Annotated in this window: 96 protein-coding genes and 5 pseudogenes (2 of these 101 only partly in view); 61 read left to right on the top strand and 40 right to left on the bottom strand. The window is 45.2% G+C overall.

The window, feature by feature from the left end; translation table 11 throughout:
• The 16 genes from IPJ02_13275 to IPJ02_13350 form a co-directional block, all read left to right on the top strand.
• A protein-coding gene (locus tag IPJ02_13275; protein ID MBK7376484.1) for an ABC transporter permease crosses the window boundary here: on the top strand, nucleotides 1–445 show its final stretch. It extends 839 nt beyond the left edge of the window; only the last 445 of its 1,284 coding nucleotides appear in the window; its start codon lies off the left edge, out of view; it ends in the stop codon at nucleotides 443–445.
• A 290-nt stretch (nucleotides 446–735) separates the two neighbouring features.
• Complete coding sequence (locus IPJ02_13280; GenBank protein MBK7376485.1) at nucleotides 736–1,587, top strand: MotA/TolQ/ExbB proton channel family protein; 852 nt, start codon at nucleotides 736–738, stop codon at nucleotides 1,585–1,587.
• Between the two features lie 55 nt (nucleotides 1,588–1,642).
• The gene (locus IPJ02_13285) at nucleotides 1,643–2,296 is read left to right on the top strand and encodes a biopolymer transporter ExbD (GenBank protein MBK7376486.1); all 654 of its coding nucleotides are present in this window, start codon (nucleotides 1,643–1,645) and stop codon (nucleotides 2,294–2,296) included.
• Nucleotides 2,297–2,323: 27 nt separating this feature from the next.
• The gene (locus tag IPJ02_13290) at nucleotides 2,324–2,872 is read left to right on the top strand and encodes a biopolymer transporter ExbD (protein ID MBK7376487.1); all 549 of its coding nucleotides are present in this window, start codon (nucleotides 2,324–2,326) and stop codon (nucleotides 2,870–2,872) included.
• 48 nt (nucleotides 2,873–2,920) lie between these two features.
• Complete coding sequence (locus IPJ02_13295) at nucleotides 2,921–3,745, top strand: energy transducer TonB (protein ID MBK7376488.1); 825 nt, start codon at nucleotides 2,921–2,923, stop codon at nucleotides 3,743–3,745.
• A 93-nt stretch (nucleotides 3,746–3,838) separates the two neighbouring features.
• A complete protein-coding gene (locus IPJ02_13300; GenBank protein MBK7376489.1) occupies nucleotides 3,839–4,354 on the top strand; it encodes a biopolymer transporter ExbD in 516 nt (171 codons plus the stop codon).
• Between the two features lie 38 nt (nucleotides 4,355–4,392).
• Entirely contained in the window at nucleotides 4,393–5,775 is a 1,383-nt protein-coding gene (gene mnmE, locus IPJ02_13305) for a tRNA uridine-5-carboxymethylaminomethyl(34) synthesis GTPase MnmE (GenBank protein ID MBK7376490.1), read from the top strand.
• Between the two features lie 82 nt (nucleotides 5,776–5,857).
• The gene (locus IPJ02_13310; protein ID MBK7376491.1) at nucleotides 5,858–7,243 is read left to right on the top strand and encodes an alpha-glucosidase C-terminal domain-containing protein; all 1,386 of its coding nucleotides are present in this window, start codon (nucleotides 5,858–5,860) and stop codon (nucleotides 7,241–7,243) included.
• Nucleotides 7,244–7,455: 212 nt separating this feature from the next.
• On the top strand, nucleotides 7,456–8,751 hold the full coding sequence (locus IPJ02_13315) for an MFS transporter (protein ID MBK7376492.1): 1,296 nt from the start codon (nucleotides 7,456–7,458) through the stop codon (nucleotides 8,749–8,751).
• A complete protein-coding gene (locus IPJ02_13320) occupies nucleotides 8,748–10,601 on the top strand; it encodes a glycoside hydrolase family 13 protein (protein MBK7376493.1) in 1,854 nt (617 codons plus the stop codon). The genes IPJ02_13315 and IPJ02_13320 overlap by 4 nt, the downstream gene beginning before the upstream one ends.
• Nucleotides 10,602–10,719: 118 nt before the next feature.
• Entirely contained in the window at nucleotides 10,720–14,352 is a 3,633-nt protein-coding gene (locus tag IPJ02_13325; GenBank protein MBK7376494.1) for a fibronectin type III domain-containing protein, read from the top strand.
• A gap of 25 nt (nucleotides 14,353–14,377) precedes the next feature.
• On the top strand, nucleotides 14,378–15,118 hold the full coding sequence (locus IPJ02_13330; protein MBK7376495.1) for an NUDIX hydrolase: 741 nt from the start codon (nucleotides 14,378–14,380) through the stop codon (nucleotides 15,116–15,118).
• A 211-nt stretch (nucleotides 15,119–15,329) separates the two neighbouring features.
• A complete protein-coding gene (locus IPJ02_13335) occupies nucleotides 15,330–18,329 on the top strand; it encodes a SusC/RagA family TonB-linked outer membrane protein (GenBank protein ID MBK7376496.1) in 3,000 nt (999 codons plus the stop codon).
• Between the two features lie 20 nt (nucleotides 18,330–18,349).
• Entirely contained in the window at nucleotides 18,350–19,960 is a 1,611-nt protein-coding gene (locus tag IPJ02_13340; protein ID MBK7376497.1) for a RagB/SusD family nutrient uptake outer membrane protein, read from the top strand.
• A 24-nt stretch (nucleotides 19,961–19,984) separates the two neighbouring features.
• Nucleotides 19,985–20,803: a SusE domain-containing protein gene (locus tag IPJ02_13345; GenBank protein MBK7376498.1), complete on the top strand. Its 819-nt coding sequence runs from the start codon at nucleotides 19,985–19,987 to the stop codon at nucleotides 20,801–20,803.
• Nucleotides 20,804–20,823: 20 nt separating this feature from the next.
• Nucleotides 20,824–22,614, top strand: coding sequence for a SusE domain-containing protein (locus tag IPJ02_13350; protein ID MBK7376499.1), 1,791 nt, complete (start codon nucleotides 20,824–20,826; stop codon nucleotides 22,612–22,614).
• An 82-nt stretch (nucleotides 22,615–22,696) separates the two neighbouring features.
• Here IPJ02_13350 and IPJ02_13355 read toward each other — a convergent pair whose 3' ends face one another.
• From IPJ02_13355 to IPJ02_13390, 8 genes and pseudogenes are all read right to left on the bottom strand, one after another.
• On the bottom strand, nucleotides 22,697–23,209 hold the full coding sequence (locus IPJ02_13355; protein MBK7376500.1) for a hypothetical protein: 513 nt from the start codon (nucleotides 23,207–23,209) through the stop codon (nucleotides 22,697–22,699).
• Between the two features lie 122 nt (nucleotides 23,210–23,331).
• On the bottom strand, nucleotides 23,332–23,586 hold the full coding sequence (locus IPJ02_13360) for a Smr/MutS family protein (protein ID MBK7376501.1): 255 nt from the start codon (nucleotides 23,584–23,586) through the stop codon (nucleotides 23,332–23,334).
• A gap of 77 nt (nucleotides 23,587–23,663) precedes the next feature.
• On the bottom strand, nucleotides 23,664–24,491 hold the full coding sequence (locus IPJ02_13365; protein ID MBK7376502.1) for an RNA-binding protein: 828 nt from the start codon (nucleotides 24,489–24,491) through the stop codon (nucleotides 23,664–23,666).
• Nucleotides 24,492–24,543: 52 nt separating this feature from the next.
• The gene (locus IPJ02_13370) at nucleotides 24,544–26,232 is read right to left on the bottom strand and encodes a sodium/sugar symporter (protein ID MBK7376503.1); all 1,689 of its coding nucleotides are present in this window, start codon (nucleotides 26,230–26,232) and stop codon (nucleotides 24,544–24,546) included.
• Nucleotides 26,233–26,285: 53 nt separating this feature from the next.
• Complete coding sequence (locus IPJ02_13375) at nucleotides 26,286–27,443, bottom strand: galactokinase (GenBank protein MBK7376504.1); 1,158 nt, start codon at nucleotides 27,441–27,443, stop codon at nucleotides 26,286–26,288.
• 26 nt (nucleotides 27,444–27,469) lie between these two features.
• A complete protein-coding gene (locus tag IPJ02_13380) occupies nucleotides 27,470–30,895 on the bottom strand; it encodes a glycosyl hydrolase 53 family protein (GenBank protein MBK7376505.1) in 3,426 nt (1,141 codons plus the stop codon).
• 25 nt (nucleotides 30,896–30,920) lie between these two features.
• A pseudogene (locus IPJ02_13385) lies at nucleotides 30,921–31,951 on the bottom strand (glycosyl hydrolase 53 family protein).
• A 42-nt stretch (nucleotides 31,952–31,993) separates the two neighbouring features.
• Nucleotides 31,994–33,025 (bottom strand): LacI family DNA-binding transcriptional regulator, encoded by a 1,032-nt coding sequence (locus IPJ02_13390; protein ID MBK7376506.1) that lies wholly within the window; start codon nucleotides 33,023–33,025, stop codon nucleotides 31,994–31,996.
• Between the two features lie 182 nt (nucleotides 33,026–33,207).
• Here IPJ02_13390 and IPJ02_13395 point away from each other — a divergent pair.
• The 4 genes and pseudogenes from IPJ02_13395 (at nucleotide 33,208) to IPJ02_13410 (ending at nucleotide 41,321) form a co-directional block, all read left to right on the top strand.
• A pseudogene (locus IPJ02_13395) lies at nucleotides 33,208–34,432 on the top strand (DEAD/DEAH box helicase).
• The gene (gene recG / locus IPJ02_13400; GenBank protein MBK7376507.1) at nucleotides 34,356–36,605 is read left to right on the top strand and encodes an ATP-dependent DNA helicase RecG; all 2,250 of its coding nucleotides are present in this window, start codon (nucleotides 34,356–34,358) and stop codon (nucleotides 36,603–36,605) included. The pseudogene IPJ02_13395 and the gene recG overlap by 77 nt, the downstream one beginning before the upstream one ends.
• A gap of 95 nt (nucleotides 36,606–36,700) precedes the next feature.
• Nucleotides 36,701–40,273, top strand: a complete 3,573-nt coding sequence (locus tag IPJ02_13405) for a PKD domain-containing protein (protein ID MBK7376508.1) — start codon at nucleotides 36,701–36,703, stop codon at nucleotides 40,271–40,273.
• Nucleotides 40,274–40,310: 37 nt separating this feature from the next.
• Nucleotides 40,311–41,321, top strand: coding sequence for a PorP/SprF family type IX secretion system membrane protein (locus IPJ02_13410; GenBank protein ID MBK7376509.1), 1,011 nt, complete (start codon nucleotides 40,311–40,313; stop codon nucleotides 41,319–41,321).
• 67 nt (nucleotides 41,322–41,388) lie between these two features.
• Here the strand turns inward: IPJ02_13410 and IPJ02_13415 are convergent, their stop codons facing one another.
• Nucleotides 41,389–42,216, bottom strand: coding sequence for a hypothetical protein (locus tag IPJ02_13415; protein ID MBK7376510.1), 828 nt, complete (start codon nucleotides 42,214–42,216; stop codon nucleotides 41,389–41,391).
• A 282-nt stretch (nucleotides 42,217–42,498) separates the two neighbouring features.
• Between IPJ02_13415 and IPJ02_13420 the strand changes: the two genes are divergently transcribed.
• Nucleotides 42,499–43,920, top strand: a complete 1,422-nt coding sequence (locus tag IPJ02_13420; protein MBK7376511.1) for an FAD-binding protein — start codon at nucleotides 42,499–42,501, stop codon at nucleotides 43,918–43,920.
• A gap of 54 nt (nucleotides 43,921–43,974) precedes the next feature.
• The gene (locus IPJ02_13425) at nucleotides 43,975–44,592 is read left to right on the top strand and encodes a hypothetical protein (protein ID MBK7376512.1); all 618 of its coding nucleotides are present in this window, start codon (nucleotides 43,975–43,977) and stop codon (nucleotides 44,590–44,592) included.
• Between the two features lie 2 nt (nucleotides 44,593–44,594).
• Here the strand turns inward: IPJ02_13425 and IPJ02_13430 are convergent, their stop codons facing one another.
• Nucleotides 44,595–45,134 (bottom strand): TIGR00730 family Rossman fold protein, encoded by a 540-nt coding sequence (locus IPJ02_13430; GenBank protein MBK7376513.1) that lies wholly within the window; start codon nucleotides 45,132–45,134, stop codon nucleotides 44,595–44,597.
• A gap of 79 nt (nucleotides 45,135–45,213) precedes the next feature.
• Between IPJ02_13430 and IPJ02_13435 the strand changes: the two genes are divergently transcribed.
• From IPJ02_13435 to IPJ02_13460, 6 genes are all read left to right on the top strand, one after another.
• A complete protein-coding gene (locus IPJ02_13435; GenBank protein MBK7376514.1) occupies nucleotides 45,214–46,737 on the top strand; it encodes a sodium:solute symporter in 1,524 nt (507 codons plus the stop codon).
• Between the two features lie 116 nt (nucleotides 46,738–46,853).
• Complete coding sequence (locus IPJ02_13440; protein ID MBK7376515.1) at nucleotides 46,854–47,891, top strand: hypothetical protein; 1,038 nt, start codon at nucleotides 46,854–46,856, stop codon at nucleotides 47,889–47,891.
• Between the two features lie 6 nt (nucleotides 47,892–47,897).
• Nucleotides 47,898–48,572, top strand: a complete 675-nt coding sequence (locus IPJ02_13445; GenBank protein ID MBK7376516.1) for an O-methyltransferase — start codon at nucleotides 47,898–47,900, stop codon at nucleotides 48,570–48,572.
• A 3-nt stretch (nucleotides 48,573–48,575) separates the two neighbouring features.
• Entirely contained in the window at nucleotides 48,576–49,715 is a 1,140-nt protein-coding gene (locus tag IPJ02_13450; GenBank protein ID MBK7376517.1) for a LysM peptidoglycan-binding domain-containing protein, read from the top strand.
• A 41-nt stretch (nucleotides 49,716–49,756) separates the two neighbouring features.
• Nucleotides 49,757–50,293 carry a hypoxanthine phosphoribosyltransferase gene (gene hpt / locus IPJ02_13455; protein ID MBK7376518.1) on the top strand — a complete coding sequence of 179 codons (537 nt, stop codon included), beginning with the start codon at nucleotides 49,757–49,759 and terminating at the stop codon, nucleotides 50,291–50,293.
• Nucleotides 50,294–50,362: 69 nt separating this feature from the next.
• The gene (locus IPJ02_13460) at nucleotides 50,363–52,135 is read left to right on the top strand and encodes a von Willebrand factor type A domain-containing protein (protein MBK7376519.1); all 1,773 of its coding nucleotides are present in this window, start codon (nucleotides 50,363–50,365) and stop codon (nucleotides 52,133–52,135) included.
• Here the strand turns inward: IPJ02_13460 and dnaJ are convergent.
• Together dnaJ and IPJ02_13470 are read right to left on the bottom strand one after the other, a co-directional pair.
• The gene (gene dnaJ / locus IPJ02_13465) at nucleotides 52,132–53,307 is read right to left on the bottom strand and encodes a molecular chaperone DnaJ (GenBank protein ID MBK7376520.1); all 1,176 of its coding nucleotides are present in this window, start codon (nucleotides 53,305–53,307) and stop codon (nucleotides 52,132–52,134) included. The two genes, IPJ02_13460 and dnaJ, sit on opposite strands and share 4 nt — an antisense overlap.
• A 17-nt stretch (nucleotides 53,308–53,324) precedes the next feature.
• Nucleotides 53,325–53,873 (bottom strand): nucleotide exchange factor GrpE, encoded by a 549-nt coding sequence (locus IPJ02_13470; GenBank protein MBK7376521.1) that lies wholly within the window; start codon nucleotides 53,871–53,873, stop codon nucleotides 53,325–53,327.
• Between the two features lie 139 nt (nucleotides 53,874–54,012).
• Between IPJ02_13470 and IPJ02_13475 the strand changes: the two genes are divergently transcribed.
• Entirely contained in the window at nucleotides 54,013–55,194 is a 1,182-nt protein-coding gene (locus IPJ02_13475; protein ID MBK7376522.1) for a class I SAM-dependent rRNA methyltransferase, read from the top strand.
• A gap of 14 nt (nucleotides 55,195–55,208) precedes the next feature.
• On the opposite strand, the gene IPJ02_13480 is transcribed toward IPJ02_13475, so the two are convergent.
• Nucleotides 55,209–55,451: a T9SS type A sorting domain-containing protein gene (locus IPJ02_13480; protein MBK7376523.1), complete on the bottom strand. Its 243-nt coding sequence runs from the start codon at nucleotides 55,449–55,451 to the stop codon at nucleotides 55,209–55,211.
• Nucleotides 55,452–55,678: 227 nt separating this feature from the next.
• Nucleotides 55,679–56,149 (bottom strand): redoxin domain-containing protein, encoded by a 471-nt coding sequence (locus IPJ02_13485; protein ID MBK7376524.1) that lies wholly within the window; start codon nucleotides 56,147–56,149, stop codon nucleotides 55,679–55,681.
• 109 nt (nucleotides 56,150–56,258) lie between these two features.
• On the opposite strand from IPJ02_13485, the gene IPJ02_13490 reads away from it, so the two are divergent.
• Entirely contained in the window at nucleotides 56,259–56,867 is a 609-nt protein-coding gene (locus tag IPJ02_13490; GenBank protein MBK7376525.1) for an aquaporin, read from the top strand.
• Between the two features lie 449 nt (nucleotides 56,868–57,316).
• Here the strand turns inward: IPJ02_13490 and IPJ02_13495 are convergent, their stop codons facing one another.
• Complete coding sequence (locus IPJ02_13495) at nucleotides 57,317–57,817, bottom strand: DUF1573 domain-containing protein (protein ID MBK7376526.1); 501 nt, start codon at nucleotides 57,815–57,817, stop codon at nucleotides 57,317–57,319.
• A 21-nt stretch (nucleotides 57,818–57,838) separates the two neighbouring features.
• Nucleotides 57,839–58,327, bottom strand: a complete 489-nt coding sequence (locus IPJ02_13500; GenBank protein ID MBK7376527.1) for a DUF1573 domain-containing protein — start codon at nucleotides 58,325–58,327, stop codon at nucleotides 57,839–57,841.
• A 128-nt stretch (nucleotides 58,328–58,455) separates the two neighbouring features.
• Here IPJ02_13500 and IPJ02_13505 point away from each other — a divergent pair, with 128 nt between their 5' ends.
• From IPJ02_13505 to IPJ02_13515, 3 genes are all read left to right on the top strand, one after another.
• Nucleotides 58,456–60,837, top strand: coding sequence for a transketolase (locus IPJ02_13505; protein MBK7376528.1), 2,382 nt, complete (start codon nucleotides 58,456–58,458; stop codon nucleotides 60,835–60,837).
• A gap of 1 nt (nucleotide 60,838) precedes the next feature.
• Entirely contained in the window at nucleotides 60,839–61,702 is an 864-nt protein-coding gene (locus IPJ02_13510) for a PhzF family phenazine biosynthesis protein (GenBank protein ID MBK7376529.1), read from the top strand.
• A gap of 81 nt (nucleotides 61,703–61,783) precedes the next feature.
• Nucleotides 61,784–61,990 (top strand): dodecin domain-containing protein, encoded by a 207-nt coding sequence (locus IPJ02_13515; GenBank protein MBK7376530.1) that lies wholly within the window; start codon nucleotides 61,784–61,786, stop codon nucleotides 61,988–61,990.
• Nucleotides 61,991–62,025: 35 nt separating this feature from the next.
• Here the strand turns inward: IPJ02_13515 and IPJ02_13520 are convergent, their stop codons facing one another.
• From IPJ02_13520 to IPJ02_13530, 3 genes are all read right to left on the bottom strand, one after another.
• Nucleotides 62,026–63,864 carry a tail fiber domain-containing protein gene (locus tag IPJ02_13520; GenBank protein MBK7376531.1) on the bottom strand — a complete coding sequence of 613 codons (1,839 nt, stop codon included), beginning with the start codon at nucleotides 63,862–63,864 and terminating at the stop codon, nucleotides 62,026–62,028.
• Between the two features lie 110 nt (nucleotides 63,865–63,974).
• Complete coding sequence (locus IPJ02_13525) at nucleotides 63,975–64,685, bottom strand: YebC/PmpR family DNA-binding transcriptional regulator (GenBank protein ID MBK7376532.1); 711 nt, start codon at nucleotides 64,683–64,685, stop codon at nucleotides 63,975–63,977.
• 211 nt (nucleotides 64,686–64,896) lie between these two features.
• Nucleotides 64,897–65,484, bottom strand: a complete 588-nt coding sequence (locus tag IPJ02_13530) for a PorT family protein (GenBank protein MBK7376533.1) — start codon at nucleotides 65,482–65,484, stop codon at nucleotides 64,897–64,899.
• A 226-nt stretch (nucleotides 65,485–65,710) separates the two neighbouring features.
• Here IPJ02_13530 and IPJ02_13535 point away from each other — a divergent pair, with 226 nt between their 5' ends.
• Nucleotides 65,711–65,941, top strand: coding sequence for a hypothetical protein (locus IPJ02_13535; GenBank protein MBK7376534.1), 231 nt, complete (start codon nucleotides 65,711–65,713; stop codon nucleotides 65,939–65,941).
• A gap of 23 nt (nucleotides 65,942–65,964) precedes the next feature.
• The gene (locus IPJ02_13540; protein ID MBK7376535.1) at nucleotides 65,965–66,951 is read left to right on the top strand and encodes a tryptophan 2,3-dioxygenase; all 987 of its coding nucleotides are present in this window, start codon (nucleotides 65,965–65,967) and stop codon (nucleotides 66,949–66,951) included.
• A gap of 268 nt (nucleotides 66,952–67,219) precedes the next feature.
• On the opposite strand, the gene IPJ02_13545 is transcribed toward IPJ02_13540, so the two are convergent.
• Nucleotides 67,220–68,347, bottom strand: coding sequence for a cysteine desulfurase (locus tag IPJ02_13545; GenBank protein ID MBK7376536.1), 1,128 nt, complete (start codon nucleotides 68,345–68,347; stop codon nucleotides 67,220–67,222).
• A gap of 138 nt (nucleotides 68,348–68,485) precedes the next feature.
• A pseudogene (gene glmM, locus IPJ02_13550) lies at nucleotides 68,486–69,863 on the bottom strand (phosphoglucosamine mutase).
• 126 nt (nucleotides 69,864–69,989) lie between these two features.
• Here glmM and IPJ02_13555 point away from each other — a divergent pair.
• Complete coding sequence (locus tag IPJ02_13555) at nucleotides 69,990–70,733, top strand: class I SAM-dependent methyltransferase (protein ID MBK7376537.1); 744 nt, start codon at nucleotides 69,990–69,992, stop codon at nucleotides 70,731–70,733.
• An 86-nt stretch (nucleotides 70,734–70,819) separates the two neighbouring features.
• On the opposite strand, the gene IPJ02_13560 is transcribed toward IPJ02_13555, so the two are convergent.
• The 3 genes from IPJ02_13560 to IPJ02_13570 all read right to left on the bottom strand — a co-directional run bounded on the left by IPJ02_13560 (nucleotide 70,820) and on the right by IPJ02_13570 (nucleotide 74,930).
• On the bottom strand, nucleotides 70,820–72,760 hold the full coding sequence (locus tag IPJ02_13560) for a sulfatase-like hydrolase/transferase (GenBank protein ID MBK7376538.1): 1,941 nt from the start codon (nucleotides 72,758–72,760) through the stop codon (nucleotides 70,820–70,822).
• A gap of 161 nt (nucleotides 72,761–72,921) precedes the next feature.
• Nucleotides 72,922–74,259 carry a sulfatase-like hydrolase/transferase gene (locus tag IPJ02_13565; GenBank protein ID MBK7376539.1) on the bottom strand — a complete coding sequence of 446 codons (1,338 nt, stop codon included), beginning with the start codon at nucleotides 74,257–74,259 and terminating at the stop codon, nucleotides 72,922–72,924.
• Nucleotides 74,260–74,306: 47 nt separating this feature from the next.
• Nucleotides 74,307–74,930 carry a hypothetical protein gene (locus IPJ02_13570; GenBank protein MBK7376540.1) on the bottom strand — a complete coding sequence of 208 codons (624 nt, stop codon included), beginning with the start codon at nucleotides 74,928–74,930 and terminating at the stop codon, nucleotides 74,307–74,309.
• 74 nt (nucleotides 74,931–75,004) lie between these two features.
• Here IPJ02_13570 and IPJ02_13575 point away from each other — a divergent pair, with 74 nt between their 5' ends.
• Together IPJ02_13575 and IPJ02_13580 are read left to right on the top strand one after the other, a co-directional pair.
• Nucleotides 75,005–75,571 (top strand): phosphatase PAP2 family protein, encoded by a 567-nt coding sequence (locus tag IPJ02_13575; GenBank protein ID MBK7376541.1) that lies wholly within the window; start codon nucleotides 75,005–75,007, stop codon nucleotides 75,569–75,571.
• Nucleotides 75,572–75,574: 3 nt separating this feature from the next.
• A complete protein-coding gene (locus IPJ02_13580; protein MBK7376542.1) occupies nucleotides 75,575–76,870 on the top strand; it encodes an HlyC/CorC family transporter in 1,296 nt (431 codons plus the stop codon).
• 137 nt (nucleotides 76,871–77,007) lie between these two features.
• On the opposite strand, the gene IPJ02_13585 is transcribed toward IPJ02_13580, so the two are convergent.
• Nucleotides 77,008–77,496, bottom strand: a complete 489-nt coding sequence (locus tag IPJ02_13585; protein MBK7376543.1) for a hypothetical protein — start codon at nucleotides 77,494–77,496, stop codon at nucleotides 77,008–77,010.
• 112 nt (nucleotides 77,497–77,608) lie between these two features.
• Here IPJ02_13585 and IPJ02_13590 point away from each other — a divergent pair, with 112 nt between their 5' ends.
• The 5 genes from IPJ02_13590 to IPJ02_13610 all read left to right on the top strand — a co-directional run bounded on the left by IPJ02_13590 (nucleotide 77,609) and on the right by IPJ02_13610 (nucleotide 85,938).
• Complete coding sequence (locus IPJ02_13590; protein MBK7376544.1) at nucleotides 77,609–78,187, top strand: HupE/UreJ family protein; 579 nt, start codon at nucleotides 77,609–77,611, stop codon at nucleotides 78,185–78,187.
• A gap of 67 nt (nucleotides 78,188–78,254) precedes the next feature.
• Entirely contained in the window at nucleotides 78,255–80,657 is a 2,403-nt protein-coding gene (locus IPJ02_13595) for a M1 family metallopeptidase (GenBank protein ID MBK7376545.1), read from the top strand.
• 180 nt (nucleotides 80,658–80,837) lie between these two features.
• Nucleotides 80,838–82,907, top strand: a complete 2,070-nt coding sequence (locus tag IPJ02_13600) for a tail fiber domain-containing protein (protein MBK7376546.1) — start codon at nucleotides 80,838–80,840, stop codon at nucleotides 82,905–82,907.
• 9 nt (nucleotides 82,908–82,916) lie between these two features.
• Nucleotides 82,917–83,744, top strand: coding sequence for an esterase family protein (locus tag IPJ02_13605; GenBank protein MBK7376547.1), 828 nt, complete (start codon nucleotides 82,917–82,919; stop codon nucleotides 83,742–83,744).
• A gap of 55 nt (nucleotides 83,745–83,799) precedes the next feature.
• Entirely contained in the window at nucleotides 83,800–85,938 is a 2,139-nt protein-coding gene (locus IPJ02_13610) for a glycoside hydrolase family 97 protein (protein MBK7376548.1), read from the top strand.
• 260 nt (nucleotides 85,939–86,198) lie between these two features.
• Here IPJ02_13610 and IPJ02_13615 read toward each other — a convergent pair whose 3' ends face one another.
• The gene (locus tag IPJ02_13615) at nucleotides 86,199–86,891 is read right to left on the bottom strand and encodes a hypothetical protein (protein ID MBK7376549.1); all 693 of its coding nucleotides are present in this window, start codon (nucleotides 86,889–86,891) and stop codon (nucleotides 86,199–86,201) included.
• Nucleotides 86,892–86,930: 39 nt separating this feature from the next.
• Here IPJ02_13615 and IPJ02_13620 point away from each other — a divergent pair, with 39 nt between their 5' ends.
• Complete coding sequence (locus IPJ02_13620) at nucleotides 86,931–89,432, top strand: glycosyl hydrolase (GenBank protein MBK7376550.1); 2,502 nt, start codon at nucleotides 86,931–86,933, stop codon at nucleotides 89,430–89,432.
• Nucleotides 89,433–89,548: 116 nt separating this feature from the next.
• Here IPJ02_13620 and IPJ02_13625 read toward each other — a convergent pair whose 3' ends face one another.
• The 3 genes from IPJ02_13625 to IPJ02_13635 are packed head-to-tail and all read right to left on the bottom strand — an operon-like array spanning nucleotide 89,549 to nucleotide 91,796.
• Nucleotides 89,549–90,187, bottom strand: coding sequence for a Type 1 glutamine amidotransferase-like domain-containing protein (locus tag IPJ02_13625; protein MBK7376551.1), 639 nt, complete (start codon nucleotides 90,185–90,187; stop codon nucleotides 89,549–89,551).
• Between the two features lie 50 nt (nucleotides 90,188–90,237).
• A complete protein-coding gene (locus IPJ02_13630; GenBank protein ID MBK7376552.1) occupies nucleotides 90,238–90,531 on the bottom strand; it encodes a hypothetical protein in 294 nt (97 codons plus the stop codon).
• Nucleotides 90,531–91,796, bottom strand: coding sequence for a SulP family inorganic anion transporter (locus IPJ02_13635; protein MBK7376553.1), 1,266 nt, complete (start codon nucleotides 91,794–91,796; stop codon nucleotides 90,531–90,533). Before IPJ02_13635 ends, IPJ02_13630 begins: the two co-directional genes overlap by 1 nt.
• Before the next feature lie 97 nt (nucleotides 91,797–91,893).
• Here IPJ02_13635 and IPJ02_13640 point away from each other — a divergent pair, with 97 nt between their 5' ends.
• The 6 genes from IPJ02_13640 (at nucleotide 91,894) to IPJ02_13665 (ending at nucleotide 97,112) form a co-directional block, all read left to right on the top strand.
• Nucleotides 91,894–92,151 carry an acyl-CoA-binding protein gene (locus tag IPJ02_13640; GenBank protein ID MBK7376554.1) on the top strand — a complete coding sequence of 86 codons (258 nt, stop codon included), beginning with the start codon at nucleotides 91,894–91,896 and terminating at the stop codon, nucleotides 92,149–92,151.
• Between the two features lie 24 nt (nucleotides 92,152–92,175).
• On the top strand, nucleotides 92,176–93,273 hold the full coding sequence (locus IPJ02_13645; GenBank protein ID MBK7376555.1) for a Nif3-like dinuclear metal center hexameric protein: 1,098 nt from the start codon (nucleotides 92,176–92,178) through the stop codon (nucleotides 93,271–93,273).
• Between the two features lie 25 nt (nucleotides 93,274–93,298).
• Entirely contained in the window at nucleotides 93,299–94,054 is a 756-nt protein-coding gene (locus tag IPJ02_13650) for a hypothetical protein (protein ID MBK7376556.1), read from the top strand.
• A gap of 306 nt (nucleotides 94,055–94,360) precedes the next feature.
• Nucleotides 94,361–96,019 carry a DNA repair protein RecN gene (gene recN / locus IPJ02_13655; GenBank protein MBK7376557.1) on the top strand — a complete coding sequence of 553 codons (1,659 nt, stop codon included), beginning with the start codon at nucleotides 94,361–94,363 and terminating at the stop codon, nucleotides 96,017–96,019.
• Nucleotides 96,020–96,038: 19 nt separating this feature from the next.
• On the top strand, nucleotides 96,039–96,248 hold the full coding sequence (locus tag IPJ02_13660; protein MBK7376558.1) for a hypothetical protein: 210 nt from the start codon (nucleotides 96,039–96,041) through the stop codon (nucleotides 96,246–96,248).
• A 39-nt stretch (nucleotides 96,249–96,287) separates the two neighbouring features.
• On the top strand, nucleotides 96,288–97,112 hold the full coding sequence (locus IPJ02_13665) for an enoyl-ACP reductase (protein ID MBK7376559.1): 825 nt from the start codon (nucleotides 96,288–96,290) through the stop codon (nucleotides 97,110–97,112).
• Between the two features lie 155 nt (nucleotides 97,113–97,267).
• On the opposite strand, the gene IPJ02_13670 is transcribed toward IPJ02_13665, so the two are convergent.
• The gene (locus IPJ02_13670; GenBank protein MBK7376560.1) at nucleotides 97,268–97,489 is read right to left on the bottom strand and encodes a DUF2795 domain-containing protein; all 222 of its coding nucleotides are present in this window, start codon (nucleotides 97,487–97,489) and stop codon (nucleotides 97,268–97,270) included.
• 162 nt (nucleotides 97,490–97,651) lie between these two features.
• Between IPJ02_13670 and IPJ02_13675 the strand changes: the two genes are divergently transcribed.
• Nucleotides 97,652–98,302 carry an ABC transporter ATP-binding protein gene (locus IPJ02_13675; protein MBK7376561.1) on the top strand — a complete coding sequence of 217 codons (651 nt, stop codon included), beginning with the start codon at nucleotides 97,652–97,654 and terminating at the stop codon, nucleotides 98,300–98,302.
• Here the strand turns inward: IPJ02_13675 and IPJ02_13680 are convergent.
• The 3 genes from IPJ02_13680 to gatC form a co-directional block, all read right to left on the bottom strand.
• Nucleotides 98,295–98,858: a cob(I)yrinic acid a,c-diamide adenosyltransferase gene (locus IPJ02_13680; GenBank protein MBK7376562.1), complete on the bottom strand. Its 564-nt coding sequence runs from the start codon at nucleotides 98,856–98,858 to the stop codon at nucleotides 98,295–98,297. The two genes, IPJ02_13675 and IPJ02_13680, sit on opposite strands and share 8 nt — an antisense overlap.
• Nucleotides 98,859–98,926: 68 nt before the next feature.
• The gene (locus IPJ02_13685; protein MBK7376563.1) at nucleotides 98,927–99,631 is read right to left on the bottom strand and encodes an ABC transporter ATP-binding protein; all 705 of its coding nucleotides are present in this window, start codon (nucleotides 99,629–99,631) and stop codon (nucleotides 98,927–98,929) included.
• Between the two features lie 71 nt (nucleotides 99,632–99,702).
• Entirely contained in the window at nucleotides 99,703–99,993 is a 291-nt protein-coding gene (gatC, locus tag IPJ02_13690; protein MBK7376564.1) for an Asp-tRNA(Asn)/Glu-tRNA(Gln) amidotransferase subunit GatC, read from the bottom strand.
• A gap of 146 nt (nucleotides 99,994–100,139) precedes the next feature.
• On the opposite strand from gatC, the gene trpS reads away from it, so the two are divergent.
• Both trpS and IPJ02_13700 read left to right on the top strand, forming a co-directional pair.
• Nucleotides 100,140–101,144 (top strand): tryptophan--tRNA ligase, encoded by a 1,005-nt coding sequence (gene trpS, locus IPJ02_13695; protein ID MBK7376565.1) that lies wholly within the window; start codon nucleotides 100,140–100,142, stop codon nucleotides 101,142–101,144.
• A gap of 133 nt (nucleotides 101,145–101,277) precedes the next feature.
• Nucleotides 101,278–101,913 carry a deoxynucleoside kinase gene (locus IPJ02_13700; protein MBK7376566.1) on the top strand — a complete coding sequence of 212 codons (636 nt, stop codon included), beginning with the start codon at nucleotides 101,278–101,280 and terminating at the stop codon, nucleotides 101,911–101,913.
• Nucleotides 101,914–101,919: 6 nt separating this feature from the next.
• On the opposite strand, the gene IPJ02_13705 is transcribed toward IPJ02_13700, so the two are convergent.
• The 3 genes from IPJ02_13705 to IPJ02_13715 all read right to left on the bottom strand — a co-directional run bounded on the left by IPJ02_13705 (nucleotide 101,920) and on the right by IPJ02_13715 (nucleotide 103,829).
• Nucleotides 101,920–102,570: a response regulator transcription factor gene (locus IPJ02_13705; GenBank protein ID MBK7376567.1), complete on the bottom strand. Its 651-nt coding sequence runs from the start codon at nucleotides 102,568–102,570 to the stop codon at nucleotides 101,920–101,922.
• A 123-nt stretch (nucleotides 102,571–102,693) separates the two neighbouring features.
• Nucleotides 102,694–103,521 carry a two-component sensor histidine kinase gene (locus IPJ02_13710; GenBank protein MBK7376568.1) on the bottom strand — a complete coding sequence of 276 codons (828 nt, stop codon included), beginning with the start codon at nucleotides 103,519–103,521 and terminating at the stop codon, nucleotides 102,694–102,696.
• A gap of 14 nt (nucleotides 103,522–103,535) precedes the next feature.
• Nucleotides 103,536–103,829 carry a hypothetical protein gene (locus IPJ02_13715; GenBank protein MBK7376569.1) on the bottom strand — a complete coding sequence of 98 codons (294 nt, stop codon included), beginning with the start codon at nucleotides 103,827–103,829 and terminating at the stop codon, nucleotides 103,536–103,538.
• Nucleotides 103,830–105,162: 1,333 nt separating this feature from the next.
• Here IPJ02_13715 and IPJ02_13720 point away from each other — a divergent pair.
• A complete protein-coding gene (locus IPJ02_13720) occupies nucleotides 105,163–105,828 on the top strand; it encodes a response regulator transcription factor (protein ID MBK7376570.1) in 666 nt (221 codons plus the stop codon).
• A gap of 2 nt (nucleotides 105,829–105,830) precedes the next feature.
• Here IPJ02_13720 and IPJ02_13725 read toward each other — a convergent pair whose 3' ends face one another.
• Both IPJ02_13725 and IPJ02_13730 read right to left on the bottom strand, forming a co-directional pair.
• Nucleotides 105,831–106,493 carry a response regulator transcription factor gene (locus IPJ02_13725; protein MBK7376571.1) on the bottom strand — a complete coding sequence of 221 codons (663 nt, stop codon included), beginning with the start codon at nucleotides 106,491–106,493 and terminating at the stop codon, nucleotides 105,831–105,833.
• Nucleotides 106,471–107,091, bottom strand: a complete 621-nt coding sequence (locus tag IPJ02_13730; GenBank protein MBK7376572.1) for a sensor histidine kinase — start codon at nucleotides 107,089–107,091, stop codon at nucleotides 106,471–106,473. Before IPJ02_13730 ends, IPJ02_13725 begins: the two co-directional genes overlap by 23 nt.
• A gap of 1,132 nt (nucleotides 107,092–108,223) precedes the next feature.
• On the opposite strand from IPJ02_13730, the gene IPJ02_13735 reads away from it, so the two are divergent.
• The 5 genes and pseudogenes from IPJ02_13735 to IPJ02_13755 all read left to right on the top strand — a co-directional run bounded on the left by IPJ02_13735 (nucleotide 108,224) and on the right by IPJ02_13755 (nucleotide 113,141).
• Entirely contained in the window at nucleotides 108,224–108,745 is a 522-nt protein-coding gene (locus IPJ02_13735) for a hypothetical protein (GenBank protein MBK7376573.1), read from the top strand.
• 398 nt (nucleotides 108,746–109,143) lie between these two features.
• Nucleotides 109,144–109,944, top strand: a complete 801-nt coding sequence (locus IPJ02_13740; GenBank protein MBK7376574.1) for a hypothetical protein — start codon at nucleotides 109,144–109,146, stop codon at nucleotides 109,942–109,944.
• A gap of 192 nt (nucleotides 109,945–110,136) precedes the next feature.
• Nucleotides 110,137–110,816 (top strand): annotated as a pseudogene (locus IPJ02_13745) (response regulator transcription factor).
• A 116-nt stretch (nucleotides 110,817–110,932) separates the two neighbouring features.
• A complete protein-coding gene (locus IPJ02_13750) occupies nucleotides 110,933–111,775 on the top strand; it encodes an aminotransferase class IV family protein (GenBank protein ID MBK7376575.1) in 843 nt (280 codons plus the stop codon).
• 37 nt (nucleotides 111,776–111,812) lie between these two features.
• The gene (locus tag IPJ02_13755) at nucleotides 111,813–113,141 is read left to right on the top strand and encodes a deoxyribodipyrimidine photo-lyase (protein ID MBK7376576.1); all 1,329 of its coding nucleotides are present in this window, start codon (nucleotides 111,813–111,815) and stop codon (nucleotides 113,139–113,141) included.
• Here IPJ02_13755 and IPJ02_13760 read toward each other — a convergent pair.
• Both IPJ02_13760 and mqnB read right to left on the bottom strand, forming a co-directional pair.
• Nucleotides 113,131–113,970: a 1,4-dihydroxy-6-naphthoate synthase gene (locus tag IPJ02_13760; protein MBK7376577.1), complete on the bottom strand. Its 840-nt coding sequence runs from the start codon at nucleotides 113,968–113,970 to the stop codon at nucleotides 113,131–113,133. The two genes, IPJ02_13755 and IPJ02_13760, sit on opposite strands and share 11 nt — an antisense overlap.
• A 52-nt stretch (nucleotides 113,971–114,022) precedes the next feature.
• Nucleotides 114,023–114,679, bottom strand: coding sequence for a futalosine hydrolase (gene mqnB / locus IPJ02_13765; protein MBK7376578.1), 657 nt, complete (start codon nucleotides 114,677–114,679; stop codon nucleotides 114,023–114,025).
• A gap of 46 nt (nucleotides 114,680–114,725) precedes the next feature.
• Here mqnB and IPJ02_13770 point away from each other — a divergent pair.
• A pseudogene (locus IPJ02_13770) lies at nucleotides 114,726–115,134 on the top strand (6-carboxytetrahydropterin synthase).
• Nucleotides 115,135–115,303: 169 nt separating this feature from the next.
• On the top strand, nucleotides 115,304–115,343 hold the beginning of the coding sequence (locus IPJ02_13775; GenBank protein ID MBK7376579.1) for a 6-carboxytetrahydropterin synthase. The gene runs 377 nt beyond the window's last position; 40 of the gene's 417 nt are visible here — the first part of the coding sequence; the start codon lies at nucleotides 115,304–115,306; its stop codon lies beyond the right edge, outside the window.

Consider the following 115,343-nt stretch of genomic DNA (forward strand, 5'->3'; position numbering starts at 1 on the left):
TAATTTCTTTATTGATAAAAGCGACAGTATTGCGGAGAGCCTGCTTACCAACCTCGGCTTTTTAGAGAAAGGAACGATCGGCATTGCTTTCATAACCCTGATCGGTGCCGCCATCGGGTTGATGAATATCATGCTGGTGGCTGTAAATGGACGCACCAAGGAGATCGGGCTGGTGAAGGCGCTTGGCGGAACCAAACGGGACATCCGGTTCCAGTTCCTCGGTGAGTCTGTCCTGATCAGTTTGATAGGCGCCGTGGTAGGAATCATTTTGGGCATTTTACTCGGAAACGTAGTAGCCCTTTTGCTGAAGACCGGTTTTGTGGTACCCTGGGGCTGGGTCATTGCAGGTATTTTTGTTTGTTCATTCGTTGGCCTGGCAGCAGGTTTGTACCCGGCTTATAAAGCTTCCAAATTAGACCCCATTGTGGCGTTGCGTTATGAATAGGTATTGGCCTTTTGTAGAACAATGTGGGCAAAATGGGGTTGATTTTTTCAGATAATTTATTCATTTTCGGAATATATTTATGTAAATGACAGATTTTGTCATCGTAAAAAAATATTTATGAAATAAAATTTTCGTAAGTTGTAGCCTTCAATTATTTATTTACCTTGTGCGTCCTGCATGAGCAGGGTAATGGCAGATAAAGATTGATGAAGTTTTTCAACCGAATTAAATACTTGATTTATCATTAAAACAGAGAACCAAACTTTAAACACACTAAAAATTTGAATTTTATGGCAGAGACAAAAGCAACCGTAAAACCATCTACTTCAGTTCAGGCAAAAAGATCCAGCAATGCTATCTCATTGTTAGCACCCCTTTTATGCCTGGTGGCCGGATATTTTATCTGGAGATTTGGATTGGGTAATCCTTCTAATTTTGAAAAGGCCGGTGAAGGCTGGTTTTGGCCCGACAGGGAAGGACCTAAGTCTGCATTAAGCAAAATGTACCTGGGAGGCATTATCGTACCGATCCTGATTGGAACTTTTCTGACCATGCTTACATTCGTAATTGAAAGATTCCTGACCATTTCCAAAGCGAATGGTACCGGAAACAATGCCGATTTCATCCGTAAAGTTCAATACCAGCTTGCTAATAAGAATGTTGATGCGGCTCTGGCAGAATGCGACAAACAAAAAGGTTCTGTTGGAAATGTGATGAAAGCAGGTTTGCACCGCTACAAAGAAATGACAATGAACACAGAACTTACCACCGACCAGAAAGTAATGGCCATTCAGAAAGAAGTGGAAGAAGCCACTTCGCTTGAACTGCCCATGCTGGAAAAGAACCTGGTGTTCCTGTCTACCATTGCCTCTATTGCAACCCTGTTGGGTCTGTTGGGTACGGTATTGGGTATGATCCGTGCCTTCTCTAACCTGGGTGCCGACAGTGGTGGCGCCGGAGCAGCAACCCAGTTGTCAGTGGGTATCTCCGAAGCCCTTTATAACACGGCCTTGGGTATCGGTACATCCGCATTTGCCATCATTTTCTATAACATGTTCACTACCAAGATCGACGGCATTACCTACGGCATTGATGAATCCGGTTTCACTTTAACTCAAACTTTTGCATCACTGTACAAATAATTGTATGGATTGATCATGATTTTGCATCTTAAAGAATAACTGAAAACGGAAAAACATGCCAAAAGTTAAAATACCAAGGAAAAGCACCGCCATTGATATGACGGCGATGTGTGATGTGGCCTTCCTGTTGTTGTCGTTTTTTATATTGGCAACAAAACAAAAGCCACCGGAAGTGCTGGCGGTTAAAACACCCACTTCTGTTTCCAGTAAGGCAGCGCCTGATAAATCGATCCTGATCCCCCTTACCAAAGAAGGTAAGGTGTTTTTAATGCTTGGCGACGATACAAAGAAAAATGCCATCATTGACGACGTTAATAAGACCAGGAACCTTCAGTTAACAGGTGCCGAACTGGCTAAACTGAAAAAATCGGAATACATAGGAATCCCCTTCAACCAGTTGAAGTCGTACCTGAATGCTACCAGTGAAATTCCGGCCAGTACCCTGGCAGGGATTCCAACAGATACAACCAACAACGAGTTGACCCACTGGATACGCAGTGTTACCAACGCCTACGCAGGGGAAGACCAGCGTAAGCTTCAGGAGATGCTGCTGGTTAAAGGAGACGGGGAAGCTTTGTATCCCATTTTTAAGAATATCAAGAGCGCTTTTAAGGCAAACGAGATATTTAAATTCAGGATCGTAACAGAAGGCGAAAACGTACCAACCGGATCGGAACTGTATAAAACAGGTAAGGACAAGGAAAAATAAAGGTTTAACAACTAAAAAGATATTACTATGGCAGAAATGGATACCTCGTCGGGTGGCGGTCATAAGAAAGGCCCCGGCGTCAAAAAAGGTAAAAAACTTTCCACCCGTGTCGATCTTACACCAATGGTTGACCTTGGATTCCTGCTGATCACATTCTTTGTGTTCACCACTACCATGAGCCAGTCAACGGCCATGAACATGAATGAGCCCAAAGATGAAAAGGATAAGGAAATGAAGGTAAAGAACTCGGGTGCTATGACCATATTGCTCGGGAAAGGGAACCAGGTATATTATTATTATGGACAACTGGATCCGAACACAATAAGTGAACAGTTCAAGTCAACCAATTTCAAAGACATCCGTAAGTTGATCCTTGATAAGAAGGTTGCCACTCCCATTGACGACCTGATGTACATCATCAAGTCTGATAAGAGTTCAACGTTTAAGAACGCCATTGACATACTGGATGAAATGGTCATTTCGGCAGTACCCCCTGGGCACTATGCCGAAGTGGATATGACACCGGTAGAGGAAATGCTTATTAAACAAACGGAGGAAGCAAACGGCATCAAGTAAGTTATGGAATGAGCCCTATTTTGAATCTAATTAACAAAGGAGATTACAATGGAAGCTAATAAAATTTTAAATGCCGATATACTGGACATCATCTTCGACGGTAAGAACAAGGAGTACGGGGCTTACCAGTTGAGGAAGTCCTATAAAAAGACACTTACCAAGGCCCTTATCATTACCGGGCTGGCGCTGTTACTGGTGCTTTTGGGAACCGTGTTTGCAGGCATCATAGAAAAGAACAGCCCTAAAGAATTTAAGGTTGTGGACACCCAGATGGCTGAGGTGAAGACTGATGAGCCACCACCGCCGCCACCGCCACCGCCACCACCCACACCGCCACCACCACCTGAAATAAACCAGGTAAAATTCACCCCGCCTAAGATCGTGAAGGATGAAGAGGTGAAACCGGACGAAAAGATCGAAGAGATCAAGGAAGAGCAGGTGATCAGTACCAAGACAGTGGAAAGTGAAAACAAGACTCAAATAGTACAGGCTCCTGTTGAAGACAAGGGAACACAGGTGGTAGAAGTAAAGAAAGAGGATGACGAGAACAAGATATTCACCAAGGTGGAAGTGGAAGCTACATTCCCGGGTGGAGAAGCTGCCTGGCGCAACTACCTGCAAAAGAACCTGAATGCCAGCACACCGGTTGATAATGGTGCTGCCGGTGGAAAATATACAGTGATCGTTAAGTTCATCGTGAGCAGGGACGGAAGCCTCAGCGATGTACAGTGTGAGAACGATCCGGGTTTTGGCATGTGCCAGGAAGCAGTACGGGTAATTAAAAAGACCAAGAACTGGACACCGGCCATTCAGAACGGGCGTAATGTAAATGCATACCGCCGCCAGCCGATCACGTTTGTAGTGGAAGAATAAGAACTTCAGAATATCAGGTCAATCCCGGCAAGCCGCCGGGATTTTTATTTATGGAAACAACCCCTTCTGCGATCTTAATAAAAACGGATTGTTATGGCAGAAGCTGAGATCAAAAGATCATCCCGGAGAAATAATAGGATGCATAAGAAAAGCACAAGGGTTGACCTGACTCCGATGGTTGACCTGGGGTTTTTACTCATCACATTCTTTGTTTTTACTACTACGATGTCTTTACCCAAGGTAATGGGATTTAATGAATCCGTAGATACCATACCGGGTGATGAAATATGCAACTCCTGCGTATTGACTTTATTCCTGGAAAAGGGTAATGTGATCAGGTATTACGAAGGAACGCCTGATCATAATCCAGTAGTGAAACAAACTTCTTTTTCAGTTAAAGGCATCCGGGATGTGTTGTTGGCGAAGAAAGAAGAAGTAAGCATGGCTACGGGCGATGCCAAACGATTTGTTCTGATCATAAAGCCTGCCGTAGAATCAACCGTTCAGAATTTCGTGGACATCATAGATGAAGTTGCCATCCATGATATAAAGCGCTATTACGTTTCAGAAATTGATGCTGCCGATAGAAAAATATTGTATCTCCCATAAAGCTTTGCAGAAGAGAATGGAGTGGGTATCTTTGCCGGATGCTGAATTATCTTTCCGGTTGGGATGATACCATTGTTGCACTGGCCACTCCGCAGGGCATTGGCGCCATTGGTGTCATACGCCTGAGCGGGAAGGATGCGATCGGTATAGTAAATAAGATATTCCCTTCCAAAGACCTCAGCAAACAAAGTTCGCATACCATTCATGTAGGCTTTCTTAAGGAGAATGGGAATGACATTGATGAAGCCGTGGTCTCCTTGTTTAAAACCCCGAAAAGTTATACCGGGGAGGATGTGGTGGAGATCAGTTGTCATGGCAGTCCCTTCGTGCAGCAGCAGGTGATACAGGCATGCATCCGCAATGGCGCCCGGCTGGCAAAACCTGGAGAATTTACGCAACGGGCTTTTCTGAACGGCAAACTCGATCTTGCCCAGGCCGAAGCAGTGGCCGACCTGATTGCATCCAATACAAATGCTTCCCAAAAAGCGGCGCTGCATAATATCCGTGGGGGATTCAGCAATGTTTTAAAACAGTTAAGGGAAGACCTTATCCGGTTCTCGGCTTTGATAGAACTTGAACTTGATTTTAGCCAGGAAGATGTGGAATTTGCCGATCGCACAAAATTTTATGAACTGGTAGAAGGGGCAGGTTCTGTAACAACACAGTTGCTTGAATCCTTCCGGTTGGGTAATGTGATAAAAAATGGTGTAAGTGTTGCCATTATTGGTAAACCGAATGCCGGTAAAAGCACCTTGCTCAATACCCTGTTGAATGAAAACCGGGCCATTGTAAGCGATATTGCAGGTACCACCAGGGATACGATCGAGGAAGTGATCAATATTGACGGGATACTATTCCGGTTGATCGATACGGCCGGTATCCGGGAAAGCAGTAGTGATGTGATTGAATTGATTGGTATGGAAAAAAGCCGGGAGAAGATAAGGCAGTCCGATGAGGTCATTTATATCTTTGATGTAAATACCGAAACACATGGTGAAGTGGGGGCTGCCATCGCTTTGATCAGGGAAAATAATCCCGATTATTTACTGGTGGGTAATAAGGTGGATGTGTTGGGGCTGGAAAAAGCAGCTCAGAAATATACCGGCGAGGATATTTTATTCATATCCGCAAAGGACCAGCTTAATATTGACCTGTTGAAAGAACGGTTGGTGGACAAAGTGATCCAGGGGAATATCAATACCGAAAATACCATCATCACCAATGCACGGCATTATGAGGCACTGAAGGAAGTTGACAGGTCCCTTGCGGATATCAAAACCGGTCTCGACAAAAAAATACCCGGCGACCTCCTTGCTCTCGATATCCGCCGTTGCCTGCACTATATTTCTGAAATAACTGGGGATATTACCAATGAAAATGTACTGGATTATATTTTCTCCAAGTTCTGTATCGGCAAATAACAGCCTCATATAGGCGTTCCAGGTATTGCAGATTAGTTTCTGCGGGTTAAAAAAAATCTTAACTTCCCATAAAACATTTTTTATGATACGCAAAATAATGGCATACCTGTTTTTTGTACTGGTTGTTCTGGTGAAGGTTGGTTGTAATGAAGCAAAGAAGGATAATGCAGAAACACCTATAGTGACGGAGGAGCAACCAAAGCATCCATCCTGGATTGCACAAAGTAATATCTACGAAGTGAACCTCCGCCAGTATTCTTCTTCCGGCTCAATAAAAGAATTCGAAAAGCATTTGCCCAGGTTAAAAGATATGGGGGTAGAGATATTATGGTTCATGCCCATAACACCGATCGGTAAAGAAGGAAGAAAGATGTCCGAAAATGACCTGGGTAGTTACTATGCAGTAAAAGATTATAAAGGATTCAATGAAGAGTTTGGAACAATGGATGACTGGAAGGCCTTTGTAAAAAATGCGCAGGGTATGGGTTTTAAAGTGATCACCGATTGGGTGGCCAATCATTCAGCAGCTGACAACCATTGGTTGAAGGCCCACCCGGATTTTTATGTAAGAGATTCGGCAGGTAATGCGGTTTGGCAAGACGACTGGACAGATACAAGAAAACTGAATTATGCCAACCAGGAATTACGGGACAGTATGATCGAAGCCATGAAGTTTTGGGTTACAGAAACGGGCATTGATGGTTTCCGCTGTGATATAGCGGAGGAAGTGCCTTCAGACTTCTGGAAAGAATGCATAGGCACGTTGCGGAGGATCAAAAATGTCTTTATGCTGGCGGAGGGCCAGAAACCCGGGCTGTATGAAGTTGGTTTTGATGCCACGTATGCATGGGATATGATGGGGGTAATGACCGATCTTTATAAAGGCAAAAGATCCGTCGTGCAATTTGATTCGGCCATTAATGCAGCCATCAAAAACTTTCCCGCAGATGCCTCCCGTATGTATTTCACCACCAACCATGATGAGAACAGCTGGAACGGAACTGAATTTGAAAAGTATGGCAATGCGTACAGGACCTTTGCCGTGTTTACGCAAACCATATACCAGAGCATTCCGCTCATTTATAGCGGCCAGGAGGCCATGAACAAAAGGCGTTTGAAATTCTTTGTGAAGGATACTATTGCGTGGAATGGAAATTTTGAAATGGCTCCTTTTTACAAAACGTTACTGACCCTTCGGAAAAAGAACCCGGCCCTGTCAGCCGATGCGGCATTTAAACGGGTGGCAAGTTCGGACGATGCGGCTGTATATGCATACCTGAGGGAAAAGGCGGGTCATAAGATTGCCGTTATTCTAAACCTGTCAGGGAACCCCAAAAAATTCACCATCAGCGATATTGCTGTTACCGGGGAGCCGTTGAATGTATTCATGGGGGTAAAGGAGAACATAGACGGGGAGCATCAATTCAGCCTCGGCCCCTGGGGTTATATCATTTATGAATACCAGTAGATACCTGCCCGGTGCTTCGTAACCCGTAATTACAGAGGCGGAAGAATATTTTTTTGCGGTTGGTATTTTATTGTATTTTAGTAAGTGTATCTTTTACACAATTGTTATAATCAAACAAAACGATTGCCATGCCGGAAAATCAGACTGAATTTCTTACTCATTTACCATCGGAGGATCCGAAACCAAAACTTTCGTTTAAGCAAATATTAAACATGAGTTTCGGTTTTTTCGGGATCCAGTTTGGGTTCGCACTTCAGAATGCCAATGTATCCCGGATATTTCAGACACTGGGTGCTGAAATTGATAAAATTGGTTTTTTGTGGATTGCTGCGCCAATAACCGGATTACTCGTCCAGCCGATCATTGGTTATTTAAGTGACAGGACTTGGCATCCACGTTGGGGCAGAAGGCGCCCTTTTTTCTTTATGGGAGCATTGTTTTCTTCCATCGCCCTGTTTTTAATGCCCCAATCAAGCGTATTATGGATGGCCGCTACTTTATTGTGGGTACTGGATGCCTCCATCAATATTTCAATGGAACCTTTCAGGGCTTTTGTGGGGGATAAACTGCCTTCATCACAAAGAACGACCGGGTTTGCAACACAAACCTTTTTCATCGGTTTGGGCGCAGTGATAGCTTCGCTATTGCCATATATTTTCACCAATTTCTTCAATATCAGCAATACAGCCGCCCCAGGTGTTATCAGTGATTCAGTAAAATATTCATTTTATATCGGGGCCGTGGTGTTTTTAGTTTCTGTACTGTGGACCGTCTTTACTACTAAAGAATTTCCACCCGAAAATATTGAAGCCTGGGCCCAGGAAAAATTAAAAACAAAAGGCCTGTTAAACGGGTTGAAAGAAATCACCACGGGTGTTTTCAAAATGCCATCAACGATGATGCAACTTGCCGTCGTACAGTTTTTTACCTGGATTGCTTTTTTTGCCATGTGGATCTATACTACATCAGGTATTGCAGCAAATACTTTTGGTACAACCGACAGAGATTCAAAAGTATTCCAGGATGCAGGCGATTGGGTAGGCGTGATGTTTATGGTGTATAATGGCATATCTGCCATCGCCGCTTTTTTATTACCCATACTGGCAAAAAGAATTGGCAGGAAATATACACACATGACCTGCCTGATTATAGGGGGGATTGGCTTGATCTCGATGCTTTTTATTAAAAGCCAGAATCTCCTGCTTTTGCCAATGATAGGTGTTGGATTGGCCTGGTCCTCCACCTTAACAATGCCGTATGCTATTCTTTCCGGAGCCCTTCCTGCAAATAAAATGGGATTTTATATGGGCGTATTTAATTTCTTTATAGTCATACCCCAGATACTGGCTGCAGCGATCTTGGGGTTCTTTGTAAAAAATCTGTTTCACGAGGAGAGTATCTACGCACTTGTTATTGGCGGCGTTTCAATGATCATTGGCGGTCTAATGAATTTTATTGTAAACGATAAAAGTGACGAAAAAATAATAACAATAAAAAAACCCTTATGAGAAAAATAATTTTTTCCGTTGTATTATTTCTTATCTCTTTATCAGGATTTACGCAGCATTCCGGTTATAAATGCTACCCGGGTAACTGGTGGGTAGGAATGAAGTGGAATAAAATACAGGTGATGATCCATGGCGATGCCATTGCCAATGCAGCCGGCGGGTTCACCATAAACTATCCCGGGGTAAAACTTGGGAAGGTAAATAAAGTGGAAAATCTGAATTATGTTTTTCTTGACCTGGATATTTCTGCCTCTGCAAAGCCGGGTACCATAAAAATAAAAGTGAATAAGGCAGCTTCTTCCTTTGAAATTCCTTTTGTAATAAAACCCCGCCGCAAAGGCAACGGAACTTCTTATGCCCAGGGGGTTACTTCAAAAGATTTTATGTACCTCATCATGCCCGACCGTTTCAGCAATGGGGATGAAAGTAATGACCGCATACCTGGTATGAAAGACCAGACATTGCGGAGGGATACCGTATACAACCGGCATGGGGGCGACCTGAAGGGCATACAAAATCATCTTGATTACCTGCAATCACTTGGGATTACCGCGTTATGGTTAAACCCGGTGCTGGAGAATGATATGCCGGAACGTACCGAACATGGGTATGCCTTTACCGATCATTATAAAATAGATCCACGCCTTGGCGGTGAAAGTGCTTACCGGGCTTTAATAGATGCAACCCATGCCAGGGGAATGAAAATGATCCAGGATGCTGTTTATAATCATGTTGGACTGTATCATTTTACAGTACAGGATATGCCCATGAAAGACTGGCTGAACCAATGGCCTGATTATACCAATACCAGCTACAAGGACCAGGTGCTCTTTGATCCCTATGCGAGCAGCAAGGAAAAAAAGATAATGGCCGATGGATGGTTTACCAAAATGATGCCCGACCTGAACCAGCGTAATCCATTTGTAGCGAACTTTTTGATTCAACATGCATTGTGGACGGTAGAAGAATTTGGTATTGACGGATGGCGTATTGATACCTATGCTTACAATGATCTTGCATTCATGAACCGCTGCAATAAAGCTTTGGAGGATGAATATCCAAAGCTTACCCTGTTTGGCGAAACCTGGGTGCATGGGGTGATCAACCAGGGTTATTTTGTTGAGAATAACTTCAATACGCCGTTCAAAAGCAACCTGCAGGCTGCCACCGATTTTCAGACCTTGTGGAGCATTACCGATGCCATGACAAAAGATTTTGGCTGGACAGATGGGGTGAATAAACTGTATACGGTACTTGCGCAGGACTTTGTGTATAAGGACCCGATGCGGAACGTGATCTTTTTGGACAATCATGATATATCCCGTTTCTACTCAGTGGTTGGGGAGAATACGGCTAAATATAAAACCTCCATCAGCTGGTTACTAACCTGCCGGGGTATTCCTCAATTCTATTATGGCGGAGAAATAGGAATGACTGGAGTTACAAGTCCCAATGATGGGTATGTACGCCAGGACTTCCCGGGAGGTTGGGCTTCTGACCCGGCCAATAAATTTACCCATAGCGGACGAACCGGGAAAGAAAGGGAAATATGGGACCATGTAGCCCGTTTGGCAAATTACCGCAAGGGGTCATCGGCCCTTACAACCGGCAGGATGATGCAGTTTGTTCCTGAGAACGGGATCTATGTTTATTTCCGCTACGATGATAAACAGACCGTAATGGTAATCATGAATACGGCAAAAGAAACAAAAAGCATAAACCTGAAGCGGTTTGAAGAAAGAACAAAAGGCTTTTCACAGATGAAGGATATTTTTACAGGCACCGTCTCCGGCCTGTCGGATATCACCCTTGATTCCTATGCCAGTGCAGTTTACGAATTGGTAAGATAGCTACCCGATCCTGGTATTATTACTGTCGTTTTTTAACAGGCAAACTGGTAGCCCGGAAGGATTTATTTTGCAATTATAAAAATAATGTGTTTATTTTACACATTAAAACGATTGCGCCTTGAAAAAGATTTTCCTCTTTGCAGCTGTATTATTTATCAGTACCCTCACTTATTCCCAAAGGTTATTAAGCTGGACACCTGAGTTTCCTGAAGAGAATTCTACGTTGGCAACAATAGTGGATTGTACCAAAGGCAACCAGGGATTATTGAATTTTGAAGGGGGGAATTCCGGCAATGTATATGTGCATGTGGGCCTGATCACCAGTTTAAGTACGGGTCCTTCTGACTGGCGCTATGTAAAATTTACATGGGGTACTGCAGATCCTGCTGCAAAAGCAACTCCGCTGGGCAGTAATAAATACCAGTACAACATTACCAATATCCGAACTTTTTTCGGTGTTCCGGCAGGAGAAACAATTAAAAAGGTCTGCATTATTTTCAGGAATGCAAGCGGAAGCCTTAAACAGGTAAATTCTGATGTCAGCGACATGTACCTGCCGGTATATGGAAATGGAGAATATGCCGTGCGGATAAATCTTCCTCCATTTGAACCACGGTATATCCCCTGGATAGAACCCATTAATGTGAATGTAGGTGGTAGCTTAAGCATTACCGGTGTGGCATCTGCCAATTCAAGCCTGGTGTTGAAATTAAACGGGAATATAATTCAGACGGCGACAAACGCCAACAGCATTTCTGCCACGCCAACCATTTCAACGGCATGTGCGCAGCAGGTTTTTCTGGAAGGCAATAATGGCACAATTACGGTAAAGGATTCATTCAGCTTTTACATTCCACCAACCACTACGGTAGCTCCCTTGCCGGCCGGTGTACAGGAGGGGATCAACTATCTTCCGGGCAATACATCGGTAACACTGGTACTATATGCTCCCGGCAAGAATAATGTGGTTGTGATCGGTGATTTTTCAAACTGGGCGGTTTTATGTGCCAACCAGATGAACAAGACTTCTGATGGTAATTATTTCTGGATGACCATTGCCGGCCTCACCCCGGGTACAGAGTATGCTTACCAGTATCTGATTGATAACAGCATTAAGACGGCCGACCCCTATGCGCAGAAAGTGCTGGACCCCGATAATGATGGCTTTATTGATGCCGTAACTTATCCCAATCTCAAGCCATATCCAACCGGGTTGACCACCGGGATAGTCAGTGTGTTGCAAACGGCAGAGCCACCATACAACTGGCAGGTGAATAATTTTATCAAGCCCGATAAAAGGAACCTGGTCATTTATGAACTGCTGATCCGGGACTTTACTGCACAACACAGTTACCAGTCTCTGATCGACTCTTTACAGTATCTGAAAAATATAGGCATCAATGCCATTGAACTGATGCCCATCAATGAATTTGACGGCAATGAAAGCTGGGGATATAACACCTCATTTTATTTTGCACCGGACAAATATTACGGTACAAAGAACAAACTGAAGGAATTTATTGATAAATGCCACCAGAACGGGATCGCTGTTATACTGGATGTGGTTTACAATCATTGTACAGGCAATGCACCCCAGGCAAAAATGTACTGGGATGCTGCCAACAACCGTCCGGCAGCAAATAATCCCTGGTTAAACCAGACGACGCCACATGCATACGCATTCTTTAATGACTTTAATCATACATCTCCTGCCACACAATACCTTGTACAGCGTTCTTTAAATCATTGGTTGGCGGAATACAAGGTGGATGGTTTCAGGTTTGATCTTGCCAAAGGTTTTACACAAACACAAAGTAACACAACAACCATCGAAAACTATGATGCCACACGTGTGGCAAATCTTAAAAGATATTATGATGGCACTATCCCGGGTCACCCCGGTACTTATATGATATTGGAATTTCTTGGTACCCTTCCCAGCCAGGAGGAGCAGGAATATGCAGCACATGGATTCATGCTTTGGGGAAATAATAATGCTGTGTACAATCAGTGCACCATGGGCTATACATCCAATTCCGATATTTCACCGGTTGTTTACAACGATCCAAAGAGAGGGTTTAATAACCCGGCAGAAGTTGGTTATATGGAAAGCCATGACGAAGAAAGGACCATGTATAAGAACATAACGCTTGGTAATTCATCCGGCAGCTATAATGTTAAAACGCTTTCCACGGCTTTGGCAAGGGAAGAAGCTGCGGCTGCTGTATTTTTTACCGTACCCGGTCCTAAGATGATCTGGCAGTTTGAAGAAAGGGGATATGATGTTCCGCTGAATTATGGGGGCTCCAACGTGGCTAATAAACCTCCCCGTTGGGAATATATGACCGTACCCGAAAGACGGCACTTGTATGATACCTATAAAAGCATCATCGATCTGCGCCTGAACAACCCGGCTATTTTCAACAGTACATCTTTTACTTATGATTTTTATAACAATGGAGGGTTATACAAATTATTCCAGGTTGCAGATCCCGGCAACGGCGGATTAAAAGTTACCGTAGTTGCTAACCTGGATGTTGTTACACAATCCAGGTCTGTAACATTCCAGGCCACTGGCAACTGGGTAAATTATATCAGCAATGGTAGCGGATCCGGCATCAATGGTGCAACCGGTACAGTTTTTTCATTAACAGCGGCCACTCAAACCATCAGCCTGCAACCCGGCGAATATCATATTTACGTTAGTGTGCCGGCCTGTGCCGCAGCTGCTCCGGTGGCAAACACCCCCATTAACTATTGCCAGGGTTCGGCTGCAGTGCCTTTATCTGCAACGGGTACAAATTTGTTATGGTACACTACAGCAACGGGAGGCACCGGCAGTACAACTGCGCCAACGCCATCAACTGCTGCAGCCGGAAGTACAACCTATTATGTAAGCCAGACGATTGGTTGTGAAAGCCCACGTTTCGCAATTGTAGTGAATGTATCTGCTGCCACGCTTCCTCCCATTGTAACCAGCCCTGTTACATATTGCCGTAATTCTGTGGCGGTCCCACTCACGGCGGCAGGCACAAATCTATTGTGGTACACTACCGCAACCGGCGGAACAGGCAGTGCAACTGCACCAACCCCATCTACAGCCACAGCAGGCAGTACTACCTATTACGTTAGCCAGACACAAAGTTGCGGAGAAAGCCAGCGGGCAGCCATCACGATCGTGGTTACACCTACGCCACCGGCACCTGCTGGTTTAAGTGTTACGGGCATCACCACCAATTCAGCTGTACTGAACTGGACAACAAGTCCCGGAAATTTTTATACGGTAGATTTTAAACCGGTAACCTCGGGTGTGTGGATCAATGCTGCCACTTCCGTCACTGCTGGTTCCATTGTGATTTCCAATCTCACCCCGGGTACCGTATATGACTGGAGGGTAAGCGTAAATTGTTCAAACATTCCCGTGAGCAATTATACCTCGGCTCAATTCACCGTTAATAATTATAATAGCCAGATAACCAATATTAAGAATGGTTTCGGAATAAAGATATCTCCCAATCCTGTCAACGAAAATGCATCGGTAGATTACATCGTTCCTGGTTCAGGAGAGGTAAATATGACAATCTTCAATGCATACGGGCAGCGTATGAAAACGATCTTCAGTTCAGTACAGGTAGCAGGACAATACAGGCTTTCTGTAGCCGGTCAGTTTATGGCCTTGCCAGGAGGATGTTACTTCCTTCGGTTAGAACAAAATGGAAAAGGTTATTTTGTCAGGTTCATTAAAAAATAATTTCAGAGAAACAAAAAGTAAGATTATGGCATCAGTAGCAAATGGTAAACAGGTAAATCACATCAAAAGCCTCCAGGCTATTCAGACAGAAGTGCAAAACAGTATTCGTATTGCCTTGTCAGTTGATTGTGTGATTTTTGGGTTTGATGAAAATAAATTAAAGGTCTTGCTGATACGCAGCGACCTTAAAAAATACCAGGGTAAATGGTCTTTGCTTGGTGACCTGGTGGGTGAAAAGGAGGATATCCATGATGCGGCATACCGCATATTGAAACAGCGTACCGGCCTGGACGATGTTTACCTTGAGCAGGTACATACTTTTGGGGCCGTACGCCGCCATCCTGCCGGCCGTGTGGTTACTGTAGCCTATTGTTCCTTAATAAACGTACAGCACCACAAACTCAAGATACTGGATAATGAACTTCACTGGCATGATGTGCAAAGTATTTCTGACCTTGCATTTGATCACCAGGAAATATTCCAGGCATGTTATAACTGGTTGCAAAAAAGGATCCAGGAGCATCCCCTGGGATTCAACCTTTTGCCCAAAAAATTCTCATTGCGTGACCTGCAGAACCTGTATGAAGCAATTTTGGACACCAAAATGGACCGGCGCAATTTCCGTAAGAAATTCTTTGCGATGGACTTCCTTATTGATGTGGACGAAATGGAGCAGGATGTACCCCACCGGCCCGGTAAACTGTATAAGTTCAACTTTGAAAAATACGAGCGGAAAAAGAAAAAATGGGTGGGGATTGATTTTTAAAAATGCTGCCCGGCCGGGGTTTTAGTACCAAATGGCTGAAAACCAGTGGAACAATGAAACGGTTAATTTTCCGGCCAGGCTTCAGAAAAAATAATTAACAAAAAATTGTTATTAACAAAAAAAACTTTACTTTGTGTAAGTTTTACACATTTTAAGTGTGTACTTTCTACGCAAAGTGATTGCTAATTTTAAAAAACGAAATGCTTGTTTTATGAGAAAAAGTATTAGAAAAGCCCTCTGCATTTTTTCCTTTCCTCTTTTAATGTTGTTACTTCCTGCTGCTGCATTTGCACAAAATGTGGTTACCGGTAAAGTGACGGACTCTAAAGATGGTTCACCTGTTGCCGGTGTCACCGTAACAGTAAAGGGAAGTAAAACAATTACCCAGACCGCCGGTGATGGAACTTTCAAGATCACTGCACCGGCCGACGCAACACTGGTATTTACCTCTGTTGGGTTTGCCACGTACGAGGCCGCTGTTGGAGGAAGATCTTCGGTGGAGGTAAGTTTTGTCCAGGTTAACCAGCAATTGAACGAAGTAGTGGTGGTTGCTTATGGAACAAAACGGAAAGGCGACCTGACAGGCTCGGTAACTTCTGTAACTGCCAAAGATTTCCAAAAAGGGGTTGTTAACTCATCCGAACAGTTACTGCAGGGTAAAGTTGCAGGACTGGAAGTTACAACCGGTGGTGGATCACCAGGTGGCGGCAGCAGGATACGCATCCGGGGTGGCGCTTCACTGAATGCCAGTAATGATCCGTTGATCGTTATTGACGGAGTTCCTGTTGAAAGCAACGGGATAGCCGGGTCTGGAAATCTTTTAAACAGCATCAACCCTGATGACATCGAATCAATGAGCGTATTGAAAGACGCTTCTGCTACGGCGCTATACGGTTCCAGAGCATCCAATGGCGTGGTGATCATTACGACCAAGAAAGGATCTAAAGGGAAAGTGCGGTTTAATTTCAATACAAAATTATCTACCGGAATCGTTGGCAAAACAGTGAAAGTGCTTTCAGCTGATGAGATCAGGAACATCATTAATACAGATGGGAATCCAACCTACACGAATATATTGGGAAATGCAAACACCGATTGGCAAAAAGAAATTTACCGTCCGGCTTTCGGATGGGACAATAATATCAGCGCCAGCGGTGCTATCCAGAATATTCCGTTCAGGGCCTCCCTGGGTTATTTAACACAGGATGGTATCTTAAAGACAGATAATTTTCAACGCATCAGCGGATCTTTGAATCTTACTCCTAAATTCTTAAACGATCATTTAAGTGTTAACCTGGCCATTAAAGCCAGTCGCACCCATAACAACTGGGCTGACCAGGGGGCCATCGGTTCTGCCATCGCATTTGACCCTACCCAGCCGATCAATGCTTCATCCGGAAAATTTGGTGGCTATTATGAATGGCTTGATATCAACAATGATCTCATTGGCCTGGCTACCAGGAACCCGGTGGCCTTACTGAATCAAAGGGACAATACCTCCAATGTTAACCGCCTGGTTGGAAATATCCAGTTGGATTACAAGATACATTGGTTCCCCGACCTGCATGTATTATTTAACTTCGGCATTGATAATTCTAAAGGAAGCGGTAATGATAATATAGATTCCGCAGCTGCAACCAATTTCAGGACCGGGGGAAGAAAAACCTATTATGAGCAGGGTAAAACGAACACCATTACCGATATCCAGTTATTTTATACGAAAGAACTGAAAAAGCTGAATACCAAAGTGGATGTACTGGTTGGACACAGTTACCAGGATTTCATTACCAATGTCAAGAACTTTGCTTCTTTCAGTTACCGGGCAATTGCCGATCCCACCAACCCGCAAAAGAAAGATACCATTGCCGGTACTGAACCTGTATTCCTTACAGACAAACCGGAGTATCGCATAGAATCTTACCTGGGCAGGGTGAATTTATCAGTAGCCAATAAATACCTGGTCACCGCCTCTTTGCGCAGGGATGCCAGTTCTAAATTTTCTAAGGATAACCGGGTAGGTTATTTTCCAGCCGTAGCTCTGGCTTGGAAATTAAAAGATGAATTCTTAAGGAATGTAAACCTGGTGAATGAATTAAAACTACGGTTTGGATGGGGTACCACCGGGCAGCAGGATGGGATTCCCTATTATTCCTATCTTCCTTATTATGCCCGTAGCAATTCTGCTGCTCAATACCAGTTTGGCAATACATACTACAGCTTTTTACGTCCATCGGCTTATGATCCCGACCGTAAATGGGAAAGTACGAACACTACCAACATAGGCATCGACTTCGGGATACTGAATAACAGGATCTCCGGTACGGTGGATTATTACGTTAAAAAGACAAAAGATCTTTTGAGTGTGGTGCCTGTAGCTGCCGGAGGTAACTTTAATATCGAATTGCTTACCAACGTTGGTAATATGGAAAACAAGGGTATTGAGATCACCCTGAATACCGTGCCCATCAGGAAGTCAAACCTGACCTGGGAATTCGGCGGTAATTTTACATACAATACCCGGAAGATCACCAACCTGTTGAAACAGCAGGATCCCAACTTTAAGGGAATTGAGGTAAGCGGGATCTCCGGCGGTACTGGAAATAATATCGGCAGGTTCAATGTTGGGTATAGCCCCTTTGCTTATTTTGTTTACAAGCAGGTGTATGATCCAGGTACCGGAAAGCCCATCGAAGGACTGTATGAGGACATAAACCGGGATGGCGTAATTGATCAAAACGACCGCTATTATTATAAAAAACCGGGAGCAGATGTATTTTTCGGGATAAATACACAGGTTGTTTACAAGAAGTTTTCATTAGGTGTAACCGGGCACGGGGCTTTAGGAACCTATTTGTATAACAATTTCAACTCCAATAACGGGGTGTTAAGGGCAATAAAGAACCCGATAAACTTTATTGGCAATGCATCTGTTAACTACCTGGAGAGTGGTTTTACCAACAATCAATACCTGTCTGACTATTATATAGAGAACGCTTCTTTCTTCAGGCTCGACAATATCAACCTGGGTTATAATGTGGGTAAGATACTGAAGAATAAGGCCAGTTTGCGCATCGCTGCAAGCATCCAGAATGTATTTATCATTACTAAATACAAAGGGCTGGATCCGGAAAATTCAAATGAAACCGGGGTGGATAACAATATTTACCCAAGGCCACGGACATTCTCTTTAGGATTTAATTTAGATTTTTAATAAAAAAAACAACGATTTATATGAAAAATAAATTAATTAAATATTTGGCGGGTATGCTGGTTCTGGCGGTTGTTGCCGGTTCATGTGCCAAGAAACTGGATCTGTTCCCGGTAAACGACCTTACGCCTGAAAAAGCGTTTTCAACAGCAGCCGGGTATAAAAGTGTACTGGCAAAAATATACGGAACACTGGCTATAACCGGAAATGCCGGCCCGGCAGGTAATCCCGATATCAGCGGGGGACTTGACGAAGGCTCACAGGTTCCCTATATAAGAATGTTCTTTAACTGCCAGGAATTACCTACAGATGAAGCGGTGGTTGCCTGGAATGATCAGACCATTCATGATTTTCATAACCTGAGATATACCAGTGCTGATCCTTTTTTGAAAGGGATCTATGCCAGGCCCATTTACAATATCACATTGATAAATGAATATATGCGGGAGAGTACCGATGCGAAACTGGCAGAAAGAGGAATCAGCGGTGCAGATGCGGCAGAAATTAAAAAATCAGTTGCTGAAGTACGTTTTTTACGTGCCTTCAATTACTGGATCATGATGGATCTTTTCGGTAAGTCAACTTACATCACCGAAAACGACCTGATCGGAACAACGTTACCAAAGGAGATAAACCGTGGCGACCTGTTCCTTTACATTGAGAAGGAGCTAAAAGCAATTGATGCCGATCTTGCTTCGGCAAAAACAATTGAATACGGAAGGGTTGACCAGGGAGCTGCCTGGGCCTTGCTGGCAAGAATGTACCTGAATGCGGGAGTTTATACCGGCACAGACAGGTACACCGATGCCATTACCTATGCCAAAAAAGTAATTGGTGCCGGTTACTCTTTATATTCAGGTTACCCACGGGTATTCATGGCGGATAATGATAAGGCCAAAGATGAATTCATGTTTGCTGTTAATTGCGATGGCCTGCGTACAAAAGGTTATGGTAATACAACATTCCTGGTTCATGCCCCCTGTGGTGATGAAATTGCTGATTATGGAATAATTGAAGGATGGTACGGTTACAGGGCTACTTCTTCATTGGTGAACCTTTTTTCTGATCCGACCGGGGCAACCGATAAACGGGCCATGTTCACTACTTCTAAATATGGAACCAGCCCGGCCCAGTTGCAGATCACAGACATCAGTAATTTTAACCAGGGGCCGCACGTAATGAAATATGTGAACAAACGTTCTGACGGAGCCCCGGTATCAGATGCTACCAAATATTTTTCGGATATTGATTTTCCTGTGTTTCGTTTAGCAGAAATGTACCTGATCTATGCAGAGGCAGTTTTACGGGGTGGTGCCGGCGGCGATGCAGCTACCGCGGTAAATTATATCAACATCATCCGTACCAGGGCTTATGGGAATAGCAGCGGCAATATTTCAGCCGGACAACTGAACCTGCAATTTGTTCTGGACGAGCGGGCAAGGGAATTGTATTGGGAAGGCCATCGCCGGACAGACCTGATCCGTTACGGAATGTTGACGACCGGAACTTATTTGTGGCCATGGAAGGGCGGCGTATCATCCGGTACAGCGGTGGATTCAAAATATAATTTGTTTCCGATCCCGGCGTCCAATATCGTGGCAAATCCTAACTTAACGCAAAACACCGGGTATTAATCTGAATAATTAAAACTGTTTTATATGAAAAATGTAATAAAATTATTTTTTACAATGTTCTTTTCGGCAGGCCTGCTGGTTTCCTGCAAGAAGGATGAGAATAAAGTTTATTTTGAAGGAGGTACCAACCCTGTACTTGCTGTGTCATCTGCTGCCAATCTTTTCCTGGATAGCACAAAAAAGAATACCATTGCGCTGACATTTAACTGGTCAAATCCCAATTACCGGTTTAATACAGGAGTAAACTCACAAAACGTGACCTATATTTTCCAGGTAGATACGACCGGTTCAAACTTTACCAATCCAAGCATCCAGGAAGTTTCTATAGCGTCAGACCTGAGCATCGCATTTACCGTTAAAGAGGTAAATACTTTTTTGAATAAATTATTACTTCAAAGGGATGTGCCGCATAATATGGAATTCAGGATCAAGTCAACGATAAACGGAGCAGTACCCTTGTACTCCAATGTAGTTAAGATAGTGATCACTCCTTACCTGGATGTTGCCGTTCCTTTACCTCCAACCGGAGATCTGTATATTACCGGAGATGGTACGCCAAGCGGCTGGACAAATAATCCACCAGCGACTCAGAAATGTACCCAGTTAAGTTTAACAGAATATACCATTACAATGAGTTTTACATCGGGTAAGTATTATAAATTCCTTTCTACCTTAACACAATGGCAACCCCAATATGGTGGAAAAGATGCCAATGGCGGTGACTTCAGTGCGAATATGGGTGGAGGATCCGACCCGGATGCAATTCCCACTCCAGCTGTTGCAGGAAACTATAAGGTAACCTTGAATTTTGTCACAGGTAAATACACTGTTGTAAAACAATAATGAATTCTAAAATTTTAAAAATGAAACATATTTTAAAAATATTTGCGGCAGTGACCACCATTATCGGGTTTACTACCGGCTGTAATAAAGTAGACAACCTGAAAAAGGTAGAGGCATTACCTGTTTACCAGGCAGGTGTTTCTCCGATATTAAGCAGTTCGCTTACTGCGGTAGCACCTGGTATTGCCGACACCAACACCGCAGTGATCACTTTTTCATGGACAGATCCGAAATACGGGACCGACCTTGTCAACACCAAATATATTCTTACGATCGATTCAACCAATAAGAATTTTGGTGCAGTGAATAATACGAAAACGGTAACAGGGGTCTTAAAGACAACCATGACGGGCAGGGAGTTGAATGCGCATTTATTGAACCTTGGCTTTAAAATAGGAGTTGCCCAGAGTATTGACCTGGTGCTGACCTCTTCGTATAAAAATAATAATGAAAGATATCTTTCCAATGTGATCACCGTGAAAGTTACTCCTTTTGCTGATCCGTCCAGGCTGGTTACTCAAAACACTTCGGTGGTATGCACATTGCCAAATGCTGCTTTGCCATCCAATGCTTTTTGGTGGACCCCCACGTTCACCGGGTATACAGGAACAATAAACTATACATTGCAGTACGACTCAGCAGGTAAGAACTTTGTTGCGCCTATTGAAATTCCGGTTGGAGCATCCATATTGAGCAAGGGACTTACCCAGGGAGAAATGAATGCTACGGCATTGAATTCCGGTATACCAGGAGGCAATACCGGTACAGTGGAATATCGTATCAAGGGAGTTACACCGAATGGAACAACGATGTATTCAAATGTTGTAAACGTATCGATCCAGAGTTATGTACCCATTTTAAGGGTATACCTGCCCGGTGGATACCAGGCGTCAACCGGAAACGGGAATGACTGGGATCCAGGTACTGCTCCTGAATTGATACGGGACCTGCGTGCGGTAGTATTTAATAAAATGTACTACACCTATATTTATTTACCTGCCGGTGCCCAGTTTAAAATTACAGTGGGCAGAAGCTGGAACATAAATTATGGCGGTACCGGTGGTATCTTATCTGCCGGTGGTGCAAACCTTACAGTTGCAACTGCGGGCTACTACCGCATTTCTGTTAATATCAGTGCATTAAAATATGATATAAAGGCTGGAAGAATGGGCTTCGTAGGAGGTGCTACCGGTGCAGGATGGAACCCTCCGGGTGTATTCCCGAATTATGCGTTGGGAAATTCAGGGACCAACCTGTTTGTAGGACTTACAAACTTTACAACCGGCGGGTGGAAATTAATTGACAACGATGCCTGGAACAGCGGAAGCAATGCTGTTGACGAAACCAGGAGTTACGGTACACCAGGTGGTGACGGAAGCACACTGGAAACGAATGGCGCTAATTTCAATGATTATCCAAGCGCAGGCCGTTACCGGGTTATCTGGGACGGACGTGACAGGAATAATGTAAAATACTTTACCAGTTCAGGTACAGAAATGAGAGTGGTAGGTGATGGCATGAACATGCCGGGTGTGAACGATTGGGATCCGCCAACCTCTCCGCAAATGACCTATACGGGAAATGGTATATGGACCATATCTGTTACCCTCAAAGCAAATAAGGATATAAAATTCCTGGCAGGTAATGCCTGGGGCGCTTTTGATTATGAAGATAACAGCGGCGGAAGCCAGGCAACCGGAACACCTAGGCCTATTAAGTGGGAGGGTGGCTCGAATTTTAAAACACCGGCAACGGCTGGAACATACACAATTACCTTGAATGAGAACCTGCAAACAGTAACCATTAACTAATCAGCAAGTCCATTATTCTAAAAAGGAAATGCCATCCGTCTATCGTTGGATGGCATTTCTTTTTATGTCAGTTCATTTTTAATTATGCTCTCAGTGCAACCTTAAAAGCAAGGCTGAGGTAAGTATAATAACTACCGGGCAGGTCTTCGGATGCTGCAGCCCATTCTTGGCCTCCATTGTATGGTAAATGGCCAACGCTACCGGCGGCTTCACCCACACCGATCAGGCCGGTTTCGCTTTTTAAACGGAAGCCATAGGTCATTCCCTTCTGAAGACGTAATCCTTTAAGTGGAAAAGATATCCATTTGCCGGTGTCCAGGTTATTGAATTGAACCTGTGAGGCCCCCAGCACAGGCCCCCATGTCCTGTTTTCAGCATCAAATGCATGAATGGTCAGGTTAACCGGACCGCTGGTTGTTACATGAGCCGAAAAGATCTCGATGCAGTCCAGTTCTCCTTCTGAAGGACAAAGAAATGTCTGGCCACTTACCCTGTTCTTGGTTTCTCCCTTCCAATGGCCTATCCAGGAGGTTGCATTGTTGGTAACTTGCTGAACGACAGCCCTTAAATGAGATTTTGAATGATTAGTTTCCATAAGGTTATTTTTTTTAATGAGTGAATACCTGGGGGTTACAGGATTGAAAATTCTTACAGATAGTAACTTAAATGGCTATTGAAATATTGTATGAAAGCGGGAGTATTTACCTGCTGAAACTGTTAAAATCTGAAATAGACAAACAGCCTGCCGAAGTTCTTGCTGTCATTTTCAATGCGATGATATAGTGGTTTGATATGTGGCTGCTGCAGGAAACGCTCTACCTTTTTCCGCAATTGCCCGCTTCCTTTCCCCGGTATTATCTCCACTTCCCGTATCTTTTTATCAACCGCATCGTTAAATGCCTGTTGCAAGGCATTGTCAATGGCCTTGCTGTTATTATAGATATCATGAAGATCAACTTTAATACGGGCCATCTATTAATTAAGAATTAAAAATTATAAATTAAGAATTGAAGTAAGTAACCTTTCAGTGATTTAAACCTTTGAAACCCTTAAACGAGTTTAATACCATCTTTCTCAAAACTTATTTTCCGCTGTTTATATAAATTCCCCGTGGTCATTTTGAATGTTTTCTTGCTCATTCCAAAAAAAGAATAAATGTCTTCCGGGTCAGATCTGTCGTGATAAGGCAGGTAACCATTATTCTCATTCAAAAGCCTTACGATCTTTTCGGATTCATCTTCCACACGCTGGTAACCCGGTTTACCGGCTGCCACATCAATTTTATTATCGGGGTAGATCTTTTTAACAAACCCGGTAAACCGGTCGCCGGGCGTGATATTCCGGTAGATCTCATTGTGGTGCAGTACACCGGTGTGCCTGTTATTGATGATCACCACATAACCAATATCAGTTCGGCGGTAAACCACCAGGTCAACTGTTTCGAGTTCTTTTACAGTAAGTTCTTCGTTGCTTAAATAGGGTTCGATCTTTTCTGTTGCTGCCAGCCTGCCGGTCTGCTCATCCAGATAGATCTTTACCAGGTATTCCCCGTTTGGTATCATGCCCTGCTGTTGTTTTGATTTTGGTACAAAGAGGTCCTTCATCAAACCATTGTCTAAAAAAGCACCTTGCGGGGTTACGGTAACGGCCCTTAGTTTTACAATATCACCCAGTATGCCCCTGGGTTTTTGCGTGGTGGCAATAAGCCGGTCCTCGCCATCATGGTATAAGAACACGTTTATTTCATCACCCACCCTGGTATTGACCGGTACAAACCGCTTTGGCAATAAGATACCTTCAGCGCCGTCTTCCAGGTACACGCCAAAATCCACTTCCCGGATAACTTTCAGGGCATTATATTCACCAACTTTTATCATTTCTTATTTTGTTGGCACAAAGGTAAGTCATTAAGCCTTCTGCTTTTCCGCTTTACCAGAACAAGCTGAACAATGCAACCAGTATTGCGCATACGATCAATGATCCTGCCAGGAAGGATGTTCTCATTTTGAACATGCTGCTGTCCACCTCCAGGCCGTTTGGTTTTATTCCTTTGCGGTTATCAATTACACTGATGATATACATGCCTGCCATGCTGAAAAGAAATACAAATCCCATCCTGTCAAGAAAGGGAATTTCAAAAACGCCTGCTTTATTGGCTTTTGAAAAACCGGAATCGGCCAGGAAAGAAAGATCCATCATCCCGGGTAAGAATTTAAAGAATACCGACAGTAAAAAACCGCCGATGATGGCAAACAGGGCGGCATTGGATGTTGTTCTTTTCCAGAAAAAGCCAAGTATGAACATGGCAAAGATGCCCGGCGAAACAAAACCGGTATATTCCTGTATGTACTGAAATCCCTGTTTGCCTTCGCCCATCAGTTTTTCGCCCAGTGCCAGCGATAATAGAATGGCAAGGGCCATTGATACCAGCACGGCGATCTTACCTACGCTGACCAGTTTTTTATCATCTGCATTTTTATTGATGGCCTTTTTATAAACATCCAGGGAGAAAATGGTGGCGATGCTGTTCGCCTTTCCTGCCAGGGAAGCAACAATGGCCGCTGTCAATGCAGCGAAAGCCAGGCCTTTCAACCCCGTTGGCAGCAGGTTCAATAACGAAGGATACGCTTTGTTTACGTCCACGATCCCTTTTGAATCCAGCATCTCGGTCTGGAACATGCCCTGCTGGTATAATACATATGCGGCTATACCGGGTAATACAACGATCACCGGCATCAGTAATTTCAGAAATGCAGCAAATAAGATCCCCTTGCGGGCCGTTGGCAGATCCGCTCCCAGGGCCCGCTGGGTGATGTACTGGTTACAACCCCAGTAATTCAGGTTGGCGATCCATAATCCGCCCAGCAGCACCGACAGTCCCGGCAGGTCCATATAGTTTTCATTGTCTTTTTTGAATATCATGTGAAAGTGATCATTTGCCTGGGTGGTCAGTTGTTTAAAACCATTTATCAAACCGGTTTGCCCGGATCTTTCGGCTACCAGGTTCAATGCAATATAGGTTGCCACCAATCCACCCAATACCAGGAAGAAGACCTGTATCACATCCGTATAGCCGATCACTTTCATGCCTCCCAGGGTGATGAAAATGGCAAAAACAGCCAGTAAACTTATGCAAAGCGTGATGTCCAATCCCGAAATTCCGTGAATGGCCAGTGCACCCAGATAAAGAATTGACATCAGGTTCACCACCACATAAAGCATTAACCAGAATATGGCCATGATCATGGCTACCGTTCCGTTATACCGCTGGTTTAAAAACTGCGGCATCGTGTAGATCTTGTTTTTTAAATACACCGGGATAAAAAAGATGGCCACGATGATGAGCGTGGCTGCCGCCATCCATTCATAGGCAGAAATAGCAAGGCCCATTTTGAAACCGCTTCCGCTCATGCCAATGAACTGTTCGGCAGAAATATTGGAAGCGATCAGTGATGCACCAATGGCCCACCATGTTAATGACCCCTCGGCCAGGAAAAAATCATGCGAAGCAGAAACAGACTGTTTCTTTTTCTTGCTGTAGATCCAGTAACCATACCCGGCCACTACCATAAAGTAAAGCAGGAAAACGAGGTAATCATTCATTTGCAAAGTGGTCATAGCAGTTGATTTAGGCTTTTATGAATTGTTGACAGTTTTGAATTAGTGGTATTTTAAGTTGCTTGTATGCAGGCGGATGTCCCGTCTTCAAGGGATACCTCGTACGTGGTCAGGGTAAGTCCGGTTTCTTTTTTATAGTCCCGGCCGACCGTTGCTATGAGGTCTTCTGCTGCATGATCTTTGATAAGATTGATCGTACAGCCCCCGAAACCTCCGCCAACCATCCGGGCACCGGCCACATCTTCATTTGCTTTTACCTGGTCAACCAGGAAATCAAGCTCCCTGCAACTTACTTCATAATCAAGTTTCAATCCCTGGTGCGTTTCAAACATTTTCAGCCCCAGTGCCCTGATATCACCTTTTTTAAGGTCCTGGCAGGCGCCGAGCAGCCGCTCATTCTCATCCACCACGTACCGGCAGCGTTTATAAACCAATTGGTCAACAGGTGCTACGTGATCGTTCAGCATCTTCATGGTAACGTCTCTCAGGCTCTTTACTTCGGGGTGAAACTGCCGGATGATCGAAACGCCGGATTCACATTGATTTCTCCGGGTATTGTATTCTGATGAAGCCAGGTTATGTTTTACATTCGTATTAAACAGGATGATCTTGTAGCCTTCCGGTTTAACCGGCACGTATTCATATTCCATCGACCGGCAGTCGAGTTTTATGGCATGGTCCTTTTTACCGAAGAGGCTGGCAAACTGATCCATGATGCCGCAATTGACACCGGCAAAAACGTGTTCGGCTTTTTGTGCCAGCGGCGCCATCTGCATCCTGGTCAGTCCCAGTTCAAAGATATCATTCAACGCATATATCACGGCACATTCCACTGCAGCAGAGGAGGAGAGGCCTGCGCCGATCGGGATATCCCCATCGATCAGCAGGTTAAAACCACCCACCGGGTGTCCGTGTTTCTGTAACTGGTCCACCACGCCCAGTATATAATTGGGCCATTGGATGGATGCCCGTTTAATGTTCCCGGTATCCGTTGTAAAATGTTCATTGAAATCCACGGCAAATAAATTCACCCGGTTATCGGCCCGTTTGTTTATGGCAACATAAATATTCTTATCAATGGCGGCAGGCAAAACAAACCCTTCGTTATAGTCTGTGTGTTCGCCCAGGATATTTATCCTGCCGGGCGAACGGAAGACCATGGGCTGCCCGTTAAACCGTTCTTTAAAATCAGCGGTAATTCGTTTTGTCATTTGGTGATCTGAATTTTCTTACTTGTTCAATGCCGGTTCAGGTATTTTTTACTCATCTCATCATAGATCAGTAAATGATCATTTGCTTTTCCGTTCCTTTCAAAAAAGCGTTCCCAGGTATTCAATGGTTCCCAGATGCAGGTTCCCTTACCCCTGTTATTGGCAACATTGAATGACAGTTCATTCACTTCTCTTTTTACATGGGAGTATTCCACCACGATCACATCCTTATTGTAACGCCGGGACAGGTCATCGAGGTTGTATTCAAGATCGGCAAGCGTATTATGCCATTTAGGATAGTACGATAAACCGATCACATCATAGGGAACGCCCCGCATGTTCATATTATCAATAAAGAAGCGGCTTTCATCATTTTGTCCGCCCAGGGCAATATGCAGCATGATGCTGGTTGATGGCGAAACGGACTTCACACCCTGTACACCTGCGAAGAACAACTGTGCCAGGTTGTCGAAATCAGTTACACTGCCGGCTGGCCATATAATGCCATGATTGATCTCGTTACCAACCTGGACCATATCAGGAACCGTGCCCTGGTCTTTTAAAGCCTGCATCACCATTTTGGTATAGTCATACACAGCCTGCTTCAGTTCGGGAAATGTTTTGTCACGCCAGGCTTTTGGCATCCATTGTTTTTGCGGATCGGCCCAGTAATCGCTGTAATGAAAGTCGAGTAATATTTTCATGCCGGCTGCTTTCACCCGCTTTGCCATCTGCAGGGTATGCTGCAGGTCGCAGAACCCCAGTTTGGGTGAATAGCCGCTGTCCCGGGCAGGGTCATTGAAAATGCGCAGCCGTATGTAATTTAATCCATGCTCCTGTAAGATCCGGATGGCATCTTTTTCTTTTCCATCCGTATCATAGAATTTCATGCCCCTGTTCTCCAGTTCGGGTAAAAAAGAAATATCGGCGCCCAGCATCTTATCCACCGGCGTTGCTTTGAATGGCAGTACCGGGAAGCTGTTGTTTGAAGCTTTTACATCGGTTACCGGCGCAGCATGTATGGTCATGATATCAGTTGCGCCGCTGTAAATGCTGTCTGCCTTTGCTTCAAAATGGATCATGGATGTTGTAAGGCCGGCTTGCACGATCACCTGGCATTTGCCGTTGAACAAACGACGCTGGGCTGTGGAATCAAAATATCTATCCTGCTCATGACTGCTGGGATCGCCATTGCCTACACCGATTATTTTTGCGTCGCCCTGCAACGAAAAACGGATGAGGTTATCTGCATCAGGCACTTCACGCCCCTGCCTGTCAATGACACTGATATTGATCACAGTTGCATCTTTCCCATCGGCCATCATGGTTGTTTTATAGGGGCTGATAACAAGTTCAAAAGGCTTGCCGGTTGTTTCAACCTTTGCCTGGAGTTTTTTCCCCTTCTTGTATGCAATGGCTTCCACTGTACCGGGGGCATAATTCACCATCCAGTTCAAATGCCCGTTCCGGGGCATATCTTTTTTACCGAGACTTTTTCCGTTTAAGAATAATTCCACATTATCGGCATTGCTGTTCACCCAGACATCAATGGGTTGTCCTTCTTTTCCGGACCAGCCTGTCCCGATTTTTTCGGGATTCCAGTGAGGAGAGATGTGTAAAACATCTTTATCCGTCCACCATGATTGATAATAGTAATAAATGTTTTTTGGAAAGCCGCAAACATCCATGATACCAAAATGTGAGCTCACATTCGGCCAGGTGAACGGAGTGGGTTCGCCCCGGTAATCGAGGCCGGTCCATACAAATCCGCCCAGCCAGTAATCATTGGGTGCAGCCAGTTTCCACCAGGTTTCGGCCGTGCTTGCCCACCAGGGCGCTGTTATATCCTGGTCGGGAACATACCCTTTTACCGAATCTTTAGTATACTGCCCGCGTGTGGTGACCGTACTGCCCATTTCGGTTCCGATGATGGGCTGGTTTGGATGATCTTTATGATAATCCTCCACAGCAAATTGCCTGTAATTAAAACTCCGGACAGGCACCACTTCATTTATTCCTTTTACCTGGTTGCCCATATCGGCAGCGTAGGTACTTACCCGGGTAGGATCGAGTTCCTTTTGTTTGGCAAGTAAGGACTGAGCAATTAATTTACCAGTGCTGTTTCCCTGTACCCAGCCTTCCTCATTCCCTATGGACCACATAAATACCGAAGCCCTGCTCCGGTCACGCTTTATCAGCCACTCAAGATCCTGCAGGTATTGCGGACTGCTGTTGAGTAACCGGTTCTCGTCCATCACCAGCATGCCCAGGCTGTCGCAGGCATCCAGCAATTCTTTGGTTGGAGGATTGTGGCTCGTCCGGTATGCATTGGACCCCATTTGCTTCAATAAAAAAATACGGTAATACTGCAGGTAATCGGGAAGGGCACTGCCCAGGCCTGCATGATCCTGGTGGTTGTTGGTGCCTTTTAGTTTTAGATATTTACCATTCAGGAAAACACCCCTGGGGGTTATATCAATGGTCCTTATTCCAAACCGCATCTTATCGGTATCAATAATTTTCCCCGAAGATTTAACAACCGGAATGACACGGTATAAATAGGGATCCTCCAAAGACCATAGCCGGGGGTTAATGATCTTCACTGACTGCTTTACTGTTGCTTTTTCATTTACTGCAAGCGAAATATTCTTTGCAGCTGTTTCCCCGATCTTATTTCCATCCCTGTCGGTAATGATAGCCGATAAAGAAATAATTGCCGGAGCATAGGATTCATTTTGTACAGAAGTCTCCACATAAACCGTTGCGGTATTCTTTTGAACAGCTGTATAAACAAAAACAGGATTTTCATCCAAATGAACAGGATCATACTGATTCAGCCATACATGCCGGTAAATACCTGCGCCTTCATAAAACCAGCCTTCGTACTGCGTTGCATCAACCCGTACGGTTACAATATTTTCTCCTCCATACCTCAGGTAATTGCTGATGTCGTAGGATGCACCCACGTAGCCGCTTTTATTATTGCCGAGATAGAAACCATTTACCCAGAAGGAAGCATCCCGGTAAACGCCGTCAAACTGCAGTTGAAAACGCTGGCCCGAATCGGCACGGGTTACAAAAAAATGTTTCCGGTACCAACCGATGCTGGTTTCGGGATAAGCGCCGCCCACAGGTTTATAGCCATGTGATTGTTCATCAAAACTTTTTGAATAAACAAAGGGCAGCTCCACGGCCCAGTCGTGCGGCAGGGAAAGTTCACGCCAGCTGCTGTCATTGAATTTTGGATCAATGGCTGTTGATTGTGCAGCACCTGTTTTTGAAAAAATGGTGGCAATGCTGTAATTAAAATCCCTTTTGGGATCATTGGCATTGCCGAAGGCAAATTTCCAGTCGTCATCTAAATTAATCCTTTTTCGCTGCTGGGCATTGCCGGTAAGCATGCTGCCGGTGAGCAAAAAGACCAGGAGGCCGGTAATTTTTATCCGTTTCATAGATCAGGTTTTATCCTGTGAAAAATCAATTAAAAGCATTTAACGCAATGGTTGGTTTGCCTGAATTATCAAAGGCGCCCAATGTATATCCCTGCCAGTTGTTGTACGCTTCCGGTTCCCAGTAAAAAACTCCGATGCCTTTGTTGTTACTCACTGATCTTACTTTGCTGATGAGGTCAGCAATAAAGGCATTACAGGCTGTTGACTGGTCCCAGCTCATTCCCACTTCGCAAACCATCAGTTCCGACCCGAACCGGGCAACCATGTCATTCATATTGGTTAAGCACTGGCTGTTCAATGTATTCCAGTTTGCAGCAGATGGATATAAAGACATACCAATCACGTCCCATTTAGCGCCATTGGCTTTCAGCCCGTCAAGATTCCACCTGAACAGGGCATTGTCATACCATTGGAAATATGCACCATCACTTTCGAAGAAGGACTGGCGGCTTTAACGGCATTGTATCCGGCAATGAAGAATTTTGCATAGTTGGCCATATTCACGGAGGCCTTCCCATCAGGCCAAAGCATGCCATCGTTGGTTTCATTGCCCACCTGCACCCAATCGGGCGTAATGCTGTTCGTTTTTAAAACATTCAGAACATTGTACGTGTGATTGTAAACAGATGTTTGCAGTGTGGTAATATCCTGCCCTGCCCAGGCTGCCGGTTTAGTTTGTTTGCCCGGATCGGCCCAGCTGTCGCTGTAATGAAAATCTATCAATATTCTCATCCCCAGGTTTTTTGCCCGGATGGCTTTGGTAACAACATCTGCCGTATTGCACCATCCATTGGCCGGGTCCACCCAAACCCGTAACCGGATGGAGTTCATCCCCAGGTTCTTAAGCAGCAACATGCATTCTGTTTCGGTACCACTGCTGTTGTAAAATTTCATGCCTGCATTTTCCATTTGCGTTACCCAGCTCACATCTGCTCCTTTGGCAAAGAATGTTGTTGGGACAGGTGCCGGTGCCGGGCTGTTTCCACCTGAAGATTTATTACAGGTAATTCCTGCAAATACTATTAACAGGATTATTACTATAAATTTTATTTTCATGAGCAGTATATTCATTTTTGAAGACATGGTTGACATTTATTCTTAGCTTACATTATTTCGTAAAGAAGAATTCCTGAAAACAGGTATCGGGTCAAGGATCCTTTTTTGCACAGGTCCTCTTTTATTGCTTTTTTCTTCGATCAGTTTCAGCATCAGCAGGAAAGCCTCTTTTCCCATAGTTACCGTTTGCTGGTCAATGGTTGAGAGGGAAGGGCTGATGTGTTCCCCAAAGCTTTCATTGGCAAAACCTATGATACCAAAGTCTTTGGGGATAGAGATATTATTATGCTTTAGTTCTTTGATGGCGCCCAATGCGGTAAAATCTTCCACAGCAAAAACCGCATCCGGGGGATCGGATAATTCCAGGAAGTATTGTACAGCATTTCTGCCGGCTTCAATGGAGACATCCCCGGTATAGACAAGCCGGGCATCAAACGGGATCCCGTTTTTTTTGAGGGCCGCTTTATATCCTTCCAGTCTTGCTTTGAATATCTTTAAATGCTGGGGGCCCGAAATATGTGCAATGCGTTTATAGTCCTGTTCAATGAGATGTGCTGTGGCCATATATCCTCCTTTATGATCATCAATGGAAACAGAATCTGTTTCCAGCTCATCGTTTGTTCTGTCAAAAAAAACAATGGGCATTTTCGTCTGCCGGGCATTTACAAAATGGGTGTGATCATTTTTTTCCTTGGCCATCGAAACAATGATGCCATCCACCCGTGCATTCAAAAATGTCTCGATCCCTTTTTGTTCATGTTCCCAGGATTCGTTGGATTGATAGATCAGGACATTGTACCCGTTTTGGTTTGCCATGTTTTCAATGCCGTGCACCACCGAGCCAAAAAAATTGATCTCTGCACTCGGGATAATGACCCCGATGATCCCTGTCTGGCCCTTCCGTAAAGCTGATGCTACTGTATTCCGCCTGTAATGCAGTTTTTCAGCAGCCTGTAAAACCCTTTTCTTTGTTTTGATGCTGATGCCGGGGTGGTCGTTCAATGCACGGGAAACGGTGGCTGAAGTAGTGTTCAGCTTTTTGGCAATATCCGCAATGGTGACGGTAAGGCTCAATTTTATGCAATCGTTTGCATAAACCTAGGCATTTATTCCGGATTGACAAAAATATCCGGTCATTTTATGGAGATATGACCGTACGGGGCTTTGCCTTTGAAAAGCCGGCTAAATCGTTGACCGGTTTATACCCATCATCGGCGTTTATTCACTATCTTCACCCGATTTTTAAAAGCAATATCTTGAAATTTACAGAATTCGGTTTCGACCAACGATTGATGGAGGGTATAGATGCCTCCGGGTATGAAGACGCCACCCCCGTACAGGAACAGGTGATCCCGCTTGTTATGGCTGGAAAAGATGTCATCGCATCTGCACAGACGGGTACCGGGAAAACGGCTGCTTTTTTACTCCCGCTTATTAATAAGATCATTACGGATCCGCACGAAGATCATACCAACAATGCCCTTGTCATTGTTCCGACCCGTGAACTGGCCATACAGATAGCCCAGCACATGGAGGGGCTTTCCTATTTCACTTCAGTGAGTTCCATTGCAGTATATGGCGGAGGAGACGGCAATGCATTTGTGCAGGAGAAAAAGGCATTGAGCCATGGCGCCGATGTGGTGATCTGCACACCCGGCAAAATGATGGCCCATATAAAAATGGGATATGTAAAATTGGGCGGCCTGAAATACCTGGTGCTTGATGAAGCCGACCGCATGCTGGATATGGGTTTTTTCGACGACATCATGTTCATCATTAACCACCTGCCCAAAAAAAGACAGAACCTTTTGTTCTCGGCTACCATGCCCCAGAAGATACGGGAACTGGCACGCAGGATATTGCACGAACCTGCCGAAGTGAACATTTCCATCAGTAAACCCAATGAGCGGATAAAGCAGGAGGCATTCATTGTGTATGATACCCAGAAAATACCGCTGGTGAAGCACCTGCTTCAGAAAAAAGATTTTAAATCGGTGCTGATCTTCTGCAGCAGTAAGATAAGTGTTAAACAACTTACCCGGGATCTGAAACGGGCAAGATTCCTGGCCGATGAGATCCACAGCGACCTGGAACAAGAGAAAAGAGAGGATGTGCTGATGCAGTTCAAAAGCAGGAGGTTGCCGATACTGGTTGCCACCGATATTCTCAGCAGGGGTATTGATATTGATAACATCGACCTCGTGATCAATTACGATGTGCCGCACGACGGCGAGGACTATGTGCACCGCATTGGCCGTACAGCCCGTGCAGAAGCAGAGGGAACGGCGTATACTTTTGTGAGCCAGCGGGAGCAGCGTAAATTCCAGGCAATAGTAAAAACTGATCGGTAATATTGTTCCCAAAGCCAATGTTCCGGAAGAATTGGGTGAAACACCCGCATACAATGCCTCCGTATCAAAAACGCATACCGCTAACCGCCGGTTTAAAAAGCCGGGGCAATTCCGTAATAAAACCAGGTAAGTTTCAGTTTCAGCCCACAGCAAGGAAGACCAGCCATTGTATATTTGTAGAAACAAGTCGTATCAGCCAGGTTTCTTCCATATTAAATAATCCCATCGAATACATCCGGGGAGTGACTTCATTAAAAGCCGGTCTTTTAAAAAAGGAACTCGGCATTTTCACGTTCAACGACCTGCTGGAACATTATCCCTTCCGCCATGTTGATAAAACAAAGCTGGATAAGATCGCCGGCCTGTCTGCTGCCAGTGAATATGCCCAGGTGGCCGGGAAGATCACTGAAATAGAAATACTTGGCGAAAACCGGGGCAAGCGCCTCGTGGCAACTCTGCAGGATGAGACCGGCGAAATAGAACTGGTCTGGTTCCAGGGCATAAACTGGATACAAAAAGCCATCCATCCCGGGCAGCAATACCTGGTATTCGGGCGGCTTACATTTTTTATGGGTAAACCCCAGATCGCCCATCCGGAAATTGAAACATTCACCCCGCAAAAAGGCGGTGGTAAGATCTTATTAGAGCCGGTCTATCCATCTACCGAGAAATTAAAAACAAAGGGGCTGAATGGAAGAACACTCGGTAAACTAACTTATGCTTTACTGGAACTGATCACCGAAAAAGACCTGCCTGAGAATTTACCGGAACCCGTCATTAAACAATATAAATTCATCAGCCGTTTCAGTGCTTACCGCCAGATCCATTTCCCGGCAACAGAAAAACATTACCAGCATGCCCTGCGGCGGCTGAAGTTTGAGGAATTGTTCTTTGCACAGTTGCGCATGGGATTGATAAGGTCTTCCCGGCACAGGCACAGCAAGGGTTTGGTGTTCGGTCAGGTAGGTGTATTGTTCAATACTTTTTTTAAAAATTACCTGCCCTTTGAGCTCACCAATGCACAAAAAAGGGTGCTCAAAGAGATACGGAAAGATACAGGCAGCGGCAAACAAATGAACCGCCTCTTACAGGGGGATGTAGGCAGCGGAAAGACCATTGTGGCATTAATGTTGATGCTTATCGCAGCAGATAATGGTTTTCAAAGCGTGATGATGGCGCCGACAGAGATCCTGGCCCGGCAACATTATATCAGCATCACCGCTCTTTTAAAGGATATGCCGGTTTGTGTAAAACTCCTAACCGGTTCATCTAAAGGGAAAGAAAGGAAAGAGGTATTAAAACTTGCGGAAGACGGCTCTTTGCATATGTTGATCGGTACCCATGCAGTGATCGAAGATAACGTGGTCTTTAAGGACCTGGGTTTTGCCGTAATTGATGAACAGCACAAGTTTGGTGTGGCACAAAGGGCACAGCTCTGGAAAAAGAACTCAATCCCGCCCCACGTACTGGTGATGACGGCAACCCCCATACCCCGTACCCTGGCACTTACTGCATACGGCGACCTGGATTACAGCGTGATTGACGAACTGCCGCCGGGAAGACAACCCGTAATTACCCTGCATCGTTCGGAAAGTACCCGGCCACAGGTGATGGGTTTTGTAAAGAAAGAGATACAAAAGGGAAGACAGGCTTACATCGTTTACCCCCTGATAGAAGAAAGCAGCAAGGTAGATTACGAGAACCTGATGAAAGGGTATGAAGAGGTCAAATCATTCTTTCCCGAACCGAAATACTGGATAAGCATGGTACATGGCCGGCAGGATGCAGCCCAGAAAGAAACCAACATGCAGCGGTTTGTGAACCGGGATACGCAGATCATGGTAAGTACCACCGTGATAGAAGTGGGCGTGAATGTTCCCAATGCCAGCATAATGGTCATTGAAAGTGCAGAAAAATTTGGCTTGTCGCAGTTGCACCAGTTGCGGGGCCGGGTAGGAAGAGGTGCAGAAAAAAGTTTTTGCATATTATTAACGGGCCCCAGGATATCAAATGATGCCCGGGAACGATTAAAGATCATGGAGGCTACCAACGACGGATTTAAGATCGCCGAAAAAGACCTGGAGATCCGGGGGCCGGGTGATATAGAAGGTACCCGCCAAAGTGGCCTGTTAAACTTTAAGCTGGCTAATATAGTCCACGACAAGGTAATGCTGGAAGCCGCAGGACAGGCAGCCGGGAATATTTTAGATACCGACCCTGATATGAGTAAAGATGTTAATTTACCTGTTAAAAATCACCTCCGGCAGCAGAAAGGGAAAACAGCCTGGAGCAAAATCTCGTAGATAAGAATCATGCTTATTGGATGAACAAAACAGGTGCTTTTTTGGTTTTATTTTAGTACATTGTAAAAAAGAAACAGTTGAAGATCCTGCGCAAAATAACATACCCTTCCATTTTAATCCTTTCTGCGGTATTGAGTATTAAAACTGCAAAAGCACAAATTGAGTTCATACAGAATAAGGGCCAATGGGACAGCCGGGTGGTTTACCGCGGTGATTTTTCCACCGGTTCATTCTTCCTGGAAAACCAGGGATTTACTGTTCTGCTTCACAATACCGATGACCTGAAAAATGTATCCGACCAGATGCATGGCCATAATCCCAACCTGGCAACAACCGGTCAGCCAATTACGTTAAGGTCGCATGCATATAAAGTACAGTTTTTAGGAACTTCATCATTTTCCGCCCGGATCGTACCCGATAAAATTCAGCCTTACCAGAATAATTACTTCATCGGCAACGACCAGGCCAAATGGGCATCGGGTTGCCAGTTATCGCAGGCGGTCACCTACAAGAATGTTTATCCCAATATTGACGTCCGGTATTACAGCGATGCCGCAAAACTGAAGTACGATATCATTGTTCACCCGGGCGGTAATATCAATGCCATTGCCATGCAATACACGGGGGTTGATAAGATACAGGTGAAGAACAAAGAACTGATGATAAATACATCGGTGGGTGAAGTGAAGGAACTGTATCCCTACAGCTACCAGGTGAGTGATGGCCAAAAACAAACGGTGGACTGCAAGTATGTGATCAGGGATAATATCGTACGGTTTAAAGTGAGTGATTATGATCCCAAAACAACGGTGATCATTGACCCTACCCTGATCTTCTCAACCTTTACCGGAAGTACCCAGGATAACTGGGGTTATACGGCCACCCCGGCGCCTGATGGCAGTTTTTATGCCGGCGGTATTGCTTTTGGGGTCGGGTTCCCGGTTTCACCAGGCGCATTTCAAACAATATTTGGCGGCGGTGTTAATGAGGATAATACGGGCCCCTACGACATAGCCATCATTAAATATTCTGCGAATGGTTCCAATCGCTTATTTGCAACCTACCTGGGCGGCACCAGCAACGAACAGCCACACAGCATGATCTGTGACCAGCAGGGTAACCTTATAGTTGCGGGGCGAAGCACTTCTTCCAATTTCCCGAAAACCATTCCGCAAATTGGTATTGGCGGAGGTTATGATATTGTTGTTACGAAAATAAATGCAACCGGTTCGGCCATACTTGGCTCAGTGAAAATGGGCGGTATTGAAGATGATGGTGTTAACATCCGTGGAAAATATGTGGCTCCCGACGGGGCCGATGTTACCCGCAGGAATTATGGCGATGATGCCCGGAGTGAAGTGATACTGGACGGGGCAAACAATATTTTTGTGGCGTCCTGCAGCCGTTCACCCAATTTCCCGGTAACAGCAGGGGCTTTCCAAACGGTTTTTGGCGGGGGAAGGCAGGATGGTGTTATACTGAAATTCAGCCCTAACCTGAACACAGTACTATTCAGTAGTTATTTTGGCGGCTCCGCCGATGAGGCATGTTTTGTACTTTCGCAAAATCTGCTGACAGGGAATGTATATGTTGCAGGTGGTACCAGCAGTACCAATCTTCCCGGCGATAAAACAGGCGTGTTGCAAAGTGTTTACCAGGGTGGTGAAGTGGATGGGTTTGTAACACAAATTGTGAACGACGGATCAGCGATCATAAAGACAACTTACCAGGGTACTTCCGGCAACGACCTGGTGTATGGTATCCAGTTCGATAAGAAAGGCATACCCTACATTATGGGTACCACAACCGGAAGCTGGCCTGTGGTGAATGCCACGTTTAGTAACCCAGGCAGCAAGCAGTTCATCAGCAAACTGCAGCCCGACCTCTCAGCCTATATTTACTCTACTGTTTTTGGCACCAGCGCTTCGGTGCCAAACCTTTCACCCGTTGCTTTCCTGGTAGACCGTTGTGAGAATGTTTATGTTTCGGGTTGGGGAGGAGGTATCAATAACTTAAAATTATTCCCATCTGCCGGAACAGCCGGATTGCCTGAAGTGAGCCCGCTATTGGGTATCCCGGCAGCTGATGGTGCAGACTTTTACTTTTTTGTTTTAGAGAAAAATGCACAAAGCCAGTTGTTTGGTACCCACTTTGGTCAGAACGGAAGTGTGGGCGATCACGTGGATGGAGGAACCAGCCGTTTTGATGCCAATGGGGTAATTTACCAGGCGATCTGCGGATGTGGTGCAGGAGGTACATTATTCCCGACAACACCCGGTGCCTGGTCACGTACAAACAATTCGATCAACTGCAATGAAGCCGCTGTAAAAATTGAAATGAACTTTGCCGGTGTTGGCGCCAGTGTTAAGGCAACCATCGACGGCGTAGTGGATACCATTGGTTGCGTACCGCTTTCTGTACGGTTTACGGATACGCTGGCAAAAGGTAAAATGTATATCTGGGATTACGGAGATCCCTTCAACCCCGGAAGAGACACCACGTTTGCTCCTAATAATACTGTTCTGCATACATACACACAGGTGGGTACCTACCGGCTGATGTTGATCGCCATCGACTCAAATACCTGTAATATTTCCGATACCGCCTATGTAAATGTAAGAGTGGGTAATAACAATGTTACACCCGATTTCAACTTCTTTAAACTGGACTCCTGCAACAGCCTGCGGTACCAGTTTAATAATTTAACTACGGCTGTGTTACCCACATTCACCAACCAGTCGTTCTTATGGGATTTTGGTGATGGGTCGCCTAAAATAAGAAGTGGATTGGCGCCCATCATACATACGTTCCCTTCAACGGGCTCCTATGTCATTACCATGATCATCGACGATACCACGTTCTGCAATGCGCCGGATACCGTAATAAAACCACTCCGCATCAGCCCGAATGTGAAAGCCATATTCAGCACACCGGACCGTGGTTGTGTTCCATATATGGCGGAATTCAAAAACCTGTCGCAGGGTGGTACCGACTGGATATGGGAATTTGGCGATGGCGGTACTTCAACCTTGTTTGAACCAACACACACATATAATGCAACGGGTACGTACAATGTCCGCCTGGTCGCTATTGATACAAGCACCTGTAATAAAAGGGATACGTCGGCTTATTTTGCCATAACGGTATTTCCCATACCTACAGCTAATTTCACGTGGACGCCTAACCCGCCGGTGGAAAATACCATAACCCGCTTTACGAATCTTTCCATCGGCGCCAACAGGTACCTCTGGGATTTTGGCGATGGAGAAAGTTCTACCCTGGTGAATCCTTCTCACCTGTACAATGCAACCGGTGTTTATAAAGCGACCCTGTATGCATTCAATGTTGCCGACTGTGTCGACAGCATAACGCTGGATGTACCCATAATAATCAGGCCCCTGCTTGATGTGCCCAATGCCTTTACCCCCGGCAGGTTTGGGAAGAACGCAATTATTAAAGTGGAAGGATTTGGTATCGGTAAGCTGAGCTGGAAGATATACAACCGCTGGGGACAGGTGGTATTCTCCACGTCAGACAGGAACCAGGGCTGGGACGGAACATTCAAGGGCCAGGTGCAGGCAATGGACGTGTACACCTACACATTGGATGCGGAGTTTACCGATGGAACCAAAGTGCGTAAAACAGGAGACATAACCTTATTGAGATAATATAAACCCGAATGATGAACAAATGAAACAGTGATCAATGAAACGTTTTTTAAACATAGTGCTTCTTCTTGGTCTTGGTTTGTGCCTCCGGGCACAGGACCTGCATTTTTCGCAGTTCTTTAATACGCCGTTGACCACCAACCCGGCCAACACAGGTTTTATACCCGATGCCGATTACCGGGTTGGCGCCCATTACCGCAACCAGTGGAGTTCGGTCATGTCAACGCCTTATAAGACCATCAGCGCTTTTGCCGACCTGCAACTGATGCGTGACAGGCTGGAGAACGGGTGGCTGGGTCTGGGCGCTGTGATACTTAATGACCAGGCGGGTACCGGCAGTTTACGCAGCACAAAAATTTATGGTTCCATTGCTTATCACCAGATGCTGGGCTTAAGCAGTTTGGTTTCAGCCGGTTTTAACCTGGGCTGGGCCACCAAGAGTATCGACCAGACCAAATTAAAATTCCCAGACCAGTTTGACGGTAAATTCTTCGATAATACCCTGCCTACTTCGGTGGTGTTGAATACCAACGATGTAAGTTATTTCGATATGCAGGCCGGTTTGAACTATGCCTACTTTCCCCGGGAAAATGTGTACTTTAATGCAGGTTATTCCATCCAGCATGTGAACAGGCCCAAAGAAACTTTCTTCAGCGATAATACCAATAACGGCCGCATACCTATGCGCCATACCGGTTTTGTAAATGGCATCTTTAAACTGAACGACCGGGTGATCGTAAATCCCAATGCCTATTTCTCCACGCAGGCCCGTGCAACAGAGCTGGTGCTGGGCATGTATGCCAATTACAACCTGGGTGAGAACGGCGGGAAGCAGTTGCTGGCCGGTGTGTACTATCGTTTAGGTGATGCAGTGGTTCCCATGGTTGGCTTTGAAATAAAGAACATCCAGTTTGCATTCAGCTATGATGTGACCCTGTCGGGCCTCAGCAAGTTCAATGGCTACCGCGGCGCCAGCGAATTAAGTATCATCAAGAAAGGGTTTTATCCTGATAATGAGGATCGGGTCACTTTGTGTCCGAAGTTTTAAGATCGCAAAATAAAAATGCATCTGCCGGAAAGCAAATGCATTTTATCATTCCCCCCTGAATATTTTTTTATTCCTTTTCGATCTTTATCTTAAGATCATCTTTCTTAAGATACTTCCGGTATTTATCAGTTACTTTTTCGGGTTGTTTTTTACCATCGATGTAAAGGTCCTTGTTCTTATACTCCAGTGTAAACCCTTCTTTGGTATTTACCAGGCCATCTTTCTCCAGTCCGGTGATCAGCTCTCTGGTCAGTTTCAACTCTTCCTTTGCCTTGTTAATGTCTTCTTTTGCTTCGCCCATGATCTTGTCCAGATCTATCCTGTCTATCTCCGCCCTGCTCTTTTCGATCTCCTTTTTAGCCTGGTCAAGTTCTTTCGTAATGGCTTCTTTATCTATTTTGCTGATCTCAAGCTTTGCTTTTTCAATTTCTTTTTTTGCTTCGGCCATTGCTTTTTCGATCTCTTCGCTTTTAAGGTCCAGGTTCAGGTCCAGCAAAGAGGAGTTTACACTGGCAAGGGTTTTGTCCAGGTCAATGCTTTTCAGTGAACGTTCCACATCGCTCATTATTTTTTCCATGTCAACCGATTTCAGGGATGATTCGATCTCTTTCTGCATTTTGGAAAGGTCTATCTTCTTCAACTCCTCTGTAAGCTGTAATAAAGACCTGTCGAGTTCGGTCTGCAGCTTGTCAAAGTCTTTCATTTTGATGGAACCCTGGAAGTCTTTGTCCGGTAGGGTATCAAAACTGCATTTCCGGAAGTCGCTGTTTTCCTGAACCGCAAACCTGTTGTAGCTGAAAGGAGAATCCTGGAAGGACATGGTGATGCCGCCCACCAGCAGCAGGGCCAACGTGGTGCCCAGCACTTTTTTGTTCTTTAAAATAAATTGTTTCATGGCTTTACTTTTTAGTGATTAAGAATAAATACGAATAAATTCGTAACAAATATATATTTCCCTTTTTAAGATTTGCCTGGCGTTAATAAGATTTAACATTTTGACAGGAACCTGCTTCCACCAGGTAGTGTCCTATTTTGAATATTTTGTAACCTGTCATGCTGAGCCTGCCTACCGGCAGGCAGGCTCAGCATGACAATCATTCAAAATAGGACACTACCTTCCACGAACATCATTTTATCAACTCAGCATTTTATACGATTTTTACACAAATAATGTTACATGCAAAAGGAAGGAGTAACAGCAGACAAGGCATTGCAGCACATCGGGTCATTCAAAAAGATCGTGGGCGAGGCGTTTGTTTTTGCTGATGAACAAAGCCTGAATGATTATGCCCACGACGAAACGGAGAACCTTCATTTCCTGCCCGGCATTGTGATCAAGCCCCGTTCGGCAGCAGAGATAAGTGCCATCATGCAGCTTTGCAATGAACACAGGATCCCGGTCACCCCGCGGGGGGCGGGTACCGGGCTTAGCGGAGGGGCTTTACCGCAGTTTGGAGGTGTGTTGCTTTCTACCGAGCGAATGAATTCCATCCTGGAAATTGATGAACGCAACCTGCAGGTAACTACCGAGCCGGGAGTGATCACCGAAGTTTTACAAAATGCAGTAAAAGAAAAGGGCTTGTTCTATCCACCCGACCCCAGCAGCCGGGGCAGTTGTTTTATTGGTGGCAATATTGCCGAGAACAGCGGGGGTCCCAAGGCAGTTAAGTATGGCGTGGTAAAGGATTATGTGCTCAACCTGGAAGTGGTTCTTCCTAACGGAGAGATCATCTGGACGGGTGCCAATGTGTTAAAAAATTCCACCGGGTATAATTTAACACAGTTGATCGTGGGCAGTGAAGGAACCCTGGGCATCGTAACCCGGATCGTTCTGAAACTCCTGCCTTATCCAAAATACGACCTGCTGATGCTGGTGCCGTTCAATTCACTGGAAAAAGCGGGGGAGGCAGTAAGTGCGATCTTCCGGGCCGGGTTTACACCCAGCGCCATGGAACTGGTGGAGATAAATGCCCTGAAGATCGTGAGCAGGTTCGTGGACAGTACCGTGGTGCCGGTAACCGATGAAATGGAAGCGCATTTGATCATTGAAGTGGACGGCAATCACCTGGACACCTTGATGAGCGAGATGGAAGCAATTGCTGAATTGCTTACCAGGTATGATTGCGGGGATGTGTTTTTTGCAGACGATGCCCAGCAAAAGGCCGAGTTGTGGAAACTGCGCCGCCGTGTTGCAGAAGCTGTAAAAATAAATGGTTATACCATTGAGGAAGATACGGTGGTGCCCAGGGCCGAATTACCGGCCCTGATACGTGGCGTGAAAGCATTGGGAAAGCAATACAACTTTGAAGTGGTTTGCTACGGCCATGCAGGCGATGGCAACCTGCACATACGCATCAGGAAGCCCGGCAGTATTTACAGCCTGAACAACCCGAATGTGATACCGGCACTAAAGGCCCTGTTTGAACTGGTAAAAAAACTGGGCGGTACCATCAGCGGCGAACATGGCATTGGACTGGTACAGAAAGAATACATGGACATTGTATTTGCCAACGCCAATATGCAACTGATGAAGGGAATAAAAAGAACATTCGACCCCAATAACATTTTAAACAGCGGTAAGATATTTGATGTGGATTAAACCATTCCGGCATTCAACATTCAAAACCGTTGCCAAACGAAAACTAAAAGGACCATGAAAAAACTATTCATTGCAACATTGATCTTAACAGCCTCTTTTTCGGGCTTTGCCCAGGATGAGGAAGAGGAAAAGAAAAGAGGTTTTAAAAAAGAAAACCTGTTTGTAGGCGGAGACCTGACACTCGGGTTCAGTAATGTATATACCGCCATCGGTATAAGCCCCTATTTTGGTTACAGCCTGAACAAATATGTTGACGTTGCTGCATCCTTTAATTTCAACTATACATCGCAGCGTGACTATTTTGTGTACGGCGATAAGGTAAGGCAAACCATCTACGGTCCCGGTGCATTTGTACGGGTATATCCTTTCCGGTTCGTGTTTGCGCAGGCACAGTTCGAACATAATTTTGTAAAGTCAAAATACATCCCGGCGAATAATTCCGGTTATGTTCCTGCCACCGATCATGTAGATGCAAACAGTTTCCTGGTGGGCGCAGGTTATGCCGGTGGCCGGAGTGCGTATAATAAGAGTTTTTATTACTTCTCTGTATCATGGGACCTGATACGGGACAGGAATTCACCCTATGTTGACGGACTGGGAAGGGCTGTTCCCATTATACGGGCTGGTTATAATATTGCCCTCTTCCAGGGCGGGGGCAGAAGGGGCAGGTAATATCAACCAAGATAACTGCTGATCTCTCCCGGGGATGTAACCACCACCAGCCTGTCTTCAATTTTATCATAGAGGAAACCTTCCTGCTGCATTACGGCTGCAAGCGATAGTAAGTGATCGTAATAACCGGCCGTGTTCAGGATGAATATTCTTTTATCGTGAATGCTCAGCTGGTTCCAGGTGAGCATCTCAAAAAATTCGTCCATCGTGCCAAATCCCCCGGGCAGTATGATGGCGGCATCACATTTTTCATAGAGCATTTTTTTACGGGTATGCATATTGTCAACGATGATCAGTTCCGTGATGCCTTCGTGGTGATGTTCCCTGTCTTTTAAAATGGAGGGAATGATACCGGTCACTTTCCCGGACCGCTCCAGTACGGCATTGGCCACGGCACCCATGATGCCTTTATTGCCGCCGCCATAAATAAGTTCTACTTTTTTTTCTGCCAGTAAATACCCAAGGTCCCTGGCCTGTTTTTCAAATAATGGATTGTTGCCGGATTTGGAGCCGCAAAAAACTGCCAGCGATCTTATCTGCATAAAACTTTATTGGTTATTTATGGACAAAGACACGATATTTTCTCTAAATTGAATTTTATTTTTACGTAAACGGTTGCCTATGTCGCCCCTTCTGTTGTTTTCATTTGTAATAGGGTATTTTATCCTGTTGCTGGGAGTTGCCTATGTTACTTCACGCAATTCCAACAACGAATCTTTTTTTATCGGCAACCGCAGCAGTAACTGGATGCTGGTGGCATTTGGCATGATCGGTACCTCACTCAGCGGGGTAACCTTTGTGAGTGTGCCCGGCGGTGTGGGTGGGGGCAATTTCTATTATTTCCAGATCGTGCTTGGATACCTGCTCGGGTACATGGTGATCGCTTTTGTATTGATACCGCTGTATTACCGGATGAACCTTACGTCCATTTACACGTACCTGGAAAGGCGGTTTGGGATCAATGCCCATAAGGCCGGTGCATTTTTTTTCATACTGTCCCGTGTGGTGGGGGCCACCGCCCGTTTATACCTTGTAATAAGCATTCTGCAGATCTTCATCTTCGACAAACTCGGGATCCCCTTTGAATTGACCGCCTTTGTTATTTTGGTGCTCATCCTGTTGTATACGTTTGAGGGCGGCGTGAAAACGATCATTTATACCGATACCCTGCAAACAACCGGTATGCTGCTTGGCCTGGTGGTTTGTATCATTGTCATCATACGGGCCATGGGGCTTGACTTTGGAAGCACGTTGTCGCTGCTGAATGAGAAAGGCTATACAAAGATCTTCAATACGGATGTAAAGGCCGGCTCTTTTTTCCTGAAGCACATCATTGGGGGTATGTTCATTGCCATTGCCATGACCGGGCTTGACCAGGAGATGATGCAGAAGAATATCAGCGTTAAGACCATTAAAGACTCCCAGAAGAATATCATGTCGTTCACGGCGGTGCTGATGGTGGTGAATTTTTTGTTCTTGTTCTTAGGCGGTATCCTGTATTTGTATGCCGGCACAAATAATATCAACGTTGCCCCCGATGACCTTTTTCCCACCATTGCATTGAGCGATGCATTCAGCGGATCGATCGGCATTATATTCATCATTGCCTTGATCTCGGCCCTGTTCCCGAGCGTGGATGGCGCCATAACCTCCCTAACTTCCTGTTTTTGCATCGACATTTTGGGGATCAATAAAACGGAGGGGACCGAAAAGGAAAAGAAACGGACAAGGCTGAAAGTGCACTTTACCTTTGCGGTGGTGTTTTTCCTGATGGTATTGATCTTTAAAGCAGTCAACGATAAGCTGATCATCGACTTTATCCTGAAATTTGCAGGCATTACCTACGGGCCGTTGCTCGGGTTGTTCTCTTTTGGCATATTGACAAAAAGGCAACTGAACGATAAGCTGATCTGGACCGTTTGTATCATAGCGCCATTGATGGCGCTAGGCCTGGATATGCTGAGCAGCCCGGAGTGGTACGAAAAGAAACTGCATGTTTCGCTGGGGCTGAGAGCGATATCAGAAAACCTATTCAGTGGGTATAAGATCGGGAATGAATTGATACTCATAAACGGCATTTTTACTTTTATTGGCTTATGGCTTATTTCAAGGAAAGATAGCGGCAAAGCTGTCATTTCTGCCTAACTTCACCATGTTAGTAAATGCCATCTTTCGGTTGGAGGGTTACGGATGATATCAAAACCTGAAAGCAATACAACAGTCTGTATGATGTAGCAAAGAGTTGATTTTAATTATTTTTTATGATAAAAAATATTTTAATAACTGTTCTGTCTTTTGTAGTTCTTATAGTAATTACAAGTTGTAAGAAAAACATTGCTGACAACTCCCCTGCTGACAACTCCCCTGATGTTTACGTCGCTGGCCACGAGAAAAATGCTGCTGGGGCCTTTGTTGCCAAGTACTGGAAGAATGGCACGCCCATTAATCTTACCGATGGAACGAATACTGCATACGCATTATCTATAGTCGTTTCAGGAAATGATGTATATGTCGGTGGAGGTGAACTAAATGGCTCAGGTCCTTACATTGCCAAAATCTGGAAAAATGGGATAGCTACAAACCTTACAAACGGGATTAACAATGGTCTGGTGCACAGCATAGCGGTATCCGGAAGTGATGTTTACGCAGCAGGCTTTGAACGTCTTCCTGTGGGAGAAATTCCAAGACTTTGGAAAAACGGAGTACCTGTCAACTTAACACTTGGAGCTAACGAGTTTGGAGGAGCTCATTCCGTTTTTTTATCCGGAGCAGATGTGTATGTAGCCGGGTTTACAATCGTACATCCAGTAACAGGTGGCCCTGTGGCTAAATATTGGAAAAACGGGGCGCCTTTTAGTTTGACAGACGGCACCCGGCGTGCATCACTCAGATCAATCTTTGTTTCAGGCAATGATGTATATGCGGCCGGACATGAAGAGACTACACCAGGCTCAAGTAAATTTTTTGCTAAGTATTGGCACAATGGTACAGCCTTTAACCTTACAGCAGGTACAACACCTGAAGAAATAGCTAACTCGATTTTTGTTGCCAATGGAAATGTGTATGTTGGGGGCGGCATACAAACGTCTGCTAAACTTTGGGTGAATGGGGTTTTGACAAATATCACCAGTAATGCTTATGCAAGTTCGGTAAGTTCTGTTTTTGTTCATGGAAGCGATGTATATGCAGCAGTATATGAAAATTCTATGGCCAAAATTTGGGTGAATAATAATCTCACCCGTCTAACTGATAGTACATATCTTGCTATTCCATCTTCAGTATATGTGGTAACGCCATAAGATTAAATGCTAAGGAAAGCTATCTTTACCAAAAAATTTTCCTTGGATCTAATTCATCCTTCCGTTCAGCAATACTCCGAAGCCCATACTACCGCAGAAGATTCTCTGCTGAAAGAGATCTATGATTTCACCACACAGCATCATACAAAAGCTGTTATGCTCAGCGGCCCGCTCCAGGGCAAACTGCTGGAAATGCTGAGTCGCATGATACAGCCCCGTACAATATTGGAGATAGGTACTTTTACCGGTTTCAGTGCCCTGTGTTTGGTAAAAGGTTTACAGCCGGAAGGCAAACTGCATACAATAGAAATACGACAGGAAGATGCTGAAACTGCAGCAAAGTATTTTAAAAAAGCAGGCATGGACTACTGTATTGAACTGCATATTGGTAATGCGTTGGAGATTATACCCACACTGCCTTTAACCTGGGATCTTGTTTTTATTGATGCCGATAAAGTGGGGTATATTGATTATTACGAATTAACTTTGCCTCTGGTAAAAAAGGGAGGGTGGATAGTGGCCGATAACGTACTTTTTCATGGGGAGGTGCTGGGTGAAAATGTAAAAGGGAAAAATGCCGTGGCCATCCGGGCATTCAATGAACATGTGCGTAATGATGACAGGGTGCATCAGGTGATGCTGACCATACGGGACGGTCTCTTATTGATTCAAAAGAAATAAAGGATGAGAAGAGGGATAACAGCAATATTAATTTTTTCTTTTTCACTGGGCGTTTCAGCACAGCGTACTTCCATTGAGGAATATGTTGAGCAGTTCAGGGACATTGCCATGCATGAGATGAAGCGTTCGGGTGTTCCGGCTGCCATTACGCTGGCGCAGGGGATCCTGGAATCGGAGAGTGGCAACAGCGAACTGGTGAAAAGATCAAATAACCACTTTGGTATAAAATGTAAAAGCACCTGGGCCGGGGATAGTGTGAACCATGATGACGATGCCGTAGGCGAATGTTTCAGGGCTTATTCCGATGCTTCTGAAAGTTACCGGGATCACAGCAATTTTTTGCGGGGCAACCAGCGGTATGCATCTTTATTCCGGCTTGATCCTGAAGATTACAGGGGCTGGGCCAACGGATTAAAAAGGGCCGGTTATGCCACCAATCCGAGATACCCGGAGCAGCTGATAAAATACATCGAGCAGTACAACCTGCAGCAATATACGTTGCTGGTATTGAATGACGTACCCCCATCAGATATTGCAAAGAGAAATGCGGAGAACGAAAATATACCAGCTACGGCAGGGGTAAAGGATGAAAGCCCGGTTGTAACGGATGAAACGATCGTCCTGGCAGGCGACCCGGGCAGGATCATTACCATAAATAAGATAAAATGTGTTTTTGTAAATAAGGGTACTTCCTTATTAGCGCTGGCCACCAGGCACAACATCAATTTAAAAAAGCTGATGGAGTATAACGACCTTGCTGAGGAAGGCATCCTTAAAAAGGACCAGTACATTTTCCTGCAAAAAAAGGCAAAGACGGGTGAAAAGGAATATCATATTGTACAACCCGGGGAAACCGTGCATGATGTGGCACAGAAGAATGGCATACAACTCCAATACCTGCGAGCGTACAATGACCTGGAGCAAATAGAAGCGATGCCTGCAAATACCAAACTGTTTCTTCAGCCGGGCTTTAAGGGAGCAGGTGCCAACGGCCCGAAAGTGAAAACCCATACGGTTGAACCCAAAGAAGGTTTATATGCCATTGCCCGGAAATACAATGTAACGGTGCAGCAGCTGAAGGATTGGAATAAACTGGAGGGCAACGGATTAAAAATAGGGCAGGAGATAATTGTATCAAAGTGATTTTTCATAGCCTGCCATGCAGGCATTAAACTTTAACCCCCATGGTGATCCAGGTATTGGACAAAAAATTTCAGCCGTATATAAAGGCCGAGCAGATCCAGGAAAAGGTGAACGGGCTTGCCGCAAAGATCAATGCAGAATATGCCGGGAAGAACCCGTTGTTCATTGCCATACTGAATGGCTCCTTCATGTTTGCATCGGATCTGTTTAAAGAACTTACCGTAGATGCCGAGATATGTTTTATCAAACTGGCTTCTTACAAGGGCACAAGATCCACCGGCAATGTGGTCACTTCCATCGGGCTGGATGAATCCCTGAAAGGCAGGCATGTGGTCATCGTGGAAGATATTGTTGATACGGGTAAGACCCTGTATGAGTTTTTGCCCCAGCTTACCAACCAGCAGCCAGCCAGTTTAAAGATCGCGGCGCTGCTGCATAAGCCCGATGCATTGACCTTTCCGCTTACGATTGATTACCTTGGCTTTAATGTGCCGGATAAATTTTTGCTGGGTTATGGCCTGGATTATGACGGGCATGGACGGAACCTGAAGGAAATTTACCAGTTGGTCGGAGACTGACCGGGCAACATTACTGAACAAAAAGTTGTCTTGGTAAAGACAGAACGATTTTTTATAAATAGCCTGCTATTGAAAAAACTGGTTGCCCATATCCCGTTGCTGCTGGTGGCGTTTGCCGCAAATGCCCAGTACTACCTTCGCGGCGAAATTACCGATGAAAAGAACCAGCCCCTTCAGAATGTAAAGATCCTTCTGCATTCTAAGAACCAGTATTTTTATTCCGGCACAGGCGGTGGTTTTGGCATCACTTCAAATACTCTCTATGATTCCCTCACATTATTCATGGAAGGGTATGAATCAAAATCACTGAAAGTGAACTGCGATCAGTGGCAGTATATCAGCCTTAAAGTACTTCCGTCAAATGTTAACCGCAACCGGCCTAAGCTGATCTCGGTTACCAAGAACCTGGAGCAAACCTCCCGCGTTAAATGGTATATAGACAATGAAACCTATTTCCAGCTGGTGGAAAATGATTTTGTAAATACGGTTAAGTATCCCAATACCGGCTTCTCCTTGAATGTAAACAAGGCATCGTACAGTAATGTGCGGCGCTTTATCAATATGCAGAGCACGGTACCCCCGGATGCCGTGCGTACAGAGGAGGTTATCAATTACTTTAACCTGCATTACCGTGAACCCGCAGGCAATGATCTTTTCCGCATCGAATCGCAACTCACATCCTGTCCCTGGGATATGGAAAAAATGCTGCTTGTCCTGAACCTCAATGCCCGGAAACTTGACCTGAATAAAATTCCTCCTGGAAATTTCGTTTTTTTGATAGACGCATCCGGCAGCATGGATATGCCCAACCGGCTTCCCCTTCTCAAAGCGGCTTTCCAGTTATTTGTAAAGAACCTCCGGCCCATAGATACCGTTTCCATCGTTACGTATGGAGGAACGGTTGGCGTCTGGCTGCAGCCTACCAGTGGAGCGGAAAAAGAAAAAATAATTAAATCAATTGAAGAGCTTACTGCGATGGGTGATACTCCCGGTCAGTCAGCTATCATGGCTGCCTATATGCTGGCCAATAAAACATTCATCAAAGGCGGCAGTAACCGGGTGATCATGGCAACCGATGGGGATTTTAATGTGGGGGCGTCTTCAGAGAAAGAACTGGAGGAATTGATAACCAAGGAAAGGCAAAGCGGGGTTTATCTTACCTGCCTGGGTGTTGGCATGGGAAATTTCAAAGACTCAAAACTGGAAACGCTGGCAAAAAAAGGGAATGGCAATTATGCATACATTGATGATATACGGGAGGCCGAAAAGGTCCTGGTGAAAGAACTTACGCAAACCTTTTATGGAGTGGCCGATGACGTATTCATGAACATACAGTTCAACCCAAATCTTATAAAGGAATACCGGCTGATCGGTTTTGATAACCGCCGGGATGCAGTGGCCGACAGCACCATTGACATAGAGGGAGGCGAATTGGGAAGCGGGAACAGCGTGCTGGCTTATTTTGAGATCGTGCCTGCCACAGACCAGCTTTTTAAAGAAGGATCTTTTGTGAATGATAAAGTGGCAACCGTGAATATGCGTTACAGCCGGTGCAATGATACCGCCCACCTGAATTTTGTAAAAGAATGTCCGGCTGCGTTCACAGATTTTAAAAGTATTGACCGGGAACTGCAGTTTGCAACAGCAGTTACCATGTTCGGGTTGAAGGTAAAGCAATCAAAGTTCATGCGGAATGCCGACTGGCCTGCTATACGGGCAATCGCTGTGGAATCGTATAATCCAAACAGTTTTTTGCAGGCAGAATTCCTTCAGTTGATAGATAAAGCCGAAGCGATTTATACCAAAACAAAAAAGAAAAAGAAGAAAGGCGGGTCCGATTAAGAGAACATCTCCCTTACCTTATCAAAGAAGGACTTTTCATTTTTCTCCGGCTTGGGCCTGAAGTTTTCAGACAACTGCATTTTCTCCAGCATTTTCTTTTCTTCATCCGATACGTTCTGGGGCGTCCATACATTCACCTGTATCAACTGGTCGCCTTTTTCATAGCTGTTTACATTGGGAAAGCCTTTTCCTTTAAGCCTGAATATTTTTCCGCTTTGTGTTCCGGCAGGTATCTTGATCTTGGCCCGGCCATCAATGGTAGGCACTTCCACCTGGGTGCCAAATACCGCATCCGGTATTGATATATGAAGATCATAGGCCACATTCAGCCCATCCCTGTGAAGTTGTGGATGTGATTCTTCTTCGATAAGAACGATCAGGTCGCCGGGGGCACCGCCCCTTTCTCCTGCATTTCCTTTGCCGCTTAAACTAAGCTGCATTCCTTCCTGTACGCCGGCTGGTATGTCAATGGTCACGGTTTCTTCTCCGTAGATCCTTCCATCGCCTTTGCAGGCGGTGCATTTATGAGTAACCGTGCTGCCTTCTCCATTGCATGTGGGGCAGGTGGTCACCGTTTGCATTTGACCTAAGAACGTATTTTGTACCCGCCTTACCTGGCCGCTTCCGCCACAGGTGCCGCAGGTTTGTACGCTGTTCTTGTCTTTTGCACCACTGCCGTTGCAGGTGTTGCAAATCACGTATTTCTTTACCTTGATGGTCTTTTGTGTACCCTTGGCGATCTCTTCAAAATTCAGCTTAAGTTTTACCCTCAGGTTGCTGCCACGCTGGCCGCGGCTTCTCCCGCCCGAACTTCTCCTGCCACCACCACCTCCACCAAAGAAACTACCGAACGGATTATCATCGCCGAAGATGTCGCCAAACTGGCTGAATATATCATCCATGTTCATGCCGCCACCACTGTAACCGCCGCCACCGCCACGGCCCGGGCTGAATGCCTGGTGACCAAAACGGTCATATTGCGCACGTTTATCGGTATCGCTCAGTACTTCATACGCTTCCGCAGCCTCCTTGAATTTTTCTTCCGCAGCTTTGTCCCCGGGGTTACGGTCAGGATGATATTGCATTGCAACCTTACGGTATGCTTTTTTTATCTCGTCCTGGCCTGCACTTTTGGATACACCCAGTATTTCGTAAAAATCTTTCTTCGACATGTAAGTTCCCGGTTTAGTTATTTGCCAACCACCACTTTTGCAAAGCGGATTATTTTATCATTGAGGTAATATCCCTTTTCAACTTCATCTACCACTTTGCCTTTCTGTTTTTCAGGTACTTCTATTTCCGTGATGGCCTCATGTTTCTCCACATCAAAATCGGTGTTTACGGTTTCCATTGCCTTTAACCCTTTTGCCTGGAGGGTATTCCTCAGTTTAGTAAATACCAGTTGAACCCCTTTTTTATTGTTGATAATATCTTCGCTTTCCTCCAGTTGTTTTTCGGCACGTTCGCAATCATCCAATACTTCCAGCAAGGAGGAGATCACATCCTTACCCGCCGTTTGTATCATTTCCAGTTTTTCCTTTGCATTGCGGCGTTTAAAATTGTCGAATTCGGCGAAAAGGCGCAGGTATTTATCCTTCTGTTCCTGCAATTCGGCCTGTAGTTTTTCCATGGCATCCTCTGCCCCTGGGTTGCTTAAATGCGTATTCCCGGGTACATCGGCATCGGCATTAATGTTCATTTCGTCTTTTTCCGGCGTCATTGTTTCTTTTTCTTCCATATACGGGATTTAAAATTGGTTGCGAAGGTACAACAGTCAAACATTTTGCCAAGCCCTGTATTGCGGTCAAATTGACAAAAAAGCATTGAATTACGGCCGATTGCTGCCTACTCTATGACAGGGATGTTACCTTTGCGCCATGAAAGGTATTTTTTTGAATAAAAACATCAGCCGCCGGGTGGAACTCGGCCATCCCTGGATATTTGCAAACGAGGTAAACCGGGGTAAGGCGCTGGATGCGGCAGCAGCGGCAGGTGAAATAGTCAATGTATTCACCCATGATAAGAAATTCATCGGAAGGGGGTATATAAACCCAAAATCGCAGATAATGGTGCGCCTGCTCACCCGGGATAAGGATGAAATCATAGATGAGGATTTCTTTTTAAACCGGATATTGAAGGCCTGGGAATACCGGCAAAGGATTGGGTATACCGAAAACTGCCGGTTGGTGTTTGGAGAGGCAGATGACCTGCCCCAGCTCATCATCGACAAATTCAACGATCACTTTGTGATCCAGACCCTGGCCCTGGGAATAGATGTATGGAAGCCGGCTATCGTTAAGGCCCTTGAAAAAATATTCAGTCCCAAAGGGATCTATGAGCGTAATGATGTACCCGTTCGGGAACTGGAAGGACTGGAACAGCAAAAAGGCTTTTTATCGGATGCGTTTGATACGAACATACAAATTACAGAGAACGGGATAAGATTTCATGTGGATATTGCCCAGGGACAAAAGACCGGGTTCTTTTTAGACCAGCAGGACAACCGCCGCGCCATTCAGCATATTGTTAAGGATGCAGATGTACTTGGCGCATTTTGTTACACCGGTTCTTTTGAAATAAGTGCGGCTCATTTTGGTGCCCGGTCTGTGCTTGGACTGGATATATCTCAATATGCCATTGAGATGTGCAACAAAAATGCTGCATTAAATGCGCTGGACAACATATGCCGGTTTGAATGTGTGAATGCATTTGATGTACTGAAGGAATGGGCTAAAGAAGGAAAACAATGGGATGTGGTGATGCTGGACCCGCCCTCGTTCACCAAAAGCAGGGCAAGTATTGATAAGGCCATTGCCGGGTATAAGGAAATAAACCTGCGGGGTATGAAACTGGTGAAGCCGGGAGGTTTCCTGGTCACGTCAAGCTGTACCAACCTGGTGCAGCCCAAATTATTCCTGGATACCATACTGCTGGCAGCCCAGGATGCAAAAAGAAGAATAAGGCAGGTGGTTTTTAATACACAGTCGGCAGATCATCCCGTGATACCGGGACAGGAAAATACACAGTATCTGAAATTTCTGATCGTACAGGTAATGTAAAAGGAGAGGGCTGTTTACTTGACCACCTGGAACTTTCCGGAATCAATGATCTTTCCGCTCTTGTCCCTTAGCTGGTAAATGTAGATGCCACGGTAAAAATCATCCAGGGGTAAAGTGATCTTTGGAGAAACCTTACTCACTTCGTTCACTTTTTTGCCCATGAAATTATATATCTGCAGGGAATACGACTTATCATAGCCATACTGGAAATCGAAATTGATCACCGTGGTGGCGGGAATTGGATACGGTTTTAACAACTTTGCAACCGGGTCACCGGGGCCAGAAGGCTTGTTTTGAGCGAAAGAAGTAAAATTTAATCCAATAAGTAAAATTGATATGTAAACAATTTTCTTCAACAAAGTAAAAATAGTAAAATCTTTCAAATAACCAATACCTCAAAAAAAGGTATTTACACCTAAATTATGTTAAAAACAGCTCAAAATGCGCTGCCTTATATTAAAACGGTAAATAATTCAAATTATTATCAATCAAGGCTGTCCAGGACCTGGTTTATAGTATTAAAATCGGGTATATCACCTGCATTTTCCAGCACTTCAGCGTAGCGTATGATACCAGCCTTATCAATTACAAAGGCCGACCGTTTGCTTACTCCCTTCATACCGAGTATCCATTCATTATACAAACTTCCATAAAGTGCAGAAACTTCTTTATTGAAATCACTCAGCAGGGGGAAATCATAATGCTGGTCCTCTTTATACTTTTTCAGGGTAAAAACGGAATCTACGGAGATCCCGATCACCTGCGCATTTGCATTGCTGTAACGGCTTATATCATCCCTTACGGCGCATAATTCTTTTGTACAGGTACTGGTAAATGCCTGGGGGAAGAACAGAAGGAGTACATTCTTTCCTTTAAGGCCCGATAAACTTACTTTGTTTTTTCCGGTATCAAATAAAGTAAAATCAGGGGCGGGTTTTCCGGGTTCAATTGCCATGGCTGATGTTTTTACTGTAAAATAAGTTCTTGTGTAAAACTTGTTAACAGCTATTGAACGCTTTTGGTTTAATTAGCAGGCAGATATTTATAACCAAAACAAATCAACTATGAACAAGTACATAACGGAGTTAATCGGCGCCTTCTTCCTGGTAATGGGGGCGATATTGGGTGGCGCTGTAGGGGCATCATTGGCATTGATGATAATGGTGTATGCAGGGGGTCATGTATCGGGGGGCCATTACAATCCGGCAGTTACATTATCCGTATGGATGAGGGGGAAAATTGAAATGAAGGATGCGGTCATGTACTGGATATTTCAGTTTGCGGGAGCTTTGATTGCCGCTTTAATAGTGATGTATGTTTTTTCAAATGAAGGAAGTGGCGAATGCAGGGCAACCGAAGGATGGGGTACAAAAGCCATTATAGCAGAAATGCTGGGAACATTTGCGTTAGCGTATGTTGTACTGAATGTGGCTACGGCCAGGGGAACCAGCGGGAACAGCTTTTATGGGATCGCCATTGGCGGAACCGTATTGGCAATGGCTACTGCCGTAGGTAGTTTTTCGGGCGGGGCTTTTAACCCGGCCGTAGCAATAGGGTTATGCATGCAACACAGCTTTTGCTGGGATCATAGTTGGGTGTATTTTGTTGGTGACCTCGGTGGTGGCGCTTTGGCAGCCATTGCTTTCAGCTTTATCAATCCCGACGATAAATAGCATTACTGTCGGTCAAAAAGTAAAAACCCCTCTGGAAAGAAGGGTTTTTTGTTATCCAAACAATCCATAAAAACAAAAAATCTTTAGTTTGTTAGCACACGATCTTTGAGATCTGGATTGATTATTTGGAAAGAATGCATATGAATACAACTGCCCGGAACCGGTCAGTTAACAGTAAAAAATGATTTGAGGAGTTTGATACAACCGGAGGCTTTCATCAAAAATGGCCTGCCCTTAACAGGGGTATTTTGTTGTGTATTCATAGGATTGGGTTTGTAAGCACTGTGATTTTATTCTCAGTTCCTATATAAACGCTGTTTTTTGTTTTTTATTGCTACATACTGACTATCAGTCATATTGCTGTTTTTTTGATTGCAGAATTCCTGTAATTGATAAAAAAATCCCTGCATTGGAAGATGCAGGGATCCTGGAATGAAGTGAACTGTATGTTAGTTGTTACTCTTTGATAAGGAATTTTTAGCAGCCGGTTTGCCCGATTTTACCGGTGGAGCAGGGGTTTCGTTTTTCTTTTTTGCTTCATTGGTCTCCGCAAGCCATTTGTCATAGTCTTCAGTACTTAAAACGTCGCCGGTGATGGTAATGCTTTTTGATTCATCAATGCCGGCAAACTTAACGGTCAGGTGTTTGTCGAAATGATTTAAAGCCGCAGCATTGTAAGTGGCTGAGATCGTTCCGGTTTTGCCAGGGGCAATAGGAGATTTTGTATAGTCACCAATGGTACAACCGCATGTTGGGCTGGCCTGTTCAATGATCAATGGTTCTGTGCCGATGTTTGTAACAACGAACGTGGCAGTAGTAGGCATACCCTGTTTGATCTTACCCAGGTCAATGGTCTCAGAAGTGAATTTGGCTACATCAGCGGCCTTTTTTTGTGCAAACAAAAATGAACTGAAGGCAAAAGCGACTGCCAGGGATAATAATTTCTTCATGGTTATTAAATTTTTAAGTGTTTAATTTTTTAGATCGTTCAGGCCTTTATTTTCCGGGGCAGAACTTCCGGGTGTTTTCCAAACCTCTCCTTTGATCGTGATCTGTTTGGACTGGTTCTCGTTATAAGAAACCGTAATGAACTTGGTGAAGGGGCCTTCTGCAGCGGCATTATATCCAACGGTGATCTTGGTTGATCCGCCCGGGGCGATCACCTTGTCTTTTTCCCATTCAGGGGTGGTGCATCCGCAACTTGCATGAACATTACTGATCTTCAGTTCTGCATTGCTTTTGTTGAATACTTCAAAAATATGGGTAACGGGTTTTCCCTGCGGTATTTTACCAAAATCGTATTCGGTCTCTTTTAAAACCAACAGGTTATCGGCCTGTGCAATGCTGCCGGCATCCGTTGAAACAACCACTGGTTTTGCCGGGGCTGCTGTGGATAATTGCTGTGCATGAACTGCAGAAAAGCAGGCTACTGCTGCAATAAGTGTAAATATTTTTTTCATGTCGTTTTTTTTAAATAACATTCTCAAAGATACTAAAACGGATACAACGCCCCCAAATTGTCACCCTGTTAGGAGATTTTTAACAAAGCTCCCCTTTAATTTATATTTTTGCCTTACATTAAAAGGCTATGGATACAACCAATAATAACGAGGCTGCTTTAGCGGAAAAACTGAGTTTCGACAACTTCAGGAATGAAGTACTGAAAGACTACCGGGTTGCCTGTGAGAGCAGGGAAACCAGCCTGTTGGGAAGAAAGGAAGTGCTGACCGGCAAGGCCAAATTCGGGATCTTCGGCGACGGGAAGGAAGTGGCCCAGGTTGCCATGGCCAAATTCTTCCGGCCGGGCGATTTCCGGGCTGGTTATTACCGTGACCAGACCTTTATGTTTGCAAGCGGTCTTGCCACGATCGAACAGTTTTTTTCCCAGTTATATGCAGACCCGGATGTTGCCAATGACCCCTTTAGTGCAGGCCGGCAGATGAATGCACACTTCGCCACAAAGATGGTTGATGAGAACGGCGATTGGCTTAACCTGGCTGACCGAAAGAATGTGAGCAGCGATATTGCACCTACTGCCGGCCAGATGCCCCGTGCATTGGGTCTAGCCTTTGCTTCAAAAGCATTCCGTACTATCAAGGAAATCCATTCATTGAATAACCTGAGCAATAACGGGAACGAAGTTTGCTTCTGCACCATCGGCGATGCTTCAACCAGTGAGGGGCATTTTTGGGAAACGATCAATGCAGCCGGTGTGCTGCAGGTTCCCCTGGCTGTTTTTGTATGGGATGACGGTTATGGCATTTCTGTTCCAAAAAAATACCAGACCACCAAAGCCTCCATCTCGGATGCCTTAAAAGGATTTCAGAAAAAAGAAGGAACCAATGGGGTGGATATTTATAAACTGAAAGGCTGGGATTATGCCGGTATGTGTGAGATCCTGGAACCGGCCATCCAGAAGATACGGAATACACATACGCCAGCCATTTTTCATGTAGAAGAGATCACCCAGCCACAGGGGCACTCAACGTCCGGAAGCCACGAAAGGTATAAAACACCCGGGCGTCTCGAATGGGAAAAGGAATGGGACGGACTGAAACAAATGAGGGAATGGATCCTGGCCAATGCACTGGCAGAACCAGAAGAACTGAATAATATTGAAGAGAATGCCAAACAATTTGCAAGAGAAAGCAAAGGGAAGGCATGGGAAAAGTATATCATTCCTGTAAAACAAATGGTAGACCGTGCAATTGAAACAATGCGACCCCTGGAACAGGTCTATCCATCTGTAAAACAGGTTGCTGATGAACTGGCTGCACTGCGGGAACCCATGCGCAGGGATATAATGAGGTCCCTGGCAACCGTTCTTGACCTGGCGGAAGGTAGTTCTTCTGCCCGGGAAGTAAAACAGCTTTATGGATCCTTCAAAACGGAGAATGCCGGTCTTTATAACAGTTACCTCTACAACGGGGGCCCCCGGTCTGCATTAAAGGTACCGGCCATCGATCCTTATTATACCGATAACGCTCCTTTGGTGAACGGCTATGAAGTGCTGAACAGGTATTTTGATGAGCTGTTTGCAACCAACAATAAAGTGATCGCTTTTGGGGAAGACCTGGGCCATATCGGCGATGTGAACCAGGGATTCAGTGGTTTGCAGGAAAAGTATGGCACAGAAAGGATCTTCGATACCGGCATACGGGAGCTTACCATCATGGGGCAGGGCATTGGTTTATCATTAAGAGGTTTAAGGCCCATTGCCGAGATCCAGTACCTCGATTATTTACTCTACGGGTTACAACCGCTCAGCGATGATGTTTGTACAACCCATTTCCGCACAGCCGGCCAGCAGAGTTGTCCCCTGATAGTACGGACAAGGGGGCACAGGCTTGAGGGTATCTGGCACAGCGGTTCGCCCATGGGGATGATCATAAATGCACTCCGGGGCATGTATGTTTGTGTGCCCCGTAATATGGTTCAGGCTGCCGGTATGTATAATACACTGTTGCAAAGTAATGATCCGGGCCTGGTGATCGAATGCCTGAACGGCTACCGGTTAAAAGAAAAACTGCCTTCCAATCTGATGACCTATACCGTACCGCTTGGTGTGCCTGAAATAATAAAAGAAGGAACAGATATAACCCTGGTAAGCTATGGTTCCACGTTACGTATTGTATCGGAAGCAGCAGACACCCTGGATAAAATGGGCATTAGCTGTGAAGTGGTTGATGTGCAGACCTTATTGCCATTCGATATCAATCATGCCATTGTTGGGTCGCTTAAAAAAACAAACCGCATTGTTTTTATTGATGAAGACGTGCCTGGTGGGGCAGCGGCCTATATGTTCAATAAAGTGATGGAAGAACAGGGAGGCTACAAATTCCTGGATGTTTCACCAAGAACAATCACTGCAAAAGCACACCGGCCTTCCTATGGCAGTGACGGGGATTATTTCAGCAAGCCCAATACGGAAGACATCATTGCAGTGATCAAAGAAATGATGGCTGAATAAAATGAAATTGACCTTATTCCAAATTGATGCATTTGCAAGCAAGATTTTCAGCGGCAACCCGGCTGCTGTGATTCCTTTGGAAAAATGGCTGGATGAAAAACTGATGCAGCAGATTGCCATGGAGAATAATCTTTCCGAAACGGTTTTTTTTGTTCCTGCACAAAATAAGGCTGCCGACTTTGATATCCGTTGGTTCACCCCCGAAGTGGAGATCAATCTTTGTGGCCATGCTACCCTGGCAAGCGCATATGTACTCTTCAATATTTTGAATTTTGACAGGCCGGAGATCCGCTTCAGTTCTTTAAGCGGTGTTTTGAAAGTGACCAGGGAAGATGATCTTATCTGCATGGACTTCCCTTCCTGGAAGCCTGAGCGGCTGGATATTTATCCCGATGAACTTTCTTTTATCCTGGATCATGCAGAAATTGTGGGCGTGTACAAACACAGGGATATTTTAGTTGAGCTGATGAATGAGGACGCAGTAAAGAACTGCCAGCCCGATTTTTCATTGATGAAAAAGCAGATCGATAAGTTGATCATCACGGCCCCGGGAGATGCTGCCCGGTCTGACGCCTCGTCTGACCGTTCAGGAAATACACCAGGGCCAGTCAAGACGTCAGGCCATGTTGATTTTGTATCCCGCTTTTTTGCTCCCGGCGCCGGCATCGACGAGGACCCTGTAACCGGCTCGGCACATTCACAGTTAATTCCTTTCTGGGCCGAAAAACTAGGTAAGAATAAATTACATGCTTTGCAGCTTTCCAAACGTGGCGGTGAACTCTGGTGTGAGCAAAGGGGAGACCGGGTACTCATGAAAGGTAAGGGAGTGTACTATATGAAGGGTGAAATAGAGTTAAGGTCATAGAGCCCGGGTTCAAAAACATTATCCACTTCTTTGGTTTTGTTCGTAACTTATAGGTTCATTGTTAACCTAAAGATCATCGTTATGGCAATCGTAAAAGTTATCGAAGTGATCGCATCATCCCCCAAGGGGTTTGATGATGCTGTAAAGCAGGCCGTTAAAGAAGTAAGTAAAACCGTCCGCAATATTGATTCCGTCTGGATCAAAGACCAGAAGGTGCATGTAAAAGACGGTAAGATCAGCTCCTATGGTGTGGTCTGTAAAGTATCGTTCCGGGTTTCGGGAAAATAAATCAGTTGATATAGCCGGTATTGCAAGTGCCGGCCTTATTTACTTTTTTCTTTCTTCAATTCATCGATTTCTTTCTTTAACTCTTTAACCGCCTCCAGTAAGACCGGGATCAAACCAATATAGTTCACACTCAGGTTACCGTTGATGTCTGTTTTAACCAGGTTGGGATAGATCAATTGGACCTCCTGGGCCAGCACACCTGTTTGCAGATCTTTATTCCTTTGTTCATCTTTCCAGTTATAGGAATAGCCATTGAGCTGAGTGATCTTTTCCAGTGAGTGGTTAAGCGGCTGAATATTTTTTTTGAACCGTACATCGCTTACCTGTGTAAGCGTGCCCTGTAAAATGGCATCCCCGTTTCCCTGGATCCGGAACAGCTCATTAGATGTACTGTTGTCTACACCTGCATAAAAAATATGATTGGCCCCTACATCATTTACCTGGTACCGCAATTCCAAACCCGTATTTCCAAAACCAAAATACTGGTGGTCGTTATTGGCAGATTCCCTCAACACCAGTTTCCTGTTCGCATTGGTATTGGGGAATTGAAGGAGAGCATTGGGATCGTTGATGCCAATGCCTATGTTACCGGTCGGTTTAATAACCAGGTGGTTCAACGTTCCGTTACCAAGCAGGATATCGCCGGTACCGAATTTGTAAATGTTCAGGTTATTATTATCATCCATGCCAAGGTAAGCCGACTCTGTTGTGGTTAAAAGTTGCATAATGGAAATACCATTTTTAGCAACAGAGGATGCAAAATCGGTCTGTATATTTATGGTGCCCGGAAAACTGGTAGCTGGGTCAATATGACCCACACTGATCTTGCCATTTTGCATCTGCATGGTGGCTTTATTGGAAGCATTGTACACATCACTGCCTACGCCAAAATAGATCGCCCGGTCGGGTGCATTTGGACTGGTGCCATCGGTGTAGTTCCAGATATAACTTTTGTAATCAATACCCATGCCCACACCCATGAACAGGCCCCGTTCCGGATCATTTGCAGTCTCCTGGTTTGGATAAGTTATCCGGATCCCGTTCTTGTTTGTGACCGGGGCTGTGCCGGCGAATTGCGACAGGGAGGAAATATCCAGCATGTATTTCGGGTTTCGCTGGTAAATGCCCTGTCCCAAACCGGTGATATTGATGGCCGGCCTGATGGTCCCGTTGAATTGATCAAATCCTATCCGGAAAATGGCATCGAGGTTGTTGGCGTGATTCCAGATGACCGTTTCATTCGGGTTATCCTTATTGTTGCCAATTACCAATCCTTTGTCTGCATTCACATTGCTGTTGATGTCAAAAAGCAAAGGGGATATGATACGCATCCCCAAAACTGCGGTTGTTGGGGCCGGGTCATCCAGTACCATGTCCAATCCATATTCCGGGTTCCTGTTCGAAAAGCCGATCATTCCACCGGTGGAAACCTGCTTTAGTCTTAACAGTTCATTTCCGCCAGCAACAAAAGAAACATCTTTTGCATCCGGCGTTCCTAAATAGCTGTCTGTAGCATTTATGGGAGCAGTATGTACGGAGGAAGGGGGATTTGTATTTAAATTACCATGCAGTCCCCAATAAGAGCTGTCACTCTTTTTATTATCTGTGATCCAGTTCCATTGATTGTTTTGATAATAATAAAAACCAGCACTGTCAGGTCCGGTCTGGTAAACAAGCAAACCAATAGCGGGAGCGGCGATCCCGTTCTTTTCCGTTTTTGTTAAACGAGGTATCAGCAGGCCTTTTGTACTGCTTTTTATGTCTAACAGGGCGCTGCCATTGGCAGTACTGCCATCGGTATTGATGGCAAAAGATTGTGCCAGGATAAGTTGCGAAAAACCAATTGAAAAAATAAAGATGATTATTTTTTTCATAGAGATGATTTTAAATCGATGTCGTTTTATTTGTAAATTAACAAATTAGCCATTTGTAAAACAAAAAAGCCAGGATTTATTTCCTGGCCTGGTCTCTTTAAAGAATCTGCTTATTTCAGGTTGTGATAAACTTTCTGCACATCATCATCCTGCTCCAGGTTGTCAACCAGTTTCAACACTTCGTTGGCCTGGTCTTCACCTAATTCTATTGTATTTGAAGGTATCCACGTAAGTTCGGCACTGATCACTTCGATCTTTTTTTCTTCCAGTGCCTTACTCATATTGCCGTACTCATTAAAGGGTGTACGGATGATGATATTGCCATCGGCATCTTCACCTATTTCTTCCAGTCCAAAATCGATCAGTTCAAATTCAAGATCTTCCACATTTACCCCAGTACCTTTTATTTTAAATTCTGCCATGTGCGTAAAACCAAATGCCACAGAACCGCTGGTGCCCAATGAGCCCTGCCCCTTAGTAAAATGCATCCGTACATTGGCCACCGTACGGGTGGGATTATCTGTTGCTGTTTCCACCAGTACGGCAATGCCATGCGGTGCATAACCTTCATACATGATCTCTTCATAGCTGCTGGTATCTTTGCCCATTGCCCTTTTAATGGCTGCTTCCACCCGGTCCTTGGGCATATTGCAGGCCTTGGCGTTCAGGTAGCATCTTCTCAGGGCCGGGTTATTATCCGGGTCAGGGCCTGCGGCCTTTACGGCAATGGCGATCTCCTTCCCGATACGGGTAAAATTCTTTGCCATCTTGTCCCAGCGGGCAAACATGGCGCTCTTTCTTACTTCAAATATTCTTCCCATTATTGGTATTAGTTAATCCGTTAATTGGTTGACGGGCTGCAAATTTAAGGAAAATCATTGCGTAAAACAGAAGTCGGGCATAAGGTTAATTTCAGTATGGCTGATCTTAAATCCCGGCTCAAGATCCCCCTTTAGGTGATAGGGGCAGGATAAAGGCAAAAAGAAAGCAGCACCTGTTTCCAGGCACTGCTTCTTTCTTGTTTCCAGGGATTTAAAAAGTATAGCCAACCGAAACCTTTAGCACCCGGTTATGGGCATCATAATTATCATTCTTATCCAGTTTTGATAAGCCGTGTTCATAGCCGGCCCGGAGGTTGATGCCGTTGTCAAACTGGTAACCTACCCCACCGGATAAGCCGAGGTCAACTTTGTTGAAACGTTCGGTTATGCCAATGCCTTTGTTGAAAAGGGAAATGCCCAGCACACTCAGCTTTGCATTCAGGGTGCTGCGGACCAGGTAAGAGACCTGGGGGCCTGCATATACGTTCAATCCTTTTCCCAGTTTTGCTTTCAGGTGAAGCGGCATGTCTATATAATGCTGCTGAACCTGCGCCCCCGCATTAATGGCCAGGAATTTCAATGCATCAATTTTGAGGTCGCCCTTGATGCTGTATCCTTTCTTTGAGTAGGCAAGGCCGGGTTCGAAAGAGAATGTTTGTGAAATAGGAATGTTCACATAACCACCTACGTGAAATCCGGTTTTGCCTTTGGTAACCAGCCAGCCATCGGTTTTTTCAACTAGGTCTTCCACGATCCGGAGGTCATCACCCTGCCATTTGGAAAAATTGGCGCCGGCCATTAAGCCGTACGTAACCTGTGCGTTAGCAACGTTTGCCAGTAATAAGCTGCTGATGATCGATGAGAAAAAAATCTTTTCATAACGGAGTGCAGGGTTTTAAAAACTGTCTGGGATACCTGCATTGGAATACTATGCCATGATCATCTTATTAACAGAAGTATATGTTAAAGGGGGATGGCGTTTGCAAGCGGTTAACAAAAGAGGGATACCGGATACCAGATGCCAAATGCCAGATACAAGATACCAGATGCCAGATAAGATCATATCCCGTATCCTGCATCCTGTATCCCGTATCCTGCATCCTGTATCCCGTATCCTGCATCCTGTATCCCGTATCCTGCATCCTGTATCCGGTATCCTGCATCCTGTATCCCGTATCCTGCATCCTGTATCCGGTATCCTGCATCCTGTATCCCGTATCCTGCATCCTGTATCCCGTATCATTCCGAATGCGTAAGTTTGCTTCCATAAAACCTTGCTATGGATAAAGCCGTTTACTACGCAGATTACCTGCAACTGGATAAGATCACCGGTGCACAGGAACCGGAAAGTTTTAAAAAGGGTAAAACACCGGCACACGATGAAATGCTCTTCATCATCATACACCAGGCTTATGAACTCTGGTTCAAGCAGATTTTATTTGAAGTGAACTCGGTGATCGGGATAATGGATAAACCCGTGGTGAATGACAACTCTCCCGAAATGCAAACCGTGGTGCACCGGCTGAAACGGGTGGTCACCATTTTAAAAGTGCTGGTGCAGCAGATCGACATCATGGAAACGATGACGCCGATGGACTTCCTTGATTTCCGGGATATGCTGCGGCCGGCATCGGGTTTCCAGAGTTACCAGTTCAAAGTGCTGGAAGCAAAACTGGGATTGAAATTTGAGCACCGGCACGGGCAGAACTATTATTTATCACAACTCAAAGAAAAAGATATCGCCATTATTAAAGAAGCAGAAGATGGTAAGTCGGTGCTGGAACTGATCAATGCATGGCTGGAAAGGATGCCTTTCATCACCGATGCATTCTGGAAGAATTATGAGCAGGTGTATGTGAGCAGCCTGGCCGAAGCAGAGAAAGGCAATGCCGCATCTTTTGCGGAAATCTTTAATACTGCCTCTGCCGAAAGAAATTTTTCTCCCAGGGCCTGCCGCTCGGCCTTGTTCATCATGCTGTACCATGGTTACCCCATGATGGAACTGCCGTTTCAGTTATTGGATACGCTGCTGGAAATAGACAACCAGCTTGGCGCCTGGCGTTACCGCCACATCAACATGGTGCAGCGCATGATCGGCAGCCGCATCGGTACCGGCGGAAGTACCGGCGCCGGTTATTTAAAAGCGGCCATGGATAAACATTATATCTTTAAAGAACTGGCGCAGCTGAACAGTTACCTGGTTGACAGGAAGAAATTACCGGTGCTGGCAAAGGAAGTAGAGGAGAGTCTGGGGTATCACTTTTAGGTTATACTGAGCAGTGTCGGAGGGTTACCACGGAGACACGAAGAATTTACACTGAGAACACAAAGGGGAAGTAGTAGATATTTTTGTGCTCTGATAAAGGGGATTTGTATTTCAGCAGATTGCTTCGTCGTTCCTCCTCGCAATGACGTTTCAAAAGGGGATGCTTCGTTCCCTGCCTACCGTCAGGCGGGCTCAGCATGACAGCTAATTAGGAATCCGTATCCAGCAACCGGTATCTGGTATCCTGCATCCTGTATCAGCTTTTCGTTTACATCAACTCCTTCAACTTCTCCACAACAGCATCTACCTCCGCCCTGGTATTGTGTTTGCTGAAACTGAAACGTACCGTTACCTGGTTGGGGTTGTTGTTGATGGCACGGATCACGTGACTACCCTGGTCGGCGCCGCTGGTGCAGGCACTGCCGCCGCTGGCACAGATATTATTGATGTCGAGGTTGAAGAGGATCATCTCCGACTTTTCAGTCTTGGGAAAACTTACACTGAGTACGGTATATAAACTTCTGCCCAACGGGTCTCCATTGAAAGCAACGCCTTTGATATTCTTCTTCAGCTCATCCATCATGTAGTATTTCAGCGTACCGATGTGCGAACTGTCAGCTTCGTAATTAGCGGTAGCAAGTTCCAGCGCTTTGGCAAAACCAACAATGCCGTACAGGTTTTCGGTGCCTGCCCGCATGTTACGTTCCTGTGCACCACCGTGTACAAAGGGTTTTATTTTTACGTTCTCATTGATGTACAAAATGCCCACGCCTTTTGGCCCGTGAAATTTATGGGCAGCGCCGGTGATGAAATGCACGGGTGTATTCCTCAGGTCGAATGGAAAGTGCCCGACTGTTTGTACCGTATCGCTGTGGAAGATGGCGTTGTACAGTTTGCATAAATTGCCCACGGCTTTCATGTCGAGCATATTGCCGATCTCGTTATTGGCGTGCATCAGGGTGACCAGTGTTTTTTCTTCGCTGGCGGCCAGCAGTTTTTCCAGGTCGTCAATATCAATATGCCCGTTGGGTAATAATTTCACCAGGCTCACTTTGGCAACGTCCATGTTATCGAGGTACTCCACCGAATGCGAAACGGCATGGTGTTCAATGGGAGAGGTAATGATGTGTTTACACCCCAGGTCTCTTACTGCCGCAGCAATAGCTGTATTACTGCTTTCGGTTCCGCCGCTGGTAAAAAATATTTCGGCGGGGTGTGCATTCAGGATCTTCGCCACGCTTTTCCGGGCTGTTTCGATGGCCATGCGTGTCTCCCTTCCATATGAATAAATGGAAGAGGGGTTGCCAAACTTTTCGGTCAGGTAAGGCATCATGACTTCCAGCACCTGTGGGTCAAGTGCCGTGGTGGCGGCGTTGTCGAAGTAGATTCTGTTCATGCCCCTGTCCCCTAAAGGGGAACTTTGTTTTAAGGTTATAAATTATACCAGGCAGTTCTTTAAAACAAGCTGACTGATATTTAAAAGTTCATATTATCTGCCTGCTCCAGGTTCCCCCTTCAGGGGGCGGAGGGGGCTTTACATCATCCTCCCGATATCCTGCATCAGTTTTTTTGCAATATTATCCGCCTTCGATTCAAAATCGCTTTCGGCATAAATGCGAATGATGGGCTCGGTATTGCTGGTACGCAGGTGAACCCAGTCATTGTCAAATTCTATCTTCAGCCCGTCTTCGGTATTGATCGGCTGGTTCTTGTAAAGGTCCTTTATCTTTTCAAATATCCCTTTCACATTGGTGCCGTTGGTCAGTTCGATCTTATTCTTACTGATGAAATAATCCGGGTACGTATTTCTTAGCTGTTTGATGCTTTTTTTGCTTTGCGCCAGGTGCGTTAAAAACAACGCAATGCCGATGAGCGCATCCCTGCCATAATGCAGGTCGGGAACAATGATGCCGCCGTTGCCTTCGCCCCGATCACGGCATCCACTTCTTTCATCCGGTTCACTACGTTCACTTCACCTACCATGCTGGGGGAATATTCCCCGCCATGTTTCAGCGTTATTTCTTTCAGCGCTTTGGTGGACGACATATTGGAGACCGTATTTCCCTTTCTTTTACCCAGCACATAATCGGCCACCGCAACCAGGGTATATTCCTCGCCAAACATGGTCCCGTCCTCACAAACAAAACAAAGCCGGTCAACATCCGGGTCAACAGCTATTCCTAAATGAGCATTCTGTTTCACTACTTCTTTGCTCAGCTCTGTCAAATGCTCGGGCAATGGCTCCGGGTTATGTGCAAAGTTGCCGGTCACTTCCCCGTTCAGTATCACTATGTCAGTAACACCCAATGCTTTCAGCAAAGCAGGCACCGCAATGGCGCCGGTACTGTTCACTGTATCTACCACTACTTTAAAATTCTTTTTCTTAATTGCATTCACATCCACCAGTGCGTATTCAACCACCGCTTCAATATGTTTTTCAGCAGGCTGTCGTCTTTTGTATAAGTGCCCAGCTTATCAACCGTTGCGAATTTGAAATCTTCTTTTTCTGCCGATTTTAATATCAGTTTTCCTTCATCGCCACTGATGAACTCACCTTTGCTGTTCAAAAGTTTTAATGCATTCCATTCCCTGGGGTTATGACTGGCAGTGAGGATGATGCCCCCTGCGGCGTTCTCAAATTTAACAGCCATTTCAACCGTGGGGGTGGTACTAAGGCCCAGGTCCACCACATCAAGCCCGAGACCAATGAGGGTATTAACCACCAGGCTGCTCACCATTTCGCCGCTCATACGGCCATCGCGGCCTATAACTACTTTTTTATTGCTGCTTTGTTGTAAAAGCCAGCTTCCGTATGCCGCTGCAAACTTCACGATATCAACGGGGGTAAGGTTATCACTGGTCTTTCCGCCGATGGTTCCTCTGATGCCCGAAATGCTCTTTATCAATGCCATTCTTACTCTGTTTAGGGAGGGCAAAGATAAGAAAAGCCTGGCTCATAGCTATAGTTCATTGTTGTTTACTATTTACTATTTACCATTTGCTATTTACCATGAACTATTAACTATTAACTTTGCCCCATGCAACAAACCTGGTTCAAAGACTGGTTCAATTCTCCCTACTATCACCTGCTCTATTTTAACAGGGACGACCGGGAAGCTGCCAATTTTATCGATAACCTGATCCAGTACCTGAAACCGCCACCCGGTTGTTGTATGCTGGACGTTGCCTGTGGTAAAGGAAGGCATTCGGTTCAGCTGGCAGGCAAGGGTTTTGATGTTACCGGCATTGACCTGAGCGATGACAGCATCCACGAAGCACTGCAGTCTGAAAGCGATACGCTGCATTTTTACAGGCATGATATGCGCCTGCCTTTCTGGATCAATTATTTTGACTACGCGTTTAATTTCTTTACCAGCTTCGGTTATTTCCGGACAAGGCGTGAGCACGACAATGGCATCCGCACCATTGCGCAATCATTAAAAAGAAACGGCATCTTTGTGATGGATTTCCTGAATGTGCATTATGCCGAAGACCACCTGGTTCACCAGGCCGAAAAGGAAATAGAAGGCATCAATTTCATCATAACCAAATGGTATGATGAGACCCATTTTTACAAGAAGATCATTGTGGAAGACCATAGCCTGAAGGAGCCGCTGGTATTTACAGAAAAAGTTGCCAAATTTTCCCTCGGCGATTTTACCGAGATGTTCGCCTACCAGGGACTGCAGATGCAGGAGGTGTTCGGCGATTATTCTTTCTCCAACTATGACGTAAAAAAATCACCCCGGATGGTGATGATCGCAAAAAAGATCAAAGCCTGATCAGACTTTTATTTTATCACAAAGACACGAAGGCACTAAAAAAAAAACTTTGTTTTTTTTCACTTGGTGACTTCGTGCCTTTGTGGCTATTTATTCTTATTGTTGAACAGCATCCACCGGGCCGTTTCGTAAATGGCGGAAGTGAGTTGGGATAAATGCTTTTTTACAGAATCCTGTTGCCCGGCAGTTAATGCAGGGGGCCCGGAGCGAACCGGCACCAATTCCTCTTTTTTTATACGGATGTTTTTGCGGTAGAAATAATAATCCGTCACCACGCCGATCCATCCGGGCGCATGGTAGATGATAAAAGCCGCATTTTCTTTTTTGTCTTTGTCCAGCAGGTCCCGTCCCAGGGTGGTATTCAGGTAGGGTTGCTGTATCATGCCGGCGATGGTTGGCAATATATCGATCTGCGATACGGTCTCTTTCCGCAACTGCGGTGTGACCAGGCAGGGGGAATAAAACAGCAAGGGAACATGCTCATCACTCAGGCGTTGTTCTGTCCATGCTTTGGGATAAATGGCTTCGGCATTGCCTTCCACGCCGTGGTCGCCGGTGAAAATAAAAATGGTATTGTTGTAATAAGGCTGGTCTTTGGCCTTGTCCATGAATTTCTGAATGCAGTAATCGGTATAAGCGAATGCATGGTATTCTTTCAGTGATTCAAAGCCATATTTCTGCAGTGTATCTGCGTCCATTGTTTTTTTTACAAAGTCGCTGTCTTCTGCCGGTATGTTATACGGCCGGTGGTTATCGGCAGTCTGTATGATGGCAAAAAAAGGTTTCTGCTGCCTGGAAAGCACATCATTGGCTTCCAGGAAAAGATTTTTATCACTGATACCCCATACGTTGATATTCTCGGCTTTGTATTTTCCTTCTTCATATACCTGCACATCCCGGATGTTGGAAATGAGCCCGCCGAAATTATTGAACTGGCTGCGGCCGCCGATGAAGTAAAATTTTCCGTAACCGTCAAAATCATTGATGATGGTGCGCTGGTTCACCGACTCCGGGTTACGGGTGGCAAATTTTGAAAGCTGTACATCGGGAATACCGGTGATAGTGGCAAAAATGCCCCGGGCCGTGCCGAAACTGGGTGTAAAGCACCGGTCGAAGAAAATACCCTGTTTGCACATTTCATTAAAATAGGGTGTCGGGTCGACCGGGTTGCCACTCATGCTGCTTTTATACATGCTGAAGCTCTCGCAGATCACCAGCACCACGTTGGGTTGGCTTTCAAAAGCCCTGCTGCCGGGTTGTACCAGCCGGCTGTACGTGGTTTGCTGGAGGTTGTATTTATCCAGGTTCAGGAACCGGGATATCACCGGGTAATATTCCTTTGCATGGTTGTTGTAATCGGGCTTCCGGAAACGGAGCGTAGTAAAGAAATTCTGCAGGGGGTTCAGGGCAAGATTGCTTTTAAATTCATCATTTAAATTAAATGCCCTGAAAAAATCAAGCGGCTTTAGCGTAAGAAACCCGTAAATGAACCAGGTCATCAGCAGCAATGCAGCCGCATGCCACCTGCGCCGGTAAGTGAATTTGTGTATGTTGATGTTTTTTTCGGCCACATCCACGTGCGTCCGGCGGAACATCCAGGTCATCATCACCACGGCCCCTGCAAGGCCTATCAGTATCCACACTACCGGGTAGCTCTGCCATACCATCTGGAGGCTTTCTCTCGGGTCCTCGGCAAAAATGAGGGCATCGGCATTCAGCCGGGCGTTGATGTAGGCAAACTGGCCAAAATCGGCACCATAGAAGAACAGTACCAGCAGCGTGATGATGCCGAGGTAGAATGTCCAGCGCTTTTTACTTCTTTCGCTGAAAAAAGGGGAAAGCGTCGGATATAACGAGAACAGGGGAATGGGGGATAAGATGATGGCTATCCAGCGGAGGTCATATTTAAGGCCCAGCCAGAAAGAAGGAAGGAGTTCCAGGATGCCGGTGGATTTGGGTTTAAAGAAGATGACCGTGGCGATCCGGAATGCCGTAAATATGAACAGGTAAATGAAGAATAGCTTCACTATCCACTGTATAGTTTTAGGGACCCGCCAGCTGATGAGCATCGTTTAAATTTTCTTAAGCCTGAACAAAGAAAGCGAAATTAACGAAAGCAGGGATAGAAACCTACCTGCGGGCAGGCAGGCACGGGTGACACAGTTAAATACGCATATTCACGGAAACCCTATTGCTTCTTCTTGTTGTTCAGCAGCAGGTATTTGGCTGTTTCGTAATAGGCATCGGTAAGTTGGTGCAGGTGATTTCTTATGCTGTCGGTTTCAGCATTGGCCGGCACCGGGTCATTGCCTGTCATGGAAACAAGTTCTTCTTTACCGGTCTTTAAATTCTTCAGGTAATAGTATGCATTGCTGACCAGGCCGATGGTCTTTACATCATGGTCGATCACAAAAGCATATTTCCCGGCTGCAGTATCTGTGCCGGGTGGAAACATCGGATCGTAACCAAAGAGGTTTTTGCCAAACGAATTATTGCGGTAAGGGATCCGGGCCAGTGAAGCAACTGAAGGCAGGATATCAAGCTGCGAACAAACATCGCTGATCCGCTTCGGCTGTAAAAATTTCGGTGCATAAAACAACAGCGGCACGTGCTCACAGGTAAGGCCCTGCTCGGTCCAGCTTTTGGGAAAATATTCCAGCGTGCCGTTGTAACGGATACCATGGTCGCCCACGAAAACAAAAATGGTATTGTCAAAATACGCTTCCTTCCTGGCTGCTTCCATGAATTTCCGGTAACCGAAATCCGTATAACGGAAGGCATTCATCTCTTCGTTGCTTTCAAAACCAAAACGCTTTAATGAGTCGGCAGAAAAATGAACGGACCTGAATTCCGCCCTGTCTTCTTCAGGTATGGTGTATGGCCGGTGGTTATCTGCTGTTTGAATGATGGCAAAGAACGGGTTGGTCTGCTGCTTTAAAACCTTATTCGCTTCCAGGAATAAATTCTTATCGCTGATGCCCCATACGTCGATCTTCTTTGCGTTGTAATCGTCCTGTTCGTATAGTTTCAGGTTATGGATATTGTTTGTGAGCACTCCCCGGATATTTGCCCAGGTGGCGCTTCCTCCCAGGAAATAAAAATTGGTATAACCTTTAAACTCGTTGATGATGGTATTCTGGTCAACCGCATTGGGATTGCGGCTTGCGGTCTTCGGGCTCTCCACATCGGGTATGCCGGTGATGGTGGCCCATACGCCACGGGCGGTTCCATACGCCGGGGTGAAGCAGCGGTCGAAGAAAACCCCGTTCCTGCATAATTCAGCAAAATAGGGTGTTGTGTTCAGCGGGTTATTATACATGCTGCTTTTATAAGCGCTGAAACTTTCGCAGATGACCAGCACAATATTCGGCCGCCCGTTGACAGGCGAATGATTGGTATAACTTCTTGTATACTGCAGCCGGTCACTGTCGGAATAAGGTATGCCCAGGTAAGAAGCCATCAACGGGTAAGCTTCCTTTACTTTTTTTATATCGTACGATGAATTCCTGAAACTAAGTGTACTCAAAAAACTCTGGAAGGGATTCAGCGCCAGGTTCGCTTTAAAATCATCACTCAGGGTATATGCATCGCTCCAGCGTAGCGGGAACTGGCCGATCCTGCCAAAAATGAACCCGCCCAGGATGAAGAAAGAAATGATGTATGCCAGGATCCCCTTCTTTTATAGAAACCATCCTTTTGCTGGTAACGGGCCAGCAACCTGCTGAAGAGGAACCTGCCCAGGAAAAAAAACAGGATGAGCCCAATGGTTATTTTCAGCAGGGGATAGGACTGCCACATCATGTTGAAAGAGATGCCTGCATCCTCCAGGTAATTCAGTACGGTTGCATTCAGGCGCTGGTGCAGGTAATCGAAATGATAAAAATCGATGGCAAGAACAAGCAGCATCAGCAGGAAAATGACCGGCAATAAAATATTCCAGAAGGTTCTTGCTTTGGGATTTTTAAAGGGGTTCAATACCCGGACTGCACACAGCAGCATCATGGCCAGCCCGGTCACGCAGGCTATCCGTGCATCAAAACGAAGGCCCATGATGAATGCCGAACCCGAAAAAGCCTTGCCCGGCGGATTGAATTTCCAGAATATGATCAGCCGCGAAATGGTCAGCACGATCAGCAACAGCAATACCACGGAAAAGATCCACCGCAACAACCTGGGTATTCGTTCCAAAAACAACATGCACAATTATTTAAAGTGGACAAAATTAGTTTAATTATTTTTGGCTGCGGCTTAATTTAACAGGCCTGCAGCAAATGACAGATCAACTTCTGGCCTACGACCGGCATTTATTCAAAGTCATCAATGACCAATGGAGCAATTCGTTCTTCGACTGGCTGATGCCCTGGTTGCGTAATGCTTCCATGTGGAATCCCCTTTACCTGTTTTTAATACTGCTGGTACTTATCAATTTCAGAAAGACCGGCTGGATCATGCTGTTATTTGCTGCCGGTACGGTCATGCTCTGCGATTTTGTGAGCGCCGATATCTTAAAGAATCATATTGAACGGCTCCGGCCATGCAATGAAACTTCCTTTGCCGGGTGGATACATGTATTGGTGGGTTACCGCCCTCAAAGCAACAGTTTTGTTTCTTCGCATGCCACCAACCATTTTGGCATGGCCATGTTCCTGTATATGATATTAAGGGATCATTTTAAAGGATGGCCTGTACTTTTCTTTCCCTGGGCACTCCTTATTTCGTTTGCACAGGTGTACGTAGGCGTGCATTATCCCCTGGATGTAATATGCGGGGGGCTAATTGGAATACTTATCGGATATTTGTCGGGCAGATCGTTTAACAGAACCTACGGTTTAGAATAATACATGACAGAAATATTGATCATATTCGGGCTTATCCTGGTTAACGGGATATTTTCCATGGCCGAGATCGCCCTGGTATCATCCAGGAAAGCAAGGCTGGAAGGCCAGGCAAATAAAGGCGACGAAAAGGCAAGATCGGCACTGAAGCTGGCCAGTCATCCGGATGTTTTTCTTTCTACCGTGCAGGTTGGGATAACGCTTATTGGTCTTTTGACCGGTATTTTTTCCGGGGAGAAATTAAAGACCCCCATTGCTGAATATTTCAGCCGCTTCGAATGGTCGAGGAATTACAGCGAGGGGATCGCTACTGCCGTGATCGTTGTGGTGCTTACTTATTTTTCTCTTGTATTGGGAGAACTGGTTCCCAAAAGGATTGGCCTGGCAAGGCCGGAATATATTTCCAAGCATTTAGCCAGGCCCATGGGTTGGCTGAGCAGGATCACGTTCCCTTTTATCTGGTTACTCACCACATCCACCCACCTTATTGTAAAACTCTTCAACCTGAAGGTTACTGATAACCAGGTGACCGAAGAAGAGATCAAAGCCATGATCTCCGAAGGCAGTGAGCACGGAGCCATTGAAGAAGAAGAAAAGGATATTATTGAGCGTATATTTCACCTGGGCGACCGGAACATCACTTCCCTGATGACACACCGTACCGATATCGTCTGGTTCGACCAGCTGGATACGGTGCAGCTATTTAAAGACCGGTTTGATGTGCTTACGTATTCCACCTACCCGGTATGTGATAAACAGGTGGATGATATTACCGGGGTGGTCTTTGTAAAGGATATCTTAAAAGCATCACCGTCAACCCTGCTTAAAGACCTGGCCAAACCGGCGATCTTTGTTCCGGAGAATAACAGCCCGTACCAGTTGCTGGAAAAATTCAAGGAGACAAAAATCCATAGTTGCTTTATCGTAAATGAATACGGTACCCTGGAAGGGATGATTACGCTGAACGACATACTGGAAGCGATCGTAGGCGATGTGCCGCAAAGCGGGCAGGAAGAATATGGGATAGTGAACAGGACCGACGGGACCTTTTTGGTAGATGCCCAGATACCCTTCTATGATTTTTTAAGCCATTTTGAAAAGACGGAATGGATGAATGAAGGCGAACACGATTTTGACACCCTGGCTGGTTTTGTATTGTACGAACTGAAGCATATTCCTGTAACGGGCGAACGTTTTGACTGGAAGGGATTCGATTTTGAGATCATTGACATGGATGGGCAGCGGATCGATAAACTGCTGGTGAAGATATCGGAAGAGATAAAGGAGGAGATGGGGGAATAAGTTTGTGGTTTGAAGTTTATGGTTTGAGAGAGTAAAATGAGTTTAAAAACTTTTCAACCTGCTTACTCCCAACTACAAACCATAAACTACAAACTGGTTTACACCCAACCTCAAACTTCAAACCTGTAACAGTATTCCTAAAACTCAAAACCGGCCTTATCCTCCGGATTGACAAGCTTGGTGCTTTTCCTGTTGCCATTTACAATTACGTGGATGATGCTGATCTGCTCTTTCTTGTATTCAAAAAGGATATTATCTGTAACCTCCAGTTTTTTCACGGAGGGGATATTGTTCGCCTGGTAAAAACTGACAATGCCTTCTTCCTGCTGTTCGTAGCCCAGGAATTGAAATGCAGCAGGTTTCCCGTCCGTCTTTACGATAAGATGTTTCAGAACATAGGCACTCACTAATTTTTCCATCGCCGTTTTATCTTTCGGGTTCAGCAGGTCAATAGGGGTGTTGTATTGCTGCCGCAGCGTTTTTTCAAAATCATCGGTGAATATCTTGCAGCTCATCTCCAGTGTTTTGTCCCTGGCATTGTGCTCAATTTCGGTAACACTAACATAGATGGGGTGAAACGTCTTTTCTGCCGGGGCCGGACCGGTAAGTAAAAATCCGCCAACCATCAACCACTTAAATAAGAAACCTGCCATTTAGCAAAGAGATTAGTAAAAAATCGTTTCTTTAAAGATATTTGAAGGTCAAAGCTACTACAAACACCTAAGGGAAAACACATTGATGGGGGATTTAGGATTTTATTTTGAAATGGGCTGGCATCACATTGTTGCCTGGGATGCTTTGGATCATCTGCTCTTTGTTTTGGCTTTAAGCGCCATTTACCTCATCGGCAACTGGAAACAGGTACTGGTTTTGGTAACTGCTTTCACCATCGGGCATTCGCTCACCCTGGCATTAAGTGTTTACGACGTTATCCGGGTAAGCGATAAATGGGTGGAATTTTTAATACCCTGCACGATCGTAATTACGGCGGTGCTGAACCTGCTGGAGAAGGATTATGAACCCCGGTCGCTGCGGCTGAATTATTTTTTAGCTTTGTTCTTCGGGCTGATACACGGGCTTGGCTTTGCCAATGCCCTTCGTTTCATGCTGGCAAAGGACCAGGGAATCGGGTGGAGCCTTTTTGGATTTAATATAGGACTGGAAGCCGGGCAGGTTGTGGTGGTGATGGGGATATTACTGGCAGGTTTCCTGGTGGTGAACAAAGCAGGACTGAAAAGGAAGTGGTGGGTATGGAGTTTGTCGGTCGTTGCATTCAGCATAGCAGCTAAAATGGCCTGGGAACGTTTCCCGGCTTAGTACTACAAAGCTTAAGCGAAGTTGTACTGATAAATCTTAAAATAAATCAAAACCTCAATAATCTAAAATGAAACAAGTATCAGCCATTGTGCTTTTGTTGTTCGTCAGCATTTGCACAAATGCCCAGGACATTAAGAACAACCCGGGCAGCAACCACGGTAACCGGTTTGAACAACTGGGAACCATTCTTCCCACACCAAATGAATACCGTACCGCCAGTGGTTCACCCGGTCCCAAATACTGGCAGCAACGTTGCGATTATGATATTACCTGCGAACTGGATGAACCCAACCGTCGTTTATTTGGTAAAGAAACAGTTACTTATTACAACAACTCTCCCGATGTGTTGACCTACCTCTGGCTTCAGCTGGATGAAAACCAGCACAGCAATACTAACAATTCGGGTTATCAAAGCAGCAATACCATGCCCCGGACCATTACGGAGCAGGACATAACCAGGTACAGCGGAAAGCTTGATAAGGAAAAGGAATACGGGGTTAACATAACCCGGGTGGCCGATGCTTCCGGTAAATTACTGAAGTACAGCATCAACAAGACCATGATGCGTATCGAACTGCCCCAGTCACTTAAACCCGGGCAAAGTTTTGTCTTTAAGGTTGACTGGAATTATAACATCATCGAAAGAACAAAATATGGCGGTCGTGGCGGTTTTGAATATTTTGCCGAAGACGGTAATGACCTGTATACGATGACACAGTGGTTCCCACGCCTTTGTGTGTACAGCGATTTCCAGGGATGGCAGAATCACCAGTTTGTGGGTTCCGGCGAGTTTGCACTGGTGTTTGGAAATTATAAAGTGGCCATGACCGTACCGGCCGATCACGTGGTGATGAGTACCGGCCAGTGCCAGAACTACCCGGCGGTTCTATCCGCGAAGGAACTGCAGCGCTGGAATGCTTCACAAACTGCCAAAGATGTTACAGAGATCGTAACCCTGGATGAGGCGAAGGAAAAAGAAAAGACAAAATCCAAAGCAAAGAAGACCTGGATATTCAAAGCCGATATGGTCCGTGATTTTGCCTGGGGTTCTTCCCGTAAATTCATCTGGGATGCCATGCCAACCAACGTGGAAGGAAAGAAAGTGATGTGCATGAGCGCTTACGGAAAAGAAGCCTATGCCCTTTACCGCAGGTACAGCACAAAAACCGTGGCACATACCATTAAGAGCTATTCAAAATTCTCTATTCCATATCCATACCCGGTTGCCCAAAGTTTAGAAGCAGCCAATGGTATGGAATACCCGATGATCTGTTTCAATTTTGGCCGTACAGAAAAAGACGCAACCGGAAACTACAGCGCCAACAGCACGTACAGCGAAGGAACCAAGAATGGTATGCTGGGTGTTGTGATACATGAAGTGGGACATAATTTCTTCCCCATGATCATCAACAGCGACGAAAGACAATGGACATGGATGGATGAAGGCCTGAATTCTTTTGTTGAATACCTGACGGAGGAATTATTTGATAATAAATACCCGGTCAGCAAAGGACCTGCTTACAAGATCGTTGATTACATGAAGCTGCCTAAAGACCAATTGGAGCCCATCATGACAAACAGCGAGAACATCATCCAGTTTGGTCCCAATGCATACAGCAAGCCGGCAACCGGTTTGAATATCCTGCGTGAGACCATCATGGGAAGGGAGAATTTTGATTATGCGTTCCGGGAATATGCAAGACGCTGGGCATTCAAACATCCAACACCTGCCGACCTGTTCCGTACCATGGAAGACGCAAGTGCTGAAGACCTGGATTGGTTCTGGAGAGGCTGGTTCTATGGAACCGAAGCCTGCGATATTGCATTGGATACCGTAAAATGGTCGGTACTTAATACCGAAACGCCTGCTGCACCCAATGCCGGTACCGGTACCAGGAAGATCCCTGTAGCAAAACCGGTGTTAAATACCTTCGATGATATCTCCAAGATCCGAAACAGGGAAGACAAGAAGATCGTGTTTGCCACCGATGCCGATGAATCCTTAAGGGATTTTTACTGGAGGTACGACCGCGGACTTGCAAAAATTGACAGTACCCCATTTGAAATAACTGCCCCGGCCGTAACAGCAAACAATTATACAGAAGCCGAACGTTTTGCCATTGCCGGGAGCAAGTATATGTATGAACTTACCTTCAGCAACAAAGGCGGACTGGTGATGCCCATCATCGTTGAATGGACATTCAAGGACGGCACCAAGCAGGTGGACAGGATAGCGGTACAGGTTTGGCGCAAGAACGAGAATAAAGTGATCAAAACCTTTATGAAGGATAAAGAGGTAGCATCCATTCTGATCGACCCGATGAGGGAAACTGCCGACATTAACACGGGTAATAACACCTGGCCTGCTTTTGCAGTGCCAAGTAAGTTCCAGTTGTTCAAAGGAGGCGGTGGCCAGCCAAGGGGAGCCGTTGGCGGAGTGAACCCGATGCAGAAAGAAATAAAGAATTAAGTACACCGATCTGAAAAATATAAGCTGTCTCCAAGGAGGCAGCTTTTTTTTTATACCCTCATGTTTATAACAGGCTGTTAGTTCTTTTATTGCCATCATGCAGGGGAGTAAGAACAAAAATTAACTACCTTACTGGTCGTATAAAAAACAGCCTTGAATTTTAAAATGAAATCTTCAAATATGAAACACCACCTGGCCCATAAATTTAAAAGCATTGTATTGTATTCTGCGGCCTGTTTATTTATTCTGCCGCCCCTGAAAACCGGTGCACAAAGCCTTGCAGTGAACACGACCGGGGCCACGGCCAATGCATCTTCCATACTGGATGTAAGCAGCACTAACAAAGGCGTACTTATCCCCAGGGTGGCTTTAACAGGAACAACGGATGTAACAACGATTGCAAGTCCTGCCACCAGCCTGCTCATCTATAATACCGTAACCGTGAGTAATGTAACACCCGGTTATTATTACTGGAATGGATCGGCGTGGGCAAAGGTTGTTTCCGGTACTGCCTGGTCATTAACCGGCAACAACGGAACATCTGCAGCAACAAATTTCATCGGCACTACCGATAACGTAGCGTTTAGTTTCCGGGTCAATAATCAAAAAGCCGGATTGATCGATGTAAACAGTAACCTGTTCCTTGGTTACCAGGCAGGTAATGTGAATACGGGTATTGAGAATACAGGCATAGGTTTCCAGGCGCTTTATACCAATACAATTGGATCCAGTAATACGGCAATGGGTACTTATGCGCTTGCTTCAGCCATAGACGGGGTTGCCAATACCGCAACCGGCGCCTGGGCACTTGGTTTTAGCAGCCAGAGCGCATTTAATTCTGCATTTGGGTTTAATGCAATGACACATGTTTCAACAGGATCGAATAATTCAGCATTCGGCGCTTATGCACTTGATGGTTCACCGTTCATGACAGGAAACGATAACACAGCAATGGGATACCAGGCGCTTAACAAGAACTTTGATGGCAATAAGAATGCAGCTTATGGAAGAGAAGCATTATTTAATAACCTGGGTGGTAATGAGAATACGGGTATCGGTTACCAGGCGCTTTCTTCCAACTTCAGTGGCAACTATAATACAGCAACCGGATCACAGGCCCTGAAAGGGAACGGATCAGGAAGTTATAATGTGGCCAACGGGTACCAGGCCCTCAATACCGGGAGCGGATCGTACAACACGGCCATTGGTTATTCTGCTATGGGAGGATCCGGCAGCGGTTCTAATAATACAGCAGTGGGGAATACAACACTTCCCTTGAATTCCACCGGAATTGATAATACCGCTGCAGGATCTTTGGCACTTGCAGAAAACACTACCGGTTCAACCAATACTGCCGTGGGAAGCAACGCACTAAGGACAAACCATAACGCCAGTAATAATGTAGCCGTTGGTTATAATGCGTTGGCGGGTACCAATAATGATGGAAACACGGCTGTAGGAACAAATACCGGACTTAACGGAAGTAATGGAACCAACTGTACCTTCATCGGCTACCAGGCAGGCATCAATTCCGGAGGCCTTACCAATGCAACAGCCATCGGTTATAATGCAACGGTCACTTCAAATAATAGCCTGGTGCTGGGCGATATAGGCAATATCAGCGTGGGTATTGGTATTTCAAATCCTTCCGATGTGCTGCATGTGAAGGGAGCAGGGGAACACCAGGTTACCATTGAAGCATATGCCTTACCTGTGGGACTGCTTTTTAAAGAAGCCGGTGCAGATGCAGGCCGGATACAACATCATGGAAGCGGAAGTTATCTCCAGATCCAGGATTATACAGCAGGCTGGTTCGAAACAGGACTCGTGATAAACCAGGGCAGTGTGGGCATCGGTACAACAGGGCCCACCGCAAAATTATCTGTCAATGGTACGGCCAATAATGCCACGGGGGTCTGGGCGGTATTTTCTGATGAACGGATCAAAACAGTTACCGGTAATTTTACGGATGGACTGAATGTGATCAAAAGGATCAACCCGGTGATGTATGCATACACAGACAAAGCGCCTTACAGAACGGATGACGTGCAGATAGGCATTTTGGCCCAGGACCTGGAGAAGGTCGCCCCATACATGGTATCAAAAAGATCATATAAGGAGTTCAGTGACCTGCGGGAGGTGAACAACCAGGCTTATGTGTTTCTCCTGATCAACGCGGTAAAGGAACAGCAGAATAAGATCGAGGAACTGGAAAGATCATTGAAAGAGCTTAGCCTGAAGATCAAATAAAGTTTCAACATGAAAGGAGCAGTAAAATTTATTTTCCTGTGCGTATGCATATGTTTTTTTTCAGCGACTGCAAATGCAGGTACGGTCGATACGGTTTCCATCTACAGCAACAGTATGCACAGGCAGATAAAAGCGGTGCTGATAAAACCAGGCAGCTATCAAAATAAGTCCAAAAGGTTTCCGGTGGTTTATCTCCTGCATGGTTATGATGGCTGGTACAGCAACTGGATCATCCGGGCACCGGAGTTAAAGAACCATGCAGACACGTATCAAACCATCATTGTTTGCCCGGACGGAGCAGTGAGCAGCTGGTATTTCGACAGCCCGGTTGATAAAAATTACCGCTACGAAACATATATCACCGTTGACGTGGTGCGATACGTTGACAAGAACTACCGGACCATCGCCGATAGGAACCACCGGGCCATCACCGGGCTCAGCATGGGCGGGCACGGCGCTTTATTCCTTGCCCTGCGGCACTCCAATATCTTTGGCGCTGCCGGGAGTATGAGCGGCGGGCTTGACCTCAAAGAAGTAGGGTACCGGTTTGACCTGCCCAAACGGATAGGGGATACGGTCCGTTATGCGAAGAACTGGCAAGATCTGTCTATCCTGGGCCTGGCAGAAAAATATACCGGCACAAAGCTGAAAATAATATTCGACTGCGGGGTCAACGATATTTTCATCGGGGGCAACCGCAGGCTGCATCAAAAAATGCTTGCCCTCAAAATTCCCCACCAGTATACGGAAAGGGCCGGTGCTCACAACTGGGATTACTGGCGCAGTTCTGTGCCGTACCACCTGGCCTTCTTCCGGGATTTTTTCAATAAAAAATAATCGTGTGTAAATTTTACACATTAAATTGTTAGATTTATACCCTAAAACGATTGTCATGCCTTTTAAGAGAATCCTTCTTGTTGTTATTTCCCTGTTTGCTGGTTACGGAATTCATGCCCAGTCCAAAACCATTGTCAACTCGCCCGGTAAGAATATTCAACTGGGTTTCTGGTTGAGTGATAAGGGTACCCCCATGTATGAGCTGACGTATAAGACCAGGGCCGTGCTGCTTCCTTCTTCCATGGGATTTGAATTGAAGAAGACCATGACGGACGAGGCATTGCCGGCGCTTACAGAAGGGCTTGCCATCATTTCATCCACCCAAACCAGCAACGATACAAAATGGAAACCCGTATGGGGAGATGTGAAAGAGATCCGGGAAAATTACAACCAGCTGGTCGTGGGACTTTCGCAGGGGGGTGACAAAGCCATCCGCTTCAACATCATCTTTAAGGTGTTCGATGACGGGCTTGGTTTCCGTTTTGAATTCCCCGAGCAGAAGAACCTGGCACATTTTATTGTTAAAGATGAGAAGACACAGTTTCACCTGGCCGGCGATCATAAAGCATTCTGGATACCCGGCGATTTTGACAGCAATGAATTCAATCCAAACACCAGCAACCTGAGTGAGATCAATGCAGAAGACCCGAAATATGCTGCCAATATCTATGCCCATACATTCTTTGATAAACATGCGGCGCAAACCCCGCTGATGATGAAATCAAAGGATGGCCTGTACATCAACATCCACGAAGCTGCCCTGGTGAATTACCCTGCCATGAACCTGCTCATCAATAAATCGGATTTCACACTTACCTCTGTCCTGGTCCCGGATGCATTGGGCAACAAGGCTTACCTGCAGGCCCCTGCAAAAACACCCTGGCGCAGCATCATCGTTTCGGATAAAGCAACAGACATCCTTGCTTCGCATACCATCCTCAACCTGAATGATCCTTCTGTTATCAAAGACCCATCCTGGATCAAACCCATCAAGTATGTGGGGGTATGGTGGGAGATGCATATTGGTAAATCAACCTGGGATTATGCCGGCAGCCAGAATGCCACCAGTTTTGATGCAGCCGGCCTGAAACCAACCGGTAAGCATGGCGCCACCACGGCCAATGTAAAACGGTATATTGATTTTGCGGCCGGGCATGGTTTTGACGGCGTGCTGGTGGAAGGATGGAATACCGGTTGGGAAGACTGGTTCGGGCAGTTCAAGGAAAACGTGTTTGACTTTGTAACGCCCTATCCTGATTTTGACGTGAAGGAATTGCAACGCTATGCTGCTTCTAAAAAAGTGAAGATCATCATGCACCACGAAACCTCTGCTTCGGTCACCAATTACGAACGGCAGATGGATACCGCTTACCGCTTCATGAAAAAATTCGGTTACGCTGCAGTGAAGACAGGGTATGTTGGTCATATCATTCCCCGTGGCGAACACCACGACGGGCAATGGATGGTGAACCATTATGTGCGGGTGGCAAAGAAAACAGCTTCCTATAAGATCATGCTCAATGCACATGAGCCCGTTCGCCCCAGCGGTTTGCACCGTACCTATCCCAACTGGCTTTCCTGTGAAGCTGCCAGGGGCATGGAGTTCAATGCATGGAGTGATGGCAACCGGCCCGAACACGATGTGATCCTTCCTTTTACCCGTTTCATGGGCGGGCCGATGGATTATACGCCGGGCATTTTTCAGCTGGAACTGAATTACTGGGATAAGAATAAAAAAGAGACCATTCACACCACGTTGGCAAAACAACTGGCTTTGTATGTCACCATCTGCAGCCCGTTGCAAATGGCGGCCGACCTGCCGGAGGCGTACGAAAAGAAAATGGATGCCTTCCAGTTCATCAAAGATGTGGCCGTGGATTGGGACGACAGCAAGTACCTGGAAGCTGAGCCCGGCGATTACATTACTGTGGCAAGAAAGGCAAAAGGGAAAGACAACTGGTTCATCGGTTCTATCACCGATGAGAATGCACGGACAACAACGGTTGACCTGGGATTCCTGGATGCCGGTAAAAAATACACGGCCACCATTTATGCCGATGCCGATGAAGCCAGTTACGACAAGAACCCGGCAGCCTATAAAATAACCAAACAGGTGGTGGATAATAAAACAATATTGACCCTGAAACTGGCAACCAGTGGCGGATGCGCCATAAGCCTGGTGCCGGTTAAATAAGCCGTTTTTATTTGTCTGGGTATAAAACTCCGGTGTAAGGCCCGGAGTTTTTTTTAAAAAAGATTATCCCTCCGTCGTCCTTCCATCCCTTAGTGCATTCTTCGTCACCCCTGGTCGGTGTCTTCACCGACCGGAACGATTAATCAATGAAGAACCGGGGAAATAGAATCCAGTCTGCCTCGAATCACAGCCAGGGTCTGCAATAGCCAATTCACAGTTACAAAGATCATATTTTAACATTGTTCCGGGCAATATGCCGGTCATCCCCCCGTAGTCCTTCCATCCCTCAATGCATTCTTCTTGCCCTTATTTTTCTTTTCCCATTCCAGCATCTCGGGTGTTTTTTCCACTTTCTTGTTCTTATCAACCGGTACCGGGGCAACATTCACGGCATCGCCGCCGGGTTTTTGCAGGTGCCCCTTGAAGTATGTTTCCAGCTTTATTATCCGTCCACCCGAGGCCGGATCATAGAATTTCCATTCGCCGTGCTTTACACTGTACTGCTCGGCCTTTACTATCTTAAAATCAACGATCTCGTTATTGCCTTCGCCATACACCGGGATGGTATCGTAGGGCGACTCGGGGTCATACCCCAGCCAGGATTCTTCCCGGTATAATTCGCCCAGGTAGGTATAATACTGCTGTATCCCGTGCTTGCCGCCCAGTTTGTAATTCTCCACGGCGATCAGGTCGCTGTTCAGATTATACACACGCCATACGCCCTCCTTCTTGTCGTTCCTGAAAAGACCTTCTTCCTCGTAGCCCGGCTCACCACGGATCTCATCCACGTGGATCACCCACTTGCCCTGTTTCTTACCACTGTTGTCGATGGCATTGAGGGTGTCGCCGTTCTCCGTCAGTTTGTAGGTCTTATACTGCGCCGTTCCGCTCATCAAAAACAAAAACTGGATGATGGCCAGTACCCACAATTGCCGTATTTTTAAAATCTGCATGATGTTGTATTTAATGTTATCAATACCAAACCTGCTGCAATGAAACGATTATTCAAATTTACGCTAATCCTTTTTTTAATAAATGTTAATTACCTGTCTGCACAGACCAGGCCAACACCGGCTGCTGAAAGACTGAACGGTTTGCAGAAAAGAAAATTGCTGGAAGACAACAGTCTTTTGAAGGACATAAAGTTCCGCAACGTGGGCCCCAGCATCATGAGCGGCCGGGTGGTGGATGTGGATGTGAATCCGGCAGACCCCACCGAGTTTTATGTGGCCTATGCCACCGGCGGATTGTGGTACAGCAATAATAACGGCCAGAGCCTGGTGCCCGTTTTTGATAAGGAGAATGCATTTGGCATCGGGGATATTGCTGTGGACTGGCCGGGAAAGACACTCTGGGTTGGCACCGGTGAAGTGAACAGCAGCCGCTCTTCTTATGCCGGCCTGGGTGTTTACAAAAGCACCGATAACGGAAAGACATGGGAATGGCTCGGCCTGCCTGAAAGCCATCATATCGGCAGGATCATCCTTCACCCAACGGATAAAAATACAGCCTGGGTAGCCGTGTTGGGGCACCTCTATTCTGCCAATAAGGAAAGGGGTGTTTATAAAACATCCGATGGCGGTAAGACCTGGAAACAAACCCTGTATGTGGATGATAATACCGGCGCCGTGGATATGGACATCAACCCGAAGAACCCGGATGAGTTGTATACAGCCATGTGGTACCGTACCCGCCGGGCCTGGAATTTTGAAGAGGGTGGAAAAAGCTCAGGTATATATAAAACTATGGATGGTGGAGATACCTGGAAGCTTATAACTGCTGCCGGAAGCGGCTTTGCAGCCGGCAACGGACTGGGCAGGATCGGGCTGGCAGTATTTCCATCCAACCCAAACATCATTTATGCTACCCTGGATAACCAGGACCACCGCCCCGATACGGCTAAGAAAAAAGAAGACAGCAACTATGTGCTTAAGAATTTCAAAGACCTTACCCGGGAAGGTTTTTTGGCGCTGGACGACGCCAAACTGGATAGCTTTTTAAAGAAGAATGGTTTCCCGGAGAAATACAAAGCAGCTTCGGTAAAGGAAATGGTAAGGAGTGAAAAGTTGAAGCCAACGGCTGTATATGATTATCTGCTTAACGCCAACACCGCATTGTTTGAAACGCCCATCATCGGATGTGAGATCTACCGCAGCGATGACGCCGGCGCCATCTGGCGAAAAGTGAATACCAAAGAGCTGAACCTTTACAACACCTACGGTTATTATTTCGGCGAGATCTCCGTGAGCAGTACCAACGAAAATAAGGTAGTGATAAGCGGGGTGAGCCTGATGCTGAGCGAGGATGGTGGCAAAACATTCAAGGCAACCGATAACGAGGCCACGCATGCCGATTGGCACGGCTGCTGGATGAATCCTGCACGGGATGGTCATTGGGTAGCCGGCAATGATGGTGGTTGCAATATTACCTATGACAACGGCAGGCACTGGTTCAAGGCAAATACCCCATCGGTTGGCCAGTTTTATGCCATCACGGTGGATGATGCAAAGCCTTATAATATCTACGGCGGCCTGCAGGACAACGGCACCTGGTTCGGGCCTTCCACCTCAAAAGACAAAGACCAGTGGGACTATGAAGGCGTGTACCCCTGGAAGCAGATCGGCGGCGGCGATGGCATGCAGGTGCAGGTGGATACCAGAGATAATAAAACTGCTTATGTTGGTTCTCAGTTCGGGTTTTATAGCCGGCGTAATACGGATGGAGGAAGGGGGTTTTCCCTTTACCCGCGGAACGAACTGGGGGAACCGAAACTCCGCTTCAACTGGCAAACACCCATCTGGCTGAGTAAACACACCCAGGATGTTCTTTATTACGGAAGCAATAAATTCTTCCGCAGCCTGCAGAAAGGCGAAAAGATGGAAGCGCTGAGCAGCGACCTCACCAACGGGGCCAAAGAAGGCGATATCCCTTTTGGTACAAGCACCACATTGGCAGAATCGCCCATGAAGTTTGGATTGATATATATTGGTACTGACGACGGGAATATTCATGTAAGCAGGGATGCCGGGTATACCTGGACAAAGATCAGCAACAGTTTGCCCAGGGCCGTACAGGGCATGTATGTAAGCCGGGTTGCACCGTCTGCTTTTAAAGAAGGAAGAATTTACGTTTCTTTAAACGGCTATCGTAATGATAATTTCGGCGCTTATCTTTTTGTTAGTGAAGACTACGGAAGCAGCTGGACACAGTTAGGTACCGACCTTCCTGCCGAGCCTCTGAACGTGGTGAAGGAAGATCCGAAAAAAGAAAGCATCATCTATGTAGGAAGCGATAACGGCCTCTATACATCTTTTGATAGGGGCAAGTCCTTCATGACCCTTGACAACAGCATGCCCCGTGTGCCCGTGCATGATATTGCCATCCAGCAGCGGGAGAATGAGATCATCATCGGTACACATGGCCGCAGCATCTATATAACCAAACTGGATGCAATTCAAAAAGCCTATGATAAGATGATGGAAGGGAAGAAGTGAAGAAAGTAGATAAAGTAACCAGGATATAGAAGGTATATAAAGTAGATAAAGGGTATTGTGGCAGTAATGTTGTGCGATAAACGCCTGCCTGCCGGGTGCCAGATCTGTTTTGGTATTTAACCAATGATCCTTTGTTCATTACCATCAATGATGCAGGCCTGGTCATCTTTCAGCATTACTGTATTAAATCCTGCTTTGATCAGCGCTTCATTTGCTTTTTTTGCCCCTTCAGCAAAATCTGTATTATCCATGTGCGGAACAATGACCGTGCCGGTAAGATCCAACCCCTCATAAATGATCCCGGGCGCTTCTTCCGGGTCATCACCCATCAGGTCAAAATATCTTGTAGAAGGCCCGGCCATGATGGCGCCTGCGCTCCAGCCTGCATAAACATTGCCTGCCGCCACATGATCTTTTATTAACGCATCTGCCCCGCTTGCCTTTAATATCCAGCGCAGGTAATAGGTATGCCCACCGCAAACCCATATCACGTCTTTGTTTTCCAGCTTTTCAGCCAGGGCTTTTTTATCTTCCATGAATTTTCTGAGATCAACCGCTTCAACCTTGTATCCCTTTTCCGCCAACGACTGGCGGATACCGGGCACCCAGTTTTCGGATCCTTCAATGATGTCTGCTGCATTTTCAATACAGGCAAAACGGGTGTCGCCTGGTCTTTTACCAACCAGTTCATCCAGCAGCTGGTAATGCCGGCTGGTCAGTTGCATAGAGTAGAGGAATAGTTTGGGGATATTCATTATTTCGTTTTAATAAGATAAAAACAAGCAAACTGTTTGCAGAAAAAAGATCAATGCAGTTCAATGGTCTCCACTTCCGGTATATCGTTTAAGATAAGCTGTATATGCCTGCGGTGTGCCTTTGCTTTAAAGTCCTGGAAAATCTCCAGCACATCCCGGTCGATGTAAATACTGTCGGAGCCATTGATCTCCACGATGGAATACTCCGGCAGACCATCCAGCATCTCCATGAATTTCTTCTTGTTCAGGAAACTTACATTCAGTGCCAGGTCGATGCTGAAATGTTTGGTGTGGCCTTCCATTCTTTCTTTCATGGTAAAACCGGCCCGGTAGGTATGCTTCACTAAAAATAAATGGAATAACCGATCCCGATCAGTACGCCGATCAGCAGGTCGGTGACGAGGATGGAAACAACGGTGATGATGAAGGGCATGAACTGTTCTCGTCCCTGCTTATACACCGAGATGATCATTTTGGGTTTTGCCAGGTTATATCCCGTTCGGATAAGGATCACAGCCAGCACACAATACGGAATGAGATTGATGACCGGGATGGCAAAGAGTACAGCCAGCAGCAGCCACAATCCATGTGTAAAGGCCGATAACCGCGTTTTGGCACCTGCTTCCGCATTGGCAGAGCTTCGTACGATAACAGCGGTGATGGGGATGCCCCCCAGTAAGCCACTGAAAAAATTAGCCGAGCCCTGTGCCACCAGTTCCCGGTTTTGCGGTGTGATGCGGTTGTAGGGATCCAGCTTATCAATGGCGGCAATACTTAAAAGCGTTTCCAGCGTTGCCACAAAACAGATCACAATGGCGTTGCGCCATACTTCCATATTGCTGAACAGCGCATTGAATTGCGGAAACCTGATCTGGGAGAAAATATCTTTTGGCACATTGACATACTGGCCGGGTTTAAGCGCCAGTTGCGGGACATATTTTTGAAAGATAAATGCCAGCAGCACACCGAACAGCACCGTGATAAAAGAAGTAGGTAAGAAATCTATTTTTTTAGCCAGCGTATTCTTCCAGGCATATAACAATATGATGGAAAGCAGGGCGATCACTATTACACCGGCTGATGAGTGCTTGTACAGGCTGTCCACATTGCTCCACACATTTTTGAACGAGAGGATATTGAATAATTCATTCGACCAGAAGTCGGGTTTATCGTAGCCGATGAAAGCCGGGACCTGTTTGGAGATGAGGATGATGCCGATGGCAGTCAGCATTCCTTTAATAACAGCCGAGGGAATAAAATGGGTGAAGCCACCCAGCCGGAAAACACCGAGCAGTACCTGCAAAAGCCCGGCTACAGCTACTGAAAGAAAGAATATTTCCAGGGAGCCTAATTGCGTGATGGCTGCAGCGCAGATGGCGGTTAGGCCAGCCGCCGGTCCGCTTACACTCAACTCCGACCTGCTGATGAGGCTCACCACCATGCCGCCGATGATGCCTGCCAGCAGTCCCGAGTACATGGGGGCACCCGATGCCAGCGATATGCCCAGGCATAGCGGCAATGCGACAAAAAAGACAGTGATGCTTGCCTTAAAGTCGTGTTTAAGAAATGAAAGAAGATAAAATCTGCTCCTCCGGTTTACCAGGCTCATGATGGGGTAAATTTCGGAATAATTTGCGGGATTACCTGATTGTTGTTTTCCGGTGCAACTTAATTCCCTTTCCGTAGCTTCGCAAAAAAATACTCTAATGGAACTGAAAGAACAATTTGAAAAAGCAGTAACGGAAAGCAAGCAGTTATCTGAGAAACCTTCCAACGAAACATTGCTGCAGTTATATTCATTGTACAAGCAGTCTACCGAAGGCGATGTAAGCGGTGAAGCGCCATCCAATCCTTTCGACTTTGTGAACAAGGCAAAATACGATGCATGGTCCTCTTTAAAGGGAAAGGCTTCCGGGGATGCCATGAAGGAATACGTGGAACTGGTGAATAAACTGAAAGGATAAGGACCACTTTTTAAACCCGGCAGGATGAAGATACAGGAGATCATAGCTGTTTTAGAATCAGCGGCACCGCCAGCGCTGCAGGAGGGTTATGATAATGCCGGCTTGCTCACCGGCAAAGCTGCCTGGGATTGCAGCGGCATCATAATTACCCTGGATGCGACCGAAGACGTGGTGCTGGAAGCCATCGAAAAGAAATGCAACCTCATTGTAGCCCATCATCCTATTATCTTCGGCGGACTGAAAAAGATAAATGGTAAGAATTATGTGGAGCGTACGGTCATTGCTGCCATTAAAAACGATATTGCCATTTACGCCATCCATACCAACCTCGATAATGTGCTGCATGGGGTGAATGCCGCCATTGCTGATAAACTCGGGTTGATAAACCGAATGGTTCTTCAACCAAAGAATGCCATCCTGAAAAAACTGTACACGTTCGTTCCGGTGGATCATGCGGAAGAAGTGCGTTCAGCAATTTTTGCTGCCGGCGCCGGGCATATCAGCAGGTACAGCGAATGCAGTTTCAATACAAAAGGGGAGGGCACTTTTAAACCCGGTGAAGGAACCAATCCTTTCGCCGGTAACATTGGCCAACGGCATACGGAAGAGGAGATCAGGATGGAAATGATCTATCCTGCCTGGCTGGAAAAAAAGATACTCCTTGCCATGATGGCCACCCATCCCTATGAGGAAGTGGCTTACGACATTATTGGACTGGAGAACCAGGACCCAGGTACCGGCAGCGGGCTGGTAGGCGAACTGGTAAATCCACTGCTGGAGGAAGTGTTTCTGCAACTGCTGAAGGCACAATTCGGCCTCTCGGTGATCCGGCATACCCCCCTGCTGGGCAAACCGGTTAAAAAAGTGGCCCTTTGCGGAGGGGCCGGGGCCTTCCTGGTAGGAGCTGCAACAGCGGCTGGTGCTGACTTCTACATAACCGGCGACGTTAAGTACCACGAGTTTTTTGATGCCAATGGTCGGTTGGTCATAGCCGATATCGGCCACTACGAGAGCGAACAGTATACTACGGACCTTTTGTTTGACATTTTGACCCAAAAATTCCCTACCTTTGCCGTCCTTAAAACAGGGGTAAAAACCAACCCGGTGCGTTACTTCCTGTAATTTTTAAAATAAACTTCAAATACAAATGGCCGCCGTTAAAGAATTCTCAATCGAAGAAAAATTAAGCGCATTGGTTCTTTTACAAAAAATTGACTGTAAGCTGGACGAGATCCAGATCCTGAAAGGGGAACTTCCCATGGAAGTGAAAGACCTGGAAGATGAGATCGAAGGCCTGCACGCCAAGCAGACAAGGGTAGAAGAGGAGATAAACGGGATCCAGGAATTCATTGAACAGAAGAAGAACGGCATCAAGGAAGCAGAAGCCCTCATTAAGAAATACGAGAAGCAGAGTGAGAACGTAAAGAACAACCGTGAGTTTGAGGCCATCAACAAGGAAATTGAAATGCAGACGCTGGAAGTGAAGCTCTGCGAAAAACATATCAAGGACGCCACCGAGGAAATCGCTGAAAAAGCAAAGCAGCTGGAACTGGCTAAAAAGGCAGTGAGCAACAAAGAAGCGAACCTGTCTGGTAAAAAAGGCGAACTGGAGAAGATCATTGCCGAAACAGAAAAGGAAGAAAAGCATTATAACAAAGATGCAGACGCTGCCCGTAAACACGCCGACGAACGCCTGCTGATGAGCTACGACCGTATCCGTAAGAACTACCGCAACGGCCTGGCCGTGGTAGCCGTGGAAAGGGATAGCTGCGGTGGATGCTTCCACGCCATTCCTCCGCAAAAGCAGAGCGAAATAAAACTGCGCAAAAAGATCATGGTTTGTGAGAACTGCGGGCGTATCCTCGTTGATTCTGACCTGAATGATTCTGTGGTGGTGAAATAAAAAGCCGATACGGGATACAGGATACAAGATACTGGATGCTCAACTCCCTTTAGGGATGAGGGCGATACAAGATACGGGAGTCCACGATTTGTGGGCTCTTTTATGGTCAGCGTCGTCTGACCACAAATCATGGTCTGGCGCCCCGTCTGACCATTTTATTTTTATACCCAAGCATACACAAACTTATTTCGCAATGTAAACAATGGCCCTTTGTGTTCACTGTGAAAAAAACTCAGTGCCTATGTGGTAAAAATCCTCCAAAATGCTCTGCTAAATTCACTAATTTGCTGCTTCTGCAAAAGAACCATGCTACGCAAACTGCACATACAGAACTATGCCATCATCCACGAACTGGAAATTGAATTCTCCGGCAAACTGAATATCATCACCGGTGAAACAGGAGCAGGTAAAAGTATCCTGGTGGGAGCGCTCAACCTGGTACTGGGCGAAAGGGCCGATACCACCGTATTGCAGGACAAGGAAAAGAAGTGCTTTGTGGAAGCGGAGTTTGATGCTGAAGGTAAAGAAGCCATCCTTGATTTCTTAAAAGAGAATGACCTGGATACCGGGGAAGAACTGGTGATACGCCGGGAAATAGCCCCGAATGGCAAATCCAGGGCATTTGTGAATGATACGCCTGTTAACCTGAACCAGTTGAGATCCCTCAGCCTGGTGCTGGTTGACCTGCACCAGCAGTTTGATACCCTTGAACTGAATTCGGTGGGTTTTCAGCAGGAGGTGCTGGATGCACTGGCAGGTAACAGTGAACTGCTGAAAGGATACAGGAAAGTCTTTCATTCCTTTCAACTGTCAAAGAAGGAACTGGAAGCCCTGCAGTCACAGCAAACTGCAGCCAACGCAGCACTGGATTATAACCGGTTTTTGTTTGATGAGCTGGAGGAAGCTGGTTTTAAGGAAAATGAACTGGAGGAACTGGATGCCGAATTAAGGCTGCTGAACAATGCGGAAAATGTAAAATTGCAGTTGAGCGGCATCTGTTATGAACTGAAAGAAAGCGAACAACCGGTTGTTCAGCAGTTAAAGTCCCTGCAAAACAAACTGCATTCGCTGGATGAATACCATTCCGGTATTGCGGCGCTGGCCAAACGTCTGCAAAGCGCCCAACTGGAGTTGCAGGATATTGCCGATGAACTGGAACACATCAATAACAGTGTTCATTACAGCGCCGAACGGATCCAGTTTGTGAACGACCGCATATCGGTTGGCTATAAACTGCAGAAGAAGCATGGGGTAAACAGCACCAACGAATTGCTGCAGATCAGAACTGACCTGCAGCAGAAACTGGATTATATTCTAAACATCGGGGAAGCCATCGGGCAAAAGGAAAAAGAGACCAACGAATTGCTGAAACAGTCTGAACAACTGGCAATGACCATTTCAGCAAACCGGGAAAAAGCAACCAAACCGTTCATTGAAAATGTGAATGCACTGCTGGCAAAAGTGGGTATGCCCAATGCAAGGTTTAAGGCGGAGGTTGGCCACCTGGACAGTCTTACTGAAAACGGGGCAGATAAGATCGGATTCCTGTTTGATGCAAATAAAAGCAACCGGTTTGAACCCCTGTATAAAGTAGCCAGCGGTGGTGAATTAAGCCGCCTGATGCTTTGTATAAAATCACTTGTTGCCCGTAAACTGCAACTGCCCACCCTGATATTTGATGAAATTGATACCGGCATCAGCGGAGAAGCGGCCAGGCAGGTAGGTAATATCATGAAGGAACTAACTGTTTCCCACCAATTGATATCGATCACACACCAGCCGCAGATAGCCGCAAGGGCCGATGCCCATTATTTTGTGTACAAGGCCATCCGCAATGACAAGATCGTTACATCCATCCGGCTGCTCAGCAATGATGAACGCATCACCAGCATTGCCCAGATGCTGGGAGGAGAAAAACCTACGGCTGCCGCCTTGCAGAATGCGAGGGAGATGGTGGGAAATTGATCATTGTAAAATATCAGCATTGTACAACCCGCGAGTCTTACTGCTTATTCTCACCGCAACCATCCTGGCTTATCTTACGCATGTTTTATTGAAAAGAATGATCGATCCGAAGCGTTCTGTGGCATTCTTCATCATGTATGTATTGGCTCACCTGGCATGCATTGTGGTATGGGTATTTATTTTCGGCCTGGTATTAAATCACTATAAAGATTTTTTCTTTAAAAGATAAGATTGTTATTTTTACCCCTAAATCACTAAACAGGCTACTATGTCTCATAATCTGCTGAAAGGAAAAAAAGGAATCATATTCGGTGCGCTGGATGAACGGTCCATTGCCTGGCGAACGGCGCTGAAATGCCATGAAGAAGGGGCCGAACTGGTGCTTACCAATGCGCCGGTTGCCATGCGTATGGGGGAGATCAATAAACTGGCCGAAGTGGTTAAAGCGCCCGTTATTCCCTGTGACGTAAGCAGCAATGAAGACGTAGCCAACCTGCTCACCAGATCCATGGAGCATTTTGGCGGCGGCGTTGATTTTATCCTGCACTCCATCGGCATGAGCATAAATGTGCGCAAAGGAAAGCACTATACCGAGATCGATTATGGTTTCAATTCCAAGTCACTTGATATTTCAGCAGTAAGCCTGCACCGGGTACTTGCCACGGCTATGAAGATGGATGCGATCAATGAATGGGGCAGCGTGGTAGCGCTAACGTATATTGCTGCACAGCGTGTATTCCCGGATTATAATGAAATGGCGGATGCAAAGGCCTTGCTGGAAAGTATCACCCGGAGTTTTGGGTATCATTACGGGGTTAAAAAACACGTTCGGGTAAATACCATCTCTCAATCGCCGGTACGTACCACGGCCGGGAGCGGGGTAAAAGGATTTGATGGTTTCATGGATTATGCTGAGAAAATGAGTCCCTTGGGCAATGCCAGTTCAGACGAGTGTGCCAATTATTGCGTGATGATGTTCAGCGACCTGACCCGGAAAGTAACCATGCAGAATCTCTTCCACGATGGTGGGTTCTCTTTTACCGGGGTTACCGAGGCCGTGATCGAGAAGATGGAAACCCCCTCCGCCCCCTAAAGGGGGGAACCTGGAGTTCAAGATCTTAAACAATTCACGAAAATAAAAAAGTGAGAGCCTTTCAAAAATTGAAAGGCTCTCACTTTTTAAACAATATCAGGCTATAAAATTTTCAGACTCTAAGTTTCCCCCTTTAGGGGGCGGAGGGGGGTGGGTCAATATTCATCTTCATTAAAGAAGAAGTCTTCCTGGCTCGGGTAATCGGGCCATATATCTTCCAGGCCTTCATACATCTCCCCCTCATCTTCCAGTTCCTGTAAATTCTCCACTACTTCAATCGGGGCGCCGCTACGGATCGAATAATCGATCAGTTCATCTTTTGTGGCAGGCCAGGGGGCATCTTCCAAATGAGAGGCTAATTCTAAGGTCCAAAACATCTTCTAAAGGGTTTATTTTTTTGCAAATGTATAGGTTCGTACGAAATAACCAAAAGTGTTTTTTAAACGGCTTTTTCCGGAATTTATTTTATCAGACATGCTATTTAGCCCGGGGCTTGTGCCGTGCAGCCAAAACTTGCAATTATTAGCTATTTTCGGGGTATGTTAACCGCAACAGATATTCATAAACAATACGGTAACCTGGCAGTGCTCAAGGGTGTTGATATATCCATTAACAAGGGCGAGATCGTAAGCATTGTTGGTTCATCCGGCGCCGGAAAGAGCACCCTGCTGCATATCCTGGGCACTTTGGACAAAGCAGACAAGGGAAATATCGTTTTGAATGATCAGCACATTGAGACCCTTTCCGGGAAAAAGCTGGCTGCTTTCCGGAACAAGCATATCGGGTTCGTTTTCCAGTTTCATCATCTTTTACCGGAATTTACCGCATTGGAGAATGTTTGTATCCCGGGCTGGGTTGCCGGTACTAAAAAGAAAGAAGTGGTAATAAAAGCAACGGAATTGTTGAAAACTTTAGGACTTGGCGACAGGGTGGATAACAAACCCCAGCAACTTTCAGGCGGTGAACAGCAACGGGTAGCGGTAGCAAGAGCGCTGGTAAACGGGCCGGCCATTGTTATGGCCGATGAGCCCACAGGGAACCTCGATAGTGCCAATGCCCGGGAACTTCACCAGTTGTTCATTGACCTGCGGAACCGTTTTGATCAGACATTCCTGATTGTAACACATAATGAAGAGTTGGCAAAAATGAGTGACCGGGTATTGCACATGAAAGACGGGAGGATCATTTAACCCTCGGTTTCCAGGGAATATCTTCTACTCCCGATAAATGCCCGGCATACCTGGCCAATACAAAAAGATAATCGCTCAGGCGGTTCAGGTATTTTATCACAAGCGGCTCTACAAAAAGTTCATGCTCCTGCATATTTACACAAAGCCTTTCGGCACGGCGGCATACGCACCTGGTAACATGTGTTGTGGAAATGGCTGTATGTCCGCCCGGAAGAATAAAAGATCTCATCGGGGTAAGTTCGTCATTCATCGTATCAATTTCCCTTTCCAGCAGTTCGATATCGGTTTCTTCCAGGTCGGGTATTTTCAATAAAGGTTCTTTGTCCGGATCACAGGCCAGGGAAGACCCAATGGTGAACAGGCGGTCCTGTATCTCTTTCAGGATATTCTTTGAATGTTCATGCGTAAGCTGGTCGGCAGTTAAGCCAATAAAGGAATTCAGCTCATCGATCGTGCCGTATGCTTCAATGCGGATATTGCTTTTGGCAACCTTGGTGCCTCCGATCAGACTGGTTTTTCCCAGGTCTCCGGTCTTGGTATATATTTTAATGGCCATGTTGTATCCTGCTTTTGGTATGTAAAGCAACAAAAATTACCGGGATTAGTTTAGTGCAAGGCAATTAATCAGGCTGGAACGGCAGCCGACAGTGGATTTTCATTCACTTTGTCGCTTTCAATGACCCCGTCCCTCAGCCGGATGACCCGGTGGGCATAGTGCGAAATATCTTCTTCGTGTGTGACCAGGATGACGGTATTTCCATCTATATGGATCTTACTCAGTATCTCCATGATCTCGTAAGAGGTTTTTGAATCCAGGTTACCGGTTGGTTCATCTGCTAAAATAATAGAGGGGTTGTTTATCAATGCCCGGGCAATGGCAACCCGCTGGGCTTGTCCGCCACTCAGTTCGTTGGGCTTATGGTGGCTGCGGTCATCAAGTTTTACCTTTTTCAGAACTTCCATTGCCCTTTCCTGTCTTTCTTTTCTGCCTACACCACTGTAAACGAGCGGGAGTGCCACATTTTCTGCTGCTGTCAGCCGGGGCAATAAATTGAACTGCTGAAAAACGAAACCGATCTCCTTGTTGCGCACTTCGGCCAGGTCATTATCGGGCATGCGGCTTACGTCTTTCCCATTCAGAAGATATTTTCCGCCGGAGGGGCTGTCGAGGCAGCCCAGGATATTCATGAGCGTTGATTTCCCTGAACCGCTTGGTCCCATCAGGGCTACATACTCATTCTTGAAAATGTCCAGGGAAATACCTTTTAATACCTGAAGCTCGTGCTTGCCCAGGTAGTAACTCTTGCGGATATTCTCGAGATGAATGATGCTTTGCATGCTGTTAATTCGTTGATCTGTTAATTGGTTAATCCGTTAGTAGATACGTGTATACTGATTAACTACTTTTTAATGACTTTGGGCACTTTAAAAAAATGTTCATCATGGACAGCGGCATTTTTTAAACCATCTTCCCTGGAAATACTTCCTTTTACTTCATCGGCCCGCAGGATGTTCAGGTTATCGCTCATGTGCAACAAAGGCTCAACACCGGTGGTATCCAGTTCGTTCAGTTTGTCGACAAACCGGATCATTTTCTGCAGGTCATTCCGGATGGCAGCCTTCCCGGTGTCGTCAAATTTCAGCCGGGCCAGGTGAGCCAGTTTATCCACCAACGCGTCGTTTACTTCCATAAAACAAATATAGGTCAGTTTTGGCTTTACTGGTTTTGCTTTTTATTTGAACGGCAGCTAATTTTTAGAGCGCCAATGACCATTCACTATCGACTTTCGTTATCTTCGCCATCCGACAGTGTAAGACGAAACTGTGGCAAAGTTTTATGGAAAAGAAGAAAGAAATAGTAATGAGTGGGATCCGCCCCACCGGTTTTTTGCACCTGGGAAATTATTTCGGGGCTATCCGTAACTATGTGAAAATGCAGGAGGAATTTGAATGTTATTTCATGGTTGCCGACCTGCATTCATTGACCACCCACCCGGATACGAAGGAACTGAGATCAAATGTTCACCGGGTATTGGCCGAAAATATCGCCTCCGGGCTCGACCCGGATAAAGTGGCATTGTATTGCCAGAGCCATGTACCTGAAACGGCGGAGCTTTATCTCTACCTGAATATGATGGCCTATAAAGGGGAACTGGAAAAAACAACCACCTTCAAAGATAAAGTGCGGCTGAACCCGCAAAATGTAAACGCCGGGTTACTGACCTATCCCGTTTTAATGGCTTCAGACATCCTTCTGCATCGTGCCCGGTATGTACCGGTAGGTAAAGACCAGGAGCAGCACCTGGAAATGGCCCGTACATTCGCCAACCGGTTCAATCACCGTTATGGCGAGGTTTTCCCGGAGCCACTGGCATTTAATTTTAACCAGGAACTGGTTAAAGTGCCAAGCCTTGACGGGGCAGGCAAAATGAGCAAAAGCGAAAACCAGATGGCGACCTTATACCTTGCGGATGATGATGAACTGATCCGGAAAAAAGTGATGAAGGCAAAGACCGACAGCGGTCCAACAGAACCCGGTTCCCCCAAGCCCGATTATATCGAGAACATCTTTTTATTGATGAAACTAGTGAGCAGTGCAGATGTGATGCAAAAATTTGAAGCGGATTATAACAACTGCAGTATCCGTTACGGGGATATGAAAAAGCAGCTTGCCGAAGATATGGTTGGCTTCATAGCTCCCATAAGAAACAAGGTAGATGCTATTCTGAATGATGAAAAGGGGCTTAAGCAGATCATGGAACAGGGTGCAGAAAAAGCCAACAAAAGCGCCCATGCCACGATGAAACTGGTGCGGGAAGCGATGGGGTTAAAGTATTATTGACCCCCGTTCTCCAGAGGGAATAAAAGGAGAAAATATATTTGTGATATTGCTAAGTTTGCATACTTTCAAACATTAATATCAGGTAAACGGGCAAGAATTTTATTAACTAAAGTTTCCCTTTAGGGGATAGGGCATGGCAAAGACAAAAAAACCAAAGCATATTGCAGTGGCCGGGAATATTGGAGCCGGTAAGACGACCTTGACGGAAATGCTGAGCAAGCATTACAAGTGGATCCCCCAGTTTGAAGACGTGGATCATAACCCGTATCTGAATGATTTTTATGAAGACATGCCCCGCTGGAGTTTCAACCTGCAGATATTCTTCCTGAACAGCCGCCTTAATCAATTACTGGAAATTCACCGGGGTACTGAAACGGTGATCCAGGACAGGACCATTTATGAGGATGCGAATATTTTTGCTCCCAACCTGCATGATATGGGTTTGATGAGCAAACGGGATTTTGATAACTATTATAAGTTTTTCGAGACATTAAAAACAATGGTGCAGCCGCCGGACCTGCTGATCTACCTGAAAGCCTCCGTACCTACGCTGGTGGCACAAATACAAAAGCGGGGCAGGGAATATGAAGAGAACATCCGGCTGGATTATTTAAAAAAGCTGAATGAGTTCTATAATAACTGGATCGATAATTACAAAGAAGGCCCTTTACTGATCGTTGATGCGGATAAGAATAAATTTGCAGAAAATGAGGAACACCTTGGGCAGGTGATCACCAATATAGATTCTACTTTATTTGGGTTGTTTTAAGCGGTACTAGTCTATCAGCGAATTCTTCATGGCATAGAACACCAGTCCTACAGAGTTCTTAACGCCAAACCGTTCCATCAGCCTGTCTTTGATCGCTTCTACTGTCCGGGCGCTGATATCCATTTTTGCGGCGATTTCGGCTGCTGTAAATTCCATGCAGACCAGGGTAAGCACCTCTTTTTCCCGTTCGCTCAATACCACTTCCGATGTAAGGGTAGGATTGAATTTCTGTTTGGAGTAATTCTTTTTGATGAGTACCTTATTCACAAATGGGTTCAGGTAGAACCCGGTCCGCATTACATCTATAATGGCTTTTTTGATCTCAGACGGTTCGGTGCTTTTGAGAAGGTAGCCGGCAGCACCACAGTCCATTAAATGCCCCACAAAACGCTCATCTTCGTACATGGTAAGAATGATGACCCGGATATTGGGGTAGTTCTTGGTAATGAGTTTGGTGGTATCGATGCCATCCTTTACAGGCATTTTCAGGTCGCATAGGATCACATCAGGCTGGGCTTCCGGTATCCTCGCAAGCAGGTCTTCCCCGTTATCGGCTTCCATAACGAACTTGATATTGGTATAAGACCGCATGGAAAGGATCACTCCTTTCCTGAAGATCTTGTGGTCATCCGCAATGGCAACTTTTATTTCATTCATAATTACGGCAGTGTCGTAAAATTAAGAAAAGAAAATTCAAATTCACCCGTAAATAAGTGATTAGCCGGTGTAAATGTTCCGGTTGAAGATCAATCCGGCCAAAATCATGCCTGAACCGGGTATTTAAATGGCTGGTTCCCGGGGAATTTCTATGGTTACCTTGTAATAGGTATGGCTTGGATCAATTTCAAAGAATATCCTTCCGTTGAGGACTTTGATACGGCTGGCAATGTTTTTTAAACCAAGCCCAAGCGTGCTGTGGTTCAGTTTTTCAAAATCGGCCTGTACGATACCGGTACCATCGTGATGAATACGGAAATACATTTTTTTGCCGCTCACATTCTGTGTCAGGTGAATGAAGCCGGCATTGCTGTGTTTAAGGATATTATTTACCAGTTCCTGTATGATCCGGAAGACCAGCAGTTCCTGTTCCACTTTCAGGCGGGTGCGGTAATCATGAAAACGTGCGCTTGCGTTCAGGCTTCCGCTGGCGCCGATCTTCTGGAACAGGTCGGTAGAAGCGCTTTCCAGTCCGAAATTCTTAAGGGTGGGGGGCATCAGGCTGTGACTGATATTACGGATCAGCAGGATGGCGTCATCCAGTATCTGTTTGGCGCTGAAAATACTTTGTAATTGCTGGGCTTTTTCCTGGTTTACCAGGTTCTCATTCAGGTAAAGCCGGGCGGTGGCCAGCAATGGGCCGGCATCATCATGCAGGTCGGCAGCAATGCGGTTACGCTCTTCTTCCTGGAAGCGTATGGAGGCATTTAACAGTATCTGTTGCTTCTCTTCCTCTAATTTCTTTAACTGGCTGTTATACCGGATCACTTTGCGCTGGTGGAAAATTACGAAACCCACAATGGCTATGGCAAGAGTGAGCATGCCCAAAGTTCCTAGAAATAAAGTTGTGTTTATTCCTGCAGAATTATTGGTCGCTTGTAAAAAATACATTGTAGGTTTTGCTATTATGGTTTGTTCTTAATAGGATGAAAATTGTCTAAATCGATATCTAAAGGAAGGTGAGGAGCAGATACAGGTTCATTATTTTCTTTAATAATTATAGAAATAGATAAAAGTATATTTTTAATCACGGTAACAGTTGTGTAAATAATAATATATTGTTTCCTAAATGTTTCATCATTAAAACTGTTCATGGAATATAGAAACAAAAAGAAATTTCCGGAAAAATTGATAATGAATGCGACGGATACCCAAAATATAGCTTTTTGATATATTGGCTCAAAAAGCATTTCTTGCATTACCTCAAAAAAATAATAAATAATGAAAAGAAGTAAAACAATATATTCAACGCTAAGGGGTACAAAAGGTAATCCGGAGACTTTCTCAGTTAAAAAGTCATAAGCACAAAATATGGTAAATGGTATAGAAGAGAATAATAAAATTTTCTTAATTATCTCATTCTTTACATGTAAGGAAAAGAAATATGCAAGTAAGCAATATTCAAATATATTATAAATTCTTACTACGAAATAATAACTAAATCTGTCGTCGTATATATATCGGAAAGTATAACCGATTATTACAAGCAATGAAACTGTTAATGCATACAAAAAAAATACCTTCTTCTTTTTTGTAATTATTTGCTTATAATAAATTAGGCAAAAAAGAAAAGGTAATAATTCAGAAGCAAAAGTAATATATCTAAGACTTTGTGAAATAAAAAATGATTATTTTATCAAAAATAACCATTGGATTTTGAAATCAAAAATATTAATTGCTTCAAACGCTTAAGCAAAGCACTCAACCAGTAAATCGATAATTCCGTAAATCATAATAATTTAGTTTTAAGGTTTCTAAGTAATTTGAGATGTAAACTTCTCCCAAAAGCTAAACCTTAGCAACCCCCTAGGTCATAGGACATTCCTGTTAAATCATGTCAAATTCAATGCCAGAAAGGGTTTGGAAATAATATGTTAGTAAATTAACTTCAAAATTTAGGGTAAATATACTAAAATAAAATAGTAAAATTACTATGGAGTAAATCGTAACTTTACCATAGCAATTTTACTATCGGGTTATGGGGGTTTACGCGGAGGCCCCTATGAAGTTAATTAGGTGGTTTCCAGGATACCGGATCAAACAGGGTTTCTGTAATACCGGGCTCTTACTCATGCTTGTAAAAGCCCGAATAGTTGTTTTTCAGTATTTTATATTGGATCCAAACGGAATTTTTAAAGAAAAGTTGATTGACACTGGCAACACAAGCACAAACAGGTTCTTCGTTGGATAATTGGAAATTTTCTTAATTTCTATTGGATATTTGGATATAAAACAGGTAGTGAACCAATGTCAATCAACTGGTACAAAAGTATATAGGCTCGGGGTTCTGTGAAAGAGCATTTGTGCCCTATTTTGCAATTGTAATATTTACTTTCTGAACGGGTATAAGTACAGGATGGGCAGGTAGATCAACGATGAAGTTGGCTAGTAAAATTACTAAGTATTTTTTCGCGTTCTTTTGAAAATCAATTAATTATGGAATAGGCCCCGTGTGTTTTTTTGGCCAAATTGCTGAAATAAGATGAAAATTGTAACTTGAGCAGGATTTACTAACCCCCCTTAGAGAATACCATGCGTAACGACCACATCATTAAGATCGCGATAGCCGATGACCACAAGATCTTCCGTGACGGCATTAAAATGGCCCTCTCCGGAAAGGAGAACCTGAAAATGCTTTGGGAAGCCGAGGACGGGAAGGACATGATGCATAAGATCGCTATTAAAAAGCCGGAAGTGTTGCTGATGGATATAAGGATGCCCGAAATTGACGGGATCAACGCCATCCAGCTCATCCGGAAGGAATACGAGGACATCAAGATCATTGTACTTACCATGTACGACGACCAGCAAATGATCAGCAAGATGATGGAAATGGGGGCAAATGCCTACCTCACCAAAACCACGGATCCCGAAGAGATATACGAGGCCATTCTCACCTGCATGAACGATGATTTTTATTTCAATGAACTGGTCAACAAGGCCGTGATGGGTAAACTGATGCAGAAGAAAAACGTGCGGCAGCATTACGGCAGCAATACCCCTGTTCACTTCAACGAAAAGGAACTCAAGATCTTAAAACTGCTGGCCGAGGATAAAACAACAGAGGAGATCTCCAAGATCATCTTTCTCAGCCCCCGCACCATTGAAACCATACGCCAGAACATGAAGACCAAGGTGGATGCCAAGACCATCGGTGGACTGATCATGTACGGCATGCGTAATAAGCTCATCGAATAGATCTAAAAGATCACAATCCCGTTCCTGATGGCATAGATGGCCAGTCCCACCCTGCTTTTTACATCCAGTTTATCGAATAAGGCATCCCGGTACGTGTCTATATTCCTGGGGGTCATGTGCATGGCATGGGCAATTTCCTTATAGGTCATATCGGTGCAAACCAGTCTCAGGAATCTGATCTCCGTATCATTCAGGATCGCATTTTCGATCGGTGATCTCTTTTCCTGGTTCTTCCGGAATAAAGAAGCGATCTTGCCGGTTGTCCGGTTGGAATAATAATACTCTCCTGCCGATACCGTCAGTAAGGCATTTCTCAGTTCGGAAGGATGGATATCTTTTTTAAGGAAGCCGTTCACGCCAATACGCAGGAGCCGTATCAGCGCCATTTCACTGTCGTACATGGTCAGGATCATTACTTTTATTTCCGGGTGATTTTCCTGCAGCCATTCCGATGTCTCATAGCCGTCTGATCCGGGCATGTTCAGGTCCATGAGGATAATATCAGGCCGGTTGCCGTTTCCGATCGCCTGTTTTACTTCTTCCCCGTTGCCGGCCGTGGCAATGACCCGGAACTCATCAAAACTATTGATAAGATTCGCCAGGGCATCCCGGAGCAGGATATGGTCGTCGGCAAGGATGAGTTTATATGGGATTGTTTCTTTCATAAAGTGGTATTTCAATTTTTATCTGCGTGGATACATCCGGGGTACTGCTGATCACCAGGTTGCCTTTTAATGCAGCGGCCCGCTTTTTCATGTTCGGCAAACCGGTTCCAAAGGAATGCTCACCGGTGTAAAAACCTTTCCCATCGTCCTTGATGATCATCGTCAATGAACAGTTGTCATAATGTAAAAGTATATCTATGGCAGAAGCGCCGGCATGTTTTATAATATTGTTCAATGCTTCCTGTGCAATACGGAAAAGGACCAGTTCGGTATTGGCATCCAGGAAAACAGGATTTCCGGTTACAGAAAAGTCAATTGTATACTTACCCGATTTTATCAATTGGGCCGCTTCAAATTCCAGCGCCTTGATCAGGCCATTGTTTAAGAGGATATCACTGTTCATGCTCCGGCTGATATCGCTCAGGTCGTTTATAGCTTCAGAAATCATGTTTACAGAATCGTTGACCTGCAAATTGGCCTGGTCAATATTACTGTAACTAAGTGTATTTAAATGAAGTTTAGCCAATGTGAGTTTCTGGCCAATGTTATCGTGGATCTCCCTGGAAATATTCTGAAAGGTCTGTTCCTGTATTTCCAACTGGGATTGGAGAAGGGAATTCTGATGGGATATTTTAAGTGCTTCGAGATCCTTGAAATAAGCATTTTGTTTCTGCTGGTAACGGTAAATGATTACTGTAATAAATACAACCAAGCAAAGAATCAGAATTACTGAAATTATAATAAATACCACTAAAAATTCTGTGGGTGCTTTAAGCATAAATAACTTTTTATAATAAAAAGATAAAGGACTATACGGCCATATTTGCAATTGAAAAGATTTGTAATCGTAAATTAATAATGTGCTGATCCCTAGGAAAAAATGAAATTAGAGAATTTACAGGGAAGCCAATAGAAGATGAGTAAAATATTCCCATGACTATCCAAAAAGCGGAAGATTTTACAAGCACTAATGTTGGCTTATTTGTCATTAGATCTCTGATATAGAGAAAACAAAGAGCAAGAAAAAATAAATTAGGTATAATTGCGGGTCTAATTTCAGTGTTTGTTAGTCTGACATTAATTATCAAGATACATTGCAAGAGTACTGATAAAAATAGAAGCAATTTTACTTTCTTTACAAATTTCGAAATCTTAAGTATCTCAAGAAAGAATAAACCAAGCATTAAGCACTGAAGTAATAATAATAGCTGTTCAATGTAGATTGAAATTTTCTTATTAAAAAGCCAAGCAGTACTATTGCTTTTGATAGTGTTGGCTGATAATAAAAGTCCCAATATAATAAATAGAAAATGTATTTAAAATAGAAGGGTTTTTCTTTTTTTGAAAAAAAAATGGCTACGAAAAATGCCATTAAAATTACACCTGTGCCAAATAATACTATGATATAATGTAGTTTCAAATTGCTTTTTTTTCTCCACAATACTACTCATCTTTCCGAATAGTTTTTCTTGGAAAATCCCCCTTTTTTCTGTTGTTTTTCCCTTTTATTTAAAAATCAGGGTTGTCATTTTTGCTGCAGATTTTAATCCGTACCCCCTTTATGAAGCAATTGAACCTTGCAATAAGAGGCAAACCGCCGCCTTAACCCCTTTATCAGGTAAAGGCGGAATTATTTCTGACACAGCGCCTTAAATACTGGAGGTAAGACACAGCGTTGAACTGTGTACGGGGCAAAGGCCTCTTCAACTTAATGATAAAACCGTATTAAAATGAAAAAGAGTATAAGCGTATTCATTGCCACTGTGATCCTGGCGATTTCAGCCTACTGCCAGGATTTTGTTGCCCCCACGTGCACATGCACTGCTCCCAGCAATTCAACATGCACCTCCAATTGCCTGTTCAGCGATTGCTGTATCTGCTGGAATCCGAACACGCAGACCGGTGCCTGTGGTTGTTATTGGGGTGTTGCAACCTGCACAAATCAAAACAATACGAATCCTAGCCTGGTCAGTACTTCAAATTTTGGCGTGTTAAATCCGGATGCCAGGATCCGGTTCTCATTTGAAAAGTTCAACCTTCTTTTTGATTTCTTCCGGGGCAAGGGAATAAAATCAGACTTACTGGAAAACACATTTCTGAACATCCGGTCCCGCTATGTTCTGACCGGCCAGAAAATTTCAATTGATAATTCTGATTTTTCACAGATCCTGGCAGCGTATTCAAATTTGATCGATTCACTCAGTGTAAAACAAAAGGAGGAGTTGAATACCTATATAAAATCGTTAACCTGAGCATATGTTTATCCTTGACATCAGTCTTCCCGGCTTTGCTGTTACATTCCTTACGACACTGGTCATCGTGGTCATTTATTTAATAGCGGGGAATCCGTTTAAAAAAAGGAAATGAGTCAGCAGGAAATAAACATCGGGATGTGGCGGCCGGAATCAAAACTAACTCCTGTTATTCATTGTTGCGCCCGGATCTTGCATGAATAATGCAATGGGATCCGGTTCAGGATCGTGCCATTATTGACTAAGCTATTCAGCTGCAATTTAAATAGGTTTAACAGGCTGGTTCAGGGATAAAATGCTCTCAAGGTCCTTGCAGCTAGTTCACAGAAATCAATTCATTATGGCAGGGTGGTATGGAGTCCTGTATCGCCCTGCCTTTTAAGAATTTATCTCAGGATATGAATAAATTCATCTGTCTTTCTATTATTCAGATTCTTGTTTGTTCCTTTATGTTTTGTCAGATACCGGAGAAAAAGCGGGATAGCCTTATTGTAAACCGTGATCACAAGCCTGAGATCTTTACATCTGGTTTTATAGACATCGTAAATAATGGACAGGTTAATGCATCTGCCCGCTTTATCCGGTTGTTTATCGGCGAGCCGGGTAAATTTGCATTTCCTCTTTCGATATATGGCGGGGTCTCCAACAATAATTTTCAGAATCAAAGTAATTCAGGGGGGTTACAAAGAAGTAATGATCATTTGGTCAGCCAGTATATCAACCCGCTTAGCGGGTTGGTAAATATTTCTGTTGACGGAATAATCTATTTCAGGCGTACACAAAAACCTACCAGAACAGGCTTTTTGTACCATGTGGGAGGACGGGTGCTCACTGGATACAGGGCCGGGCAAATGACAGATCCCCAAACCGGCAGACCAACCAATTATTTAAATAGTTTTATATCATCCGGACTGTATTTTCAAACGGGGGCGTGGGAAAGGAATAATGCCAAAAATGTAGGTGTTTTCTGGACGACAGTAAGGTATATGGCCTGCTATACCAATCCAAAACACATTAAAGAGTTTTTGCCGGCAATCAACACGAACGGCCTGTATCATGGATACTCAATAGGTTTTGGTGTGGAAATAAATAACCTGGTAAACCTGAAAGTGATCTATTACAGGTACATCAGGCAACCTGAAATTGATTATTCCCTTCCGATCTATCAATTCTCTTTCAATTATTTCCTGAAAAACTGAGTACCTTTATGCTTACAACAGATGTAGTCCTTTTCCTATAGAATTCAGTAAAGGTAAACCACGCGGAAGATTTCGTAAAAACCCCATCTCCAACATAGGGTAATTACACGCTTTATTATCTCTGGATATAATTTGAACTTGCGGCCTACGTTATAATGGGGTATTCGTAACCCCTAAATGCCAAATAATATGATGCCGAATGAAAATATGAGTGAGCCTATCAAGGTTATTATTGCCGATGATCATGTGCTGTACCGGGCGGGCGTTAAAACGGCCTTAAGTGCCAAAAAAGACGTAAAAGTGATCGGGGAGGCTGATAACGGGATGCATTTGCTGAACATGCTTAAAATGATCAGGCCGGATGTTATCCTCCTGGATATACAGATGCCCATCATGGATGGGATCACGGCCCTGCCCGAAATAAAGAAACTTTACCCCGATGTACGGGTCATCATGCTTACCATGATGGACGATCACAGCATGATCACAAAACTCATGGAGATAGGTGCCAACAGCTACCTCACCAAGACCAGCGACAGCGAGATCATTTACGAAGCCATTAAAACATGCTTCGAACAGGAATATTACTTTAATTCCTTACCAACAAAGCCCCTGCTTACCAACCTTAAGCAAAAAATGATGCGTTGCCCCGGCTCCTGCAGCAGGAAGCCCATTTGAATGAAAAGGAGATCCTTATACTGAAATTAATGTGCGAGGAAAAGAGTACCAAGGAGATCGCAGATATTGTTGATCTGAGTCCCCGTACCGTAGAAGCAATAAGGGATAAGCTGAAAGTAAAGACCGGTGCAAAAAGCACAGCCGGTTTGATCATGTATGCCGTAAAACATAATATTCTGGACGAAAGCCATTGATGCGTTTTCGTTTTAATTCTGGTCTCTAAAACTGTAATGAAGAATTGCCCCCGGTTTACCGGGGGCTTTGTTTTGTGGCGGCAATGGACAGCAAAAGGTTGTAGTATATTTGTCAAATGGAATATTTCAGTTACAACGGTAAATTATTTGAGGAAAACAGGAACGTTATCGGGGCAAACAGCAGGGGGTTAAGATATGGGGACGGATTGTTTGAAACAATAAAAAGCCATAAAGGGCAACTGCTTTTTGCTGATGATCATTTTGAACGCATGTGGAATGGATTAGATCAGCTGCAGTTCAGGATACCGGTCCATTTAACAGCCGGTAAATTGAAAACAGAGATCCTTGAACTCCTGGAAAAAAACAGGCACAAAGAACTGGCAAGGATCAGGCTTTGCCTCTTCCGGGGTAATGGCGGCCTATATGATGAAATAAACCATAACCCGGAATATCTTATTCAAACCTGGGCCTTGCCAGACAACGCAGGTCAATGGAACAGCAATGGATTGACCATGGGCATTTATTCTGAAGCAAGAAAAAGCAGGGACTGCCTCGCTAACCTGAAACACAATAATTTTTTGCCTTATGTAATGGCAGCCCTGCATGCTAAAAAACAAAAATGGAACGATGCGGTGGTACTGAATGATGCCGGAAGAATATGCGATACTTCCATAGCCAATATTTTTCTGATCAAAGACGAAGTGATCAGCACCGTGCCGCTGGATGAGGGTTGTATAGCAGGGGTTACCCGGAAAAACGTAATAAAACTCCTTGCTGAAAATGATATCAGGGTCCGGGAAGCCCCCATCCGTGTTGAAGAACTGCTGGATGCGGATGAAGTGTTCCTGACCAATTCCATATCCAATATCCGCTGGGTACAAAGCATGGGGGATAAAAAATATTCCAACCGCTATACCCGGGAAATTTATTCAGGTATATTCTCAACCATTTTGAAATAAGGCTGTTTATATCCTGAAATAAATGCCCGCCAGGGATATGCAGCCCATCAATATTTTTTGGTTTCGCCGGGACCTACGGCTTGAAGATAATACAGGGCTATACCATGCATTGAGGTCAGGCAAACCGGTTTTACCCGTTTTTGTCTTTGATAAGAACATCCTGGATAAACTGGAGAATAAGACCGACCGTCGGGTGGAGTTTATACATGCTGCACTTGAAGAATTACAGTCTGCCCTGGTGAAAATGGGGTCTTCCCTGGAAGTGATCCATTCCACACCCCAGGAAGCTTTTAGGCAACTACTTGCCAGGTACAGGGTTGAACAGGTTTTTACCAATCACGATTATGAGCCTTATGCAACAGAAAGAGATGCTGGCATCGCAGAATTGCTGGATGAACAGGGGGTTCGTATGTGTACCTTTAAGGACCAGGTGATCTTTGAAAATGATGAAGTGATTAAGGACGATGGTAAACCCTATACTGTTTTTACTCCCTACAGTAAAAAATGGAAGTCACGATTAACGGATGATCATTTCAGGTCTTACCCGACCAAAAACTACTTTAATAACTTTTATAAACAGGATCCCATACCCGTTCCGGATCTGAGATCCATCGGATTTATAGGGTCACGGGTTGTATTCCCGTCTAAAGACCTGGATGAACAACTGGTGAAAAAATACCAGGATCAAAGAAACTTTCCGGCGGTAAATGGTACTTCTAAACTAAGTGTTCATCTTCGATTCGGTACCGTAAGCATCCGGCAGCTGGTACAAAGAAGTGTGGGCCTGAGTGAGACTTTCCTGAATGAACTTATATGGCGTGACTTTTACCATATGATACTCTGGCATTTTCCGCAGGTAGGTACCGGCAAGGCTTTTAAACCGGAGTATGACCAAATTGAATGGCGAAAGGACAACGGCGAATTTGATAGCTGGTGTAAGGGACAAACCGGGTATCCCATTGTGGATGCAGGCATGCGGGAGTTGAATGAGACCGGCTTCATGCACAACCGGGTTCGGATGATCGTCGCTTCTTTCTTAACGAAGCACTTATTGCTGGATTGGCGTTTGGGGGAAGCGTACTTCGCAGAAAAATTACTGGACTTCGACCTGGCCGCCAACAACGGTGGCTGGCAATGGGCAGCCGGAAGCGGTTGTGATGCAGCGCCATACTTCCGGATATTCAATCCCTACCTGCAAACACAGAAATTCGATCCTGAACTTGTGTATATAAAAAAATGGGTTCCGGAACTAAATGAATTCAGTTATCCAAAGCCGGTCGTTGAACATGATCTTGCAAGAAAGCGTTGCCTGGAAGTTTATGGTAAGGCATTAAAGAAAGATATGACTGTTGGACTCAGGGATTAGTATCATCTAAAAAGACATTGCCGGTTACAGGAACGCCCTTGTTGATTCGTGCGGATACTTCCAATAATTTATTAACTGCCTTTTTTCCCTCTGTTCCCAGGTTAAGGGAGTACTTATTCACATACAGGTCAATGTGCTTTCGCATTACTTCCTCACTCATTTCCTGTGCATGCATCCGGATATAATCATTCAGCTGCGGATATTGTGTGTATGCATATTCAATACTTTTCATGATCAGCCAGTTCACTTCCTGCTGAACAGCCTGGTCAGTATCCCGTTTAATTACGATGCCGCCAAGAGGAATGGCATTGCCTGTTTCTTTCTCCCAGTGATCACCCAGGTCTGTTATTTTTTCCAGTCCTTTTGCTGCATAGGTAAACCTGTTTTCGTGAATGATGACCCCCGGGCCTTTACCTTCCAGTACAAAATCCTCTATCTTATCATACCGTAAAAAGACCTTTTTTTTTGCATCGGGATACGCCAGCGAGAACAACAAATGGGCGGTTGTATTTTCGCCGGGTATTGCGATGGTACAATCTTCGATTTTTCCGGTTTTGAATGCTGCATTTTTAATGAACAAGGGTCCAACACCCCTTCCCAAAGCGCTGCCACTGTTCAATAAGATATATTTATCCAGCACCAATGGCAATACGCCGTAGCTCAGTTTAGTGATATCCAGTTTGCCTTCCATAGCCCATTCATTCAGGGTTTGTACATCTTCAAGCACTGCGTCAACCTCCAGGCCTCCGGTATCGATCTTATTATTTACCAGTGCATCAAAAATAAATGTATCGTTGGGACAGGGTGAAAAGCCTAAAGTAAGTTTCATTAAGATTATGTTTTATACCCCTTTAGGGGATGGGGGTTAATCCGTTAATCCGTTAATCCGTTAATCCGTGAATTAGTTTCAATAATTCTGTATTCAGGTTATCTATCGCCTCTTTCATCTTCCACTTTGTCTTATCTCTTTCTCCCACTAAATTGGATACCGATCTTAGCTGCAGGAAGGGAATATTCTCCTGCAAACAAATATAATGCAGGGCAGCTCCTTCCATCGACTCGATACCGGCATTAAAATGCTTTACAAGCTGCTGCTTTTGTAATAAGCTGTCGCTTACCTTATTTACTGTAACCGCTGATACAACTTCCAGAGTTGTTTGTTGCATCAGTTTACTGTTATTTACAAGCCAGCCGTTTGTAAAAGGAAATTCATTCTTGTCAGCAAGGCCCGATTCAAACAAGGGTATAAAATTCTCCTTCTCTTCTGCTCCCAGGTCGGCAAATGTATCCTGCTTCACCAGTACCACCTGCCCCAACCGGACCCCGGAATTAAATGTACCGGCAATGCCGGCCTGGATGATCAGGTCATAGTCTATTTGCTGCATCCTTTTCTGCAGGTGATACATGGCAGCAGGTACCCCCACACCCGAAACCAGTATATCTGTTCCGGTATTGGCATCTGAGAATGGCTTGATCTCCTGCTCGGTTGCGGATAGTAATAAGATCTGCATGGGGCAAATTTCGTGTTTACGCTTCATATTTCAGGATTTTGCAGCTACCTTTGCCGAAATTTTGGAGATTTAAATGGTTTACATCACACGGACGGAACATTTTAATGCGGCTCATAAACTGTACAATCCCAACTGGAGCAGGGAAAAGAATGAGGAAGTATTTGGCAGGTGCGCCAATGAGAACTGGCACGGACATAATTTTGAATTGCATGTGACCATAAAGGGCGACCCGGACCCGGATACCGGTTTTGTTTATGATGTGAAAAAACTGAGTGATCATCAACGAACACGTAATTGAAAAACTTGACCATAAGAACCTGAACCTGGACGTGGATTTCATGGCCGGCAAAATGTGTTCGATCGAAAACCTGGTGATCGGGATATGGGATCAACTGGTACCACACCTGCCCAAGGGGGTTCAGCTCCATTGCCTCAAACTGAGGGAAACTCCCAAGATATATACCGAGTACTACGGAGATTAATTTTTTCTTTGCTGCAAACAATTCTTAACTTTATTTGTAATTAGCTTCAATAGCCGGTGTGTTTTGAACAGCAGACTTCTGTTTCAGCCGCCTGCCACATTGCACCTGATTAAACGGAAATATTTTCAGATTTTTCAGAGACAAGGGGCCCGCATCAATAGTGTTTAATATGAGTGAAAAAGTAGCTGTTTACCGTAAAGAGCATTTCA

It is taken from the genome of Chitinophagaceae bacterium (assembly GCA_016710165.1).
In the GTDB taxonomy this organism is placed as follows: domain Bacteria; phylum Bacteroidota; class Bacteroidia; order Chitinophagales; family Chitinophagaceae; genus Ferruginibacter.

Bases quoted from the DNA above. Each gene is read 5' to 3' on its own strand.
- IPJ02_13280 (MBK7376485.1), top strand. From the start codon at position 736: ATGGCAGAGACAAAAGCAACCGTAAAACCATCTACTTCAGTTCAGGCA.
- IPJ02_13285 (MBK7376486.1), top strand. From the start codon at position 1,643: ATGCCAAAAGTTAAAATACCAAGGAAAAGCACCGCCATTGATATGACG.
- IPJ02_13290 (MBK7376487.1), top strand. From the start codon at position 2,324: ATGGCAGAAATGGATACCTCGTCGGGTGGCGGTCATAAGAAAGGCCCC.
- IPJ02_13295 (MBK7376488.1), top strand. From the start codon at position 2,921: ATGGAAGCTAATAAAATTTTAAATGCCGATATACTGGACATCATCTTC.
- IPJ02_13300 (MBK7376489.1), top strand. From the start codon at position 3,839: ATGGCAGAAGCTGAGATCAAAAGATCATCCCGGAGAAATAATAGGATG.
- mnmE (MBK7376490.1), top strand. From the start codon at position 4,393: ATGCTGAATTATCTTTCCGGTTGGGATGATACCATTGTTGCACTGGCC.
- IPJ02_13310 (MBK7376491.1), top strand. From the start codon at position 5,858: ATGATACGCAAAATAATGGCATACCTGTTTTTTGTACTGGTTGTTCTG.
- IPJ02_13315 (MBK7376492.1), top strand. From the start codon at position 7,456: ATGAGTTTCGGTTTTTTCGGGATCCAGTTTGGGTTCGCACTTCAGAAT.
- IPJ02_13320 (MBK7376493.1), top strand. From the start codon at position 8,748: ATGAGAAAAATAATTTTTTCCGTTGTATTATTTCTTATCTCTTTATCA.
- IPJ02_13330 (MBK7376495.1), top strand. From the start codon at position 14,378: ATGGCATCAGTAGCAAATGGTAAACAGGTAAATCACATCAAAAGCCTC.
- IPJ02_13335 (MBK7376496.1), top strand. From the start codon at position 15,330: ATGAGAAAAAGTATTAGAAAAGCCCTCTGCATTTTTTCCTTTCCTCTT.
- IPJ02_13340 (MBK7376497.1), top strand. From the start codon at position 18,350: ATGAAAAATAAATTAATTAAATATTTGGCGGGTATGCTGGTTCTGGCG.
- IPJ02_13345 (MBK7376498.1), top strand. From the start codon at position 19,985: ATGAAAAATGTAATAAAATTATTTTTTACAATGTTCTTTTCGGCAGGC.
- IPJ02_13350 (MBK7376499.1), top strand. From the start codon at position 20,824: ATGAAACATATTTTAAAAATATTTGCGGCAGTGACCACCATTATCGGG.
- IPJ02_13355 (MBK7376500.1), bottom strand. From the start codon at position 23,209: ATGGAAACTAATCATTCAAAATCTCATTTAAGGGCTGTCGTTCAGCAA.
- IPJ02_13360 (MBK7376501.1), bottom strand. From the start codon at position 23,586: ATGGCCCGTATTAAAGTTGATCTTCATGATATCTATAATAACAGCAAG.
- IPJ02_13365 (MBK7376502.1), bottom strand. From the start codon at position 24,491: ATGATAAAAGTTGGTGAATATAATGCCCTGAAAGTTATCCGGGAAGTG.
- IPJ02_13370 (MBK7376503.1), bottom strand. From the start codon at position 26,232: ATGACCACTTTGCAAATGAATGATTACCTCGTTTTCCTGCTTTACTTT.
- IPJ02_13375 (MBK7376504.1), bottom strand. From the start codon at position 27,443: ATGACAAAACGAATTACCGCTGATTTTAAAGAACGGTTTAACGGGCAG.
- IPJ02_13380 (MBK7376505.1), bottom strand. From the start codon at position 30,895: ATGAAACGGATAAAAATTACCGGCCTCCTGGTCTTTTTGCTCACCGGC.
- recG (MBK7376507.1), top strand. From the start codon at position 34,356: ATGCCTCCGTATCAAAAACGCATACCGCTAACCGCCGGTTTAAAAAGC.
- IPJ02_13410 (MBK7376509.1), top strand. From the start codon at position 40,311: ATGAAACGTTTTTTAAACATAGTGCTTCTTCTTGGTCTTGGTTTGTGC.
- IPJ02_13415 (MBK7376510.1), bottom strand. From the start codon at position 42,216: ATGAAACAATTTATTTTAAAGAACAAAAAAGTGCTGGGCACCACGTTG.
- IPJ02_13420 (MBK7376511.1), top strand. From the start codon at position 42,499: ATGCAAAAGGAAGGAGTAACAGCAGACAAGGCATTGCAGCACATCGGG.
- IPJ02_13425 (MBK7376512.1), top strand. From the start codon at position 43,975: ATGAAAAAACTATTCATTGCAACATTGATCTTAACAGCCTCTTTTTCG.
- IPJ02_13430 (MBK7376513.1), bottom strand. From the start codon at position 45,134: ATGCAGATAAGATCGCTGGCAGTTTTTTGCGGCTCCAAATCCGGCAAC.
- IPJ02_13435 (MBK7376514.1), top strand. From the start codon at position 45,214: ATGTCGCCCCTTCTGTTGTTTTCATTTGTAATAGGGTATTTTATCCTG.
- IPJ02_13440 (MBK7376515.1), top strand. From the start codon at position 46,854: ATGATAAAAAATATTTTAATAACTGTTCTGTCTTTTGTAGTTCTTATA.
- IPJ02_13445 (MBK7376516.1), top strand. From the start codon at position 47,898: ATGCTAAGGAAAGCTATCTTTACCAAAAAATTTTCCTTGGATCTAATT.
- IPJ02_13450 (MBK7376517.1), top strand. From the start codon at position 48,576: ATGAGAAGAGGGATAACAGCAATATTAATTTTTTCTTTTTCACTGGGC.
- hpt (MBK7376518.1), top strand. From the start codon at position 49,757: ATGGTGATCCAGGTATTGGACAAAAAATTTCAGCCGTATATAAAGGCC.
- dnaJ (MBK7376520.1), bottom strand. From the start codon at position 53,307: ATGTCGAAGAAAGATTTTTACGAAATACTGGGTGTATCCAAAAGTGCA.
- IPJ02_13470 (MBK7376521.1), bottom strand. From the start codon at position 53,873: ATGGAAGAAAAAGAAACAATGACGCCGGAAAAAGACGAAATGAACATT.
- IPJ02_13475 (MBK7376522.1), top strand. From the start codon at position 54,013: ATGAAAGGTATTTTTTTGAATAAAAACATCAGCCGCCGGGTGGAACTC.
- IPJ02_13485 (MBK7376524.1), bottom strand. From the start codon at position 56,149: ATGGCAATTGAACCCGGAAAACCCGCCCCTGATTTTACTTTATTTGAT.
- IPJ02_13490 (MBK7376525.1), top strand. From the start codon at position 56,259: ATGAACAAGTACATAACGGAGTTAATCGGCGCCTTCTTCCTGGTAATG.
- IPJ02_13495 (MBK7376526.1), bottom strand. From the start codon at position 57,817: ATGAAGAAATTATTATCCCTGGCAGTCGCTTTTGCCTTCAGTTCATTT.
- IPJ02_13500 (MBK7376527.1), bottom strand. From the start codon at position 58,327: ATGAAAAAAATATTTACACTTATTGCAGCAGTAGCCTGCTTTTCTGCA.
- IPJ02_13505 (MBK7376528.1), top strand. From the start codon at position 58,456: ATGGATACAACCAATAATAACGAGGCTGCTTTAGCGGAAAAACTGAGT.
- IPJ02_13510 (MBK7376529.1), top strand. From the start codon at position 60,839: ATGAAATTGACCTTATTCCAAATTGATGCATTTGCAAGCAAGATTTTC.
- IPJ02_13515 (MBK7376530.1), top strand. From the start codon at position 61,784: ATGGCAATCGTAAAAGTTATCGAAGTGATCGCATCATCCCCCAAGGGG.
- IPJ02_13520 (MBK7376531.1), bottom strand. From the start codon at position 63,864: ATGAAAAAAATAATCATCTTTATTTTTTCAATTGGTTTTTCGCAACTT.
- IPJ02_13525 (MBK7376532.1), bottom strand. From the start codon at position 64,685: ATGGGAAGAATATTTGAAGTAAGAAAGAGCGCCATGTTTGCCCGCTGG.
- IPJ02_13530 (MBK7376533.1), bottom strand. From the start codon at position 65,484: ATGGCCGGCGCCAATTTTTCCAAATGGCAGGGTGATGACCTCCGGATC.
- IPJ02_13535 (MBK7376534.1), top strand. From the start codon at position 65,711: ATGCCAGATACAAGATACCAGATGCCAGATAAGATCATATCCCGTATC.
- IPJ02_13540 (MBK7376535.1), top strand. From the start codon at position 65,965: ATGGATAAAGCCGTTTACTACGCAGATTACCTGCAACTGGATAAGATC.
- IPJ02_13545 (MBK7376536.1), bottom strand. From the start codon at position 68,347: ATGAACAGAATCTACTTCGACAACGCCGCCACCACGGCACTTGACCCA.
- IPJ02_13555 (MBK7376537.1), top strand. From the start codon at position 69,990: ATGCAACAAACCTGGTTCAAAGACTGGTTCAATTCTCCCTACTATCAC.
- IPJ02_13570 (MBK7376540.1), bottom strand. From the start codon at position 74,930: ATGTTGTTTTTGGAACGAATACCCAGGTTGTTGCGGTGGATCTTTTCC.
- IPJ02_13575 (MBK7376541.1), top strand. From the start codon at position 75,005: ATGACAGATCAACTTCTGGCCTACGACCGGCATTTATTCAAAGTCATC.
- IPJ02_13580 (MBK7376542.1), top strand. From the start codon at position 75,575: ATGACAGAAATATTGATCATATTCGGGCTTATCCTGGTTAACGGGATA.
- IPJ02_13585 (MBK7376543.1), bottom strand. From the start codon at position 77,496: ATGGTTGGCGGATTTTTACTTACCGGTCCGGCCCCGGCAGAAAAGACG.
- IPJ02_13590 (MBK7376544.1), top strand. From the start codon at position 77,609: ATGGGGGATTTAGGATTTTATTTTGAAATGGGCTGGCATCACATTGTT.
- IPJ02_13595 (MBK7376545.1), top strand. From the start codon at position 78,255: ATGAAACAAGTATCAGCCATTGTGCTTTTGTTGTTCGTCAGCATTTGC.
- IPJ02_13600 (MBK7376546.1), top strand. From the start codon at position 80,838: ATGAAACACCACCTGGCCCATAAATTTAAAAGCATTGTATTGTATTCT.
- IPJ02_13605 (MBK7376547.1), top strand. From the start codon at position 82,917: ATGAAAGGAGCAGTAAAATTTATTTTCCTGTGCGTATGCATATGTTTT.
- IPJ02_13610 (MBK7376548.1), top strand. From the start codon at position 83,800: ATGCCTTTTAAGAGAATCCTTCTTGTTGTTATTTCCCTGTTTGCTGGT.
- IPJ02_13615 (MBK7376549.1), bottom strand. From the start codon at position 86,891: ATGCAGATTTTAAAAATACGGCAATTGTGGGTACTGGCCATCATCCAG.
- IPJ02_13620 (MBK7376550.1), top strand. From the start codon at position 86,931: ATGAAACGATTATTCAAATTTACGCTAATCCTTTTTTTAATAAATGTT.
- IPJ02_13625 (MBK7376551.1), bottom strand. From the start codon at position 90,187: ATGAATATCCCCAAACTATTCCTCTACTCTATGCAACTGACCAGCCGG.
- IPJ02_13635 (MBK7376553.1), bottom strand. From the start codon at position 91,796: ATGAGCCTGGTAAACCGGAGGAGCAGATTTTATCTTCTTTCATTTCTT.
- IPJ02_13640 (MBK7376554.1), top strand. From the start codon at position 91,894: ATGGAACTGAAAGAACAATTTGAAAAAGCAGTAACGGAAAGCAAGCAG.
- IPJ02_13645 (MBK7376555.1), top strand. From the start codon at position 92,176: ATGAAGATACAGGAGATCATAGCTGTTTTAGAATCAGCGGCACCGCCA.
- IPJ02_13650 (MBK7376556.1), top strand. From the start codon at position 93,299: ATGGCCGCCGTTAAAGAATTCTCAATCGAAGAAAAATTAAGCGCATTG.
- recN (MBK7376557.1), top strand. From the start codon at position 94,361: ATGCTACGCAAACTGCACATACAGAACTATGCCATCATCCACGAACTG.
- IPJ02_13665 (MBK7376559.1), top strand. From the start codon at position 96,288: ATGTCTCATAATCTGCTGAAAGGAAAAAAAGGAATCATATTCGGTGCG.
- IPJ02_13670 (MBK7376560.1), bottom strand. From the start codon at position 97,489: ATGTTTTGGACCTTAGAATTAGCCTCTCATTTGGAAGATGCCCCCTGG.
- IPJ02_13675 (MBK7376561.1), top strand. From the start codon at position 97,652: ATGTTAACCGCAACAGATATTCATAAACAATACGGTAACCTGGCAGTG.
- IPJ02_13680 (MBK7376562.1), bottom strand. From the start codon at position 98,858: ATGGCCATTAAAATATATACCAAGACCGGAGACCTGGGAAAAACCAGT.
- gatC (MBK7376564.1), bottom strand. From the start codon at position 99,993: ATGGAAGTAAACGACGCGTTGGTGGATAAACTGGCTCACCTGGCCCGG.
- trpS (MBK7376565.1), top strand. From the start codon at position 100,140: ATGGAAAAGAAGAAAGAAATAGTAATGAGTGGGATCCGCCCCACCGGT.
- IPJ02_13700 (MBK7376566.1), top strand. From the start codon at position 101,278: ATGGCAAAGACAAAAAAACCAAAGCATATTGCAGTGGCCGGGAATATT.
- IPJ02_13705 (MBK7376567.1), bottom strand. From the start codon at position 102,570: ATGAATGAAATAAAAGTTGCCATTGCGGATGACCACAAGATCTTCAGG.
- IPJ02_13710 (MBK7376568.1), bottom strand. From the start codon at position 103,521: ATGTATTTTTTACAAGCGACCAATAATTCTGCAGGAATAAACACAACT.
- IPJ02_13715 (MBK7376569.1), bottom strand. From the start codon at position 103,829: ATGCAAGAAATGCTTTTTGAGCCAATATATCAAAAAGCTATATTTTGG.
- IPJ02_13720 (MBK7376570.1), top strand. From the start codon at position 105,163: ATGCGTAACGACCACATCATTAAGATCGCGATAGCCGATGACCACAAG.
- IPJ02_13725 (MBK7376571.1), bottom strand. From the start codon at position 106,493: ATGAAAGAAACAATCCCATATAAACTCATCCTTGCCGACGACCATATC.
- IPJ02_13735 (MBK7376573.1), top strand. From the start codon at position 108,224: ATGAAAAAGAGTATAAGCGTATTCATTGCCACTGTGATCCTGGCGATT.
- IPJ02_13740 (MBK7376574.1), top strand. From the start codon at position 109,144: ATGAATAAATTCATCTGTCTTTCTATTATTCAGATTCTTGTTTGTTCC.
- IPJ02_13750 (MBK7376575.1), top strand. From the start codon at position 110,933: ATGGAATATTTCAGTTACAACGGTAAATTATTTGAGGAAAACAGGAAC.
- IPJ02_13755 (MBK7376576.1), top strand. From the start codon at position 111,813: ATGCAGCCCATCAATATTTTTTGGTTTCGCCGGGACCTACGGCTTGAA.
- IPJ02_13760 (MBK7376577.1), bottom strand. From the start codon at position 113,970: ATGAAACTTACTTTAGGCTTTTCACCCTGTCCCAACGATACATTTATT.
- mqnB (MBK7376578.1), bottom strand. From the start codon at position 114,679: ATGAAGCGTAAACACGAAATTTGCCCCATGCAGATCTTATTACTATCC.